Here is a 115,343-nt window from a genome sequence, read left to right as displayed (position 1 = left end):
TGGCACGCAGTGCGGTCTGCCGGTGTCCGGAGGCGTCACGGGCGGTCCGGAGGAGCACCTGCCGGCAGTTGTGGATCTTTCCGGCGACCATGGCGACGGCCAAAGCATGGCGCCGCGTGGTTGTCTCCGCAGCCTGATGTTGGGCTCGCCGTAGGAGTGGATTGCCGTTGGTGGGTCCTGTGACGCGGGCGCGGAACCGGCCGTTGGCGGTCAGCCAGCTGACCGGTCTGCTGTCGTCGGCGCAGCGCAGCAGCAGGTCGTCGGTGATGGTGACACCGCCAAAGAGGACAAGGCTGTCCAGGCGGGACAGGGGTAGTAGCCGCCGGCCGGTCTGTTCGGGGTGGTAGACGCGAACGGTATCGCCGTCGAGGTGCAGGCTTGTGCCTGGTGTCTGCACGTAGAGGGTATTGAGTAGTTCAGTCACGCCACTGTCCCAGCGGTCGAGGAGTGAACAGGTCGGTCGGGCGGATACGACCGTCGGTGATTTCGGGTAGGCAGTCGTCGCGTAGCGAGCACTTGCGGCAGCGTCGATCGTTACGGGCTGCCGGAAGGCGGGGTGCGGCGAGCAGCGCCCGGATTTCGTGTGCTGCCTGAATGACTCGGTCGAGCAGGTCAGGGCTGATGGTTACGGGGTGTCGACGACGTTCGGCGACCGAATAGATGTAGCCGACGGGCACGTCGAAGCCGACCTCGATCAAGCAGAGGGCTTGGCCGCCCAGTTGCAGCTCGGCTGGGCCACCGGGTTGGTAGCGTCCGACCTTGTACTCCACCGGGGTCGCCTGGCCGGGGCCCCGCGTCTTCCGGCCGCGGCCGGATGAACTCGACTACGTCACAGATGCCACGCAGTCCATGCACCTCGCTGGCGACCGGTAGCGCCTGCACGGTGGTCAGGCCTGCACGGCGGTTTAGGCCGGGTAGGTGGGCGTTGCGGTGGCTGAGGTCGCCGCGGACGGTGTCGGCGCTTTCCGACCAGATACCTTCCACGTGGATCAGGGCGGTCTGGCGGTGGCAGTAGTCGTAGTGCTCGAGCGCGGACAGCGGCACTTCCCTTAGGGCAGTGCCGCTGTCCGCGAGGTCGGTGTAATTCACAGCCAGAGGTCGACGAGCTTGGTCAACTCGACTCCAGCCGGCAGTTCCGCGTCGTCGACCGTGCGCGTGTAGTCGGTGTGAGTGCGGGGCGCCTTGTCATCGTTTGTGCGCTTCAGCGTGATGCGCTGGGTGAGGGCGGCGGAGGGGGCGACGCCGAAGGCGTCGGGGTGACTGAAGACGTAGAGCCCGCACAGTTTCATCTCGCCCCGAGTGGCGGCCCGGTCATGGTCGAACATGACCGTGATGGCCTGCCAGAGCGCTGCGAGGTCGTCGCTGGTCACACCAGTCTTCGCGGCGCGAGGAGCGGAGTAGAAAGCGTGGGCCCGATACAGACCGTACGGAACGGTCCATTTCGAGCCGATCTCCGTGCTCTCGCCGTTGTTGATGTCCTCCTGGCGAGTCTGGGTGACGCGGGTGATGGTGTGGTCGGTGGGCAGGATCGGGTCGATGCTGCGGGCGAAGGTGAGTTGGACCGGACCACGAACCTGCCCGGCGCCGCGGGCTTGTCCAGCACCGCCGCTCTTGCCAGTGCTGAGCACCCCGCCGAACATCCGAATGTCGAAGTAGTGCTCGCACATCCACTGCTGCGCCTGGTCGGCCTTACCGGGGTTGGCCGTCAGGGCCTCCTGGATCCGCGTGTTCAGGGCGAAACCGGCTTCGACGAAGATGCCGTAACGCGGGTCGTCACCGCGCATCAGCGACACCGTGTCTCGAATCTTGCGCTTAATCGCCACGTCGGTGACGAGGCCCTGGCCCGTTTCATCGTCGGTGCGCGGCTGGTTGCCGGCGTCCGGGTCCCCGTTGGGGTTGCCGTCGCTGACGTCGAACAGCAGAACGGCGTCGTGGCGTCGGGTCGGGTCCAGGTGCGCGGCGCTCATGCGTCGTCTCCTTCCGGGTTGGTGGTCGATGCCTCGTCGGCGGGCTCAGGGGGCAGGTCGGTGTTCTTCTTGTTCGCGGACGCCGCGATTCGTTCGGTGCGCATGTCGGCCCGCTGCTGGTGGTAGCCGAGGATGAAGTAGGCCTTGTCTGTCAGGACCGCCTGGCTCGGAATGGCGTCGAGCTGGGCGAACAGGTCGTCGAGCCGCCGTTCGTACGCCTGCGACCAGGTGGGCCGACGCAGCGGTCCACGGAGGCGTTTGAGCCAGGCCTGCACGTTGCGGCGGCCGGCGACGATGACGACCTGCGGGTTGTCGATGGCCCGGCCGAAGTAGCGTTCGGCGAAGGTGGTGTTCAGCTTCTGCTCGGCGACCCGGGACACGGTCCGTTGCAGGTCGTCCATGACGGCGAAGATGCGGCCGGACACGTAGGCGCGCGTCGGGTTCTCCACGTTCAAGGTCGGCGTCAGCCTTTCTCGGTCGTGCTGGGGCAGGGTCGGGTGGCGACGAAGCGCGAGTCGGATCAGCGCGGCGCGGGCGGGATCGAGCCGACCGTCGATGCGGATGCGGTTGATGACATGGTTGAGCAGCTTCGGCGGCAGGGGCCGTTTGAGCAGCGCGGCGCCGAGTAGCCGGTGGAAGAGGTCCGGGGGCCGATGTTCGCCGGACTTACCGAACTTGGTCCAGGTGCCAGGTCCTCCGTTGCGTCCGGCTTCGAACCGCCCGGCCGCCCGAGCCAACTGGGAGACCCTTATCTGGACGACCTCCCCGGTCCACGCGTCAACGATGCAGTGGTCGTCGAACCAGGCGCGTACGTTGTCCTTGACTTGGTGGACCGGCTGCTCCACCCAGTCCCGCACGACCACTCGGGCGACGTTGCCGCCGACGGTCACCGAGCAGTACTTGGACGCATCCTCGACGGCCGCTTCCAGGCCGGCGGCCGGGCTCGCGACCAGAGCCTGAATGTGAGTGGGGTCCAACTGCTCGACCATCGCCCAGGGGTCGAAGGTCGAGCCTCCCACGACCCACCAGGCGAGTCGGGCGTTCTGGCCGGGCAGGGCGGTGCTGTGCTTCGGATCGGAGAGCAGACCGGTCAGTGCGGTCATGAACTTCAGCCCGCAGTCGGTGCAGATCGGGGTGTTGGTGAGAAACTTCTGCAGCTCGTAGCCGTGCACGGCTTCATTCATGCTGACCAGGGACGCGTTTTGCGTAGCCCCGGGCACCCACCGCCGGGGGATCTGCTGCGGGACGGTCTTCAGCAAAGGCTGCACCTGCCCACAGACCAGACACAGCCCCATACGGCCGGAACCCTTCCGGTCGCCCGCCACACCAGCCCAGAACCTGCGCGCCTCGGGAGTGTCAGCTGCGTAGGCGCCGTAAACGGAGAACCCGATGAGGTCTCCCCTGCTCCAGTCAGCCGGACGCGCAAACGCTGTCGCATGCCCGTTTCGGTAGAACGCGTCGATCGCCCCTGCCGGGCCGGCTGGCTCGGCCGCCGCCCAATCCTGGATCAGCCTCCGAAAGGCCTCGTGCTGCTTCGCGACCCGGGCCGGCTTAGCCTCCTCCGCCAGCCAGCCGAAGACATACTCGCCGTTGTCGACGGCGAGGGTCGGTGAGATGCCAACCGTACGAGTCACCGCCGGCACCAGGCGGGGCGCACCGAACCGCCGATTCGGGTCGTCCTTGTCGGCCGTGTCCACCAGGTCACCGCGGGGTGCGCCGTCGCTGCCGATGTCCAGCATCCACCGCACCGGCTTGCGGGCATAGAACGCCGGGACGACATCCGTGCTGGTGTCCGCATGCTCGACGAGACGTTGGAGCAGCACTAGACCACCTGGCCCTGCAACGGCAGCGCCAGCTCGATCCCCCGCTCGGGTACGTAGAGAACACCGGCGACAACCCGAGCCGCGAACCACTCCATCCGAGGCTGCCCAGCCGTCCCGTCCCAGTGAACGGAGTGCAGCATGATGCCGATCTCCTCGTTCACGTCCGCCCGCCCCGTGTCATCCGGCCAGCCGAAGTCCGCGCTGAACTCCCGGGTCCCGAGATACGGCTGCTGAAAACACGCCCCCTTGCGGACCCGACGCCGCAGCTGATCCCGATACGCCGCAACCGGCTTGTCAGCATGCGGCGCCAACTCGATGTGAGCATGGATCCGGTACGCCACATCGCGAAGACACACCGCGTTGCGCTGGTCCCGGTGAGCAGCAGCGTCCACCCGGCGCGAACCCTTGATCGCGTCGGCAAGCGGCGCCACGTCGGAAGTCTCGTTCCGCCGCACCGTGAACTGCTTGACCGGCTTGAGCACCTCGATAGCTACGATCCGGTATCGCATCTCCGGCTTCCAGAAGATCGACTCCAGAACCCCGACCGCGGCCGAAGGCGTCATCACCGGATAGCTGACCCGCTCTACCTTCAGCTCAGGCCTCGAGAACAGTGCCGCCTCGCCGCTGACCTGTACCGCGATGGGCAGGTCACCCTCCGGACTTCGCCTGAGAGTTAGACCGTTGACCACATCCGTCGTCACACCACAACTCCTCTACTTCGGTCCGGCGGAGTGGACCGGATCCCCGATCGAGGGACCGCCAGGTCGTGGAGAAGCAGCCTCCTCGAACAACGGGTGTGAGGATTCACGATCGGTACGACAAAAGCAGCCGTCGAGGCCCAACCGACCTGAGTCTCATATTTGACACTTGACCGAACAGGTGTAGAGGTATACGAACGTCTTCACAGCTACGTAGCCGTACAGTTTTCGCTCTTCGGCCCGTCAGATGACGAACTGCTCCGGCCCTGGGTCGAGGTCGATTCCCGTGGCGTCGTCGTACCCGCCAGTCCACTCGACGAGCACGCCTTGCCGCGCCGAACCGCTGCCGATGATCGGCCGTAGCGAGGCCATCACCTCGGGTCGCCGGAGGATGCTGGGGTGAAGGCTCGTCGTATAGGGCTGCAGTCGGCGCAGGCTTGCCAGGTCTGGGATCAGTGCCCTGCGGAGTTCTTCGACCAGGTGCTCTAGGTCCTGGCGCTGATCCAGCGTCTCAGCGCCCTGCGGCGTCACGACGCTGATGCCATCGTCGCTGATCATGCGGAAGGCCTTCTTCCGATCGCGCTGCCCGGTGCCGGCGTCGATCGGCCCGTCCGTCACAGTCTCGAACTCCCACCGCTGACGCGCCTGCTGGATGAGTTGGCCAACGTGCTGGGCATCGGCGAGATTCAGCGTGCCGTACACGTCTTGGTAGTAGCGTCCTAGCACCTCAGGGTCATCCGGCTCGGCATCTTCGTTACCGGGCCCGAAATGGCGCTGCGTGCAGCCCACCAAGGTTGCGTAGGTGGGCGGTTGCCCGCCGTCCACCGGCGCGAACACCACTACCCGGCCACCGTCGGGCATTCGCCCCTCACGGTTCGCACGCCCGGCGGCCTGGAGGATCGAGTCGGCCGGCGCCATCGCGCGAAAGACCACGGGGAAGTCGACGTCTACACCCGCCTCGATCAACTGTGTGGCTACCAGCAGGACCCGCTCGCCCCGAGAGAGTCTCAGCCGTACCTCCCGAAGCACTCGCCGCCGGTGGTCCGGGCACATGCGGGTGGACAGGTGCCAGGCCACGCCGCTCGGTTCCGCGTCACGCCACTGCTCGAACACCGTCTTCGCGTCCGCGGTGGTGTTGACCACGACTAGCGCCGCCGATTGCACGGCCGCTTCAGCGGCGATATCAGCCAACGTTGGCTTCGGGTCAAGCTGCCACTCGTATCGCACCCGCCGCAGGTCACTGACCAGCTTCGGAGTGTCATGCACGAGGTCGACGCACGGAACGTCTCGAAACTCCTTCAAGGCCCAGAAGCTCGGTTGTGTCGCCGAGGACAGCAGCACCGTCGCGCCGAAGTGCTGCACGAGCAGCCGCAGCCCATCGAGAATCGGTGCCAACATTGGGTACGGCAGCGCCTGCACCTCGTCCAGCACGATCACGGAGTTGGCCAGCCGGTGCACCCGGCGCATCGCCGACGGCTTGCGGGCGTACAACGACTCGAAGAGCCTGACAAACGTAGTGACGACGAAGGGGGCATCCCAGTTCTCAGCAGCCAGCCGCGCCCACCGGCCCGCGCTCGGGTCGTCGAAGTTGACCTGGCTGTGGTGCTCAAGGATTACCGGCTCAGCATCGTCCTCAGCGAGCATCTGGCGGTACACGTCGGCGTTCTGCTCGGTGATGGTCAGGAAAGGAACTGCCACGATCACCCGACGCAGGCCGTGCTTAGCCGCGTGCCGTAGCGCGAAGCCGCCACTCGCCAAGGTTTTCCCGGCCCCTGTCGGTGCACCAAGGCGGAACACACCGCGCCCCCGCTCTGCCGCCGCTAGACAGTCCGCGTAGACCTGTTCCCGCAGCCCGCCGATCGCCGTGGCTCGGCCAGAGAGATGGTTACGCCGACGCTGCTCGAACAGCTTGTAGAGATGCCCGAAGTCTGCGTCGGGGCGAATTCGAGGTTGAGCCAAACCTTGGAAATGGGCGCTGGTGTCCAAGCTGTCTGCGTCGACCACAGCGCTGTAGCACAACCGCAGTGCCATCTCTCCCGCCAACGGATCGGATCGCCATCGATCGGGTACAAGATGGCCGAGGTTCTCCGGCAGGTCCGGTAGCAGCCTAGCTAGTTGCCCCTGGGCGGAGGCTACGTTCGCTGGTGCATCAGCCAACCTGCGTTGCACCGTAGGAAGTAGGCGAGGTGTATCGATCAGTCCGCCATGATGACCGAAGATCGCGTTGGCGAAGCCGCCCAGTCCACGTTCGTTCGCCACCCACGTTCCGAACGCCTTATGGTCGATACCGACGGGAGCGCCGGTGGCCGCGGCAGCAGCGAGCTTGTCCTGCCACGCACAGGCTGCCTTGCCCACGTCGTGGAGCGCGCCCAGCCAGTAGGCCAGATCACCTCCGCCGAACGATGCAGTAAACAGCTGTGCGAGCTCGGCAGTGCTCTGAAGATGATCCGAGAGCGCATGCCATGGGCCACCGCCAGAAGCGGGGCTATGAGCCCAAAGAGGCGTCATGTCAGACACGTGCGATCCTAATCTCGTGACGGCCGGCTGCGTCTGCCACGGTTAGAGATGAGGCGGCCTAAAAATGGCTTGGTGCCCACACCATGGATGCTTTAGGTCGCTGATTGTAGCCGCGTAACCCGCCGAGAAGGATGTCGGCTCCTCGACGCTCACCCGGAAGAACCCCCAGATGGCAGGCACCACGCCGCCGCCCTTCATCGGAGACGTTGTTGCGATCCTCGCCCGCCGTCGAGGGCGGGCGCAGCTCTCGGTCACGGCGCCACCACCCGGCGGGCCGGCACAACCGTTGCGATCCTCGCCCGCCGTCGAGGGCGGGCGCCGCTCCAGTGCGGCCGGTGCGGCAGAACCTTCGAAGTGGTGTTGCGATCCTCGCCCGCCATCGAGGGCGGGCGCAGCATGGGCTTCGCGCCGGACACCGTCGACCAGCTGGTGCTGCGATCCTCGCCCGCCGTCGAGGGCGGGCGCAGCGGCTCGGTGGCGGTGAGCGTGCGGCTGAGGGCGTTGTTGCGATCCTCGCCCGCCCTCGAGGGCGGGCGCAGCTCGGTGGCCGGGCCACAGTCCCGGTCCACCTTGATCTGGTTGCGATCCTCGCCCGCCCTCGAGGGGCGCAGCTCGGTGGCCGGGCCACAGTCCCGGTCCACCTTGATCTGGTTGCGATCCTCGCCCGCCCTCGAGGGGCGCAGCTCGGTGGCCGGGCCACAGTCCCGGTCCACCTTGATCTGGTTGCGATCCTCGCCCGCCGTCGAGGGCGGGGCGCAGCCTCCTTCATCACCACGCCGACCAGGCACGGCAGCTCCTCGTTGCGATCCTCGCCCGCCGTCGAGGGCGGGCGCAGCGTCCAGCCGTACCGCGATCCGCAGACCCGGGCCGCGGTTGCGATCCTCGCCCGCCGTCGAGGGCGGGCGCAGCGACCGCGTTGGGCATGACGCCCGCCGGCCGTGGCGTGTTGCGATCCTCGCCCGCCGTCGAGGGCGGACGCAGCTGCCGGCGCACGACGACGAGCCGCCGATCGGGTGGTCGTTGCGATCCTCGCCCGCCGTCGAGGGCGGGCGCAGCCCTGGCGCGCGAGGTGCACGCCGCGCTCGACGGCATGTTGCGATCCTCGCCCGCCGTCGAGGGCGGGCGCAGCACCGGCTCGCCGGCCGGTGGAGCCGCCACATGCCGGAGTTGCGATCCTCGCCCGCCGTCGAGGGCGGGCGCAGCGAACGTGTTCCTCATGGGCGCCGGCGGCTGCACCTGCGTTGCGATCCTCGCCCGCCGTCGAGGGCGGGCGCAGCCGCAGACCGCGCGGTTCACCCTCGACAACCGCGACGGGTTGCGATCCTCGCCCGCCGTCGAGGGCGGGCGCAGCGGGAGGGCACCGATGCCACACGAGCACACCAGCACACGTTGCGATCCTCGCCCGCCGTCGAGGGCGGGCGCAGCTGGGTGCAGCGCGAGACCGGCGAGCTCGACCGCAAGGGCGTTGCGATCCTCGCCCGCCGTCGAGGGCGGGCGCAGCCCGGCGACTCGGCCGGTTCGGCGACGCCGCACGGCGCGTTGCGATCCTCGCCCGCCGTCGAGGGCGGGCGCAGCCGGGCATGCCGATACGGGGCCGGGGAACCGGGTCGGAGTTGCGATCCTCGCCCGCCGTCGAGGGCGGGCGCAGCGCTGTGGCAGGAGGTCACCGCAGACGGGCCACCGCTGTTGCGATCCTCGCCCGCCGTCGAGGGCGGGCGCAGCGTGGTCGTGGATCCAGACCATCCAGTTCCTCGACGTGTTGCGATCCTCGCCCGCCGTCGAGGGCGGGCGCAGCCGGTCGGTACGGCCCCTCATTTCAGGGCGGGAAATGAGTTGCGATCCTCGCCCGCCGTCGAGGGCGGGCGCAGCTGGCGGCCACCGACGACAAGGCGAAGTGGCGGCACCTCGTTGCGATCCTCGCCCGCCGTCGAGGGCGGGCGCAGCAGGTCGCCGCGCAGCTCAACGCCGAAGGCCGCCTGACGTTGCGATCCTCGCCCGCCGTCGAGGGCGGGCGCAGCCTTGTCGCCGTGGTCGTACAGCCCGGCGGCCAGGAGGTTGCGATCCTCGCCCGCCGTCGAGGGCGGGCGCAGCGGCTCCTCGTCCCACTCTTCCTTGATGACCCGGAACATGTTGCGATCCTCGCCCGCCGTCGAGGGCGGGCGCAGCGTCGAGGGCGCCGCGCAGCGACCTGCGCTCCGCGTGCGGGTTGCGATCCTCGCCCGCCGTCGAGGGCGGGCGCAGCCCCTGATGTGACTCAGCGTGACACCCCCACGGGGGTTGCGATCCTCGCCCGCCGTCGAGGGCGGGCGCAGCATGCTCTGACCCATCGACAACACAGGTGGGCCAGAAAGTTGCGATCCTCGCCCGCCGTCGAGGGCGGGCGCAGCACGAGCACGAGCGCCTGCCCGGGGCCGTCGACGTCGGCGTTGCGATCCTCGCCCGCCGTCGAGGGCGGGCGCAGCGCGCGTTCGGCCCCGCAACCGAGGCAGCCGTCAAGGCCGTTGCGATCCTCGCCCGCCGTCGAGGGCGGGCGCAGCGACCAGTAGAAACAGATCGGGCGGCGATCCGGCCCAACGTTGCGATCCTCGCCCGCCGTCGAGGGCGGGCGCAGCTCCATCACCGGCTCCAGAGAACGACCGCGCCGACGACGTTGCGATCCTCGCCCGCCGTCGAGGGCGGGCGCAGCACGCGATCGCGCCGGTGGTCTCGCCGTTGAAGGTGAGCGTGTTGCGATCCTCGCCCGCCGTCGAGGGCGGGCGCAGCTCCCGATCTCCGGCCGCGTAACTATTGGCGACCGTGCGTTGCGATCCTCGCCCGCCGTCGAGGGCGGGCGCAGCGGCCCCTTGCCGGTCTTCTGCGGCGCCACCGCCTGCGTTGCGATCCTCGCCCGCCGTCGAGGGCGGGCGCAGCGATCCGGAGGAGGCGGACAGCCTCACTCCTAACGGGGTTGCGATCCTCGCCCGCCGTCGAGGGCGGGCGCAGCGGCCCGGACTGCGGTGGAGGATCTGGCCGGCCCGGTCGTGTCGCGATCCTCGCCCGCCGTCGAGGGCGGGCGCAGCGACTGGCCGGTAAGGTCGGCGCCGCCGGCGAAGATCCGTTGCGATCCTCGCCCGCCGTCGAGGGCGGGCGCAGCGGTTCTTGAGCAGTGAAAACGTATCGCAGGCGGCTTTCCTCAGGTTGATCTTGGGCACCCTTCATCCCGATTCACATCTATTGCCGCCTAGGAACCTTCCGCGTCGAGCATGACTGCTACAGGTTCCTAGATCACCCAACCGTTTGGCCTGCGGGGCGGAGCCACGAGGCGAGCTCTCGGAAGTAGTACAACGCGCGTTAGCCCAGGGCGGCGCCGTCGGCAGCGAGCTATTCGGCGTACAGGCCAAGCGGACCGGAGCACTTCAGGAACCCCAGTAAACATGCAATGCCGTCCAGCGCCCTGAAAGGCAGTAGGTGCCTGTGGACTTCCTCTTCCGACATCCTCGACTCCCTTCGACGAGTTGTACGCAACGTCATCGGCCCCATCCATGCCGCACACCCCTGAGACACGCGACTCCGGCGAATTACGTTGATGAGCAACGGCCAGCAATCCGAAACAGAGCTACTCAGGCCTTACCGATAGCGATGCCAGATTGCCTTGAAGTCGCCGTCAAATAACGACCGCAGCCGATAGAACAACTCGCCTGCCACTTCGGGGCGGCCAGCAAGGGAATCAATCGTACTGGTAACCAGCTGCAGCTCCCGCACGCCGCGCAGGACCGGCCAACCCGCCCAGCCGGTGAGGTCAATCCCGTACGCCTCGACAAAGCCCTGGTAGTCAATACGCGACCGTCCGAACCGGGTAGCGCCGTGGGCGGTCGGCACAAGATCCCACTCCCGCGGGCCAATGCAAACCCCGTCCAGGTCACAGAGCAAAGGACTTGGACGAGCCATCGTTTTGTCGGCTGGCAGCGGCAGCAGGACGTTCCCGGTGTGAGCATCGCCGTGGATGACGCCCCATGGCAGCTGCCACGCCACCCGATCGAGGCCCTCTTCCGCGTCATCGCAGCGCCGGTGAAGGTCGCGCAACAGGTCCGAGGCGGTAAGCCCGAGTTCAGCCCTCGACCACTGATCTAGCTCTTCCGCTTCCCGTGGCGGGAGCGACGCGGCAGCGGCAAGCCGACGACGGAACTTGTCGATCGGCGACCAACGCGGCAACGCCACGTCAAGATGGTCAAGACTATGCAGGGCACGTAGCGGCGCAGCGAGATCGGCAGGCTTCGGCTCGTCGCGAACCGTGGGGACGTACTCCCAGACCGTCGCGACCCAGTCTCCACTGAAGATCGGTTGAGGGGCCACGCTCAACGCAATCCGCACGGTTGGCATCCCTGCCTCTGCCAGACACCCAGATACCGACACCACGCGCTGGGCTAGAGTTGCGGCGTACTGGCCAGAAGCAAGTCGGATCACGAACGGCGGCGCCTCGAACACCGCATTCATCGTGTACTTCACGAGCCTGGCACTATCCAACTCAATGCCGAGCTGCGAACAGATGTCGCTCAAATGAGCACGGAGCTCTGAGGCGACAGCGTCGCTGAGCGCGGTGGTCATCAGACCGCCCGCAGCTCCGCGAGCCGGCTACCGAGAGCGGCGAGCGCTGGCTCCCGCTCGGCTTTGGGCGCGGCAAGCGCCCAGAGCGCGTCCAGACGATCGTTGACGCGGGCCGACCGCATCCCGTCCGCCACCAGCCCCACCGCCTTCGTGCCGTACTCGCCAGCGGTTGCGAGATCACCGGCAAGGATACTCGCCGTGGCGACGGAGATCGTGTCGAAGATGAACGATCGTCGGTCCTGGGGCCGGCGCAGCTGCACCGCCCGTTGGGAGTGCTCGGCAGCCTGATCCACGTATCGAACGTGTTCCGGATGACGGGCGAGAGCGGAGTAGACGACGGCTGAGATCCCATGTGCATCGGCTTCGGTGAGCGCGAAGTGGGTCCAGGCGGGCGCCGTTTCGGGGTCGGCCTGGTCGAGTTCGCGTCGTGCGCGGGACAGGCTGTCGACGACCTGGTGGTCGGCTCCGAGGAGGGCATACGCCCATGCGGAGTTGGCGTGCAGTATGCCGACACTGGCATGGCACCCGGCCTGCTGCGCGGCGAGCTGGCCGAGCCCGAACAGTTGGAGCGCCTCTCCCGGCTGCCCTTGGTGGAGACTGACCCGTCCCAGGCGGTACAGCGTGTTGGCCAGCAGCGGAAGCGAATTCGTCTGCCGCGCAAGGACGAGGCTCTGGGTGAGATGCCGACGCGCCATGTCGTGGTCGTCGAGGTCGTGCGCCACCCAGCCAACGAGGTTGTGCAGCTCGGCGAGAGCGGCACGGAGATCGGCGGCGACGTCATCGGCGCACTTCACCTGTAGGAGCTGCGTCGCCCATGCCACGTAGCCGCACGCGGATTGCAGGCACCGGCCACCTCCGGAGGCGGCGTCGAGCCGGCGGTGGAAGGCGGTAACGGCACGAACTGTGGCTACTTCGTCCGGACCGACGGCGGCCGGGATGGCGCTTTTCTGGGAGTTGGGCAGCCAACGTTCCACGCCTTCGGGTATCGCTCCTACCGCGATGCTGGCGACGATCCCGAGCAACTCGTGGGGGTCGAGGGATCCGGTAGTGCGGGTCGACTCAGTGGCGTCGCCCCGCCGATGTTGGAGTGCCTGATCGTCGAGAGCGAGCCCCATGAAGTGGCGCGGGATTGACAGCCCTTCGGCGATCCGCTCCAGCACCGCGTAGTCGGTGACGATGCGGCGTCCAGCTGCGATTTCCGAGACCCGGCTGGCGCCCAGCCCGGTCGCCGTCGCGATCGCAGACCAGCTGAAACCGCGTTCCTTGAGGAAGCCGAAGACAGCCGCCATGTCGTGACGCGCGAGATGTACGCGTACGGCTGCGCCGCGAAACGTGCCCTCGTGCCACCACTGCGGTCTGACGACCCGGTGCATGGATGGTCACTCCCTCCGACCGCGATTACTGCGCACAGTAGTCGTTCGGGAGCGAGATGTCCGGCCCGACGCAGCCGTTACCGGCCGTCGTCTCACAGTGGGAGGCCCACCGTGAGGCGCTCACCATTGGCTAGCTGAGCGAGCGCGGCATCGACCAAGGTCGTGCCGTGCAACCCAGACGCCACCCCAATCTGAGGGTCCTCAGCCAGGGCTCTGCCGCTGACGGCAGGCAGTTTCCAGCAGTGAGACTCGGAGCCGACTCGGGCTCTCGGGCCAAGAATGGCCGTCGGCGTGGGGTGAGGGCTGTCCGGAGCCGCACCGGCCGAGCGCGCGGCACGGGAGCCTACGCGCGGTGGTCCGAGACTGCTCACGTACATGAGCCGGGTGCGCGGTCGGCGTCGGGTAGGGCCCGGCCGCGCACCCTCATGAGGAGGTGTCCGGATGACTCACTTCGCATGGCCCGTCCCTCCAAAGCACCGACAGTCGTACGAGCTGATCAGGGGCCGCGGCGGAGGAGCAGCGTCCGTTGGAGTGCTTGGAAACGCGGTGACTCACATCCTCTTCCGGCCGCGCCCGGGATCGCCGCTGCAACGGCCACGCCACGCCTCCGCGCCGTGACCGGCGTCGAGGAGAGCGACCGGCCCGTCGATCGCTTCGACTCGGCCCGCAGGACGCTGCTCCAGCACGTCGCAGGCCGGATGTGTTTCCAGTGCAGCGACGGCCGCTGCCTCCAGCGCGAGTGGGCCGTGGCTGAGCTGTCCCGTCATACCGGTGGCCGTCGCCTCCTCGTACGGCTCCGGCTTCTTGACCCTGCAGACGACACGATTCAGGAAGGCCAGCCGCGGTGAATCCAGCCCTCGGCGCCGCTGACGAGCACGCCGCCTCGTATGTCCGTTCCGAGCCTGTCCCGGTCCCCCGTCCGGTGCCCGCCGGCGCCGCCTCCGAGCGGACCGGCCGGATCGCGGACGAGTTCTTCTTCATGTGCCACGACGACCGGACCGGTCGCCCTCGGTTGTTCGACTCGGCGTTGGCGCACGGCCTGGCCGCTGGGCTGCTCATCGAGCTCTACTACGGCGGGCGGATCACGTTCGAGCGCGGGCACGTGCGCGTCAAGGACATCCGGCCGCCGCAGGATTGGCTCCAGCACCTGGTCCTGGACCGGATCGCGGCCGAGCAGCAGCACACCGCGACCCGGGTGTGGCTGGCCTTCCTCGGCTCGTCCGCCTACGAGCAGGTCGCCCAGCGGATGTGGCAGTCGGGTCTGGTGCGACCGCAGCAGGCGGGCCCGTTCTGGCGGCAACGCACCCTGTACGTGCCGATCGACATCAACACCGCGGCCTGGTCGTGGGCGCGGCTGTCGCAGCATCTGCGCAACGGCCGGACCCTGAACGGCGTGGACCTCGCCCTGGCCGGCCTGGCGCTGCACACCCAGCTGGACACGACGCTGCTCGACGGCGCCTCGCCAGCGGTGCGCTCGCATCTGCGGCGGTTGGTCGAGCAGTCGTGGCCGCCGTTGCGGGATCTACTCGCCGATCTCGGCAGCGTCGTCGGCGGCGCGGTCCTGAGCCACCGCACCTCCTGACGGCAACACCCCATCCACTCTTCGTGAAAGAGACCTGATGTCGCATTCGACTACTGACACTGTTTCCGAGGTTCTGGCGCGCGGCCGGCTCGGGATCCCCTCGGTGGTGTTCTTCGTCATCGCCGCCGCCGCGCCGCTGACGGTGGTCGCCGGCGGTGCGACCACCGGCTACGCGGTCACCGGCGTGGCGGGTATTCCGGTGGCGTACCTTGTCGTCGCCGCCGTGCTGGCGCTGTTCTCGGTCGGGTTCGTGGCCATGTCCCGGCGGATCGTCAACGCCGGCGCGTTCTACACCTACGTCACCCGAGGGCTCGGCCGTCCGGCCGGTGTCGGCGCGGCGATGGTCGCGCTGGTGGCGTACAACGCGATGCAGATCGGCCTGTACGGCGGGTTCGGCGCGGTCCTCGCGACGTTCCTGCGCGATCAGTACGGCCTGCACGTCACCTGGTGGGTGCCGGCGCTGATCGGGTGGGCTGTAGTCGCCGTGCTCGGCGTGCTGCGCATCGACCTCAACGGCAAGGTCCTGGCGGTCATGCTCGTCGCCGAGTGCGCGGTCGCGCTGGTCTTCGACGCGGTGATGGTCGGGCACCCCGCCGGCGGGACGGTCACCTTCGACACCCTCGCCCCGTCGCACATCCTCGCCGCGGGTATCGGCGCCGCACTGGTCACGGCCATCACGGGTTTCGTCGGCTTCGAGGGCACTGTGGTGTTCTCCGAGGAGACCCGCGACCCACGTCGGACGGTCGCCCGGGCCACCTACATCGCGGTGGCCGCCACCGGCCTGCTCTACGGCCTGTCCGCCTGGGCGATGTCCGTCGCCACCGGCTCGGACAGGATCGTCGATGCGGCCCGCACCGACGGCACCGACCTCATCTTCAATCTCGTCTCACCGCACCTCGGGTCCAGCATCGTGACCGTCGGGCGGGTCCTGTTCATCACCAGCCTGTTCGCCGCGCTGCTGAGCTTCCACCACACCGTCGCCCGGTACCTGTTCGCTCTCGGCCGGGAGCGGGTCCTGCCCGGCGTACTGGGCCGGACCAGCCGCCGCACCGGCGCCCCGAAGGCCGGGTCGATCCTGCAGAGCATTCTCGCGGTGGTCGTCCTCATCGCCTACGCCACTGCCGGCGCGGACCCGATCGTGCACCTGTTCTTCTGGGTCACGGTGACCGGTGGCCTCGGCGTCCTGATCCTGATGACCGTCACCTCCGCCGCCGTGATCGGCTTCTTCGCCCGCATCGCCCACGGCGAGGGCTGGTGGCCTGCCTTCGCCGCGCCGCTGCTCGCCACGCTCACGCTGACCGGGTTTCTCGCCGCGACGCTACGGGAGTTCGACATCCTCCTCGGCGTCAGCGCGCACTCACCGCTGCGCTGGCTCTTCCCGGCCACCTACGCCATTGCCGCCCTCGCCGGCACCGCCTGGGCGTTGGTCCTGGGCGCAGTGCGACCGCAGGTCTATGACGCCATCGGACTCGGCGCCGACAGCGCCACCGCGCCCCTGCGCCGCACCGACAGCTTCCGCCTGCCGGTCTGAACAAGGAGCTCACCATGACCGTCCCCAGCACCGGCGTGAGCATCCGTCGCGCCACTCCCGCCGACATCGACCCCTTGGTCTCCGTACTCGTCGACGCGTTCTTCGACGGGCCGGTCGCCGACTGGCTGGTCCCCGACCATGACGACCGTCGCGCCGTCTACCGCCGGTACTTCACCCTCGTCCTGCGTCACGGTCTCGCCCACGGCCACGTCGACACCACCACCGACCGGTCCGCCGTCGCGATCTGGTACGCCCGGCCCGAACCCCCACCCGCGGCGCCGCCGGAGCACCAAGCGGCGGTGGAAGCCGCCACCGGACCGTACGCGCCGAAGTTCACCCTCCTCGAGGCCATGTTCGACGTGTTCCACCCCCGCGAACCGCACCACTACCTCGCGTACGTGGCGGTCAGCCCCGACCAACAGAGCTCCGGCGTCGGAACCGCCCTGCTCGACAGCTACCACCGCCGGCTCGACGCGCTGGGGCTGCCCGCCTACCTGGAGGCCAGCAACATGCGCAACCGCAGGCTGTACCTGCGGCTCGGCTACCGGGCTGGACCGCCGCTGATCCTGCCCATCAGCGGACCCACGATCTGGCGGATGTGGCGCGGGCCGGCCGACGCCGCCGGCACGGCGGCGTTTCCCGACACCGAGCAACGACCACGTCGGCGAACCCAGCCGACTGCCGCTTCAAGCTCCGTCCGCATCGGGCGGTAGGGGTGACGCGTCACCGGGACGCGGCCACCCGGCACCACCTCGGGTCACCGCGGCCCGGGGAGATCTCGAGATCGGAGGAAGACATGTCCACCAGCACCGCGGAGCAGACCACGGCCACCGACGGCGGGGACTTCGACCTGGACGTCAGCCTGCTGGAGGTGGCGGACGTCGCCGGCCTGGTCAACCTGACCGACGACGGCTGCGGCAGCACCTGTACCGCCTGCACCACAAACGTCGCCTGACCGACGAACCCTCCCCCCGAAAAGCCGGCCGGCGCGGCAACACGCCCCCACTCTCCGCGCCGGCCGGCACCCCAACCGACATCCAACCGAGGTGCAGCGTGCGCTCTCCCACAGGCTCTCCGGCATACCGGTCGACCGGTGCCGCGCTCGTCCGCGCGGCCGCCCACCCCGACATCGACCTGCCGCCGTGGCCCGACCTGACCGAACCACGCGACGCCCTCGTCCCCGGCTGGGTGGCATGGCTGCGGCAGGTGTGGACGAACGAAACCATCGTGGACGCGATCAGCCACGCCAGCCCGGTACTCGCCGCGCAGGTCGCCAGGCTGTGCGCCGACGAGGCCCTCACCGTCCGGGAGACCCGGCGGGTTATCCAGGCGGTCGCCCGCTACACGCAGCGCCTACGCGGCCGGCCGACCCCGTTCGGTCTCCTCGCCGGGGTGGCACCCGCCGTGTTCGGATCACGCTCGCCCACCCGATGGGGCACCGCACACCAGGCCGTCGCCCGGGCGGGCGCCGCGTGGCTCGCCGACGTGATCACCCACCTGGAACGATGCCCGGACCTGGTCGCCCGGCTCCCGGTGGTCGCGAACAACACCATGACGGTACGCGACGACCGGCTCGTCCTGCCCTACCAGCCGGACGCCCGACCGCAGGGCACGACGGCTGTGGAGGTGTCGCTGCGGTACACCGCGCCGGTCCGCGCCGCGATCACCGCCGCCCACGCCCCGATCCGGGTGGAAGCACTGTCCGCGCAGCTGTGTGCCGCGTTCCCGCACGCCGCAACGGCGACCGTTGAGGGGATGCTCGCCGAGCTGATCACCCGCGGCGCGCTGATCACCAGCCTGCGCGCGCCCGGCACGGAACCCGACGCCCTGGCGTACCTGCTGCTCCAGCTCGACGACGTCGAGGCCGGCGGCATCGCGGCGGTCGCCGACCTGGTCCGCGCCCTGCGCGACATCCACACCGCGCTGCGACGCCACTGCACCGCCCACGACGCAGACGGCCGCGAGACGCGCGCCCAGGTGACCTCCCGGATGCGCGACCTCGGCATCTCCGTCCACGAGCCTCTCGCGGTGGATCTCCGACTGGACGCGTCGGTCACGCTGCCGGAGCAGGTGGCGCGGGAGGTCGAACGCGCCGTCCTGGCACTGACCCGGCTCAGCGCCCACCCCTACGGCACCGCCGCGTGGCGGGCCTACCATCAGCGCTTCTACGAGCGGTACGGGATCGGCTCGCTCATGCCGGTACGCGACGTCGTCGACCCGGACAGCGGCATCGGCTTCCCGGACGGATACCCCGGCACCCCAGCAGACGAGCCACGATCACCCCTGTCCCGCCGCGACGAGCTGCTCCTCGCCCTCGCCCAGCGCGCCGCCCTGAACGGCGCGGACGAGGTGCTGCTCGACGAGGAGCTGATCGCAGAACTGGAGTTGGGACCGCCACAGCTGCGGCTGCCGGCACACCTGGAGGCGAGCGTCCGCGTGCACGCCGCCGACGAAGCCGCCCTGGCGCGCGGCAGGTTCACCGTCGAGGTCACCTCCGTGTCCCGGGGCGCCGGCGGACTCACCGGCCGGTTCCTCAGCGTGCTGCGGGCGGTCGACGCGGCGAAGCTGGCCGCTGGCCTGACCGACCTGCCCACCGCCGATCACGGCACGGTGCCCGCCCAGATGTCGTTCCCGCCGCTGGATCCCGCGACCGCCCACGTCACCCGCTGCATGCAGATCCTGCCCACCGTCATCAGCCTGGCCGAGCACCGGCGCCCGAACCGAGCGGTACTCACCGTGGACGACCTGGCGGTGGGCTGCGACGGCCGACGCATGTACCTCGCCGCACCCGACCACGGCCACCGAATCGAAACCGTGGGCATGCACGCGCTCAACCTGCGCATCCACACCCCACCACTGGCCCGGTTCCTCATCGAACTCGGCCGCGCCCAGTGCGCCCAGGTCACCGCTTTCGACTGGGGCGCCGCCGCCCGGGCCAAGCTGCCGTTCCTTCCCCGCATCCGCTACGGGCGCGCGATCCTCGCCCCCGCCACCTGGCGGCTGGAGGCTACCGAGCTGCCCGACCGGCGGCAGCCCTGGTACGCCTGGGACGACGCCCTCGACCAGTGGCGGGCCCGCCGGCGCCTGCCCCGCCTGGTGCAGCTGGTTGAAGCCGACCGGCGCCTGCCGCTGGACCTCGACGAGTCCGCGCACCGCGTCCTGCTGCGCACCCACCTGCTCACCGCACCGCGAGCGGTCCTCGTGGAAGCACCCAGCCCGCAGGACCTCGGCTGGTGCGGCGGCCGTCCGCATGAGGTCATCCTGACGCTGCACGCCACCGAGCGACCACCCTGGCCGCCCCTGCCCACACCGATCCCGGCCCGCGTCATCGGACGAGACCAAGGCCTCAGTCCCGGCACCTCCCGGCTCCTGCTCGCGAAGCTCTACGGAGACATCCGCCGGCAAGACCTCCTCCTCGCCGAGCATCTACCTCGACTGTTCGCCGAGTGGGAGGTGCCGCCGGACTGGTGGTTCCTCCGGTTCCGCGACCCTGACCAGCATCTCCGCCTCCGCATCGTCCTGCCCGAACCGTCGGCATTCGGACCGGCCGCCGGACGTGTCAGCGCATGGGCCGACGATCTACGCCGACGTGGCCTGCTGCGGGAGGTCCAGTACGCCACCTCGTACCCCGAGACCGGGCGGTGGGGATCCGGCGCGGCCATGCAGGCCGCGGAGACGGTCTTCATCGCCGACTCCCACGCCGTCCTCATGCAGCTACGCCAGCCCGTCCGCCCGAGCCGACAGGCACTCGTTGCCGCGCAGATCGCCGCTATCGCCGTCGCCTACACCGGCAGCGTTGACGCCGGCATGCGCTGGCTCATCGACCACGTACCCGCGACCGCGCCGCAGCCCGTCGAGCGGCCGCTGTTCCACGAAGCCGTACGACTCGCCCACCCCGGCGACGACTGGGCCGCACTGCGTGCTGTCCCCGGCGGCACCGCCATCGTCGACGCCTGGAAGAACCGCGACATCGCCCTCGCCGTCTACCGGACCCACCTACCCGGACCGCACACCGACGGCATCAACAGCGACGACGTCCTCGGCTCCCTCATGCACGCCCACTACATCCGCGCGGTCGGCATCGACTTCGACGACGAGGACCGGTGCCGCTACCTCGCCCGCGCCGCCGCCCTGGCCTACTTCGCCCGGAGCCGGCCATGACCCTTCCGTACGAGAGCCACGACCTCGCTGTCGCAGTCGCCGATCTGCTCGCCCATCCCGACGACCCACGGCTGCCGATCCGGCAACTCTGGTGGCAGCAGTCACTCGCCCTCGGCGTACCCGGCATCGCCCTGCTGCACGTCGAGCTGGCAGCGGCAGGGCTAAGACCCTGGCAACGCGCCCACCACTGGCTCACCGCCGCTACCAGCCAACCGGTAACGGCGGGCCCCGACAGCCACCCCTTCCACGGCGCACCCGCGCTCGCTCACGTCCTCGCCTGCGCCGCCACCCACCGGCCCGGCGCCTATGCGCACGCACTCGAGGAGCTCGACCAGGTGATAGCCGCGGATGCCCGGCGCCGCGTGGCCGCCGCGCACGCCCGCATCGACGTCGGGGAACTACCGGCGCTCGCCGAGTTCGACGCCATCCGAGGATTGGCCGGGGTCGGGGCGTACCTGCTCCGCCGAGCACCCGACGGCGAGGAACTGCCCGCGGTGCTCGGGTATCTGGTCCGGCTGACGCAGCCCCTACCCGTCGGCAGCGAGGTGTTACCAGGCTGGTGGACCGGCAGCGGGCCCTCCGGCCGCGCCGACTCCCGCTTCCCCGGCGGACACGGCAACAACGGCATGGCCCACGGCATCGCCGGGCCCTTGGCGCTACTGGCGCTCGGGGCCCTGCACGGCATTGTCGTCGACGGTCAGACCGCTGCCATCGCAACGATCTGCGCCTGGCTCGACCGATGGCGTCACGAAGCCATGGCCGGTGCGCTCTGGCCGTACTGGATTACCAGAGTGCAACTCCGGGCGGACCGCGCCGAGGTCCACCGCGTGCAGCGGCCGTCCTGGTGCTACGGCACCGCCGGGCTGGCGCGCGCCCAGCAGCTCGCCGCCCTGGCCCTGAACGATCCCGTCCGCCGCGCCGCCGCCGAAGACGCACTCGTACGCGCTCTCGCTGACCCGTGCCAGCTCGCGGCAACCACCGACCCGTCGCTCTGCCACGGCCACGCCGGCCTGGCCCATATCGCGCACCGGATGGCCGCCGACGCCCTGCCCGACACCGCCGGGACACTCGGCCCGCTGGTTTCTCGGCTTCTCGGCGCGCTCGACCCGGACGGCGCCGGGCCTCGGCGTACCGCAGCTGCCCTGGTCGCCGCAAGCCCTGGCCTTCTCGAAGGCGCCGCCGGCGTCGCGCTGGCGGCCCTCAGCTGCAGCAGCGCGGGCGCGCGCACCAGCTCCTGGGACGCCTGCGTGCTCACCGCCCCCATCGCCCATCCCCTGACGTGAGGACGTCGAATGCCAACGCCCAGCTGGCGGCAGTACACCGTCGAGTTCCCCGACCCCACCGCAGCGGAGGACGTCGCCGCCTCCGTCCTGGCCCCGGCGTTGGCCGCCGCACAGGACGAGGGCGTGCTGCACGGGTGGTGGTACGTCCGGAAGTACCCCACCTGGCGGTGGCGCTACCTTGCCGACGACCCGACCTCCCACCGCGTCGAGGATCTGCTGGAGACACTCGCGGGCCAGGACCGAATCACCAACTGGACCCGAGGCGTCTACGAACCCGAGACCCTGGCCTTCGGCGGGTCGGCCGGCATGCAGGTAGCCCACGAGCTGTTTCACCAGGACAGCCGGCACCTGCTACTCGACCTGCCTCCCGCCACCACGCTGGGAAGGCGCGAGCTCGCCGTGCTGCTGTGCAGCGTCCTGATGCGCGCCGCCGGTCTGGACTGGTACGAGCAGGGCGACACCTGGGCGAAGGTCGCCGACCTCCGGCCCTCGCCCGGCCTCGCAGTGCCAGAGCGGGCCGCCGAGCTGACCCGAGCGATCAATCGGCTCATGACCGTCGACGCCCACAGCCTCGCGAAGCCAGACGGACCGCTCGTGGGGCTCGGCCCATGGCTCGACGCCTTCGCAACCGCCGGCCAGGCGCTCGCCGACCTCGCCCGACACGGCCACCTTCGACGGGGGCTACGCGCCGTCATCGCACACCACGTCATCTTCCACGCCAACCGATCTGGCTTGTCCGTTCAGGACCAGTCCACCCTCGCCGCGCTCGCGGTCCGCAACGTCTTCCACCACACCACGAGGAGCACCGTGTCAATCGCAGAACCCACGCCCACGAGCACTAGCGTCGATCGAGTGACCAGCGACCCCGCCGACCTGCGCGCCGCGCTCACGGAGGCACTGCGCGCCGAGAACATCATCCGCACGCCCGGCATCGAGGCCGCCATCCGCGCCACCCCGCGGCACCTGTTCCTACCCGGCGTACCGCTGGAGCAGGCCTACGCCGATGCTCCCGTCTACACCAAGACCGACGGCCGAGGCGCCTCCATCAGCGCCGCCTCACAGCCACGAATCGTGGCAATGATGCTCGAACAACTCGACGTACGGCCCGGCCACCGGGTCATGGAAGCCGGCGCCGGAACCGGCTACAACGCGGCTCTGCTCGCCGCCGTCGCTGGCGACGACGGACGCGTCGTCACCCTCGACGTCGACGAGGACCTCGTCGACGGGGCCCGCAAGCACCTGGCCACGGCCGGCGTCACGAACGTGGACGTCATCCTCGGCGACGGAGCGCTGGGCTGCCCCGGCGGCGCACCCTACGATCGGATCATCGCCACAGTCGGCGCCTACGAAACCCCGACAGCGTGGCTGGAGCAGCTCGCCCCGGACGGGCGACTCGTCGTACCGCTGCGCCTGCGTGGCGCCGCCTCCCGGTCGATCATCTTCGAGCGACACGACGGCGGATGGCGCGACCAGGGCAGCGAACTGGCGGTCTTCATGCCGCTGCGCGGCATCGGCGACGACGCCCGCCGGCAGGTGCCGATCACGCCCGAGCAGGACGTGATCCTGCAGGTGCACAAGGAACAGGACGTCGACGCGGCGGCACTCGCCGGCGTGCTGGACACCGAACGGCGCAAGATCTGGACCAACGTGTTCTTCCCGCCGATGGTGCCGTACGAGTGGATGGACCTCTGGCTGGCCTGCCGCCTCGACAACGCCATCATGCGCATGAACGTCCAACCCGCAGCCATCGAACGCGGTGCCGTCACCCCGATGTTCCCGTGGGGCGCGATGGCCACCACCCGCGGCGCCGACCTCGCCTACCTCACCATCAGGCCGACCCCGACGGGGCCCGACGGCAGCAGACTGTACGAGGTCGGCGTCATCGGTCACGGCCCGGACGGCGCAGGTCTCGCGCACCAGGTCTCGGAGGAGATCCGCACCTGGAACGCCACCTACCGCTCCCGGGGCGTCCGCTTCGAGATCCCCGACGCTCCCGTCGAGGCGGACCCCTCGGCCGGACGCTTCGTCCTTCCCCGGCCGCAGCACCCCATCACCGTCACCTGGCAGTGACCGTGGAGTCGGACAGCGCGCTGTTTCGGCGCTTCCCACTGGTCGCGCGACCACGGCCCATCGCTGGGCCGTTGGCCGTCCGCGTCGATGATCTGTGCGCGTTGGCGGAACGCGCCGCCCGAGAGGACGATCGAGCCGCGGCCTCGGCCGTCTACAACCAGGCCGCTCTCCTCGCCTCGGACTGCGGCCAGCCGGATCTGGCGCGTCGGTGGTGCCACGAGCATGCCGCCGCGTACTTGCGAGCCATTCCTCTGGACGCGCGGGCGGCGCGTAACGCGCTGGAGCCTTTGGTCAATCTCGCCCGGCTGCACATTCGCGACCGCGACGGCGACGCCGCTCTTCGACTCCTCACGAGTCTCTTCGAGGCGGTGTCGTCACGGACGGATGCGGTGATCGACGGCCAGGCCCTGCCGGCAAGCCGGCTGGCTCGCGGTGAGGACGACCACCGCGAGGTGAGGCAGTGGCTCTGGAGCGTGCTCGTCGCGGAAGGCGCCCGCGCGCTGGCCGGCGCGGGTAGATGGGGCGAGGCGTATGAACATCTCGAGCGACATCGTGGCATCGGCCAGCGGATGCTCGACGGACGCCAGGTGGCGATCATCGCCCGCCTGACGACCGGCGACATCGCGTCGGCCTGCGCCATGGTCACCGAAACCGCCCCTGGCGAGCCCTGGGAGGACGCAGTCACCGCATGCCTGGCCTACCTGTGCGACAGGTCTTCCGAGGGACAGCTGAGGCTTGCGGTGGACGGTTACCTCAGAATGCAGCCAGCGAAGCCTCTCGCCATCTTCCAGGCCCGCCTCGGCATGACGCTCATCGACGCAGCCGGCGGAACAGCGGATGCACCGCTGCTGCGTCTCGCTGCGACTCTGGTCGCAAACTGCGCCGCCTGGGGCGATGCGCGAGTCGCTCAGGAGATCCTCCGCCACCAGGGTGTGGCGGCAGGCATCAGCCACCGCCAGGCAGTGCAGCTTGCGGGGATCGTGCTGAACAGCGGCTTCGGCCTCGGAGAGCTCCCGATCTTGGTGGAGGAGCGTCTCTCGAAGTCTCTCGCCCTGTGCCACGCGGCCTTGCGGATCAAGGGTTGGCGCCGACTCGCCAGGCCAACCCGACTATGCAATAGCCCTGGGGGTTGAGGTGTCCGCGGTGACGTCGGGTGGTCGCGGTGCGGGCGCGTAGGCGCTGGTTGGCGGGGTTGCGGAAGCCGTAGGCGTCGCGGGCGACGGTCTTGATCACGCGGTTGGTTCCTTCGGAGCCGGCGTTGGTGATCCCGGTGGTCAGGAACGCAAGGATCTGCGGCCACCAGGTCTCGATCGTGGTGGCGAGGCGGTGCAGTTCGGGCAGGTCAGTGGCGGCGCAGCGGGTGTAGAAGCGGCGTAGCAACCGGTGAACGTGTTCCCGGCCGGGCTGGGTGCGGGCGGTCGCGAGCAGGTCAAGTAAGTCCTCTTTCGCGTTCCACGCGGCGAGGATCGGGGCGCCGATCGCCGCTGGTAGGGCGTCGAGGGCGTCGACGAGGCGGTCGACGTGCTTGCCGGGCATGCGAGCGGCGCAGCGGGTCAGCCGGTTGCGCATCCGCCATTCGGGGTCGGTGCCGCGGCCGCGGCGTCCGCGCTGGGTGAGGGTGCTCCGGCGGCGGACTTCGGTGACGGCCCGGTTGGCCAGCTGCACGATGTGGAAGTGGTCGACGACCAGCAGCGCGTGCGGCAGCGCCATCCGCCACCCAGGATAGAGGGCTCAGTCATCCATCGTCCGCTAAATCCCGCCAGTACCGCATCCGCAGCACCAGCAGAATCGGATCGTCGCTATCTGGATGCACAAGGCCCATAGACAGCACCCAGGGCCCTAGCCGACGATAATAGGGGTCAATGTAGTCTAACGCAGGCTCGTCATATTCTTCACCAGGATCCTCCAATTCGCGCTCGAGAAGCCGAGAAGCGGTCTGAATCACTTCATTGGCCACTCGATCCAGGACGGCAAGGCTTCTCGAATAGTCCGCATCGACGTCGACCTCGACAACCGCATTGAACGTGACGAAAGCAACGCCATCTTGGTCGTTTACGGCAGCAGTGAAGTCTCCGCGATGAAAGAAGTCGCTCTGCGGAAAGAAATCGCCCCGTCGCCTCACCCAACCCATTCCATCAAAGATACCCACAACTTCCGCCTTCGACGGTGGGTACACCAAACGCTGCAGCGAATCTACTGCGTGTACGACGACTGCCACATCGATCGACATTAGCGACGATTCTTCCTCGCGGGCCGGGTCATGCCATCACCAATGGGCACATTATAGACACCCAGGGTACCGTCCCGCATCTGGTCGGGAAACCACTCCTGCAAGAACGACCTAAAGAAGAGGGTACCTAGCTGATTCGATGCAACAAACCTGACCCCGCGGGCGCCGAGGGCGGAGTTGAGATCGAGCAGTCGTTGAACCTGCTGGACTCGCTTATCCACATTGAACATACCGTTCGCCGGGTTGTGCAAACTTCCTTCCCACTGTTCTTCAGTGCCGCCCGTAAACTTCGCCTCCACAAGGTACCCGTTAGTGAGGGTTGGCCCGCCGTCAACTCCAATAATCTTCCCACCAAGCTTGAAGCGTTCCTCGTAATCCTGGCCGGTCACATACAGTTGGTAGTGATAACTCATCCTCTCGAACAGCTTGTCTGAGATGGGCTGAGGAGCTAGAGGCATAGCTTCGCTGCAATCAGCCTGCCATATACCACTACTACGAGATCCATCTGCCTGCAGCCGCCCCCCGGTGAAACAGGCGTCCTGAAGCTCCCCTTGTTCAGGGACTAGGCCTGACTCGCGAATGGCCGTCGGAGCCGACTCCCCACTTCCGTCTGATTGGACACGGGGCGCCTGCACATTGTTGGGGTTGTTGCCGATCTGACCGCTACCCGTGACCAACGACTCGGTCGCGCGCCGTACGCTATCGGTCTTGTCTGGCCTAGCGCCCACGTCGAGCAACCAGGGCGTGCGGCAGAGTTGTCCGCCAGCCAGACCGGCTGCCAGAGACTTCAGAACGCAGGGCGGGATGGGAGGAGGCGTATAGCAGTTCCGGCTGCAGGGGCCACTGACACCGGGAGCACCGCCACCGTCAGGCTGGGCGCCTGGCGGCCGGCCCGGCGCGTACACAATGGCGCACGAGGAAGAGTGCCGGTTTCTCTCGCAATAGTCTTGTGCAGGTAGGTTGATTGTGGAGGTTGGCCAATTGCTGGGCGCAGGGGCTTTAGCTGGCGCAGGTGCCGGGTTCGCCTTTGGCTGTGGCTTGTTGTAGTGGCTATAGATCATGAACCCGGTGACGATCACGCCTGCGGCAAGAAGCGTAAGCCCAGCGGTTGGTCCCGCTGCGGCGCCTCCAGCGGCTAGCACTCCAGCTGCGGCAGGTGCGACTACGAAGTGGCCACTCGGGTCGGTGTAGGAAATCGGGTTCGAGTTTCCATAGCTGTACCTGTTCGCTTGAGCTGTGGGATCCGGCCAGAGGGTCCAGGTATCGCGGCTGGCAAAGGCGCCGCTTGCCGGGTTGTACCAGCGGGCGTGGGCGTTGGTTTGGGTGGTGTCGGGGTCGGTCCAGCCGCCTTGGTAGCCGAGGGGCAGGGTGCCGGTGGATGCTGCGGTCTGCCCGTAGGGCTGGTAGGTGCGGGAGGCGGTGAGGTCTCCGGTGGTGGGGTTGGTGGCGGCGGTGATGTCCTCGTGGATGCCGTCGGTGATGAGGTTGCGGCCGGGGTTGGTGCCTGTCTTGTCGGACAGGGGTTGGCCGGCGGGGGCGCGAAGGATTTGGGTGTCCCCACCAGAGGCCGGAGTACGGATGGGGTGGTTGGCGAGATCGTTGTAGAGGAAGGCGAGGCCGTTGCGTTGGGCTAGTCGGTCGAGTGCGTCGTAGGTGTAGGTGGCGGTGTAGCCGGGGTTGCTGGCCTGGGTGAGGCGTTCGAAGGCGTCGAAGGCGTAGGTGTCGGTGGTGGTGCCGCTGGTGTGGATGGACATGGTGCCGCGCGGCGTCCAGGTCCAGGTTTCGCCGGGCTGGCTGGCGCCGCTGGCGGCGGTGGTGCGGTTTCGGGCGTCGTAGGTGGTGGTGCGGGTGCCGGTGGGGTCGGTGACGATGGTGCGGTTGGAGGCGTTGTCGTAGCCGTAGGCGGTTTGCTGGTTGGTTGGTGATTTCCAGTTGGTGAGTCGGGCGAGGCCGTCGTAGCCGTAGGTGTTGGTGCCGGCTCCGGTGACGCCGGTGGTGGTTTTGGTGAGGAGCAGGTCGTCTTTGTCGTAGGTGTAGGTGGTGGATGCGGTGGTGGTGCCGTTGGGTTTCTTGTAGGTGTCGGTGGCGAGGCGGCCGAGGCTGTCATAGGTGTAGGCGCGGGTTGGTCCGCCGGTGCCGTAGGTGGTTTGGCCGAGTTGGCCGTTGTTTTTGTAGATGTTGGTGGCGGTGAGTCCGGTGAGGGGGTCAGCGGTGGTGGCGAGGGCGCCGGCGGTGTTGTAGGTGAAGGTTGCGGTGCCGGCGGCGTCGGTGCGGTTGGTGAGGTTGCCTTCGCCGTCGTAGGTGTAGGTGGCGTCGCCTGCCGGGCCAGTGGCGCTGGTGAGTTGGTCGCGGTCGTTCCAGGCGTAGTTGGTTGCGCCGTTGGGTCCGCCGACGCTGGTGATGCGGCCGTTGAGGTCGTAGCCGAGTTGGCGGGTGGCGGTGGTGGCTTCGGCTCCGGTGCCGGTTTCCTGGGTCAGGTTGCCGAGCTTGTCGTAGGTGAGGATTCGGCTGACGTTGCCGGGGAGTCGGTAGGTGACGGGTTGCCCGGCGGCGTCGTAAGTGGTGGTCCAGGTGCGGTCAGCGGGGTTCGGGTGGGTGGTGGTGGCAGGTTCGATGACTGAGGCGGTCTGACCCCATGGGGTGTAGGTGTAGGTGGTGGCGTTGGCGTTGCCGTCGACCATGCGGGTGCGTTGGCCGGTCAGGTCGTAGCCGAGTTCGACGGTGACGGCCGTCGCCGCGTCCGCCGGGTTGACGCGCTGCGTGATGGCGGTGAGTTGACCAGCATTGTCGTACCCGTACTGGCTGGTTCGTCCTTCGCCGCTGGTGACGGTGAGCGGCTGGCTTGCGCCGTTGTAGGTGGCGGTTGCGGTCCGCAGGGTGGCGGCGCAGGCGCCGGTCGTGGTGGTGGTGCAGTCGGCGGTGGCGGTGAGGCGCCCGGCGAGGTCGTAGGTCTGGGTGGTGACGGGGTCGACGTAGGTGGTGTCCTTGCCCTTCACCGAGGTGAGGGGCCGGCCGGCCATGTCGTAGGTGTACTGGGTGAACCGGCCGGTCGGGTCGGTGACTTTGAGTGGCTCGCCGGCGGTGTTGTACGTGGTCATGGTGGTGTGGTTGAGCGGTGTGGTGACGGTGGTGAGGTTGCCGGCGGGGTCGTAGGCGAGGTTGGTGGTCAGGTAGAGCGTGTTGCCGGTGGTGCGGTCGCTGACGGTGGCCGTGATTTGTTGGCCGAGGTCGTTGTAGGTGGCCGATGTCGATCCGCCGGTGGGGTCGACCGCGGACAAGAGTTCCCCGACTCGGTCGTAGCTGTAGGTCCAGACGGGTGTGGTTTTGGGTCCGTCGTCGTCGGGGTCGGGCAGGGTGCGGGTGAGCGGTCGCCCGTAGGGGTCGTAGGTGTGGGTGGTGATCCGGCCGAGGGGGTCGGTGGTCTGGTCGACCATGCCTTGGGAGTTGTAGGCGGTGTGGTAGGTGCCGGTAAGGGCGACACCGCCTGGAGTGGTGTAGGTCGGCAGGCTGACGCTGGTAGGCCGGCCGGCGGGGTCGACGCTGGCGGTGGTGGTGTTGCCGTTGGCGTCGCGAATGTGGGTGGTGTCGCCGAATGTGTTGTAGCCGATGGTGGTGACGGGCGCGGCGGTGGTGCTGGCGCCGTTATTCCAGACGGTGCGGGTGGCACCGGTGGTGGTGACGGGGTTGCCGAGTGGGTCGTAGGTGGCGCTGGTGGTGACGCCGGCCGGGTCGGTGGTGTGGGTGACGAGGCCGCGGGCGTCGCGTTGGTAGACGGTGGTGAGGGCGGCGGGGGTGCCGCCGGTGTTGGCGACGGTCTCGGTCAGGATCCGGCCGATGTCGTCGTAGGTGTAGCTGGTGGATTCGGCGCGGCCGGGTGAGGCAGCACCGGTGCGCGTGAGGGTGGCGATGGTGCCATCCAGGTTGCGGGTGTAGATGACCGCGCGGTCCAAGCCGGCAGGGTCGAGGTGTTCCTCCTTGATGTAGCCGGCCTTGTCGTAGATCGTCGTGGTGCGGATGTCACCCATGGCGATCTGCAGGTTGGGTTGTCCGGCGGCGTTGTAGTCGCTCTTGCTGAGCTGGGTTTCGCTGGTGATGTCGCCACTGGTGTTGCGGCGGACCCTGCTGCTGGTGGCGGGCAGGTTGTCGCCATAGTAGGTGTAGGCGGTTTCGCGGCCCATGGCGTCGACGACAGAGGCGAGGCGGCCGGCGGGGTCGTAGGCGCGGGAGTCCAGGACGAGGCGTGTGGCGGTGGGATTCATCGGGTCGACGCCGTCGCCGACAGCGGCGGTCTCGGTGCGACGGTGTGCCTCGTCGTAGGTGTACTCATAGATGAGGCCGCTGGGTTGAGTGACCTTGGTGAGGTCTCCCCTGCTGTCGTAATCCTGGTCAACCGTCTTGGCGTCGGGGGTTGTGGTCAGGTCGGGGCGGCCGGCGGCGTCGTAGGTCCAGATCCAGGTGCGGTCGGGGTCCTCGCCGGTGATGTCGTCGATGACCTGGCGGGTGCGTAGGCCGAGGTCGTTGTAGATGTAGGTACTCTTTGCCTGGTGCGTGACGCCGGTGACCGCGTTGGTGACGGGTGGGCCGGTGGTGGTGGCGACCTGCGACAGGGCGTTGTAGGTGTAGCTGGTGGTGCTGAAGGCGTTCCCGTCGGCGGGGGCAATCGTGATGGTGGTGACGCGGCCGAGTGCGTCGCGGGTGTAGGTGGTGGTCAGCCCAACAGGGTCGACGGTGCGGACCAGGTCACCGGAGGAGTTGTAGTAGTTGCGGGTGGTTTTGCCGTTGCGGGCAGTTGCGGTCAGTTGCAGCCCGGCCGGGATGGTGCCGGTGCCGGCGGGTTCGGCGGCCTCGGAGCCGGTGGAGTAGGTGTAGGACTCCGTGGGCGAGGTGGAGTAGCCGGCGGGTGCGGGGTAGCTGACGGTGGTGATGTGCCCGATGGTGTCGAGGGTGTGGGTGACGCGGTAGGTGGTGTCGGTGGCGGAGGCAGAACGGGCGTCTGCCGTCCAGGTCCGCACGTCGTTGCGCGGGTCGAGCGGGTTCGTGGCGTTGAGGTAGTAGCCGGCGTAGCTGGTGTTGCATTCGGTGCTGGTTCTGCAGGTGGTGCGGCCGAGGACGTTGCCGCGGGCGTCGGTGTCGTAGGTGGTGGTGTTGTTGTTGGCGTCGGTGTACTTGGAGACGAATCCGCGGGCGTTGTAGGTCCACTTCTGTTCGCCGAAGGTGTCCTCCCGGCTGACGAGGCGGCCGCCGTGGTCGATGTCGTGGCGGTAGGTGATGGGTTCGGCGTTGTCCGGTGCCAGGACGACGACGCGTTTGCCGCTGTCCGGTGTGGGGTTGCCGAGGTCCCAGGTGGCGCCGTTGCGGTCGGTCAGGGTGGTCACGCGGCCGCTTGGCCCGTCGTAGGCGACGGTGAGGGCGGTATGCCCGCCGGGATCGGTGACGGTGGTGAGCCGCTGCGTCGCGGTGCGGGCGGCCCAGTGCGCGGAGACCTGGCTGGCGCCGAGGGGGTGCTTGTAGTAGGCGGCTTCGTCGATGAGGCCGGTAAAGCGGAAGTTCCCGGTCGGGGTGCCGGTCCAGCCGCTGCCGCCGCGGCCGTTTCCGATGGAGGCGTGGGCCATGTCGCGGTAGTCGATCAGCTGGCCGGTCAGCTGGCCGATCTTGACGCCGTCGAGGTACAGCTGCTGGGCGTCGACGGCGCCGGAGAGCACGACGTGGTGCCATTGCCCGTCGTCCACGCGGGCCGAGGACGTCATCTGGGTTTGGCTTTGGGTGGTCGTCCAAATCTTGGCCCGCAGCACGCCGTTGGTGTCGACGTAGAGCATGGGCAGTGTCTGGGAGGGGGTGTGGCTGAGGTCGGTGTTCTGCATGCCGAACAGAACGCCGTTCTCGCCGGTGCCGGCCTTGAACCACAGTTCCACGGCGACGCCCATGGAGGTGTTCGTCAGGTTCTTCGGCAGTTCGACGGCGGTGGTGCTTGTAGCGCCGAAGTCAGCAGCGGTGTCCGGAGATCCGGCCAGTGCCCCTGCTACGCCGAGGGTGACGTCTTGATAGGAGCCGTCACGGTCACCGGCTTTGGTGGCGACGACGTTGGTGGCGTCCTGCGTGTCTGCAGCCTCACCGAGGGGCCAGTAGGCAGCCGGGTTGTCGTCGGTGACCACCGAGCGGTAGTGCGATGACGCGGTGTAGGCGTAGGTGGTGCATGACTGTGCAGACAGCGGCGTGCAGACTTGGGTAAGGGTGTCGCCGGTGTAGGTGTAGGTCCACCTGGGCGCGGTCTCGCCACTGGCGGGGGCGTCGGTCGCGACAGAGGTGACGTGGCCGCCGGTCCAGGTCAGGTGCAGTGAACGGTTGCTGCCGTTGTCAGTGATCGTGGTCAGCTCGTTGTTGCTGTTATAGGTGTAGCTCTGGATGCGGCCATCGGCGTCTGCGACGGAGGTCAGCCGGCCGTTGGCGTTGAAGATCCGCCGGGTGCCGGTGGAGTCGCGCAGGGTCCAGACGGTCGGGCTGCCAGCGGCGACCAAGGTCAGGGTTGATCCCTGCGGGGAGGCGTAGGTGCCGTCCGGGTTGCGGCCGAAGCGCAGCTGTCCGCCGGAGGCGAGCGTCACCAGAACATTGTCGGAGCCGTCGGAGTCGGTGGTCAGCCGCTGATCGATCGGGCTGCTCCAACCCGCGCCGAACGCCCCGGATGCTCGCAGGTCCTGCGAGTTATACGTCCTGGTCATCGTCAACGCAGGTCCAGCGACCGCCACGGCAGCGTCGGTCACCGTGGTGGAGTAGTTGCCGACGTACGGGTTCAGGCCCGCCACCGCCGGGTCGTTGCCGGCCCCGGCAAGATGGCTCGACACCTCAGGCTGCGCCACTGTTGGCGTGAACACGTACGGCCCGAGTTCCGGGGTGGATGCCTGGGTGTCGGACAGGGTGACATACCAGTGTGCGGGCTGCTGCCAGGTCAGCAGCCCGCTAGGCACTGCCCAGGCCGTCGACGATCGCCATGCCGTGCTCTGACAGCCGGACGGTGCCGCCGGGGTGCCCTTGCAGATGCGGAACTTCACCTGCCGTCCGCCGGCCGGGGTGTTGTCCGGGTCGAGGTAGTCCACCCACAGGCTCGGGGTGAGGGAGTCGGTGAAGCCGTTATGCGGCGGGAACACGCCACCGTCGCCGATGGTCGGCGCGCCATTGCTCACGGTGAAGGTGCTCTGGCCGAACGGGATGCCGTAGGTGCTGTTGAACGAGGCGCCGGACGGGTTCACCATGTCCAAGCGGAGGATGTAGGTGCCCAACCCGAGCGACTCGACCTGGATAGGCACGTCCGCGTACTGGTGCGGGCCGACGTTCTTCGGCATCGCGTAGAGCGGCCCGCTCCGCAGAAGCGTCCCGCCGGCGCTGAGAATCTTGTACGTCAGCCGATAGCCGTTCGTCGGGGTCCAGGTCGTCGAACCCCAGTTCGTCACCCGTGCCGTAATCCTCCCGGCCGACGCGGCAGTGACCGGCGGGTTGAAGCTCGGCGAGGGAAGCGAGTACTTGGCGCCCTGGTCGGAGTAGTTCAGGTCGATGTATGGGCGGGCCGTGGAGTTCGAGAAGTTCGCCGATGCGAACCGCTTCCAGGCGTAGCTGTCGGTCTCCGACGCCCGCACCGTCAGCCCGTAGAACGCCTCGGTGCCGTGCAGCCACTTCATCACCCGGTCCGGCGGCAGCGAGAAGCCGGCCCAGTTGCCGCTCGGGCAGTCGTAGTAGCCGTGAGCGAACGACCCGGTAGCGAGCCGGTTCGCCGAGTCGTACGACGGCCCTGCCCACGTCTTGGTCGTCGATCCCGACCATGACTTGGTCACCGCGTACACGTTGACGCTGCGGGCTCTGCAGGAGTAGGACCAGAAGTTCCACAGCTGCAACGTCGCGCCAAGGACATAGCGGTTCGGCCTCGACGCCTTCAGATCGTTGAAGTGCAGGTACGACGCGGCCCGCTCGGTGCCACCGTTGTAGGTGCCCACCAGCAGGTCACCCTCGGCGGAGTTGTTGCGGTTGGCGTGGTCACGCTTCGACACGTACGTGTCGTCGGTCTCCGCGTTGTCGGTGAACGAGGGGTCGACAATGACCGGGAACACCCGCGAAGGGTCGCGCAGCCAGTGGGCGTCCAGGTCGACCTGCAACAGCCACCCGGTAGCCTGACGCTGCAGCGAGTATCGGACGTTGTCCGTCCGCTCCCCCGTACCACGACGGGGGTGGATGTTCGAATCAACCATGAACCCCGGAGGGATGACGCCCCGCACCGCACCACTTGCGTCGGTGAACTCGACTTCACCGGTGGCGTCGTTGAGCGCTGGAGTGACGCCCTTGACGGTCAGCGGGAAGGTCCACGTCGTCGGGGCGTCAGCGGAGTGCAGGACGATCTCTTCCTTCAGACCCCACTCCATCGGCGTCAGCTTCACGTCAGACGCCGCACGCACACCGACGAACGTGGCCGTCGACTCCTCAACCGACGACGAAACCGCAGCAGCACCGTCAACCGCGAAGGACACCGCAGCGTCCTCGCCCAACGACAGTGTCGCCACCCGCGGATCGTTGCTGCGAGAAGCGATACTCACATCCGCCGCGGATGCCGGCGCGTACCGGCCATCGGCCCGTCGAGACAACCGGTTATCGATCGGCTTCCACGCTCCGGCGCCGTCACGGATGAAGGCCGGACCGTCGTAGACCCGCAGCGTCTTCGTGCCATCAGGATTGACGAACTCGGTCGTGCGCTCCGTACGGGCATTCGACCGCTCGACGGAACGGCCGGCGACGACTCCACCGCTGGCGCCTCCCACCTCCGAGAGTGAAGACGCCTCCTGCCCGGCCTCACCCTGCCCAGGCACCTTCACCGCGGGGAACGTCTGCTCGGCACCGACCGCGCCCGGCACAGGCGGACGCGCTGCGCTGCCTCCGGCTGACCCGGCAAACGACGTCCGCGCGGACGTCGCCTCATGCGACGGTAACCCCGCTACCCCTGCACGTTGAGAAGGCTTGACCGCACTGGCGCCCGCTGGCGCCGCAGGCGATGCCGTCACCGGCTGCGGAGGCACCGCCGACAGCAACGATGCCACCATGCTGAACGTCAACACACCTGCGAGGGAGGACCTGCGCCGAGCCCAGCGGCCCACAGCCGCAACACTCATGGCGGATCCACGAAACGCACCGGCCACCGCAGTCTCCTCAAGGTCAGCAGGGGTGCGCTGACAGTAAAGATCACTAACGGACCAGAGCAAGAGGCAGCACAAACTGCAAGGACGACTCAGCCAAGATCAGCCAAACCCGACACGACGGTCCACACAGCGTCACGCGCGAGTAGATGTTCAACCAGCTCAAGCCGATACATTGCGTGGCGAAAAGCATCAATCAGGCGGTTCCTGACAGGACACCCCAATGACGAGACATCGATGATCGGTAGGCGTCGCGGGCGGCAAGGCATATCCGACTCGGACAGCGGGCACCGCGCGGACGGGTAGCCTTGAGACCGATCGGACGGCGCGACCAGCCGCGGGCGAACGTGATCACGAGTGGTGCGTGATTGGCCCTCAACCGAGCGGTGCACGCTACCAAGCGCGGCCACTCGCCGGGCCCCGCTCTGGGCAGCACGAGCCCGGGCCGCCCGGCCCAGCAACGCCCTGATAGCACTTGTCGGCGAAAGTCATCACGACGACAGTCCAGGAGCGGATTCGTTGGCGCCGTCAGCAGGCGGTTCGCTGGGATGAGCGGCGGATAGCCGCGTACACGGACTACGCCCATGCCGTCAAGCGGGTCATCTCCGTCGCGGTGCGCCTAGCGGCCAAACGGGGTGTCTATGAGGACGACTTCTGGTTTGGTGGAGAGATCACCGAAGCGGATCTCCTCATGGCGGAGGAGGAACGGACGACCCGGTGGGAGGCGGTGTTGATGCTGGGCGACGATGCGGTGGTCGCAGCTGCTCGCCAGTGGCACGATGTGGCGTTCCGCCTCATGCGACTGGCGCTGGGCCAGACCAGCGACCTGACGTGGAACGAGGCGGTTCGGGCTACCGGCCAAGCACGGGGCCGCTTCTACACCGCCGCTCGCCGGGATCTGGGTGTGAAGTTCGACGAGTCCTCGGCGCCGTACGAGTGGCAGATGTCCAAGTGGCTGACCGAGAGGCCTGAGGATCGAAAGACGGCGGTGGCTGGTGATCCGGTCGTCTGAGCCACCGGCAAGTCGTGCCTGCCCAAGTCACTCTCCGACTCCTCCCAGGTCGGATCGTGGGGGCCAGAACAACCGGTGATCGGTACTGACTGCGTCCGCCAGACCGAGGTTGCTGGTGCACCCATCGCAGCTCCCCGACCTCCTGGGTTGCGGAGTCGACGTCAGGTTGCCGGTCGGTCGGGCTTAGGGGTCCATCCGCCACCGTTCAGCCAGGCGGTGCCACCCACCTCGGCCTGCGGGAACGGTGTCGTGTTGTGACCACGGGTGCCGAGGTCTGGGCGTTCCTTGCGTTCCTGCTCGTCGATCTTGATCAGGTCTGCCATCGCTTCGACGTACTGACGCTCCGCGACCAGGAGGAAGGTGACGAACTCCTGCACCGCCTTCTGCACCGCCGCCTCCGGGTTCGAGCACGACGAGAAAAGCCCGTTGACGGCCTCGATGTAACCCTTCAGGACGTCGATGAGCGTCCCGATGTGCTGGTAACCGAGGCTGGCGTACGCGTTGCGCAGTCCTTCCAGCATGCTGGCGGCCTTCTTGCCCTCCTCGGCAAGCCACCGCGCCTGGGTCTCGAGTTGGAGCAGGTAGGCGGACGCGCGATCGGCGTACTGGCCGAACGCCTGCGCGGCGCTGCCGTCCCAGTAGAGCTTGAGGTTCTTCAGCTCAGCGTCCATCTCGGCCCGCAGCTCGGCGTAGGTGCCGGCGGCCGAGTGCACGAGGTCGGCCCGGTTCCAGATCACCTTCGGCGCTGAACGCCACGCGTGAACCATCAGATCGGTCAGGGGAAGGCGGTCGCCGGTGCCGAGCTCGATCAGGATCGCCTCCAGCTGGAGCAGCGTGTCCCGGTGCTCGTGGATGAAGGTGTCGAGGCGGTCACCCTCACCGTTCTCGTAGTAGGTGGTCCGGCCTCCGGTGAAGCCGAGGTTGTTGCCGTCGGTGCTGCCGATGGTGATCGGCTCCTCCACCTCCCGGGTCCGCGGCAGCCGCTCGTTGCGGGTGGCCCCGAGACGGTCGTTGCCCTCGGGGATCACCACCACCGGCCGGTCGTCGGGAAGCCTGCGGTCGTGGGGCTGGGAGAGGATGCCGGCGCCGCCCGGGCGCACGCGGACGCTGTTGCCGTACCCGTCGCCGAGCGGCAGGTACGGGCCCAGGTCACGGTTGAATACGTCGAAGTCAGTGGAGATGTCCAGATCGGTGCCCTCGTAGTCGGCGGCGATCTGCATCAGTCCGTCGGCGATGCGCTCCATCTCGTTACGGGCGATGTTCGCTTCGGACAACCGGCTGCCCAAGGCGGTCGCCCAATCCCGGTTGAGCTTGTCGGAGATGCCCTCGAGCGTGCCCCAGGCCGCGCTCGGGATGGCTCCGATGTCGCCGAGGTAGCGGCGCACGGCGCTGTAGGTGACGGCATCCTCGTACCGCTCTTTACCGAAGGCCACCAGCGCCCGGGACTCGACCCGCAGAGCCGACGTGTCCGTGGTCATGGTCTGCTTCTCTCCCCGTGCGGTGACTCGGCCGGCGTGAACAGCTCCACCCCCATGGGCGAGCCGAAGTAGTCGACGCGCAACTGCCGGTACTGCCGTCGGTGATCAGCCACTGCGGCCAGCAGGGCCGTGCGGATCTCCGATGCCACCTCGTCCGGGCTGCACCGGCGCAGCATTCCAGGCCGAATGTCGACCTTGAGGTCCCCGTCGTGGCCGCGGACGACCGTCACCCAACCGTTGGTGGAGACACCTTCGGCCCTGATCCGCGCCACGTCATCGAAGTAGCGCTCCAGCTTGCCCACAGCCTGCTCCTAGTCGGTGGCGTTGAGGGTCATAGCCCGGTCGGCGATGCGCTGCGCGCTGGTGTTCGTGTACGTGATGACCTGCTCCAGCGGACGATCAGGGCTGCTGAAGTCCGCGAGGATGTGGGCGTAGCGCCGGTCGGAGGCCAGGAGCACACTCGTAAAGATTTTGTCGTTGATCCGCTGCGCGCAGGAGCGGGCTACCTCGTACCGGGGCGCGCTCGGGTTCGGGACCGCCTCACCGTCACATGGGCCCGACGTGGCCGTTCTGCGGAGAAACGCCTCGTCGTCGCTCTCGATCAGGCTCAGCAGGATCCTGCCCCGGTAGGCCTGGTCGGCCGATGTGAAGTCGTACTCGCATCGCACCCGGGACCGGTCGACATCGCGCTTCGGTTCGGTACGTGTCAGCGTCCACGACCCGGACACCATTTCCGGTAGGGCGTCGGCCACATCACCGCACGACGGAACGGCTGCGTCGTCGCCGAGCGGACCCCAGCGCCACAGACCGACCAGGCCGAGCGCCACGACGGCAACGGCAGCCACGGCGATCAGCGCCTTCTTGCTCATGGGGCCGCTCACCAACCGGACCGCTGGTCGCGTCTCGGCGCGTCCACCTCACGTACCGGCGGCTGCAGTGAGGCCAATGCGACCCTAGCGGCGGCTCTCACCTGGCGGGCCAACGACTCGTCCGTGTGCCGGTGCAGACCGTCGACCTCGACCGCGATGTCGCCCCGCCTTGAAGCAGCGATGCGAATGGATCGGTCAGGCGAATGGACATCCACGTCATGCCAATGGTTCGCGGCCTCGGGAGCAGCTGGCTCTCGCGACCCGTGAATCATCGGGTTTGTCCTCTCTGCCCGGTCGTGTCAGTCGTTGCGCTCAGGTTGTGCGCACGCCCGACGAGTGCGTCCTTCCGCCGCAACGCCATCATGGCGACGACCCTATCAACGCGTGTCACCGCCTCGCCGCCCTGAGTGATCGCCGCAGATCGGACTTCCAGCGCCCGCGTCGGCCCGCCCGACGATGACGGATCAATGCGACTGGCGAGAGAATCCCGCGGAGGGCACCTCACCAGCGAGGTCGTGGCGTACAGCTTCCTCGGCCCTGTGGCGTCGGCGGTTCCGGATGAGGAAGATCGTCAACATCAGCAGGATGAGAACCACCAGGCCGGCGCCAACAGCGATCACGGCAACCTGCTGGTCGCTCGGGCCACCCTGGTCGCCATACCTGGTGACGTCGAAGTTGTCGTCCCCGGCTGCCTGGTCTGCACCGGTAGCCGGGGGCGTCGGGCCGAGCAGAGGATTCTCGGAGACCGCCGGCACGTCGGCGGTCAACGCGGCCACCGGGTCGATACGACCGAAGCCGTACTGGGGATCACGACCCGCCGGGCCGGCGTCACGGGCCGTGCGGATGATCCTGTTGATCACATTCGCCGCGTCGAGATCCGGGTACTTCGACCGGATCAACGCCACAACACCGGAGACAATGGCGGCGGAGTCCGAGGTGCCGTCGCCCCAGCCGTAGCCGTGGTTCGGGCCGATGTTGAAGATGCCGTCGCCAGGGGCCGACACCGCGGCCTCCGGGCCCTGTACAGAGCCGGACCAGAAGGCTCCTCCACGGGTCGTGCCGGTCACCGCGATGACGCCGGGAATGTTGGCCGGCGAGGTGACGGCCTTCTCACCCTTGGCGATGTTGCCGGCGGAGACGACCACGACGACGTCCTTTGCGAGGGCGTACGTGATGGCCTCCTTCTCCCCCGGCGATGCCGCAGCCGCCCCGCCGACGGACACGTTGACCACCGTGGCTCCGCCATCGACGGCCATCCGGATGCCCTGGGCCACCGCTTGACTGCTGGCCCGCCCCTTGCCCTTTTTAATCTTGATGGGGAGAATCCTGGCGCCTGGGGCGATCCCGTCCACACCGTCGGCGGCCGCGTTCGTCGCCGCGATGATGCCGGCCATATGGGTGCCATGACCGTCCTCGTCGGCGCGACCGTCCCCGGTCGCGCCATAGCTGCGACCGCCGGGAAGCACCCGGCCCCGGAGGTCCGGGTGGGTGGCGTCGACGCCGCTGTCCACCACCCCGACGATTACGCTGCGACCGGTCGACAGCTTGCGCACTTGCTCGATGCGAAGCTCGTCCAGGTACCACTGCTCAGCCCGCTGCGGCGCGGCGACAGCAGGCTGGGCGGCGGCACCGACCAGCAGCACGCTCAGCAGGCCGGCCGCGACCGGCCGGAGCATGCTGGCATTCACGCTCATCTGTCCGCCCTCATCGCAGAATGCCGGGGGAACCGGTGTCATCACGGCCCCACGGATCGCCGTCCTCAGTCAACCACAACGACTCCGGACCGGCGCCGTCGTCCTCGGCGCCGCTCTCCCGCCCGACGCCACCGATCATTCCGCCGGCGCTGCCACGCGAACCGCCCGTGCCGGCGCCGGCACGACTACCGGCGGCGTTACGCAGTGCGCTGGCGGCGCTGGTCATCGGCGGCACTCGGCCGTTGCCACCGCCGACCATGCCGGGGATGCCGACCGGGCTGATCTGACCGCCGACGACGGGGCCGCCCCCACCGACGCCGAGCCCACCCCCGGCACCGAAGCCGGCGCCGCCGATCCCGCTCGGCGAACCGAGCCCGGGTCCGGCTCCGATACCGAGCGGGCTGTGGCCGCCGAGACCCGGGATTGTAGAACCGCCGGGGCCACCGCCGAGGGCGATCGGTCCGCCGGCACCGGCCAGGCTGGTGCCGAGACCCAGATCCGCGATCGGATCGCCGCTCCGAGGCAAGGGAGCGGGGTACGAGCCCGTGCTACCGCCGGTGAGGTCACTACCGGAGCTGCCACCGGCCGACGGCACTGAGACCGAGGAATGGCTTCCACCGGAGGAGGCGCCACCGCTGATGCCCGCAACGCCGGGGGAAGCCCCACCGCCGTCGTACCCGGAGCCACCACCGACTGTGGGGGCGCCGCCTGCCCCGACCCCGCCGTCCAATCCGGCAGGGGTGTAGCCAGCCGGAGGAGTGCGAGGACGGAACCCGTCAGAGTTGCCACGCTCGTCGAACTCCGGTACCTCGAGCCGCGGCCGCTCGGTCTCCAGTGCCTGCGGCAGCGGGACCATTGCGCTGTTGGCCACCTGCTGGTTGTCCCGATACCAGTTGTTCAAGTGCGAACTGGTATCCCACAGGCCGCCCCGCTTCTGGTCACCGGCCCGGCCGTCGACCTTCATGGTCGCCTCCAGGTCGTCGGCCTTCTCCCGGAAGGCGCCGTCGGCGTACGAGGAAGGATCGGTCCGGTAGTCCGCTCGCAGCGCAGCCAGGAAGCCGGAGGCGTTCCCGCCGTCGTTGGCGTCGTCGAGCTCGCCGCCGTTGGGCAGGCTCCACTCGTTGACACCGAAGTCGTCCATCAGGGGAATCGGGATGCTCGCAACCGCCTTACGGATGTCACCCTCGATCCGCGACAGCGCGCCACCGACGTTGCTCGCGGTGGTGATCAGGTCCTCGATGCTGCGGCCGATGTCGCTCAGGTGCTCGCGGTACGCGTCGCCTCCGCTGCCGGTCCAGCCGGCGAGCAGGCCGGGCAGACCATCGGTGTGTGGACGCACGGCGCCCGGCGCGATCGGGCCGACGAAGGAACGTCCGACCAATGCATCCCGTAGGTATCCCAGGGTGGTGGAGAGGTTGTTCCAGCCGACGCCCACCTCACCGACCAGGTCCGGGTCCGCCGACAGCGTCACCTCGCGTACGCACTGCTCCCAGGTGCCCATTGCCGGCCCTCTCAGCCTGGGAGGGGGCCGGATGCACGACCCCGCACCGTCGACTGCAGAGAGACGATCTGAATCGGGTCGTCTCGAAGACCGACCGCGATGCACGGCCGCGGCACGAGATCGAATTGCACCACTGAACGCCCTCCCCCGAGATGACGAGAGCCTACAGTAGCCGACCCAATCCAGAGAGCAGCGACAGGAGCGGTTCCCTACCGATTGGGCTCAGCGTGAGTGCCCACGACCTCGACTCGGCGTCGCCTCGACCGTCGGGGGGTTCGAGGGCTGGTCATTTGGAGACCGAGGACGGGGTGGGCGAGGGAAAGCACGCGCCGCAGCCCTCGCGAGATCGCCGGCGTTCTCCAGGTCACGACGCTCCAGCAGCCCTCGGCCGAGATCCTGGACCAGGTCATCGTGGCTCCTGGCGGGTCGCCACCGCTCGACGGCACGGAAGACGAGTGAGCCAGCCGGACGCGTCAGGGTGCCCTCGGCTTTGATGAACAAGTCACCACGGCGCACCGCTGCGGACAACCCTCTGTGCAGGGTCGCAGCGAGGAACGGCAGCTCGGCGTTCAGACGCATGAGCTCCCGGTTATTCCCGTCGGACCCATCTGTCAGGTGCGACCGTGTCCACCGCAACGCCTCCGCCAGCTCCCCGGCAGCGTCTCGGGCCGGACCGACCGGTGGGGTGGCCCGCAACTCGGCAGCGGCAATGGCGGCACGCCGCCAACCGTCCACCTTCGTCGGGGCACCGTCGCTGGTGGCAACGTGCACGGCCAAGCCGAGCTGAGTGCCGAGCTGCAGGTGAACTCCGGCGACTTGCTGCGGGTACTGCCACAGCCAGCTACGCGCGGCCGCGACAGCCGCGACCGCGTCGTCAACGGTACGGATGTCGGGTGCCGGATCGAGCGGCGAACGCGCGACATCAAGCCCGTGCAGGGACGGCTGCCCTTTACCTGCAACGACCAGAGCTCGTGCTGTCCTGGCGAGACCGCTGTTCGCCGTCCATCGGGCGGCCTCCGCCACCGGGCGGTAGATCTCGGTCAGATGCCCTTGTCCGTGGTCGAGCCATCCGGGCAACGCCATGTCGAGCACCACGAGGCCCGACGTGAGCCGGGCGACGTCAGCGAGGCCGGACGAAACGCCGCCTCCTCGCCGGATCGCAAACCCCTCCGGGGTCGGAGGCCGCTGACCTGGGGGCACGTGGCAGGCGAGGATGTCACCGATCACGCCGACGGCGTCCGCGGCACGGCGCAGCGACCGCGCCGGTTCAGCGCTCACCCTCCTGCCGGACGGTGGAAACTGCCGGTCGACGAGTGCGGCTGCGCGGAGGCCCGCGTAGAACTGGGTCAGTCGCTGTCCACGCCTGGTCATCAATGCCCTGGCACCGGCTCGATCCAGTCCCTCCACCGCCGGACGGCCACCGGCCAGCAGCTCGGTTGCCCGGATCAGCTGCGCGTAGACAGCGGACCGGGCGTTGACCACCGCGTTGATGTCTGCTGCGGATTCCGGCGGTTGCTGACGCATCGCCGTGCTCGCCGCGCGCAGTGCCCGGTCGGCCCTGCCGTGCCAGTGGCCGATCGTCATGCCAGAGCCGCCACCGCGCGTCGTAGCTGCTGGGCGGCGGCGTCGTGGTCGAGCCGCCGGGCAAGGTCATCACCGCCGCTGGCAGCGAGGTGTTCGTGATAGCGGGCAAGGTGCTCCACCAGCGTCGCGACCGCGTGGCGGGTTTCGATGTCGTCGCGCGCCGGCGCCGCGGCGTCGACCACCACGTCATCGTGGTCGGCGTACAGCCGCGCACGGATGTCGAGCATCTCCAGGCCGAAGTGGTCCCAGGCGATGTCGGTCCCGGAGAGGCGCTTCCATGCCTCGATCGCAAGCTGGACGGCACCGGCTGCGGTGGTGTCGTCCCAAGCATGCGCACTGTCGGCGCACAGCTCCTTCGTCGCCTCGATGTAGTCCATGCCGTGGGCTTGATTCGATGTCAGCAAGGTCGTCCACTCCAATCGGTCGGTCAGATGGGGTCGTTTGCAGGTTTCGCGTCATCCGCTGCTGGTGCTGGCCGTGAGCAGATCGGGCAGGAGTTCGCGCAGCAGGGCGTACGTGGCAGGGGTCAGGTCCTCCGGCACCTCGGCCTCGCGGACCCGCATCAGCTCGCCCAGCAGATTCCGCAGCTCAGCGGTGTGTCCCTCGGCGTGGGCGGCCCGCATGATGTCGTGCCACGGTCCGTCGTCACCGCGCTCCGGGTCGGCCAGCCAGGCCTGCTGTACGGCCCACCGTGCGCCGGTGGGGTCACCGGCATCGAGGTACAGCTCGGCCAGTTCGTGGGCGGTGTCCACGATCGCGGAGGTGAGGTGACCCGGGTAGATGTCGGACTCGGGCAGCCAGGTGAACGGGTTGCGGGTGCCCACGGCGTAGGCGCGCTCGGCGCCGTCGAGCGGTGCGCCCCGGACGAGCTCCAACGCGGCGCGTAGGTCCTTGACGCCGGCCACTCCGCGGCTCTCGCCGCGACTGCGCAGTCGGCGGAACAGATGCCAGTCCAGCAGGTAGCCGTCGCGCAGTCGATAGAGCCGATCGGAGCCCATCTCGGGCAGCCAGGAAGTGCCGTCAGGCGCTTCGCCCAGCCAGCGGCGGGCTCGCGTGATGGCCACCCGGCGGCTGGCGTCCTTGACCTGCTGGTCGGGCCACAACGCGTCGGTGAGCTGCTCGGCGGAGGCTCCACGGGCTCCTCGCTGGGCGAGGTAGACGATCAGTTCGCCGTGGAAGCGCTGGCGCTGGTCCGGAACCGGGCCGGGCGCGTCAACGACGACAGGCCCGAGCACGCTGACGCGCGGGCGCGTCGGGTCCTGCTCGCGCCAGGACCGCAGATCAGTGTCGAGATCCGGGTCAGCCTGGCGGCGTCGTTGGCGGATCGCAGCGGTGACCTCTCGGCGCGGGGTGAAGCCGGCCGTGCGAGGTCGGTCCAGGGTAGGTATGGCGGCGATGGGATCCGCCGGTGCCGACAGGCGGGTTTCGGCCGGGGCCGTTCTCGGGGTCGCTGGCTCGCCACCAGTGAGGAGGTCGAGCACTGACCCGGCGGCGTCGCTGTCCTCCGCCCACTCCTCCGGCTCCGGGGCCTGCGGAGTCGATTCGTCAGTCGCCGCCCGGGCCTGCGCCATGATCTCGACGAGCGGCTCCAGTTCGCGTACAGGTAGACCGGCTGGGGCCCCCTCGACCTGGAGGTATGGCAACGCGAGTCGGAGCCGACCGTACTCGTCGAGAACGACGGTGTTCGAGGCGGTGGCGGTGCGGGCGCCGGTGGTGCTGACGACGGCGACGGCGCATCTACCTTCGCCGCGCAGCTCCTTTCCGAATTCGTGGAGCACGTCGAGGTCGTCCTCGTCGGGCTCGGCGACGAGCAGCACCTGGGGCGCCCAGGCCTCGCCGACGTCGGTGAGGCGACCGGCGAGGGTGTCGGGCGCCCCGGACGCGTGCAGGCCGGCCGTCACCGCGGCGGCCCGCCGTCGCAGCCGTGGGACGGCCTCGTGAACCGACGACGCCGCACGGACGCGGTCCGGGTTGAGGGCGACGAGCAGTTCGGTCTCCGCCGCCGGGAAGCCGGCGATGATGACCTCGACATCGTCCGACCAGGTGTTGCAGGCGAGTTCGCAAGCCAGGTAGCGCAGCAGGGCAGCGGTCTGTTCACCGTCGCCCGCGATGATCAGCTCGCCGAGCCGTTCGAGGTCGAGCAGCAGATGCCGGCCGGGCTGCGACCCGACCGCAACGAGGGTGGGCAGCGGTGCGAGCTGCTCAACAACGGCAGGCACGGCCGCGTCCCCGGGCAGGATCCACTGAGCGCCCTCCTCGACCCACTGTGGGGGTGGCTGAGGACAAGGCTCGGTGAGCACGATCGTGACGGCCTGGTCGACGATCCACGCAGCGGCGATGTCCGGCACTGGCTGTTCCCGCTCCGCCAGCGCCGCGGCGAGGCTGCGCAGGGCGAGGTCGAGCCGGTCGACGTCGGCGGGTTGCTCGGCCACGCGCAGGATGCGTTCCGTGGCGCCACCGCGAGGGTGCGGTAGTCGGCGGCCGGGCCGGCGGTGCTGCCTCTGACTGCGTCGACGGCGGAACACTGCGGCCAGCAACAGCGCTGAGAGCAGGCCCGCTCCGGCGAGTGAACCCAACACGATGGCGTCGCTGGCGCTGTCGTCGCCCGCCGGCCCGGGCTCGCGTGCCGGATCCACCGCCCCGGACTCGCCGCTTGGACGTGCAGTCGTCGAAGACGAGCTTGCTGAAGTGGGTGGCGTCGGAGCATCGCTCGGTCGAGCCGGAGCGGATGAAGCTGGGGGGATCGGCTCGCTCCCGCCGCGGTCCGGCGAACGGGAGGAGGGCGGCTCACCCCCGGCCTCGGCCTCCGGAACGCTCGGCGCCGGCTCGCTGCCGGCTTCGGGAGCACTCGGAGTGGGCCGGGTGCGGCTATCGACAACGACCCGGCCCCGGGCGTGGTCGCCCGCGCCGCGATCGCGAGCCTCCGCCGGCAGCGTGATCCGCCACCCGCGTTCAATATGGTCAGGGAACCGGTAGTCACGCCGCTCAAGGTCGGAGTTGATGGCCACGAGTTCCGGGTAGCGGTCGGCGTCACCGAGGAAACGCTCGGCGACACCGGCCAGCCAGTCGCCGCGCGCCACCTCGTAGACGAGCCGTCCCGGTGCCTGCATGGTCTTGGCCACCGGGGACGCGACGATGGGGATCCGGAGCGTCCAGCCGGCGTACACCCGGGTGTTGCCGGGCTGGAGGCTGCGGCCGTCCGGCTGCGCGAGGCCGTGGTTGGCCTCGGCCAGGCGTTGCCAGGGCACGTTGTGCGCCTCAGCGATGTCGAGCAGGCTCTCCCCGCGCTCGACCGGATGTTCCACGTACCCGGTGGTGGTCGTGGCGTCCACCGGCGCGATGGGTTTGGCCACCACGTGGTCGGAGCGGGGTGCGGCCACCGCCGGCGTGGTGAGGGCGGCCGGCGCGGCGGCGGAGGCCAGGGTCGGCGCGGCGATGGCGCCGAGAATGGCCGCGATCAACGCGGCGGCCACGCGTTGTTGGAACCGTGCCCCCGGGATCCGGGCGGCGTTGCGCGGCACCTGTCCCCGACGGCGTGCGCGCAATTGCGCGACAGTCTCCACCACCACGGCGACGAGGAAGGTGACCCAGGTCCACGCGGCCAGGAGCGCTGCGATCCAGCCGATCAGCGTCAAGGTCTGCAGGAACAGGTCCCCGTCGTCCCGGCTGCTGAGCGCCTGCCAGATCTGGCCGGCGGCAGCACCCGGATCGTTCGTGAGCGTCGAGAGCCATGTGCCCAGGCGGGGCAGCGGGTTGCCGGCGGCCCACAAGAGCAGCGCGGGCAGGGCAGCGGTCACCGCGACCACGGCGAGCGCGCCGACGCCGGCGAGTACCTGCCGGCCGCGGCCGGTGGCGGGTTTGGTGCGTGCCACTGTTGCTCCTTCGCGGGCTGCTATTGCGCAATCAAGGTGGCGGTCGCGCGGCCGGTCACGGTCGTGCCTGCTCCCCCGGCGAACAGGTCGAGCAGGATCGGGTTGTAGGTGACCGTGACGGTCACGGTGAGCTGCTGCGCTCCGTCGACGGTGACCGAGCCGGTGACCCCGTCGAGGTCGTCGAGGTACGCCTGTACGGCGTCGGCGGCGACTGAGGGCTCGATCTCCTTGTTGCCGCCGTCGATGGCCTGGCCGGCCTTGATCGCCTGCCCGCCGGCGCGGGCCGCCTCGGCGGCGATGTTGTCGGCGCGCTGGTAGGCCCGCACCTTGGCGCCGCCGTCGACGACGAGGCCGATCAGAGCGAGGAAGGCGGGCACGAGGACGGCGAACCAGACCGTGACCCGGCCGTCGTCGCCGCGCAGGCGTCGGCGGAGGGCGGTCACGTTCTGCTCCGGTACGTGTCGAGCGGACTGGTGAAGGAGGCCTCGAGTGGCACAGTGCCGGGCATGCCGGGCAGCGCCACATCCGAGAACGTCGCGGTGCAGCTGACCGTCGCGGTGACTGTGGCGGCCTGCCCGACCGGCACGTCGAACCCGGAGGTGGAGATGGTGACCTCCAGGCTGGTGCAGCTCAGCCCCTGCACATCAAGCGTCGAGTCGGCGGCGGCCAACGCCTGCTCGTTCGCATCGCCGGCGGTACGGGCCAGCGACGCGGTGCGTGCGGCGTCGTACGCGGCGGCCTCGAGCGCCTGGCGGGCGATGTTGACCCGACCGCCGATGACGGCGCCGGCGAACAGCGCCAGGATGGCCGGTGCGACCACGGCCATCTCGATGCTCACCGAGCCGCGCTGCGCGCGGTTCCGCCGGGTGCTCATGGCGAGGTCGGCCGCTCGACGGAACCGTGCGCGGTCTTGCTGATCGTCCAGTTAAGCCCGGGAAACACGGTGATTGCCTTACCGGTGACGGTGACCCGCACCTCCGACCCGGTGCGGGTGACGACGACCTGCTGGTTGTCCAGCCCAGCACCGGCGGTCGAGAGGAAGGCGGCGGCACGTGCCTCACCAGCCGCGGCAGTCGACTGGTAACCCCGTGCGGCGTTCACGCCCTGGGTGGCTGCGCCCAGCGCGATCGACTGGGCGAAGTAGACCAGCCCGGTCTGCACGACGGCGAAGGTCAGCAGGAGCATCGGCAGCGCGATGACGGCGAACTCGACCGGCGAGCTGCCCCGATCGTGGTGCCACCGGGCGGCCCGCCCGCGCCGGGTGGGACGCGGACGGGCGGTGGCCAGGGGCTGCGTCACGGCTGCGTCGGGATGAGCGCGACCCAGCCGTTGGCGACGGCAACGATCGCCCCGGCGACGACAACGGCACCGGCGACGAGGATCGCGGTGATGACGGCGGTGCCGACGGGGCTGTCGCCGCGCTCGGCCTCGGCCGGGTCGGTCATGCGCTGCCAGTTTGTGGCCAGCTGCGCGAGGAAGTCGTGGATGGTGTGCATGGCGGTTCCCTCCGTGTGGGTGGTGCCGGTGTCAGCGGACGAACAGGCGGGCCATGAACGGGTAGCCGATGAGGACGAGGAGCACGAGGATCAGCGCGGCAGCGGGGATGTCGAGCTTGTTGGTGCGCAGCTCCGCCTGGGCGAGGGCCTCGGTGCGGATCCGGTCCCGCATCGAGTCGGCCCGGGCGCGCAGCGTCTGGTGGACGCTGGCCCCTTCGCTGCCGGCGGTGCGCATGATGTCGGCCAGGTCGCCGAGCTCGATGACCTCGATGTCCCGGCCGAGGGCCTTCAGCTCGTCCCACGGCGGTCGGAGCTGCAGCTGGGCGCCGAGCAGGGCCTCCCGGATGCGGGCGAAGACCCAGCCGTGGCAGACGCTGGCGGCGCGGTCGAGCGACTCGACCGGGCCGTGGCCGCCGAGGACCTGGTGGGCGGCGAGGTCCAGGTAGGTGCACATGGCGCGGCTGAACTCGGCCCGGGCGACGGCGGCCTTGGCGACGACCTCCCGGTGGGCCAGCGCCGCGCCGGCCAGCGCGGCGGCGACGGTCCCGCCGGCGGGGATGACGACCGGAATCGGTACGCGGAGCGCCGCGACCGCGATGGTGATGAGCGCCGGCAGGATGAGGCAGAACAGCGCCGACAGCCCGAGCGTGAGGAAGTACTGGTCGGTGCTGCGGCCCAGCAGCCGCAGGTCGGCGTGCGGCACGGTGAACCGGCGCCGGAGCCAGCTGACGCCGGCCGGTGGGGGGTTCGCGGCGGTCAGTGGCTGAAGACGTCGGAGCGCCGGGCCGAGCGCCGGTGGGGCGGGGATCAGTTGCACGACCAGTAGGAACACCCCGAGGCCGGTCATCCCGCCGGCGATGACCATGGCGGTGACGTAGCCGTTGGTCATACCGTCGCTCCAAGTGTCTGGACCTCGGCCGGCGGGAGCAGCCGCTCCCGCCGGGGCGGCAGGCTGAGCTTGCGTACCGAGGTCATGAGCACGACGTAGAGACCGGCGAGGAACAGCAGCACGAGCTGGCCGAGCACGCTGCCGTAGGGCTGGAGGTAGTGCGGGTTCATCACCCCGTACGCCAGCACCAGGACGGTCATGCCGGTCAGGAACCGCACGGCGAAGCGTGGGCCCTCGCGCTTGGCGTCGACGGTCGAGCGCATCTCGATCTCGGCGGCGATGGACCGGCTGATCGCGTTCAACACCTCATGCAGGCCTTCGCCGCGGTCCGTGACGTGGAGCATCAACGGCGCGATGACCTGATCGGCGGTGTAGTCGTTGAGGTCGTCGGCCATCTGTTGCAGCGCGGCGATCGGATCGCCGCTGCCCTGCAGACGCGCGGCCAGGTCACGGACCTCCTGCTCGATGAGCTGCGGCGCGGTCGCGGCGGTCGCAACGACGGCCTGCTGCAGGCCGATGCCACGAGCCACGATGTCGGCCAGGCGGCGGGTCCAGGCCTCGACGGCTTCCAGGCGGGCGACGGCCTGTTTCTCGGCACGACCGGCGGCGAACAGCCACGGTACGCCGGGAACGGCGGCGCCGATGATCACGGCGGCGGCGGGCCAACCGGTCAGCAGCCAGGTCAGCGCGCCGGCAACGACCGACGTCACCACCTTGATCTGGTGGGCGCGTTGTTCCCGGCGGGTGCGTCCCGACCCGGTCCACCAGCGGCGTGCCTGCTGGTGCAGCGCCGATGGCGGCCGGGGTGGCCGGGTGGTCCCGACGACGCCGAGGACGCCGACGACCGCGCCGGAGACGGCGAGCATGCCCGCCAGCACGGCGGCGAGGTCGAGTGGGCTCATGGCCGCCTCGCCAGGGTGTCGAGCCGGCTGGTCCAGGCGCCGTGGTTGTGCTCGCCCTGCTGGATGTAGCCGGTGAGATGGCGGGGGTCGTAGCCGACCCGCAGCAAAGGCTCCCGCAGCCGTTCCGGCAGGTGCCGTGGCACGCCGCGGCCGTCCGGGCCCGGGCCGAAGATCTGGGTGGTGACGAGCTGGTCGCCGCTCATCCCGCCCACCTCGAGCACCTCCGAGACGTACCGGTGCTTGCGGCCGCCGAGCTTGGTCTCGTCCTCGACGCTGACGTACACGATCAGGTCGATCGCGCCGGCGGCCATCCGCCGCGCCAGCTCGGCGGTCATCTCGGGCCCGTGCTGCAGCGCCAGTTCGATGACGCGGTCCATCACGGCGCGGGGATGCCGGGCGTGGATGGTGCAGAGAGAGCCCTTGCTGGTCGCCATGGCCTGCAGCATCGGCACGATCTCCCGGGAGCGGACCTCGCCGACGATGATCCGCTGCACGGACATCCGCAACGTCAGCGGGATCATGTCCATGATCGTGACCTCGCCGGCGGGCCGACCGTCGGCGCCTCGGGAGCCGTGGCCCTCCCGGGACTCGAGGCTCATCGCCCAGCGGTGCCGCCCGGTGGTGTGCAGACCGAGCTCGCGGGACTCCTCCAGGGTGACGAACTGCTCGCGGTCGGGGATCTCCCGGGCCAGGCCGCGTAGCAGGGTGGTCTTCCCTGCGTCGGCCAGCCCGGCGACCATGATGTTGAGACCGGCGGCCATGGCGGCCTTGAGGAACCGGCAGATCAGGTCGTCGACGGCGCCGTACCGGTCGCGGAGGTCCTCCAGGCTGACGTCCATCAGCGTGTGGCGACGGATGGCCGCGTAGGGACGCACCGACACCTGCATGAGGACGGTGAGCCGGCTGCCGTCGGGCAGTTGCATGTCCAGCCACGGCTTGGTCGAGGACAGCGAGCGCTCGGTCGCGCCGGCACGCATGGCCAGGACCTGGAACATGTCGACGAGTTCCTTGTCGGTCTCCGCGACCGGCTCGCCGACCGTGATCCGCCCGTCGGTGTGCTCGATCCGGACGTTGTCGCAGCCGAGGATGTGAATGTTCACGATGTCCGGCCGGTCCAGCAGCTGCTGTAGTCGGCCGAGGCCGAACATGTCCGCGGCGACCGCGTCGAGCAGCGCATGTTCCTCCGCCTGCGAGATCGGCTGGCCGGCCTGGTGCAGCGTGTCCACGTGCTCCCGGACGAGGCGGGCCGCGATGCGCTCCGCCTCGGCATGGCGGTGCTCGGTGGAGACGTTGGGCGTCTCCCGAAGCGCCGCGGTCAGCTCCGCGCTGACCCGGGCGCGCAGCATTCGCACCGCCGCGTAGTCGATGGTCTGCGGCTGATCGACGGCCGGCAGCCGAGGTGCTTCCGGGGACGTGCCGTTGGTCGGCCAGCGGTGGCCGTTGGCGGCGACGCGGTCGACCGCTGCCGGCCGGGCCGGGCGGCTGTGTCGGCGCTCGTCAGGCACGGCCACTCCCCCTCGATGCCGTCGGAGCCAGGTGTACGCGCCGCCGCGCGATCGCCTCGCGTACGGCGGACTCGGCGCTCGCTGCGGCGCGCAGCAGCTGCTGGCTGCCGCGCAGCCGACCGCCGCCGTCGCTCAGCACCTCGGCGGTACGCCGGTCGTCGGGCAGCTCGACCACCGTCGGCAGTTGCAGCCGCTGCTCGATCTCCCGCCGACCGTAGGGGCCGTCACCGATCAGCGCCAAGGCGAGCGCTCCCGTCCCCTGGCCGTGCTGCGTCAGCTCCCGCCGCAGCAACTCCGCCGCGCCGACGGCCGGCGCGATGGTGCGCAGGGTCGCCGCGCGTACGACGAGCAGCACGAGGTCGGCGCGGAACAGCAGCGGCCACGGCGGCGCGTTGGTGGCCAGCCGCCCGCAGTCGGCGATGACGTCGTAGCCCGGCTCGCCGCGCTCCAGGTCGGCGAAGTGCGCGCTCAGCATCTCCCAGGTGGGTCGCAGCGTTCCGGACTGGACCGCGTCGTTGATGCCGGGCAGGAGGAGTCGTCGGCCCGGATCCCGCGCGTCGAGGTCGACGAGCTGGTCGGCGAACGTCTCGGCGAGCTGGTCGCGGAGGGCAGCCGCGGCAAGCGGCAGTAGGCCGACGGGTGGGATCTCGAGGCGGGACAGGTAGCCGCTGAGGACGCTGCCGCCGGCGGGATCGCACTCGGCCAGCACCGTGCGTTCTCTCCAGGCAAGCGTGCAGGCGAGTGCCATGGTGGTGACGCCGGGCGAGCCCTTGGCCGAGACCATCGCGATGATCGCCACGTCAGCCTCCCGTGATCAGGGCGACGACGATCCGACCGGCCGCCGCGCGTGAGGCGATAAGCGGCCCGTCGCGTTCGGCCACGGCGACGTTGAGCAGCGTCGTGCCTTCCCTGATGCCTGCGTGCACGTCCACGACAGTGGCGCTGATGCTGATCGGCGCGGTGGCGTTCGGCTGCTGGTTCGGGACTGGGCCGCTGTCGGCGGTCACGACGAGCAGCACCGCGGCGCCGGGCTTGACGCGATCGGCGGGCAGGCGCTCCGGCGGCAGACTGAGGCCCACCAGCTGCTTGCCCTCCCCGGGTACAGCTCGGTCGGTGAGCTGGGCCCGCGTCAACAGGGTGCCGGGCACCAGCGCGACGGCCGCGAACTTGCCGACGATCTGGTCGGCGGCGCTCGCCTCGATCGGCTTGAGGGCCGGGTCGACGGTGATCCGCACCGTGCTCAGGTCCGACCGCTCGATGGCCGAGCCGACCTCCACCGTGGTGTTCACCGCCAGGTACTCCGCTGTGGTGCCGACCTTGCGCAGCACGGCGACCGCGATCAGCCCGCCGGCGGCGACCAGCGCCACGGCCAGCCAGACCAGCGCCGGCCGCCACCGACGTTGTGGCGCGACGCGGGGCACGGCGTACGGGGCGGTGACCGGCGAGGCGGTGCGGCCAGCCTTGGACGGCGCACTGGTCATGAGGTGATCACCTGCAGTTCGTCGATGTCGATCGTGGTGGTGGAGGACAGGTCGATGGACTGTGAGCCGGCGTTGCCGCCCCCACTGCTCCAGGTGACAAGCCACGTCGTTGTGGCCGTGACCGTGTAGCGGCCGCCTGCCTGGGTGCTGCTCGGCTGGCGGTAGCCGTCGTATCCACAGTCCGGCGACCGCCTGTTGCCGAACGAAGGCTGGTATGGGGTGCCGGGCTTCGTGCAGGTGACGGACTGGCCGTCTCCCATGTCCCACACGACCTTCTGCGCCCGGGCGGTGGCGGTGACCGACCGTCCCGGCACCGCGGCTGTCCGGGTGACGGGTCCCCAGGTGTTGGGGCTGGCCCTATTCCAGAGCCAGATCGGCAGGCCGACGAGGCCGGCGCCGTCGGTGCGCGGGGCGATGCCGATGTCGGGACCGTCGAGGTTCATCTGGGCGATAGCTCGCTGCGCCAACTCCTGGTAGCTGGGCAGGATGCCGGCGGGCGGCTCCGGCGACCAGGCCGTCGTCTGCGAGGCGATGCCGCCGTAGACACCACAGGTGCGGATGCTCCAATAGCCATCGGTCCGACCGCCGGGTGGTGGCGGAATCCGCCTGACGTAGCAGGACCCGTCCCACACCCCGAAGCTGTCGACCACGCACGGCACGGTCTGTCCCTCGTAGCGGCAGCCCTGCCCGGCGCCGCCGCCGCTGTCACCACCGCCGTCGTTACCGCCGCCTCCGGTGCCCGGCTTCTCCACCACCCAGTAGCAGTTGCCCAGCGCATCGCAGTGCTCGTAGTCGGCGTGTGCGACGTCGGGCGCCAGCAGCGCGCCGGCGCCGACCGCCAGGAGCAGGGCCACGATCCTCCGGGTCAGCATGGCCGTTCCCGTTGGGCGTTGACCTCCCGGATGCGCCACTGGCCGTCGTCGAACAACTCCGCCTTGGCGGTCACCACGTACCTCGTGGCCTGACCTTCGGTCCGTACCGATTCGCCGGTCTTTTTGGAGACCACGTCCCACGTGCCGGTGTCGAAGCAGTCCTCGATCTCGGCGCTGAAGGGACGGCGGCTCGTGTCGACGCTGCGTACGGCGGGCGTCGAGGACGGTTCGCCTTCCGTGACGAGTCCCTGCTGGAACTTGATCAGCAGGTCCTGGCGCACGGTCGGCAACGCCGGGTCGGCCACGAACCTGTCGAGCTTGGCGTTGTAGTCACCCTTATTCGACGCGGTGACGTAGGCCCGAACGTAGTTCCGGTAGGCCGCCAACGCGGCCGCGCTGGCTGCGGTGTTCTCGGCGCCGGCCGTCGACGAGGGCGCTGCAGACGACGATGACGTCGTGGGGCTCGGTGTCGCGTCTGGCTTGTCGTTACCGCAGCCAGCAACGCCGGCGACGATGACGGCGAGCCAGGCGGTAACGCGGACGTCAGCCCGCCGGATCCTGCTTACCGTTGCGGTCAACGTGATGCCTCCCGTTGGTGACGGACGCGCGGCTCGGGCTCCTGTCGCGGCTACGCTGCCGGCAGATGCGGAGAAGCGGCTCGTTGCCGCGAGCGCGGCGACTGACTCTGGGGTGCCCGGTCCGGATCGTTGACCGGCCCGAGCAGCCCAGCGTCCCCCTCCGAGCGTCGGGCCGAAAAGCCTCACTCCCGACATCGATAGACTCCCCCCTTGTGGCTGGCCAACTATCGCCTTGACCAGCCAACGCAACGGGTGTTGAGCGGATTGCATCGTGACTCAACGCCCGTTGCTCCAAACAGGAGCGAGCATACGCTCACGTTCCGTGCATGTGTCAACATCTGTTTTGTAGGCGCTTGCATCTGCGACACTGTCGTTTAGTCGCTGGAGGGTGATGAGTCATGGTCGACGATCGGCATGTGGAGCAGGAGCTGCCATCCCTCGACACCCTGGCCGCCCGGCTGGAGTACCTGTTCGACCGGATTCGGCCGACCCCTGAGGAACTCGGCGAGTCCGATGAGCCCGACCGCCGGTACACCAACAAGGAGATCGCCGACAAGATCAACGCGACTGCGGCCGAGACCGGTGTCTCGATCAGCGCGGCCTACATCGGAGAGTTGCGCCGCGGCGTGGCCAGCGACCCCCGCACCTCCCACGTCCGCGCCCTGGCCGCCGCCTTTGGCGTGAGCTCCGGCTACTTCGTCGACGACGCGGCGGCACGACGGATACAGGAACAGATCACGCTGCTCAGCGAGCTGCGTCGGATGGACGTCAAGCAGGTGGCGCTGCGCCAGGTACTCGCCGACAACGGATTGTCAGCGCGGGACACGCAGCTCATCGAGCAGATGGTCGCCCGACTGCGCGCCGTCGCCGAAGCGGCCGGCCCGGACGAGACCAACACCGCGCCAGACGGTCGCAGATAGCCGTGTTGATCCTTCGGTGGCAGTACGCCGACGAGCGGGGGAAACCAGACGTGAAGTTGCACCGACTACGCAAGCGCTGCGAGCAGATAGCCGCGGAGGTGGAGATACCGAAGCCGTTCGACATCCAGCGGCTGTGCGACCTGCTCGGAGAGCGGCGTGGCCGACCCATCCATCTGGTGCCGATCCGGCTCCCCGCCCTCACGGTCTGCGGCATGTGCGTACCGACCGGCGACTTCGACGCCATCTTCTTCGAGCAGGACACCTCTCCCCTGCATCAACTGCTGATCATCGGTCACGAATTGGGGCATCTGCTCGCCGGCCACCAGACGACCGAGATCCTGGACCCGGAAGCCTCCCGGCTGCTCCTGCCCGATCTGGACCCGCAACTGGTCCAGCGCAGCCTCGGCCGGAGCAACTACGCGGCCGCCGAGGAGCGCGAGGCCGAGATGATCGGCTCGCTGCTGCTGCGACGGGCACGCGCCGGCCGGATGGTCGAGCAGGACTCGCCGCTGGACAGCCGGCACACCGAGCTGTACGGCCGGTTGCGGCACTCGCTGGAACACCCTGACTGGTAGCCGAGATGGACACCATCCTGTACACGCTGTGCGCGGCCGCCGGCTGGCTCGCCTTCGGCTACATGCTGCGGCTCCAGCGACGCCAGCCGAGCCAGGTCCGAGGCGCGATCTGCGTGGCGCTCGGTGCCTTCGCCGCCGGAATCACGCTCGCCATCCCGCCCATCGCGGCGGGCATCGACTCGGCGTCCGGATTGTCGAACCTGGCCAAGGTCATGTCTCACGGCTGCGCCATGACGATCGCCGCGAGCGCCGAGAACATGCTCCTTCACCTGTCCCTACCGCCAGCGAAGGCAGCAGCCCGCAGCCGGATCTGGGTGTGGGTCACCGGCAGCGCCTTCCTCGTCATGGTCGCCCTGTTCACCTACACGCTCACCTACGACGAGCCGGTGCTCCTGACCGTCGAGTACGCGCGGGATCCCGCCGTCACCGCGTACCTGCTGATCTTCATGCTGGTCGGCTTCTTCGCCTACTGCACCGACATCGCCCGGCTGTGCTGGCGATTCGCCCGCATCTGCGGGCGGCCATGGTTGCGCCGCGGTCTCCGCCTCACCGCGGTCGGCGCCGCGTTCGCGCTGCTCTACAGCACCAACAAGATCGTCTACCTCGTCGCCTACTGGCTCGGTTACCAGCCGGCCGGCGAGCGGGAGATCGCCTCCGTCCTAGTCACCATCGGCGCGCTACTCATGATGATCGGCTTGACCATGCCGGCGTGGGGCCCGATCTTCACCATCACCCGACGCTGGGACGACTACCGCTCGTACCGCCAGCTCGAACCGCTGTGGCGGGACCTCGTCGCCGCCCTGCCGGAGCTCGAACTCGACCCCAGCCTGCGGCGTCCGCTCGGCGCCGCCCGCGACATCGACTACGCCCTGACCCGGCGTGTGGCCGAGATCCGCGACGGCCGACTGGCGCTTCGCCCGTACATGGACGTCAAGGTGACGGAGCTGGCCGAGCAGTTCGCCGAGCAGGCCGGCATGAGTGCTGACGAGCAGCGAGCCAACGTCGAGGCGGCCCACCTTGCCTGCGCCCTGCGCCGCCACCGGGCCGGACTCATGGCCGCGGTCCCCCAGCCGACCGACGAGCTGCACCGCCCGGAAGGCGGCTACGCCGGCGAGATCGGATGGCTGGCCCAGGTCACCACCGCCTACACCCGATCCCCCGTAGTGGCCCGGACGCTCGTCGCGGCCCGGCTCGCGGCCGCCCAGGATGCCCCGACCTCCCGGGTTGGAGAAGCCCCACGATGAGAAAGCGCTACGCCAACCTGGCCCACATCCGCACGCTGGATCCCGAGCGTGACTGGCTGGAGATTTACCAGACGACGCTGCGGCTGGAGTTCCCGTGGGACATGAAGCTGGGGCTAAACCTGGCGTTCAACCGGTCGTTCTCCATCCCGGCCATCGCCGCGGTGCACGTCGGCACCGGGGAGTTGACCGAGCGCACGCAGAAGCGCATCGACGACACCGGCCTGCTGATGTACGAGATGGTGCTCAACGGCTTCGACCAGCCGCGCGGTCGAGACGCGCTGCGCCGGGTCAACCAGATCCACCGCCCGTACAACATCCCCAACGAGGACTACCTCTACGTCCTCGGCTGCCTGGTGGTCATTCCGACGCGGTGGCTCGAACGGTACGGCTGGCGTCGGCCCTGCTGCCACGAGCGGCGGGCGACCTACCTCTTCTACCGGGAGCTGGGCCGGCGGATGGGCATCACCGAGATCCCGAGCTCCTATGAGGAGTGTGAGGTCTGGTTCGACGCGTACGACGCCGCTCACCTGACGCCTAACGACGATGCTGCTGTGATCGAGCGCGCGACCCGGTCGCTGCTGCTCGGCCGGGTCCCCCGGCTTCTCGCGCCGCTGGGCAACGAACTGGTCAGCGCCATGTACGACGAGCGGCTGCGGCACGCGACCCGGGTTGACGCGCCGGTGTGGCCGGTCCGGGCCGGCCTACACCTGGCGCTCAAGGTGCGAGCCCGACTGCAGCAGCGGTTTGGGGCCCCGCCGAAGGCGCCGTTGTTCGCCGATGGCATCAGGACCAAGACCTACCCCGACGGCTACGAGATCAGAGAACTCGGGCCGCAGGGAAGCCAAGCGATCGATTGATCTAGTACGCGAGCAGCAGCAGCGTCCGGAGAGTAGCCCTGATGAGGCCATCGAGCTCGGGATATCGTCGCAGTGACAAGCTTACAACCAGCGATTACGCCTACCCCTCAGCCCGCATTGCGCTGCAAAAGTGCAAATAATAGCCTCTGCAAATTGAGACCCTTAGTATTCACAGCTCGATAAAGAAGCTTTCTTGCGACTGGGTTGGCGCCTCCAGCAGTCGCTTGACTCGAACACCCTGTCCTCGGGTTGGCAGAACGATCTTGTTGCTCAACTGCTTAGCACGCACGGCTAGGCCACTCGAGACGAGGCTATCAAGGACGCTCGGCACTAGACCTCGATGCTTGTCATCGAGCCCTCTATATAGCGCGTGCTCGCGCCGCCCTGTCCCCCGCTGGGCGTAAAGCTTCTTCAGGATTGTTAGTGCCACTCGCTGCGAGGGGTTCAGCGAGACCATTCCAAGTATGCCCTGCGTAGTTCTGGTTGCAAGGTCGAACTGTTCGAAGTCACAATCGCTGAAGCGGTCACTCGGGAGTGCGGACGCCGATGCGAGCCCCTCGACGAGGCCGAACGAACACCGGACAAACGACGGCATCGGAATTTCGCCATCATAGTCGGTGAGGTCGAGCAACTGCACGATACAGTCAGAGAAAGTGACCTCACTAAGATCAGTCTCAGGGCCGACAGTCAGGTGCGGAATCAGCAAGTCACTTACGGCGAGTTGCGCTTGTGTTTTGAACTCGCCTAAAGCCATTCCCACCTGGATGATGTCAAGAAGCACCGCGTCGGATGCGCCATCTCGCTGACACAAGGCTGCGGCAGCGCCGGCTTGGCTCGCCCTGACCCCCGACTCCTGCAATTTTCGCGTAGCAACATCGACTCCGAGCTGCTCCATGACAGTCGCGGTACCTCTAAGCCGAAGCGCCTCGCGATTTCCTTGATAGTCCGAAACCCACCGGACGATGTCGCCAGCGCGAGCAGCGTCAGCCAGGGCGGCATCAATAAAATGCCGCGATCCATCGCTTTCGTCTTGAACGCCAAGACCGGGAAGCCTTTGCAAGATCTGCTGAGATCCCTCGTCGGGAGAACCTCCGGTAACAGACTCGAACGCGGAGGTCATATCTGAGGGCGATAGGGGCCCCATCCCGTCCAGCCGAGCCCTTGCCATAGTAGCGAGACGTTCGATTAAGAGACGAATGGTTGGGCCATCTATCAGTGGCTGATCGGAGTTCCGCGCTTCCCGCTCGCAGATTTTGTCGAGGAGCACATCCCAACCCAGGGCCGCCGATGAGGAACCGCTTACGTCGAGCGCCTCCTTGAGCAATCCGCTCACGACCAGGTAGCCGAGAAGTAGTGGGCGTGATGGCAGCCATGAAGGCAACTGCTCACCCCAGTGATTCCGCGTCAAGTACAACTTTATTTGTTCATCATTGAAGTCGCTTGTGCTCAGCATGGAAGCATCGGTTGGCAACCCCAGCGACGATCGAGCTTCGGTAAAGCTGTCGAAGAAGTGAGTTCGACCTGTTATGAATATTCCGCTGCCGGGCGGCGTGTATTCAATGAACTTCCGAACGAGTGTGGTCGACAGTCTGCGGACGTCTTTCCAGCCGTTAGCTTTTCCTAGCCACCCCGGCGTTGCTATCTCATCAAACCCATCAAGCAGGAGGTGAGCGTCACCTGCCAGCCACGCGCGAACAAGCTGAGATCCACTTCCGAAGCCGATTTTTTTAGCGTGTCGATCCAACGCCTCTTCAGGATCTCGCTGACCCTGGTGGTCGCGCAAGTTCAGCGCGATTGGGAACTTAAAATCACCCCGATGATGCTTCCCTGAAAGGTCTCGGAATACTTCGCGAACAGTCATGCTCTTGCCGGCCCCATAATCGCCAGTCAAGACTATACAACGACCGTCAGTAATTCCTTCTACTATGTCCCGCGCCGACCAAAGTCGGCTGCTTTCTATTTCCGCGAACTCGAGCGACACGTACTGCTCGTGGGGATTTAGCTTTCCTGTAACCGGGTGGCGTGCACTGCCAAACGCGTAGTTCGGCCGCAACGAAATGTACTCCTGCGAATCGATCAGCTGGGCCCGCAGTTGCTTAAGACTACAAGCTACCACTGGAGCTTTAAGTCGCTGGATGGCTCCTCGCTGCTCACTGCTCGGCTCGTCCTTCGTGACGAAGTATCCCTTGATGAGTTTCAGAGGGTGTGTTCTGCCATACTGTTCACACAGTTTAGCTAGCTTTAAGCCGTCCGACACCGCCTTGTCTTTTCGGCCGGAGACCGTGCACTCAATTAGGACAACCGCGTCCGGGCTCTCGAAGATCCCGTCGCGCTCTCGCCCATGGACGTTCTGAGATCCTTGGAAGGGATTGGACTTTCCGAAGAGTGCCCTCGCAACCCGCAGGACCTCGGCCTCGAAGACTTGCTCTTCGCTTGGCATGGCTGTGCCATCCTCCCAAGGTAGCATCAGGCAGCGGGAGGAATTTTATCTAGGTCCGAGCAGGGTGGCACCCCCGTGGCACTGCCAAGTTGCCGACACATCTACAGGCGAATCGCCCCAAGTGTCTGATTCACTGGAGAAGGGATCCCCTATAGCCTCGCCAAGACGGCACCGACGATCTTGGTTGTTGGCGCCTATATCCCTTCATCGCGGCCGTCGAATTGAAGCGACCTGCTGATTCCAGTTACTGACAGCAATGACTCTCACGACATCGCCGGTCTTGGGCGCCTGAACGAGGTACTGCTGACCTTGTCGATCGACACCGATATACATGCCGACGTGACTGGGCCGGGACATCGTGCCATCGGAGCCCGGGATGAAGATCAAATCGCCGGGCCTCATCGCTGCCAATGACGGGATAGCAGCGCCGTTGTGCACCTGGTCTGCGGTCACCCGAGGGATCCGGACACCGCCCTTGGCCCAAGCGGCCATCACCAGCCCTGAGCAGTCGTAGCTGTCGGGTCCTTCGGCACCCCAGACATAAGGCTTGCCGCGCTGGGCAAGCGCGAACGAGACCACGGCCCGGAGCTGCGGGTCCGCTGGCAACACGAAGCCCTCCGGGAGACCTTTGTCGTCCAAGGGCGGCATCCCGTCACCGCCGTCGCTGATGCAGACGATGCCCAGTCCATCGCTGATCACGGCGACCAGTTGCTCGGCCTCCGACTGCCACCTCGCGTACGCGTCAGGAAACGACGAGCGCTGCACGGCCTGAGCGGCCTTGGTAAGGGGCATCGTCTGCCATCCGTCGACATCACTCAGGCGCTCGTAGAACTTCCGGGAGGCGTACCGCGGGTCGAGGATCTGCTCGGGTGTCCCCCAGCCCTGGCTTGGGCGCTGCTGGAACAGACCGATTGAGTCGTGGTCGTTGTCGGCGCCGAGGTGGCCGAGGTTGCGCAGGCTGGACTCCTGCATCGCGGTGGCGACGGCAACTTCCCAGCCGTAGCGGGGCACGTGCATCTCGGCGCCGACGGTCACGATGGTGGCGGCATTGCCCACCTGCTCCGGGGCCCACTGGCCATCACCAGCCCACCCCGCTGTCGCGCCGGGTGAGGCGCCGAGCGGGCCGATGGTGCACGCCATGGCGGGAGTGGCGATCAGTACCGAGACCGGGACCATCACGACCAGCGCCACCGACGCCAGCACGACGGCAATGAGCCCGCCCGCGAGGATCAACCAGCTTCGGGTCATCACATACCGACCTGGCGGACTTCATAGCCGGCGACCCGCCAGCCGAGATCGTCCGGCTCCCCGCGGCGCAGGACACAGGCAACGACGCTGTGCTCGGTCCAGCCGCGCCAGCCACCTTCGCCCAACGGGGTCGCGCTCACCCGGTACGCCCGCTGCCTTGGAACGACCGAGACTCCGCTGTGGCTCAGCTCGGTCGGTGTCGGCTCTCTCTCGGCGGCGGAGCCGGTATCGGCCAAGGCCGTGATCACTGCCGCTCCGACTCGTGTTAGCGCGTTCATGGCACGACCGTGCCGAGCCTCCAGGACCGTTACCGCTGCCAGCCGCCACTGACCGATGCGGTAGCGGAGGCGGCCACTCCGGCGTCAACTCTGCCGTCAGCAGCTCCTGGTCAGGGTCCCTGGCAGATGCCCGCCCAGGGCGTCCCGACTGTCAGGAGACTGCTGTGTTTGCTCACCTCGCTATGGCTGCAGTTGATGCTTTCGCCGCCCCGCCGAACCCCGGCCCTGCCGCTCCGCCCGGCCTGGAGACGACCGGGAACCTGTTCATCGGCTGGATGAAGTGGATCCTCGTCGTGGCCGGGGTCGGCGGCCTGCTCGTCTGCGGGATCATGATGGCCGTCGGTCGTCGTAACCGCTCGGCGTTCGCCGCCGATGGTGCCGCCGGCATCCCGTGGGTGTTGGCGGGGCTCACGTGCGGGGCGGTCGCGGCGGTCGTGGTCGGCGCGGTTCTGCCGGGCTAAGCCATGACCTACGACGTAATCAGCCATGCCCGCCGCACCACTCACCGCCGGCTCACCGCCATCGGTCTGGCTGCTGCGGCAACGGCCGCCGCCGTCACCATCGCCTTGGTGGCCGGCGCGACCGCGGACCGACCTGTCGGTTCACCGTCGGAGCGGGCGGAACCGGCCGTCCTCTCGTCCGTCGACGCCGAGGAAAGGCTACCGAGCGACATGCAATGGGTCGACGTGGCGGGTGTCTCGGTGCCCGTGTCGAGCCGCTCCGGTCCTCGCATCACCAGCGGAGGGCAGGCGCGCGGGTTCGCGCACGACCAGGTAGGCGCGGTGCTCGCTGCCGTGCACATCGTCGTACGCATCAATCCGCAGGTCGGCCCGGCCGTCTTCGGGCCGACGCTGCGCGACCAGGTGGTCGGGCCGCATGCGGCCGCGATGCGGGTCCAGGTCGCGCAGGCGTACGACGAGCTCCGCGCACAACTGAGCGGACAGCCTCTCGGACGCTTGACCGCCATCCTGCGGGGCTACCGCATCGGTAGCTACCGCGATGACGAGGCGGCCGTAGGGCTGCTGACTGAGGCGCCGGGCGCCAACGGCGTACCCCTGCTGGTGGTCGCCGAGGTGCGCGTGCGCTGGACCGGCTCCGACTGGGCGCTGCTGGCGCCCGCCGGCGGGACGTTCGAGCAGACCGTGATGGCGGCGTCGGACGCCGATACCGCGACGTTCCTTCCCTTTACCGTAGGTGGGTGACTTGATGCCGCTCTGCAATCCGTTCCTGCCCGCCACCTGCTCCGGCGTCATTGTCGGCGGTGTCAACCCGGGTGCCTCGGTCCGCGACTCGATGGTCAATGCGATCCTCGACGGGCTGGCCAACGCGGTCCGGGAAGGGATCGAGTGGGTCGCCGGCCTACTGACCAGCTGGACGCTGATCCCGTCGAACAACCTGTGCCCGACCACCGGCTCGGACCCGGGGCAGTGGGCCTCCGACTGGATGGCCCAGTGCAACTCCGCAGGCGGTCCGGCGCAGCAGCTGCGCGGATTCATGCTGCCGCTGACGATCCTGGTCCTGGTCGGCGGTCTGGTCTGGCAGGGCATCACGATCGTCGTCAGCCGCCGGGGTGAGCCGCTTCTGCAGGCCGTACGGGGAGTCTGGAACACCGCGCTGTGGGGCAGCATCGGCGTCGCCGGCACCCACCTGGTCCTCAAGGCCGGGGACAGCTACTCGATGTGGCTGCTCAACGAGGCGCTCTTCAAAGAGTCCAACAAGCCGCCCAACGAGGCGATGACCACGGCGCTCGGCGGGGTGTTGCTTCCCGGCGCGGCGGTCGCGCCGTTCGTGATGATCCTCGTCGGCGTCGTGGTCATCCTCGCCGCCGTCGTGCAGACCATCCTGATGGTCTTCCGCGAAGGCTCGGTGGTCATCCTGGCCGGGCTGCTGCAACTGGCCGCAGCCGGATCCGTCACCCGAGGCACGAGCCAGTGGCTGCACAAGACCCTCGGCTGGTCGCTGGCGCTCGCGCTGTACAAGCCGGCGGCCGTGTCGGTATACGCCACCTCGTTCGTGATGATGCGCGGCAACGGGCGCGACTGGCTGATGGGCCTCGGCATGCTCGCCCTGTCGGTGATCGCCCTGCCCGCGCTGATGAAGTTCTTCACGACCTTCACCGGCGGCGTCGCCTCCGCAGGCGGCGGCCTCGGCATAGCCGGCGCCGGCGCGGCGGCCGGCCTGCACGCCGCGTCGTCGGTGCGCGGGGCGGTCGGTGGCCACAACGCCGGCGACCACGCCCGCTACCTCGACTCGCGGGGACCTGGTAGCGGCGGGGGCGGCGGCCCGAGCGGGGCGGTAACGGTCCCCTCGGCGCCCGCACCCACGAGTGGCTCCGGAGGTACGAGCGGTAGCGCGCCGAAGATCATGACCGGGCCAGCAACGTCCGCAGCCACAGGGCCGGCCAGTAGCGGCACTGCCGCTACCGCCAGTGGTAGCGCCGCTACCGGGGGGATGGCCGGGGCCGGTGCGGCGGGGGCGGCGACCGGGCCGGCGGCACCGGTGGTCATCGGCACCGTGTTGGCCGCTCAGGCCGGGACCGCGGTGGCAAAGGGCGTTGCGAACGCCGCCGGCTCCGCGATGCGGGACGGGAGCTCGCCGTCGTGAGCAGCGATCAAGCGCAGGTACGCACGTACGGCGGCTGGCGGCGCGCTCGCGGCATGGGTCTGTTCGGGCTCGGGCCGATGCAGACGTTCACGGTCCTCGTAGCGATCACCGCGTTGATCGTCTCTGGCTCGCTCGGGCTGCGGGCGGTGGCCGTTACCGCCGGGCCGTGTGCGCTGCTGGTAGCGCTGCTGGTGCTGCGGTGGGACGGGGTGCCGCTGTCGGCCGGGCTCGCCCAGCGCGTGCGATGGCTGGTCGGTACCAGCCGCGGCTACACCTCGTACCGCTCCGGGGTGATGGTGGCCGGTGAGCATGCCTGGCAGCTGCCGGGCGTGCTCGCGCCCACCACCTTGCTGACCGTTGGCGACGAGAGCGGCGGCGGGTACGCGGTGGTCTACAACCGGCGGCTGGGAACCATGACGGTGACGCTGCGCTGCGCGGCCACCTCCACCTGGCTCGCCGACCCGGACGCCAGCGCGGCATGGGTGGCCAACTGGGGCGGATGGCTGGCGAACCTGGGCTACCTGCCGATCGTCGACCACGTCGCGGTCACCGTGGACACCGCGCCGGACCCCGGCTCCCGGCTGGCCGACCACGTCAGCCGGCGGATCGTGCCGCACGGGCCGGCCTCGGCCCGGCGGGTGCTGCAACGGCTGGTGGAGGTGTCCCCGGCGGCCGCCGCCGACGTGGAGACCCGGGTGTCTGTGACGTTCAAGCCCGGCGCCTCCCCCAGCAAGCCCAAGAACCTCGACGAGGCCCTGGACGAGATCAGCCGCACCCTGCCGGGCCTGCAGGACTCCCTGGGCAGCTGCGGCCTGACCGTGCTCGACCGCGCCAGCGCCGACACCATCTCGGCCACCGTGCGTACGGCGTTCGACCCGGCCGCCCGCGGCGACATCGCGCGGCTTGCGGCGACGCCCGGGCTCGATCTGGGCCGGTGGGTGGACTGGGACAGCGCCGGACCCGTGATGGCCGAGGAGCACCTCGACCGGTACGTCCACGACTCCGGAACGTCCGTGTCGTGGGCGTGGCACGAGGCGCCACGTCAGCACGTGCACGCCGACGTCCTCGCCCGGCTACTCGCCCCCGGCCCGTACCCGAAGCGGGTGTCGCTGCTCTACCGGCCCTTCCCCGCCGGGGAGGCCGCGCGGATCGTCGAGAGCGAGGTCAACGCCGCAGCGTTCCGGGCGGCGTACCACCGGGCGCAGAAGCGCGACGAGTCCGCCCGCGACCACGCCGACCGGGAACGGGCCCTGCAGACCGCACGTGAGGAGGCGACCGGCTCGGGGGTGGGACTGATGTCGCTGTTCGTCACCACCACCGTGGTCTCCACCGAGAACCTGGGGCGGGCTGTCGCCGACGTCGAGTCCCGCGCCGACGTGGCCAAGATCCGGCTACGGCGGCTGCACGCCAGCCAGGCCGCCGGCTTCGCCACCACGCTGCCGTGCGGCGTGTGCCCGCCGCAGCTGGCCCGCCAGTGGCCCCACTGACATCACCAGGAGAAACTCGATGAAGAGCACCGCTACCGCTCCTGCCTGGGGTGTGCGCGCGCCCGGCGCCGGCCGGGCGAGCCACATCGCTCCCGGCATGGAGTACCAGGGCACCACCGTCCAGCTGTGCGGCCTGTTCCCCTTCGTCGCCGGATCCGGAGCACCCACCATCGGCGTGCCCATCGGACGACACATGTTGTGGGGCGAGGTCGTCTGCCTCGACCCCCTCGAATGGCTCCGCGAAGGCCTCATCACCAACCCGGGGGTGTTCGTCCTCGGCCAGCCCGGCGTCGGGAAGTCCACCGTGGTCAAACGGCTCATCACCGGCATGACCGGGTTCGGCACCAGCGCGCTGATCCTCGGCGACACCAAGCCTGACTACACCCGGCTCGTCGAGCACCTCGGCGGGCAGGTCATCCGGATCGGGCGCGGCCTGGACCGGCTCAACCCGCTGGACTCCGGCCCGCTGGGCAGCGCACTCGCCCGCATGGGCACCGCCGACGCCCGCCAACTGCGGCTGGAGATCCGCGGGCGGCGCATGTCGCTGCTGCTGGCGCTGTGTGCCCTCGTACGCGGACAGGCGCTGAACAACACCGAGGAGATCATCCTCGGGCGCGCCATCGACGTACTCGCTGATCGTCTCGACCGCGACCCGACGGTGGCCGACGTGCTCGGCCTGGTCGAAGCCGGCGCCGACGAGCTGCACGCCGCGGCCCGGGCGCGCACCGACGGCGAGTACCGCCGCCGCGTCGACCAGCTCGTGCCCACGCTGGCGCTGCTGTGTGAGGGCAGCCTGCGCGGGGTGTTCGACGGCCCGACCACCAGGCCGCTGGATCTGGACGCCCCAGCCGTCAGCGTCGACATCTCCCAGGTCGCCGCCGCCGGCGACCAACTTGTGGCTGCCGCGATGCTGTGCACCTGGGCGTACGGCTTCGGCATGGTTGACGCCGCCTCCGCGCTGGCCGACCAAGGGCTGGCGCCGCGCCGGCAGTACCTCGGCGTCATGGACGAGCTGTGGCGGGCGCTCCGAGGCGCGTCCGGGCTGGTCGAGCACGCCGACGCGCTCACCCGACTCAACCGGCAGCGGGGCATGGCCAGCGTGATGGTCACCCACTCCCTGGCCGACCTCGACGCGCTGCCCACGCCCGAGGACCGGGCCAAGGCGCAGGGCTTCATCGAACGGTCCGCCATCAAGATCCTCGCCGGGCTGCCGCCGCGCGAGCTGAACCGCGTCAACGACGTCATCAAACTGTCCGGCCCAGAGCGGGAGCTGGTGGCGTCCTGGGCCGCGCCGGAGGCCTGGTTAGCCGGCTCCGTGCACCCGGGCCGGGGCAAGTACCTGATCAAAACCGGTGAGCGCAACGGACTGCCGGTGTCGCTGACCCTGGTCGGCGAGGAGTGGGAGCTCTACGACACCGACGCGGCAATCCGGCAGGTGCAGCCATGAACACCCGACCGGTCGAGCCCCGCGGAACCGCCGGCGGCCCGCTCACCCCGCTCCTGCTGCTCGGCCTGGCGTGGGCGGTGATCGCGCTGATGTGGCTGTCCTGGTTGGCGGGGCGGATCGCCGCTGCCGTGACCGGGCATCCCGCCGGTGGTCCCGGCTTCGGGTCCGCGTATCTGGAACACCTGCTGCGCGCCGAATGGGCCGCGTTGTGGCCCGGGGTTTCCCCCACCACGGTCGGTGTCGTCTACGCGCTGCTGCTGCTGATGCTGATAGGTGTGGTCGCCGTAGCGGCGGTGTGGTGGCAGGGTCGCAGGCCGCACGCGGAGGACCCGCTGCCGTCGCTGGCAGGCCCGCCCGAGGTGCGGGCGATGACGTTGCCGGCGGTCGCCACCAAGGCCCAACGCCTGCGACCCGGCCTGGCCGGCGTGCCGGTGAAGGAGATCTCGGCTGTGGCGGCCGGGGTCGTGCTCGGCGCACACCGGCGCCGGCGCGGCTCGGGGCCTCGGCTCTACTCCTCCTGGGAGGACGTCATCCTCGCGGTGATGGCGCCCCGCGCCGGCAAGACAACCGCCCTGGCCGTGCAGTCGATTCTGAACGCGCCCGGGGCCGCGCTCGCTACCAGCAACAAGCCCGACCTGTGGGCCACCACGGCCACCGCCCGGGCTGAGCGCGGCACCGTGTGGGTGTTCGACCCGCAGTCCATCGCCCACGTGCCGCAGGGTTGGTGGTGGAACCCCCTCGCCGCCGTCGAGGACGTCGAGGACGCCCACCGGCTGGCCAACCACTTCGTCCAGCAGGTCCGCAACTCCCACAGCAGCGACGACTTCTGGATCCAGGGAGCGCTGGACCTGCTCACCTCCCTGATCCTCGCCGCCGCGATCGAAGGCCGCACACTGACCTCGGTCCAGGCATGGCTGTCGGACTCCACCTCCCGCGAGCCGGCCACCGTCCTCAAGAGCCACGGCTTCGGCGCCTCCGCCCGCGCCATGTCCGGCCGCCAAGCCGGTGCACCCGAGACCCGCGAAGGGCTCTACGAGACCGCCCGCACCGCCGCAGCGTGCCTTGCTAACCCGACCATCATGGCCTGGGTCACCCCACCGGACCGGCCGCTGCCGGCACTGGACGTCGAGGCGCTCGTCGAGAGCACCGACACCCTCTATCTGCTGTCCAAGGACGGCGCAGGCGCCGCCGCGCCGCTCGTCGCCGGCCTCACCGACCAGGTGCTACGCGCCGCGGTTACCCTCGCCGAAGCACACGGAGGCCGGCTCGATCCACCGCTGGTCGCCTGCCTCGACGAAGCCGCGAACATCTGCAAAATCCGCGACCTGCCGGAGCTGTACAGCCACTTCGGCAGCCGAGGCATCATCCCGCTGACCATCCTGCAGTCCTACCGCCAAGGCACCCGCGTCTGGGGCGAACACGGCATGGACGCACTCTGGTCCGCCGCCACGGTCAAGCTGGTCGGCGCGGGCATCGACGACGCACGCTTCGCCGAAGACCTGTCCCGGCTCGTCGGCGAGCACGACGTCACCGTCGCCTCCCGTAGCCGCGACGGGCAGGGGCGCACGTCGTATCAGACCTCGGTGCGGCGCCAGCGGATTCTCGATGCCGCGCGGATCCGGGCGTTGCCGAAGGGCACGGCTCTGCTGTTCGCCACTGGGGTCAAGGTGGCCATGCTCGACCTGCTGCCCTGGTACGACGAGCCGAGCGCCGAACGGCTGAGCAGCGCCTTCGCCGCTTCCACGGCCGAGATGACCCGTCATGCGAAGCGCTCGCGTGCCGCGCGGCGGGTTCGGATGGCGCAACGCTCCTGGCGGGCTTGGGGCGGCTGAAGCTAGCTTGGACATCGGAGGTAGTCCATGGGCGTTCCTCGACTCACTCCCCCGTCCTCCTCGACACGCGGTCACGGGCTCGATCCCGAGCGGCTGATCGCGGCCGTCGAAGCCGCCGTGACGTACTACCGCGACCAGCTCGCCCACGCCGACGGTCCTCGCGCTTACCTCGTCGGTCGCGGTCTCGGTGCTCTCGTGGAACGGGAGTGGCCTTGGCGGATCGGGTACGCGCCACCCGGCTGGAGTTCGCTGACGCGTCACTTGCACGCGGTGGGCTTCACTGACGGCGAGCTGCTCGGTGCGGGCCTGGCGACCGGCACCCGAGCGGGACGGCTCGTCGACGTGTTTCGGGACCGGATCGTGTTTCCGGTGCGCGATCCGGCTGGGCACGCAGTGGCGTTCCTGGGCCGCGCCAGGCCTGGCGCCGGTGATGGCGTGCCGAAGTACATCAACAGCCCTGAGACAGCGCTCTATGACAAGGGGCGGCTGCTGTTTGGGGTGGCGGAGCAGCAGGAGCGTCTTGATGCGCGATGGACGCCTGTCCTGGTTGAAGGGCCAGCGGATGTTCTCGCGGTGTGGCTGTCCTACTCGCGGTCGGGCCGACCAGGCGCGGTGGCTCTCGCGCCTTGCGGCACCATGTTGACCGACCACCAAGCCGGGATGTTGCAGGAGCTGCCTGGCGCCTCACAGGGGATCGTCGCTGCGTTCGATGCGGATCCGGCCGGGCGTGAGGCAGTAGATCGGGCTTGGCAGCTGCTTCGGCAGCCTCGGGCGCCTGGGCCGCTGCTAGTGGCTGAGTTCGGTGCGGGCGCTGATCCGGCGGACTTGCTGCAGGCGCCGAACGGGAGGGCCCAGCTGCGGACCGCGTTGCAGCGGCGAGCGCGGCCGATGCTCGACGCGGTGGTCGAGCACCGGTTCGCTCGGCTCATCGAGCGGCATCCCCGCCTGCTGGCGGACATCGACGGTAGGTGCGCTGCGGTACGCGCACTGGTACCGCTGCTGTACGAGGCGACGAGCCCGGACGAGGCGGTCCGCGTCGGCCGACGCATCGTCACCCTCACCCGGGCCGGGATCGACACCGTCGCGATCGTCGCGCTCATGCACCTTGAAGACGCGCTGGACGATCCCCATCCGCCTCTCGCGGCTACTGCAAAGCCAGGCAAGGCTTGAAAGCACAGATGAACGACATCAGCTTGATGGCCTCCGATCGGGGCAGGGTGGGAGAACTAGATCTGGCATTGCGGGCCGAGGCGGCGATGCCTGCCAACGATGGTGATGCATCTTCGCGGGTGGCGGAGACTTGAGTGATCGTCGCTGGCAATCCGGTGATGAAAGCGCTGGTGGCGCGGGCGACGACGCTGCTAGAGGAAATCGGAGCGGGTGCTGGCCAGTCTTAGCCTCTGAGGCCGCAGCGTGCGAATACCACGCGGACCGTCCCGGAAACCTGCAGCATCACCTGAACAGCGGATCCGGCTGCATCCACAGTCCTCTTAGGCTTGTCCGCTGTGGCGGATGGGAAATTCCGGGTGTCAGTGACCGGAGCGCACGGGGTAGTAATCGGCGACAGCAACGTCCAGCACAACGTGTTCGGCGAACGGTCGACTTTCGGCGTAACCTCCACCGCGGGGCGGCGGGTGCAGTTGGTCCATGCACCGGAGCTCGCGGAGTACCCAGTCAACAGCCCCTTCGCTGAGGCCGCCCGAGCGGCGATCCGGCAGGCCGGGCACGAGCTCGTCGCCCCGACGGGGGCGGACACGGTGGTCTGCATCGTGGGCTTCCATTGGGATCCCCGCGTTGCCGAGGCGTTCGAGGCCGCGAGAGCCGCCAGCCGTCCCTTGGTCGTCGTGCTGCTTGGGGAGGATCTGACCATTCCGGTCCCACGCCGGTTCTACGTCGACGACGAGGCCGGCGACCGGCAGCTCGGGTTCCGGGACCATCTGCGCCGGGTGTCGCACGTGGTCGAGGTGAGCAATCCCGTCGAACTGCGTGACCGGCTCTATCGGGCACTGGTGGAGCTGTCCTCGGCGACACCGGCGGTCGACGACCCGGCCCTCCGAGTACCCGACCTCGAGCAGCGACTGGCCGACCAGGAGCGGCGGCTCGGCCCGGACCATCCAGAGACGCAAGTGGTCCGGAACGAACTGGCCGGCGCCTATCGTGCGGCGGGGCAGCTCCGGCGGGCGATCTCCCTGTACGAACGGACACTCGCCGACAGCTGGCGCGTCCTCGGCCCGGACCACCTGGACACTCTGCGCACACGCAGTAACCTCGCTGGCGCCTACAGGGCCGTCGGCGACGTGTCTCGTGCCAGGCAAGAGTATGTCGAGGTCCTGCGGAATCGAGAGCGCATCCTCGGACCCCATCACCCCGACACACTGCGTACCCGCAACGACCTGGCCGGCGTGCTGGAGTCCCTTGGCGACTACGAGGAGGCAACGGCCATCTACCGCGAGGTGCTCGAAGACCGTGCGCGGATCCTAGGCCGAGACCATCCCGACACCCTGCGCACCCGCAACGACCTCGCCCACGTGTACGTCTACCTCGGCCGGTCGGAGGAGGCGATCACCTTCTATCGCGACGTCCTCGACGACCGGGTTCGCGTCCTCGGGCCGGACCACCCGGACACACTGCGCACCCAGAACAACCTGGCCAGCGTCCTGGAATCCACCGGCCGGCTCGACGAAGCCACCGCGATCTTCGAGCGCACCCTCGCCGACAGCATTCGCGTCCTCGGCCCCGACCACCCAGACACCCTGCGCACGCGCAACGACCTCGCCGGTGTCTATCGGCGGCGTGGCGAGCTCAACCGAGCCATCCCGATGTACGAAGAGACCCTCGCCGCCTCGATGCGAATCCTCGGCCGTGAGCACCCAAATACGCTAATCTCGCAAAGCGACCTGGCTGGCTCTTATCAGGACGCCGGGGACCTGGCCCGAGCCGTCGAGCTGTACACCGAAACGTACGAGGAGAGCGCCCGGGTCCTGGGCCGTGACCATCCCAGTACGCTGGTGATCGAGCAGAATCTGGCGGTAGCCCTAGTGTTGGCGGGCCGCCGGGCCGAGGCGCTGGAACGGCTCAACGACGTCTTGGAGCGAGCCGAGCGGGTGCTGGGCGCGCAGCATCCGGACACCCTCGCCGTGCTCGCCACGCTCGGGACGACGTTGGTGCGGATGGACGAGCTGCCGCGCGCCCTGAAGGTGTTTGAATCTGGATTCCGGCGTAGTACACAGGCGCTCGGGCCACAGCACCCACACACAAAGACGATGCGCCACAACGTCAACCTGGTTCGTGAGGCAATGGTCGGCAAGGAGTCCTGACCATGGCCGACTCGGATAACCTGTTCAGCGAGTTCGAGCCCGAGGACTACGTCGACAACAAGCCGATGATTCGGGTGCTGGCCCTCTCCGAGGGGAAAGCCCAGGAGACCATCATCCAGCTGCGCGCCCAGCACGAGACAATTCGGCGGAGCCTGGAGCGCAGTCAACGCGAACTCAACGAAACCAAACTGAACCACGAGCAGCGCAACGGCCTTCAACAGACCGAGATCGCGCGGTTGGCCGGTGAGCTTGAGGCGACGAAGCAGAGCCTCGCCGAACTGAGTCGTCAGTCGACCGTCGCGGTGGCGGTGGCCTGGGTAGGCACGGTGCTGATCGGCTTCGGGGTGAACCTGGTGACCGGAGGTGATCAAGAGGCGCTAGGTGTGGCGCTGATCGGGCTGGGCGCGATAGTAGGAACGGCGGCCTTCGTCATCCCCCGGCGGAAGCGGTGATTTCGGTCTCGACTTCATAGTGATTGAAGAGGTGGCGGCCGCTGGCTGCGCGTTAAGGGAAGAGACCGTCTACCGATAACCCCGCGCCTGCATCCAGCAACTGTCCGCGCCGATCCGGTATGCCCGTGTCGATCAAGTTCGGCTCGCCCGGATCGCAGTGCGGATCTACCGTGTTGTGGAACAGGTTCCGCCCGAGAAAGGTCGCCCGAGCCCCCGACCAACCCCGACCCCGACCCCGACCCCGAGGAGATGTGGCAGGAAGGCGCACGCTGATGACGGCGGGTCTGGACGCCATCCGCCCATGGACGTAGCTCCGACTCGAGCAACAGCGCCATGGGTGTACATGCGAGCGGTGTACAACGGCTCGCGGCCGAGCGCTCACTGTGGTCAGCTCTGCTGGTAGTTCACTGCGGCTAACCCGCACCGCTGGTGTAGGTGCAGGTAGTAGGCACCCTCGCCGTACTCGTCAAGGTCTGCGCCGCCGATCAGACCGACGTAGTCCATTGGTTGGCCGCATCCGGGGCAGTCGGCGTGCTCGGCGTCCTGTATCCAGTCGGGCCGGCCGCCCAGCGTCGAGCCGCCCTGATTCCACGCGCTGGCCTGATAAGGGCTCTGCCGGGCCTCACCGGGGGCCGGGGTCAGCGCCGGCGGATCCTCCGCCTCGGCGGAGCCGAGGTAGCTCGGGCGGGTGTTGCCGGTCCACCAGACAGTGCCACCGGTCGGCGTGACCTGGCTGTACAGCGTCGTGTAGCAGGCGCAGAAATGACATGTCTCGATCACCAGTCGGCCAGACCAGCCCGTGTGTCCCAGCGCCGCGCCGACGGACGGGTCCGCGGTGTCCAGCACGGCAGCCGTCCACAGCGGCGACGCGCACCATGGACAGGTGGGACGGTCCGCGCGGCGCGGAGCCTCGCGCATGACCCACCGATACGCGCTGTTGCCGCACAGGTTCCGTCGGCGGCCGTCCGGGTCGACCGTCCAGCCACCCTCCCGCGCGTAGTTCAGCGCACCGACGTACAGCTTATCCGCGCCAGCCGGCGACTGCGTCGACCAGCGGCGCAAGGCGCTCTCGGCCAGCGGGTGACCAGAGTGCGCCAGGATGAGCAGTAGGTGGTTGAGCCGGTCCGGCGTCCGGCCGCCGTCGATGCGCTCGACGATGCGGTGGACCACCTCAACGTCCGCCGCCCGGTACAACTTCGCCGGCCACAACACGTCCCGGTCGAGCAGGGAACCGAGGTACGGCGTCAGCCTTTCCGGATCAGTGTCCGCAATGACGGACAGCTCCTCGACCGCGTCATCGTCCCCGACGGAAGCCTTGCTGACCAACTCCTCGATCACGGGTAGATGCTAGCCACGTCGACCAGGAGGCTCACCTGACGGACCAGGCAGGGACGTCACCCCATACACGGGCTTGCACATCGCCACCTGCGACGGGTGTCAGTCCCACCAACTCCACCACTCCGCTGGCGCAGGTTCGGCCGGCATCTCCGGAGACGAGTGGTGCCGTGCCGCCCCGAGGTCGCCGCTCACGGCGCAGTTGCGGAACGGCCCGTCGCCGCCGTACAGGATGGGCAGCTGGTGGTCGAGTTCTCTGAGCCAGTGCAGCATGCCGGTCATCTGCAGGCGGGCTTGTTCCCAGCCATACCAGAGGGCGGTCAACCGGGTGACCGCCTCGTCGTGGCGCCACCATTGCTCGCACCAGTGCCAGCGAGTCATGCCGACCTCGCCGCTCGGACGCGGGAAGGTCGGCAGCAGGTAGTTGGTCATCCACTCCTCGACCGTGGAGTACAGCGGCGGCTGATCGCCCTCGTCATCAGCGTGGCCACGCTCGGCATGGGTCTGCTGGAGGTCGGTAACCTGCTTCGTCAGTCTCGCCACCTCAGCGGCAAGCTCATCGAGTTGGGTTGGCGCCTCGTTGGGGGTCTGCTGGGACGAGCTGGCGGTCATCGAGCTCTGCCGCGCATCTGGACTGCGGTGGTCGCTGCCGCGGACTGCTTGGCGACGACTACCGCGTTGACTTGGGCGATGCGCAGCTTGGGGAAGGCTTGCGTCCATGCGGGCGTTGCGAGGACCTCGGCGTGGTGGACTGAGGCGGTGGCGGCGGTGTGGTCGGCGTTGTCGTCGTGGACCACGCTCGCCGTCTCCCCGGTCGCGTGTTCGTTAACCAGGGTACGGGGATCGTCCGGCATCCCGCCGTCTCGGACTCCCTCACCGCGCTCAGCGGCAGCTCTGCCGTGCAGGTCGCGGGCCAGGGCCTCCTCCACCTGGCTGTGCGCGAGGCGGATGCCTTCGACGGGCTGTCCGTAGGCGTCACCGGTTCTGATGGCTTGGCTCATCTCTGCGGCGAGGTCGCGGAGGAGCTGCACGGGTTCGCCGGCGGGGAGTTTGCCGTTGGCTCGCCATTGGCGCTGTAGCTCGTCGAGGGCTTCGGGCCGTACGTGTTCCGCCAGCGTCATGGCCTCCTTCCGGACGGCGGCGTCGAAGTCGTCGACCTGCTCACGGCCACCCTGCTGCACAGCGGCGGGCCCGTCAGGGGTGATCCTCTGACGGTCGCGCGTTCCGCCGTGGGCGCGAGCACCGTGCTGGCGGTAGCCCGCACGCGCGTCGTTCTCCCACACTTCCTGGGCAGCGGCGCGCATAGCCTCGGGGATGGCGCTGCCAGCCTGCCGGCGGCGTTCGTAGGCGGCCATCAGGTCCGGGCGGAACTGGCGTAGTCGTTGCTCGGCGAAGTCTGCTGCCCGCCGGGCGACCGGGTCGGTGCCGGCGTGGATTGTCGCGGTGCGCCAGACGGCGGCGGCCTCGGCGAAGGTGGCCTTGTTGAGCAGCCAGTCGCCGTCGAGTGATGCTGCCATTCGTTCGCGGTCCGCGCGTACCTTGGCGGCCAGTCGGTCGGCTTCGCGGCGGGCTGCCGCGGTGGCCTGGTCGCGGCGGGCTTGGCGTTCGCGGTCGGCGGCCTTGTTCTGGATGCCGACGGCGGCCCAGCGGGCGCCGGCCTCGCCGACGGTTGCCATCGTGGCCAGCCCTTGCAGGAACTGGTGGCGGGTCTCGGCCATCGGGTCCTCGTGTTGCTGCGGGTACGGCACGTGCACCTCCCTTGCCTGCTCAGCGGCCACGTCCAACACGTCGGCCGCCTCCCACTGTCGGTTCGGGAATGGGCGTGGCAGTGAGCGGCAGCGCTACCGCCAGTTGCCAGCCACCCGCTACCAGCCGCAACGCATCGGCCGCGGCCCGGGCCGCCTCGGCCTGGTGGAGGCGCTGCTGTGCCGTGCGCAGCTGCTCGAGGGTGTCGGCGAGGCGGGCCAGGTCCATCACCAGCGCGAGCGCGGCGATGGCGTCGTCGTCGCCGGAGATGCGGCCCATCAGCGCTACCAGCCGCGACATGGCGCGCATCTCCTGGCAGCGGCCGGTGGGCCGACGGACCCGCCCGTACAGGTCCCGGGCCGCCCGGTCGAAGACCTCGGCGGCCCGGTGCAGCGGCCCGCGCCGGTCACCCTCCATCGCGTACGCCAAGCTGACGAGCACATCCGCCGCAGCGACCGCGGTGGCCTGTGCCCGGCCCGGTTCGGTACGGGCAGCGTCGCGGATGTCGTCGGCGGCCGCGGTGGCGACATCGGCGGCCTGGCGCATTGCCTCGACACGTTCGCTGCGGCCGACCGATGGTGCCGTCGGCTGTGGCGCCGGGGTGCCCCAGCGCAGCCGCAGCTTGGGCAGGGTCATGTCGGGCGCCAGCCGGCCGCCGCCGAAGTACACCGGTTGTCCGCCGGCGGTCCGGGCGCCGGGAAGCGCCACCGCGTACCCGGTGATCTGCTGGGCGTTGGTGCTGCTGCGTCGGAGTCGGACCAGCACCCCTGTCTCCCGGAGCCGGGTGAAGAACTCCTCCTCCGAGCCGGCTGCGGCCACCGCCCTGCGTACGCGCCGGCGCAGCTCGTCGCGGGGTGCCTGGGCGCGGCCGGTGCGGCGGGCCTTGCTGACCTCCACCGGGTGGGGACGGCAGTGGGCGGTCCGGTCCGCCGGCGGCACCCGGCGGTGCAGGTTGTAGCGGCGGGCGACGTGGTAGGTGGCCTTGACGCAGCGCGGGTAGTCGTTGCGCATCCAGTTCGTACGCCCGTCCTCGCGCACCAGCGTGGCGACGATATGTACGTGGTCATCGGCGTGCCGCATGGCGATCCACCGCAGGCCCGGATCAGTCGCGGTAGTGGCGATCCCGACCTCGGTGAGCATCTGCACCGCCATGCCCGCCCACGTCGAGTCACTGATGGCCCGGTGCCGGTCCTCGGGCGCCAGCCGCATGCTGGCGTGCCACACGAACTTGTTCGGCGGCCGGTAGCCCGCCCGGACCGGCTGCTCGAGCAACGCCGTCAGCGCCCGGAAATCCCGCCTGCCGCCGGCAGTGGCCTTGGGCTCCAGGTCCGTCAACGGACCCGCGCCGTCCCAGGCGGCCACCAGGTGGGGATTGGTGTGCTCCTCCGCCTTGCCCGGGCCCCACAGGTAGCGCAGCAGTCCGCCGACCCGCGAGCCGCGTCGGTGCACGCGGGTGATCACCGCAGTCTCCGGTGGATCATGGAGATCATCTCGTCGAGCCGAGCCACCGCTGCGGCACAAAGGCGGACGGCGTCGGTTGTCCAGTCCGGTAGCTGGCCGGTGGCGTGGAAGGCCGCGGCGGCCTGGTTGACGTTGTTGCCAAACATCGCCACGGCGCGGCGGGCAGCGAACAGCTCATGCTGCAGGCCTCGCAGGTCACCGATCGCGTCGCTGGGAGCTTGGCCGGCGGTCGTGGCGGCGACGGCCGCCTTGGCCGCGTATCCCGTGGGGGTCAGGCCTGCGGCTGCGGCTGCCGCGTCGATCGCAGCCTTTTCCTCGTCCGATAGTCGGAGCAGCATCGCGTGCGGGCGGGCCGGCCGCTGGTGGGCACGGTGCCGGGCCTTCCGGGGTGGGGCGGGCTGATCGTTTTCCATCACCCGCCACTGTGCGCCCCGGGCGCTGCCGGCAAGTGAGCGTCCGGGGCTACCAGCGCCGCTGGGCTGTCGGCGTACGAGGTCTCGGCCACGTATGCCTGAGTGGGGTCCGTCCGCGTACCCACCGACTGCCCTCGGTATAGACCAGCTCGGGCGCGGTCTGCCGCGCTGGTCTGGGACGGCCAAGCTTGCGCCTGCCGACCTGCTGGCGTCGTTGCGGTCGCCGGCGGGCGCTGCGGTAGTCATTCGAGAGCAAGCCGACCCGCACCGCAGCCGCGCAGCGGCGAGGAGCGGAAGCGGCGCGGTAGCAGGTGTAGTCCTGCGATTCCACCCCACCGCCGTTCGTCAAGCTACGCCTGGGCGTGGGCCGGAGACTGGTCCCGATCGTCCGCACCTACCTGGCCGCACTCAACCGAACGTCTGCACGGGGCCGGCGCGGGGTGTGCGGGCCTGCCTCCATTGCCGATCTGCGACCGCGCACGGTCGCAGATCGATAAGCAATGGCCATATCTTGCTCCGACAGCAGAGCAAGGGCGACGCCGCCGCACTAGTCATCTCAACGGCCGAGCGGTGCCGGCCGGAGCCGTTATGCGGCTCGCGGCTCACTCGCGGGCGTTCGCTTGTCGGTATCGGCCTGAGGTCTCACCTTCATCGAGCTGGACTCACAGGCGTACCAGGGCCTACTGGGCTTCGCTGGGTCGGCACTCGATGGCGTCGGCTAGCGCGCGGAGGCGCCTCGCTCCCGCTAGAGCATCGCCGAGAACGTACGTCGCGAATCTTGGGTCGTCGGCTGGATCGACCAGCCGCAGGGCACCAGCGTGCAAGCCTGACATGACGTCAATCGCATTGACGATCTCTTCTACACTCGGACGGAGTTCCGTTCTTCGCCCGTCCCGAGAAATATCTCGGGCAGAAATCGCCTCGCCCGCCTCTCTCTCCTCCTCAGCGAGCTTGGCAAGCAGGAACGACACGATTTGCAACTCCCGCCGGCGGTCCGCGATCAAATCGTCGAGATCCGAAAGTCCGTTCGGAACGAGGAACAACTGGCCTATTTCGTACGGCCGAAGCCCCAAGGCGATCGAGGCCTCCGCAAGCGTTCCCAACCGGTCGGCGTCTAGCAGCACCCACTTCTTCTGCGACGCCATGTTCTTAATGGTGTCACCGCTGAAGCCGGGACCAACGATTGCGATGAAACTGGCATGATGGCGCCCTTTGTGCGTTTCGATCGCTACATCGCTCACGTCGGTGTGGGTAACATGGCCGGACGATCGCGCCTTCGCTTCGATGATCGCCGTCGCTTGTGAACCGTCGCCGTTACGCCATCGGACAAGGATGTCCGTGTCGCCAGATCTGCCGATCGCGCGAGCCTCGAACCCCATAGCGAGAAAAGAGTCACAGATGGCTTTCTCAAAAGCCCGGCCGGCACCTTCGCCTCCGGCCAGAGGGTCCCTGGAGAGGCGGGCTAGGTCCTGCTTCACCTGAAGCGGCTGAGTTCCATCCGGCACCCGTCGAGCGTCCTGCGTCTGAGCTGAACGCCCATGCGGAGTGCTCGGCACGTCGGCTAAAGGCAACTCAGCCGCCAGCGCGGCCCCTCGCGGCGTGGCCCGGAGACTCCCGTAGCGCGGCTCCTCGATTAGTCCGGTGTTGAGCAGGAAGCTAGCAATCCAGCGGCACTTATCAATGTTCAACCCGAATTGGGCAGCTTCAGAGTACATCTCATTTCGAGTGACGTCATTTTCCACCGCACGGATCATCTCGCCGACGAATCGCATGTGGGCGTGCAAGATTCGTAAGAAGTTTACGTCCTCACCCGACTCGACCCATGCTCTCGCCGCTGGCGTGGCCTCAAAAACCCCGCGACCCACCTCGATGAGAAGACCTGACGCCCGCAAGAACGGCAGCATCGACTCCACGCTGCTGCGCCTCAGGTCGAACGTCTCGCTAATGAACGAAAAGAGCTCTCTTCGTTCAATCCGCCCCAGGGTCGCGTTCATGATGGTTCTGAGATTTTCGACCTTATTGGGATTCGACGGCGGACTCGGCACCCAAATGTTGTAGGTGTTGCGCGACTCATGCGTGCGCGCCGACGTCGAGAATTCCTCCAGAAGAGCAGCAATCTCGGCCGGAGCCTCAGGAAGCTCGGCCACGCTAACAGCTGCTGCACGGAAAGCCTCCGGCCCTACCAGCACACGACCTACGAGCACAGTCCGCCCAGCTGGCGTGATGCCCCACCGCCGGTTGCCGACTGCCTCGATCAGGCCGAGAACCTCCTGCCAGTCCATCCGGATACGAGTGTTCCCCTTGCTTTTCCAAGACTGCTTATATCGCGCTCGAATACGCTCATCAACCTCGTCGACGGTTAGCGGCTCCACGGCGATCAGCGATAGTACCTCCGCGAACAGCCTGATGCGGTCGGCCAGGATCGTCGCCAGACGTGCAGGCGTCGGATCGGACTGAAGCTGCAAGCCGGTCGCGGTTAGGTGAAGCTCGTCCGCGGCGTTTCCGACGAGCTGGAGGCCGCGAAGGAAGCCGTAGTAGGCCCGCCATGTCGCGGGCTCCATCCTGGGAGCTGCGCCGCCTTGACGTCGTTCGACGCTCTCGATGTCAAACGACAACTCCGGCTTCATGTCAAGGCCGACCGCGCGACCTTCGCCAACCTGCTTAACGAGCTCAAGGACCAGCCGAAGCCACACGGCCTTACCGCCGAGCAGCCCCGGGATCGCGCTGGCCTGCTTGCGCCAGAGCGCCCTCTGTTCGGCAAGATCTTGGGGACGGCCGAAGGTGTCACTCTGCGCCATGGTCGCCATAGTAAAAGTTTTTAAAAAAGTAATCAATACCATTGCGGAGTTCTCTGGCTCATTCACGATTGCACGAGCACGCACCCACGACGGTCGCGTTGCACCCGGGCTATCAGGGCGCCCGGGAGGCATCAGACCCCCTGTTCCTCGGCCAACCGTTCTCCTGCTGGTCGCGTCTCTAGCCGCGCGATCACCTCATCGCTGCCGGGCCACGTCGCGGGGATCAGCGTCGACCACCCCGACTTCATGTCGAAGATGCGCCGAATCTCCGACCTCTACGGCCATCCATCCGCCGATGGGCGGGTCCTGTGTGTGGACAAGTTCGAGCCGCTGAACCTGCGACCCCGCCGGGACTGGCGACATCAGGGACGCCAGGTCCGGCTGCGGGCCAACGACACAACGCGACCGGGGCCTGCGACACATGATCGCCGCACTGGACCTGGCCAGGAAAACGGCGCTACCACATCCGGGACAGCAAACGCTGGCGCGAGTCTCACAGCTTCCTCAAGACCCCGCACTGCCGCTGCCCGACCAACGACTCTGCCTGATCCTGAACAACTTCTCCCCGCGCAAACACCCGAGGGCGCCTGGCACACCGAACTTCCGCCCCGCAGATCTGCGATCCCGCTGGTTGCGGTGCCGTCAGCGCCTTCAGCGGTAGCCGGTGCCGGATGAACGAGGCGCTACCGACGCTCCGACTTGGGCAGCCGAAGGAGAGGTAGCGCCACAAGCAACGCCCGAACCGGATGGTCGTGTCGAGGCATGTCAGACCATGCCTCTCCAGCCGGACGCCCAGGCGTCCGCTCCCCTCGACCTAAGGAGCAGGGTGATGACCGTCAGCACTCTCAACCGGGACGAGCTACTCCAACTACCGGCGATGGTCGATCTCGCGACCGCCGCTCGCGCTCTCGGCGTGGGCCGCACGAAGGCTTATGAACTGGCGAAGAGCGGCGCCTTCCCCTGCCCGGTGCTTCGGATCGGAACCACCTACCGCGTACGTACGGCGGACCTGCTTAGGCTCGTTGGCATCGAACGGCAGCAGTCCGGCCGCGAGGATCCTCTAGTGCGAACGGACACCTGAGTCTACGTCTCTCGCTGATGGCCGGCCTCGTCGGGCGCAGCGGCCGCCCACGCCGGCCGGTACCGCCCGGCGAGCACGTCGTCGACGAGCAGCGCGAGAATGCCGGACGGCGTGAGATCAGGCCGCACCGCCGTCAGCCTCTCCATCTCCGAGGGTGTGAGGCGGATCTTGACCTGCTGATCCCGCCTTTCCCGCGTCGGCAGCGGCGGCAGGTTCTCGGCGACAGGACGCTGTCGCGGCATGCCTCAACTCCTCGAACTGTCAGAACGGCTAGGTGACGAGTCGAGGTTGCCACATCCCACACCGCCTATCACCAATCACCAACCCACGAGTCCGACGGGACCGCGAATAGGTACCTATTCTAGGTACCATCGGTCAAGTGCGCAGTAGCTTCACGCACGAGACCAGGGCGGCAGCCCATCCCTCATGGAAGGAACAGGACGCACGTGAGCGCCTCGGACCCGATCAAGAAGGTCACCCTTCGCAGCGGCAAGACCCGCTACCGGTTCGTCCTCGACGTCGGGCGCAAGCCGGACGGACGTCGCGACCAACGCACCTACACGTTCGACACCAGGAAGGAGGCCAAGGCGGAGTACGCCCGGATCAAGCACGAGACCGACCGCGGCACGTACGTCAAGCCCGGCAGGATCACCGTCGATGAGTTCCTCGACGAGTGGCTGGCGTCCGCCACTCGCGATGTCGAGAAGGCCACCACCGCGAACTACCGCGACGCGCTCCTGCCGGTCCGCGCCCGCCTCGGCATCAAGGCGCTCCAGGACCTCACCGAGGCCGACATCGAGGCGCTGATCGACTGGATGCTCACGGAGGGACGGCGCCGGGGCGGCAAGCCGGGAACGGGGTTGGGCGTCCGGTCGGTCCGCCTGACCCTCGGCCGACTCCGGACCGCGTTGAACGTCGCGGTTCGCCGTCAGCTCGTGGTGCGGAACGTCGCGGCATTCGTGACCATCCCCCGGGCAGCGGCGAAGGCCGCCGCTGAGGAGAAGGCGAGGCGCAAGCCCTGGACCCAGGACGAGGTGAAGGCGTTCCTGGCCGGCATCACCGGCGAGCGTCTGCATGCTCCCTGCCTGCTGTCGCTCATGGGTCTGCGGCCCGCTGAGGTGTGCGGGCTGCGGTGGTCCGATGTCGACTTCGAGGCCGGGACGATCGCCGCCGGCGACAACACCCGGACGCTCGTCGACGGCGAGGTCGAGGAAAAGGAGGCCAAGTCCGCGGCCGGCAAGCGCGGGCTACCGATGCCGGCCACGGTCGCGAAGGCGCTGAAGGACTTCCAGACCCTGCAGAAGAAGGAACGACTGCAGACGGGCGAGGCATACGTCGACAGCGGCTACGTCCTGGTCGACGAGCTCGGCCGCCCCCAACGCACCGACTGGCTGCGCCGCCGGGTCTACAAGCTGATGGAGCAGGTCGGCGTGCGGAAGGTCCGGCCCTACGACGCCCGCCACGCCTGCCTGACCTACCTCGCCGGCGCCGGGGTGCCCGACGTCGTGCTGGCGGCCTGGGCCGGCCACGCGGACGGCGGCACGCTGGCCAAGCGGGTCTACGTCCACCCGGACAACAGCCACCTCAAGGTCGCCGCCGAGCACCTGGAATCGGGCCTGTTCGGGTGACTCCGTGACACGAAATTCACCAGTACGCGCGTACGTGATGAATTGTGAGACGAAACAGCAAGAAGGCCTCGACCCACCAAAGTGAATCAAGGCCCTGACCTGCTCTTTTACTGTCGGGACGGCCGGATTCGAACCGACGACCCCTTGACCCCCAGTCAAGTGCGCTACCAAGCTGCGCCACGTCCCGATGCCCCCGCCGGGTCTCCCCTGCGGCAGCCGGTACAGCTTAGCGCAGGATCTTCGCACCGTGCGCAGAGGCCCCTCCCGCGCCGCGCGCCACACCCCCTAGAGCATCCTAGGAGGGTGTGGCGCGACAACACCAAGAGCGGCAAGCAGAGAGCGCGTCAGCCGTGGGCCTTGCCCCGGCCGCCGGGGCCGAGCTTCTTGCGCGGGCGTACGGAGATCTCGATCGGGCTGCCCTCGAAGCCGAACTCCTCGCGGAGCTTGCGCTCGACGAAGCGCTGATACCCTGCGTCGAGCGGGCCGGTGGTGAACAGCACGAAGCGCGGCGGCGCCGCCCCGGCCTGGGTCGCGAACAGGATGCGCGGGGCGCGTCCGCCGCGTACCGGGTGCGGGGTGGCCTGGACCAGCGCGGTGAGCCACTGGTTGAGCTGCGCGGTCGGGATGCGCGTCTCCCAGCTCGCGAGGGCCTTGCGCAGCGCGGGTGCGAGCTTGTCGACGGCGCGGCCGGTCTTGGCGGACAGGTTCAGCCGGATCGCCCAGGGGATGCGCCGCAGCTCGCGGTCGATCTCCTTGTCCAGGTAGTAGCGGCGGTCGCCGTCGACCAGGTCCCACTTGTTGAACGCGATGACCAGCGCCCGGCCGGACTCGACGACCATGGTGAGGATCCGCTGGTCCTGCTCGCTGATCACCTCGCTGGAGTCGATCAGCACCACGGCGACCTCGGCCGCCTCGATCGCCGAGGCGGTACGCAGGCTGGCGTAGTACTCGGTGCCGCTGGCCTTGCCGACGCGCTTGCGCAGACCGGCGGTGTCGACCAGCTGCCAGGTCTCGCCGCCGATCTCGACCAGGCTGTCGACCGGGTCCACTGTGGTGCCGGCGACCGAGTCGACCACCGCCCGCTCCTCGCCGGAGAAGCGGTTGAGCAGGCTGGACTTACCGACGTTGGGGCGGCCCACCAGCGCCACCCGACGTGGGCCGCGCGGCCGGTTCTCCACGATCGCGGGCGCCTCGGGCAGCGCGTCGAGGATGGCGTCGAGCAGGTCGCCGGAGCCGCGGCCGTGCAGCGCCGAGATCGGGAACGGCTCACCGAGGCCGAGCGACCACAGCGAGGTCGCCTCCATCTCGATGGTGGTGTTGTCGGCCTTGTTGGCGATGAGGATCACCGGCTTGGCGCTGCGGCGCAGCATCTTCACCGCGGCCTCGTCCACGTCGGTGGCGCCGACCATGGCGTCCACCACGAACAGCACCACGTCGGCGGTCGCCACCGCGGTCTCGGCCTGGGCGGCGATGGCCGCGGCCCGGTCCTTGGCGTCGGGCTCCCAGCCGCCGGTGTCCACCACTGTGAACGCCCGGCCGTTCCATTGCGCGTCGTAGGGCACGCGGTCCCGGGTCACGCCGGGGATGTCCTCCACGACCGCCTGCCGGCGGCCGATGATGCGGTTGACGAGCGTGGACTTGCCCACGTTGGGGCGGCCTACCACGGCCACGACGGGCTGCGGGCCGGCCGGCTCACCGGAGTCGACCTCCGGCTCGCGCAGCTCCACCCAGCCGCCGAAATCGTCGCTCATGCGGCACCCCGCTCCGTGAGCATCTCGCGCAGGCGGGCCACTACCTCGTCGATGCCCAGCTCGGTGGTGTCCAGCACCACCGCGTCGGGGGCCTGCTGCAGCGGGTTGACCTTGCGGGTCGAGTCGAGGCGGTCCCGGCGGGCCAGGTCCGCGGCGGTCGCCGCGACGTCGGCGGCGTCCTCGGCGCTGCGCCGCTTCGCGCGCGCCGCCTCGGAGGCGGTCAGGTACACCTTCAGCTCCGCGTCCGGTGCGACCACCGAGCCGATGTCCCGGCCTTCGACCACGATCCGGCCCGCGTCGGCGATCACCCGCCGCTGCCGGTCCACCAGCAGCTCGCGTACGGCGGCGACGGCGGCCACCGCTGACACGGCGGCGGTCACCTCGGCGCCGCGGATGGCGGTGGACACGTCGGTGCCGTCGACCGTCACGGCGTACCCCTGGGGGTCGGTGCCGATGCGCAGGTCGGCCTCGGCGGCGACCTTTGCCACCGACTCGGCGTCGGTGAGTTCCACGCCGGAGCGCAGGACCGCCCAGGTCAGCGCCCGGTACATGGCGCCGGTGTCGAGGTAGCGGGCGCCGAGGCCCGCGGCCAGCCGCCGCGACACGGTGGACTTCCCCGAACCGGACGGCCCGTCCACAGCGACCACACATCGCCCGGCCGGTACGTTCTCCTCCACCGTTGTCCTCCTCAGCCCGTACCTCGCGGGTCGCCCGGATTCCCGGGCGCCGTTGAGCGGATGGTTTCTGTCGTCAATCATGCCCGCGCCGCGCGGGCGTCCCGCCGGGCGGCACGCGCCGGCCCGCGGACCGCGTCGAAGCCTACCGGCAGCCGTACCCCGATCGGCGGGTCAGTCACCCACGGCCTTGAACAGGGCGGCGACCTCCGCGTTCGTCAGCCGCCGCAGCCGCCCGGTGCGCAGGTCGCCGAGCTTGATCGGACCGATCGAGGTACGGATCAGGCGGGACACCGGGTGTCCCACCTCGGCCATCAGGCGCCGGACGATGTGTTTGCGCCCCTCGTGCAGGGTCAGCTCCACCTGGGCGGTTTTGCCGAGCGTGTCGACCAGCTTGAACCCGTCGACCTTCACCGGCCCGTCCTCCAGCTCGACGCCGGCGGCGAGGCGCTTGCCCAGGTTGCGCGGGATCGGCCCGGCCACCTCGGCGAGGTAGGTCTTGAGCACCTCGTACGACGGGTGCATGAGCTTGTGGGCGAGGGTGCCGTCGTTGGTGAGCAGGAGCAGGCCCTCGCTGTCGGCGTCCAGTCGCCCGACGTGGTAGACCCGCTGCTCCAGCCGCGCGCCGATGAAGTCGGCGAGCTCGGTGCGGCCCTTCTCGTCAGCCATGGTGGTGACCACGCCGCGCGGCTTGTTCATCGCCACGTAGACCAGGCGGACGTCGGCCTGGAGCCGCTCCCCGTCGACGACGATCACGTCGCGGGCCGGGTCGGCCTTGTCGCCGAGCTGCGCCACCCGCCCGTTCACGGTGACCCGGCGCCGGAAGATCAGGTCTTCACAGGCGCGCCGGGAACCCACCCCCGCGGCGGCGAGCACCTTCTGCAGGCGCTCGGCGCCCTCGTACACGGGGGCGTCGGGCTTCGGGGCACGGTCATCGCGTCGCATCGGCAAGCTCTTCTACGTCGTCGGGAAGGAACGGGGCCAGGGGCGGCAGGTCGTCCACCGAGTTCAGCCCCAGCTTCTCCAGGAACATGGTGGTGGTCCGGTAGAGGTAGGCGCCGCTGTCCGCTTCGGTGCCGCACTCCTCGACCAGGCCGCGACCCACCAGGGTACGGAGCACCCCGTCGCAGTTGACACCCCGGATGGCCGAGATACGCGAACGGGTCACCGGCTGCCGGTAGGCGACCACGGCGAGGGTCTCCAGCGCGGCCTGGGTCAGCCGCACGGACTGCCCGTCCAGTACGAACCGCTCGACGTAGGTGGCGTATTCCGGCCGGGTGTAGAGACGCCAGCCACCCGCCGCCCGGCGCAGGTCGAACCCGTGCCCGGCGGCGGTGTACCCGGCGGCGATATCGTCGAGCATCGCGCCGACCCGTTCCGGGGACTGCTCCAGGACCTCGGCCAGGACCAGCTCGCTGACCGGCTGGTCCACCACCAGCAGGATCGCCTCCAGGGCGCCGCGCAGCTCCGCGTCGTCCAGGACCGGCGCGGGCACCGGTTCCGGCGCGGCCCGCCGCCGTCCCCGCTTAGCGGGTACGCCCTCAGCACCCGCTCCCCCACCCGCCCCCGGCGCCGCGTCCCGCGCGGGCAGGCCGACGTCTCCCCCGGCGTCGTCCGTCCCGGCCTCTCCCGAGATCTTGGTACGGTCCCGCCCTCCGAGGGGCGTCCCCGTACCAAGATCCCCCTGAACCGTGGCGATCTTGGAAGGAATGGGCCCCTCTGAGGGCCCTTCGCTTCCAAGATCCGCCGAGGAATCCGGTGTCGCGTCGAGATCTGCTTCCCGGGAATCGGTGGTGTCCGGGATGTCGGGGTCCGGGTGCTCGGCCGGTGCGTCGGAATCGTCCGGGGCTGGCCGGGGCGGGGCGGGACGCTCCCACGGGGGCACCCATGCGGCGGCCTGGTCGGCCAGGGAGTCGCGGCGTTCCTGGTCGCTCATCCGTTCACTCCTGCGTCGGTGCGTGTTCGTCCGCCGTCTCGCTGGGCACGGCGGCGTCGGATGCGGCATCTGCGGCGACGTCGCCCGGCACGGCGGCGTCGCTCACCCCGGCGCCGACGTCGGCCGGAGCAGCCGCGGCGTCGGCCGGTGCGGCGGGGACGGACGTGGTCGTGGGTTCGGGGCTGCCGGCGTACTCGTCGACTGTCAGCTCCGCCTCGCCGTCGACCGGGCCGGTCCAGCGAACGGTCAGCTCCTCCAGCGCCTGCTCCTGCACGAACGCCACGAGACCCTGCCGGTACAGCTCCAGCAGCGCCAGGAACCGGGCCACCACCTCGAGCGTCATCTCACAGTCGGCGCAGAGCAGCGAGAACGTGGCGATCCCGGCGCGGCGCAGCCGGTCGGCGATGATGCCGGCGTGTTCGCGGACGCTGACCCGGACCATGTGCACGTGTGCGATGGACACCTCGGGCACCGGTTTCGGGCTCATCGCCTTGACCGCGAGCTTGCGCAGCCGCTCGGGACCGATGCCGAGCACCAGGTCGGGCAGCGCCTCGGCGTACCGGGGTTCGAGCGTGACCGCCCTCGGGTAGCGCCGTCCGCCGACCGCCTCCAGCTCGGCGATGTGCGCGGCGGCCTCCTTGTACGCCTTGTACTGCAGCAGCCGCGCGAACAGCAGGTCCCGCGCCTCCAGCAGCGCCAGGTCCTCCTCGTCCTCCACCTCGGCGGAGGGCAGCAGCCGGGCCGCCTTCAGGTCGAGCAGGGTGGCGGCGACGAGCAGGAACTCGCTGGTCTCGTCCAGGTCCCACTGGTCGCCCATCGCCCGCAGGTACGCGATGAACTCGTCGGTGACCTTGTGCAGCGCCACCTCGGTGACGTCCAGCTTGTGCTTGCTGATCAGCTGGAGCAGCAGGTCGAACGGGCCGGTGAAGTTGTCCAGCCGGACCGTGAAGCCACTGGTCTGCTCGCCGGTGCCCGCGTCGGCGGGCACCACACCGTCGACCTCGGCGGCCAGCTCCGCGGCTACGGCGGGGTCGCCGGCGTCGTGTGGCGGGTCGAGGGGCGGTGCGGTCACCGGGAAACCGTAGACGACGCGGCGGGCGGCCGGCGTGCGCCCTACCGGTCCGCCTGGGCGGCGATGACCTCCCGGGCCAGCTGCCGGTAGTTGCGGGCGCCGGAGGAGGCCGGGTCGAGGGTGGTGATCGGGGCGCCGGCCACGGTGGACTCGGGGAACTTCACCGTCTTGGTGATGACGGTCTGGTAGACCTTGTCGCCGAACGCCTCGACCACCCGCTGCAGCACCTGGCGGCAGTGGGTGGTGCGGCTGTCGTACATGGTGGCGAGGATGCCTTCGAGCTCCAGGTCGAAGTTGAGCCGCTCGCGCACCTTGTCGATGGTGTCCAGCAGCAGCGCGACACCGCGCAGGCTGAAGAACTCGCACTCCAGCGGGATGAGCACGCCGTGCGCGACGGTGAGCGCGTTGATCGCCAGCAGGCCCAGTGAGGGCTGGCAGTCGATCAGGATGAAGTCGTACTCCTTGCGGATGGTGCGCAGCACCCGCGCCAGGGCCATCTCCCGGGCGACCTCGTTGACGAGCTGGATCTCGGCGGCGGAGAGGTCGATGTTGGCGGGTAGCAGGTGCAGCCCGGCCACGTCGGTCTTGATCAGGACGTCCTCGGCGGTGACGTCGTCCTGCATCAGCAGGTTGTAGACCGACAGGTCCAGGTTGTGCGGGTTGACGCCCAGCCCGACGGAGAGGGCACCCTGCGGGTCGAAGTCGACGAGCAGCACCTTGCGGCCGTACTCGGCCAGGGCCGCGCCCAGGTTGATGGTCGTCGTGGTCTTGCCGACGCCGCCCTTCTGGTTGGCCATCGCGATGATCCGCGCCGGGCCGTGCCGGTCGGTCGGCATGGGTTCGGGGATCGGCTTGCGCATGGTGTACGCGGCCGGGTCGGCGGGGCCGAGATCGGCGCCGAGCGTCGCCTGCTGCTCACGGAGCTCCGACGTCCAGGTCTCGGCACGGTCACCGTTTCCTGCCATGTCCTCGTTGCCCCCTCCCGACGACCACCCGGCGTCGGAGCCGTCCGACGTCCCTCGCGGCGCCGCTGCGCACCCCCGGTCCGTCGCACCTGGAGGCCCGCGCCGATGCCGACTGTACGCCACCGGCCAGCAGCGCGTTCGGTAGCGGGTCGGCGTGTCGGCGGCCCGTCGGCCAGGGCCGGCCACGTCGGCGCTCAGCGGGCGCGCGGATGCGCTGTCGCGTACACCTCGCGCAGTCGTTCCACGGTGACCAGTGTGTAGACCTGGGTGGTGGTCACCGACGCGTGGCCGAGCAGTTCCTGCACCACGCGCACGTCCGCGCCGCCGTCGAGCAGGTGCGTGGCGTACGAGTGGCGCAGCGTGTGCGGGGAGACCGCGTCGGGGCCGTCGACCGGCAGGCCGGCCCGGGCGGCGGCGGCGCGCAGCACGGCCCAGGCGCCCTGCCGGGTGAGCGGGCCGCCGCGGGCGTTGACGAACACCGCGTGGGTGCCGCGTCCGGCCGCGAGCAGCGCCGGGCGGCCCCGGACCAGCCAGGCGCGCAGCGCGTCGGCCGCGTACCCGCCGACCGGGACCAGCCGGGTCCGGCCGCCCTTGCCGCGCAGCAGCACGGTTCCGGCGTCCAGGTCGAGGTCGTCGACGGCGGCGCCGACCGCCTCGGAGATGCGCGCGCCGGTGCCGTACAGGAATTCCAGCAGCGCCCGGTCGCGCAGCGCGCGGGCGGCGGCGTCGCCGGTGCCGTCGGCCGGGCCGGCGGCCTCCAGCAGCCGCAGGACCGCGTCGACGGGCAGCGCCCGGGGCAGGCGGCGCGGCGGCGCGGGCGGGCGGACGTCGCGGCTGGGGTCGGCGCCGGTGAGCCCTTCGCGCAGCGCGAAGCGGTGCAGGCCGCGTACCGCGCTGGCGGCGCGGGCGGCGGAGGAGACGGCGAGCGGCGGGTGGTCGTCGTCGCCGGCGCGCAGCCGGGCCAGGTGGGCCTCGACCTGCGCGGGCCCGGCGGCGGCCAGGTCGTCCACCCCGGCGGCGGCCAGGGTGGCGAGGTAGCGGTCCAGGTCCCGGCGGTACGAGGCGAGCGTGTTCGCGGACAGCCCGCGCTCGACGGTGAGGTGGTCCAGGTACGTCCGGACCGCGCGGCGCAGGGCCGGCGCGGGTTCCGCGCCGGCCGCGCGCACGGCGGCGTCGGTCAGCTCAGCACCTCGTCCAGCGGCAGCACGTCCATGCCGTGCGCCTCGGCGACCGGGCCGTAGACGACCTTGCCGGCGTGGGTGTTCAGGCCCAGCGCCAGCGCCGGGTCGTTGCGCAGCGCCGCCTGCCAGCCCTGGTTGGCCAGTTCCAGGGCGTACGGCAGGGTGACGTTGGTCAGCGCGTAGGTGCTGGTGTTCGGCACCGCGCCGGGCATGTTCGCCACGCAGTAGAAGATCGAGTCGTGGACCTTGTAGACCGGGTCGGCGTGCGTGGTCGGGCGCGAGTCCTCGAAGCAGCCACCCTGGTCGATGGCGATGTCGACGAGCACGCTGCCCGGCTTCATCCGGGAGACCAGCTCGTTGGAGATGAGCTTCGGGGCCTTCGCGCCGGGCACCAGCACCGCGCCGATGACCAGGTCCGCGTCGAGCACTGCCCGCTCGATCTCGTACGCGTTTGAGGCGACGGTCTGCAGGTGGCCCCGGTAGATGGCGTCGGCGGAGCGCAGCCGGGCCACGTTCTTGTCCAGCAGCAGCACCTCGGACTGCAGGCCCAGCGCGATGGCGGCGGCGTTGAGGCCGGACACGCCCGCGCCGATGACCACGGTCTTGGCCGCGTACACGCCGGAGACGCCGCCGGGCAGCACGCCGCGCCCGCCGCCGGTGCGCATCATGTAGAAGGCGCCCACCTGGGGGGCGAGCCGGCCGGCCACCTCGGACATCGGGGCGAGCAGCGGCAGCGACCGGTCGGGCAGCTCGACCGTCTCGTACGCGATGCCGGTGACCTTGCGGTCGACCAGCGCGTCGGTGCACTCGCGGGAGGCGGCCAGGTGCAGGTACGTGAAGAGCACCTGGCCCTCGCGCATCCGGTGGTACTCCTCGGCGATCGGCTCCTTCACCTTGAGGACCAGCTCGGCGGTGTCCCACACCTCGTCGGCGGTGGCCAGGATCTTCGCGCCGGCGGCGGCGAACTCGTCGTCGGTGATGCTGGAGCCGACGCCGGCGCCGGCCTCGACGAAGACCTCGTGGCCGTGGCGGGTGAACTCGTTGACGCCCGCGGGCGTGATCGCCACCCGGTACTCGTGGTTCTTGACCTCGCGGGGGATTCCGACCTTCACGATGCAGACACCTTCCTCCGGGGCTGCTCACCCCCGACTGCGCGGCGCCGCGCCGGCTCCGTTGCCGGCGCGGTACACCGGTCCCGCCGGCGGCAGTCTAGAGCCGTGGGAAGCCCACGGACGGCGACACTGTGACATCCGGTGCCCGCTGGTGCTGACGGTGTGTCAGGCATGGGCCAGGCTGGCCGGTGGAGACGTCATCAGCCGACAGGACAGAGTTCGGTAAATATCCTTCCACGACCGGGGTGCCGGGGCCGACAGGACGCGAGTCGATCACTATTGTGTCCGCTCATGACCACTCCTTACCAGCAGTACCCGCAGGGCGTCTCGGACAAGAGCAAGGTCGTCGCGGGTGTGCTCCAGATCCTCCTCGGCGGCTTCGGCATCGGCCGGTTCTACATGGGCGACACCAAGACCGGTGTCATCCAGCTCATCGTCACGCTCGTGACGTGCGGCATCGGCGCGATCTGGGGCCTCGTCGACGGCATCCTGATCCTCGTCAACGGCGGTGTCGACGGGCAGGGCCGCCCGCTGCGCGACTGACCACCGCAACGGAAAGGGGCCGCCCGGCGCACAGCGCCGCGCGGCCCCTTCGTCGTCGGTTCCCGATCAGCGCGGCAGCGGCGCCTCCGGCCGGCGCAGCTCGGTGAAGCCGGTCTCCCGGGCGCGGGCCGCGGCGAGCAGCCCGGCCACGCAGGACGCGTTGGTGATCTCACCGGCCAGCACCATCCGCACCGCCTCGTCCAGGTCCACGCGGACCACCTGGAGGTCGGCCTCCTCGTCGTGCCGGTCGTGCCGCTGCTCCGCCGGCACCTCGGCCAGCTCGCGGGCCAGGAACACCCGGACCACCTCGTCGGAGAAGCCGGGCGAGCTGTGCAGGTCCACGAGCACGTCCACGCGCGCCGCGGTCAGGTCGGCCTCCTCGGCCAGCTCCCGCAGCGCCGCGGCGGCCAGGTCCTCGCCGCCGACGTCCATCAGCCCGGCGGGCAGCTCCCACAGGTGCCGGCCGACCGGGTGCCGGTACTGGCGGATCAGCACCACCTGACCGGCGTCGTCGAGCGCCACCACGGCGACCGCGCCGACGTGCCGCACGTAGTCCCGGGTCGCCTCGCCGCCACCGGGCATGGTGACGTCGTCGCTGACCACGGAGAAGATCCGGCCGGACCAGATCTGGCGGCGCGCGGTCACCTCGTACCGGTGCTCGACGCCGCTCACTTGGCCTGGGCCTTGGCGCCGCCGCCGCGGCCGGCCTTCTTCGCCGCGCCGTCCAGGTCCACCGGCAGCTGGTCGGCCTGCGAGTACGCCACGGCGGCGCCGACGAACGCGGCGAACAGCGGGTGCGGGCGGGTGGGGCGGCTCTTCAGCTCCGGGTGCGCCTGGGTGGCCACGAAGAACGGGTGCAGGTTGCGGTCCAGCTCGACGAACTCCACGAGCCGCCCGTCCGGCGAGGTGCCGGAGATCGTCAGCCCCGCCTTGGTGAGCTGGTCCCGGTAGGCGTTGTTCACCTCGTACCGGTGGCGGTGCCGCTCGCTGACCTCGGTGCTGCCGTACGCCTCGGCGACGATCGACCCCTCGGCGAGCTTCGCCGGGTACGCCCCGAGCCGCATGGTGCCGCCCAGGTCGCCGCGGCCGGCCACGATGTCCTCCTGGTCGGCCATGGTGGCGATGACCGGGTGCACGGCCTCCTCGTCGAACTCCAGGGAGTTCGCCCCGTCCAGGTTGGCCAGGTGGCGGGCCACCTCGATGGTCATGCACTGCAGGCCGAGGCAGAGGCCGAGCAGCGGGATGCCGTTCTCCCGCGCGTACCGGGCGGTGCCGACCTTGCCCTCGATGCCGCGTACGCCGAAGCCGCCGGGGATGACGATGCCGTCGACGCCGGACAGCGCGGCGGCCGCGCCGGCCGCTGTCACGCAGTCGTCGCTGGGCACCCACTTGAGCTTCACCCGGGCGCGGTGGCCGAACCCGGCCGCCCGGATCGCCTCGCTCACCGACAGGTACGCGTCGGGCAGGTCGACGTACTTGCCGACGAGCGCGACGGTGATCGTGTGCCGCGGCTGGTGCACCCGCTCCAGCAGGTCGTCCCAGCGGGTCCAGTCGACGTCGCGGAACGACAGGCCGAGCCGGCGCACCACGTACGCGTCGAGGCCCTCCCGGTGCAGCACCTTCGGGATGTCGTAGATGCTCGGCGCGTCCGGGGCGGCGGTGACCGCCTCCCGGTCGACGTCGCAGTACAGCGACAGCTTCTCCTTGACCTTGTCCGGGATTTCCCGGTCGCAGCGCAGCACCAGCGCGTCGGGCTGGATGCCGATGCTGCGCAGCTGCGCCACCGAGTGCTGGGTCGGCTTGGTCTTCAGCTCGCCCGACGGCGCCAGGTACGGCACCAGCGACACGTGCAGGTAGAAGCAGTTGTCCCGGCCCAGGTCGTGGCGGATCTGCCGGATCGACTCCAGGAACGGCAGCGACTCGATGTCGCCGACCGTGCCGCCGACCTCGGTGATCACCACGTCGGGCACCTGGCCGTCGGCGTCCGGGTCGGCCATGCCGCGGATGCGGGCCTTGATCTCGTTGGTGATGTGCGGGATGACCTGCACCGTGTCGCCGAGGTACTCCCCGCGCCGCTCCTTGGCGATCACCGCCGAGTAGATCTGGCCGGTGGTGACGTTCGCCTTGCCGGAGAGGTCCCGGTCGAGGAACCGCTCGTAGTGCCCGACGTCGAGGTCGGTCTCGGCGCCGTCCTCGGTGACGAAGACCTCGCCGTGCTGGAACGGGTTCATCGTCCCGGGGTCGACGTTCAGGTACGGGTCGAGCTTCTGCATCACCACGCGCAGTCCGCGCGCGGTCAGCAGACTGCCGAGGCTGGAGGCGGTGAGGCCCTTACCCAGCGAGGAGGCGACGCCCCCGGTGACGAAAATGTGCCTGGTCGTCCGTGCTGTAGGGGCCAAGGCCTGCTCCCGTGTCGTCCGTAGCGGTCGTGCGAACCGCCGTGCCGATCAGACAAGTGATCACGCGATCCACGGGATTCCACGGTAACACCATCCGGACCGTGAGCCGGCGTCGCACCCGCTGTCGGCGCACGTGAGGCCCGTGCCGGCCCTCGTGCGGCGCTCTTCCGTGCCCGTCCGGGCCCTTGATCGACACCACCCCGCCGATGTGGTGCCTTCCGCAGGGCCTTGACCCCGCCACCTCCCCGATCTGGCGAGGGCGCGGCGGGGGGCGGCACGCCCGCGGGGCAGCGCGGGCCGGGTCAGCCGGCGGGGACCTCCGAGGAGGCCGGGGTCGGCTGTGCGGGGACCCGCGCCCCGGCGCCGGGCGATGCGTTCGGCGTTTCCGTGCCGGCCGGGCCCTGCGGACCCGGTCCGGCCGGCTCCCCGGCCTCCCCCGGATCGCCCACACCGTCACCGGCCGGACCGTCGCCCGCCGACCCACCATCACCAGCACCGTCGCCAGCACCGTCACCGGCCGACGGAGCACCGTCAGGCGGGCCGTCGCCAGCGGGGCCGCCTCGGGAAGGGCTGTCCGGGCCGCCCGGTGGTACCGCGTCCGTCTCGCCGCCAGGGCGGCCGCTGTCGGGCAGCGTACGGTCGGTGGAGTGGTCGAGCACCCGCAGCGCCGACAGCGCCGCCATGGGCACCACGAGCGCCGCCGCCGCGCCGGCCACGTCCAGCGCCGAGCCGCCCAGCACGCCGCCCAGCCCGACGGCCACGCCGGTGCCGGCCATCGCCGCCCGGATCGCCGGGTAGATGCCGAACAGCCGCATCAGGCCGCCCCACGGCTGCAGCAACGCCAGCCAGACCAGCGCCGCCCCGGCCAGGGCCAGCACGGTGAGCGGGCTGTTCACCAGCGTCTGGATGTTGGAGTCGCCGGAGCGGTGCACGGTGAGCCCCCCGGTGCCGTCGCCGAGCGCGGCCAGGAACCGGCCCAGGCTTCCCCGCTCGTCGGCGGGACGGCCCAGGTCGACCAGGGCGAAGCCGATGGTGACCGCGAGCGCGGCCATGGTGGCCCAGGCCAGCCGGCTCACGGTGAGCCAGCCGCCGGTGCAGATGGCGGCGGCGACGCTGACGCCGGCGGTGAGCGCGATCGCGCCGATCGAGTCGGCGCCCAGGTACGGGCTGCCCACGATCACCACTGCCAGTCCGCCGACGGCCACCATCACCATCGGCCGCCAGCCCTTGCGGAACCGCTGGGCGAGCCAGCCGCCGCACAGCAGTGATCCGGCGACGAACACGCCCAGCCCGACGGTGCCGAGCCCGGCGTACCGGCCGCCCTCCAGCGCGGAGTAACCGACCACGCCGTTGAGCTGCAGCCGGGAGCCGGTGAGCACGTCCACGCCGACCACGAGCGTGGCCAGCCCGGCGACCGCGCCGAGCGGGCCGAGCGTGCGCTCGTGCCCGGGGCTGAACCGGACCAGGGCGGTGCCGCCGACGACGAGCAGCGCGGTCACCGAGGCGTACCACACGCCGGCGTGGCTGCCGCGCCACCAGGGCACGGCGTCGGCCAGCAGCGCCGCGGGCACGGCCAGCGCGGCGGCGATGAGCAGCAGCTCCACCACGGCGACGACGCGCCGGGACACCGGTTCCGGTCCGTGCGGGCCGGCGAGGCGGCGGGCCCGGCGTAGCAGCGGCAGCACCGCCACCGCGAGGGCCAGCTGGGCGGCGGCGAGCAGCGTGAAGAACCAGCCGGCGACGCGCCGCTGGGCGGCGGCCTCCCGGTCCGCGTCGGCCGACGCCTCGATCGCGGCCCGCAGGTCGTCGGGCCGGTCGTCGGCGGTGACCGCGGGACGGCCGACGAAGGCCCGTTCCGGGGCCGGCCGGTCGAGTACGGCGAGCACGGTCGGGGCCAGGTCGACCAGTTGCAGGTAGCCGGACCGGGCGGTGCTCGGCGAGGTCAGCCAGCCGCCCGTCCAGCCGGGGCCGTCGGCGATCGCGACGTGCAGCCGCGCCGGGTTGTCGGTGTCGGAGACGCCCGCGACCAGCACCAGTGAGCGCGGCGGCCGGGCGGCGAGGACCCGGGCCAGCCGGGCGTCGGCCTGCCGCGCCTGGGCGGCCCGTACGGCCGGGTCGTCGTCGTCGACGGTGCCGGCGTCGACGATGCTCAGCACGCAGGAGCCGAGCAGTTCCGCCGGGTTCTCGGGCAGCGTTGGCGCGTACCTGTCGACCCGGCCGAACGGACGGGCGGCGGCCACGGCGGCGCCCGGCCCGACCGCCACCGAGCAGCGCACCGACTCGGCCAGCGCGCCGGGCTTGGCGCCCCAGGCGAGCTGTTCCTGGTTGTGCGCCACGACGCTGGGCTGGTCGGGCAGGTTCGCGCCGATGCCGTCGGGCCGTTCCACAGTCACGCCGGCCGCCGGGCAGCCACCGCCCGGACGGGCGCCCGGCCAGGCGGCGAAGTTCCCGGCGCCGAGGGTGAGCCAGCCGTCGACGGGGCAGGTGGGCCGGTGCGCGGACCGCACCGACAGGGAGCCGATCGCGCCCTGCTCGGCCATCCGCCACAGCGTCGGCGTGTTCTCCGGGTCGACGTCGTCCCAGCGCAGGCCGGCCGCGCCGACGAGGACCACGAAGTCGGCGCCGGGCCGGTCCGCGCCGCGGTCCGGCCGGGCGGCCAGCGCGGTGATGCCCAGCGCCACCACGACCAGGGTGAGCAGGACCGGGGTCAGTCGGCGCAGCATCAGCGGTTCCCGGCGGAGTGCTGCGGTGTCAGCTCGGCGTAGAGGTCGGCGAGCGCGGCCACGGTGTCCGCCTCGGTGGGCCAGGTCGCGGCCCGGGCCAGGCCGCGCCGGCCCACCTCGGCCCGGCGTACGGGGTCGTCGAGCAGTTCGCGCACCGCCGCGTCGACGGCGTCCACGTCCCCGGGCGGCACCAGCACGGCCCCGTCGCCGACGAGCTCCGGCAGCCCGCCGACGGCGGTCGCGACGAGCGGTACGCCGGCCCGCAGCGCCTCCTGGGCGAACAGCTGCCGGGCCTCCCAGTCGCTGGTCACCACGGCGAGGTCGGCGCCGGCCAGCAGGTCCGCCACGTCGGTGCGGTGCCCGAGCAGCGTCACCGGCGCGCGGGCGGCCGAGATCCGGGCGGCCAGCGGCAGGTACGCGGGTCCGCTGCCGGCGATCACCACGACCGGGGCGGGGGTACGGGTGCGCCAGCGGGCGGCGGCGTCGATGAGCACGTCGTACCGCTTCTGCGGGTGCAGCCGGCCCACCGAGAGGATCAGCGGGCGGTCGGCGGTGACGCCGAACTCGGCGCGGACGGCGGCGCGGCGGCGGCCCGGCGGCGGCAGCGTGGGCGCGGCGACCGGGGCCAGGCGCGCGTCGGCGGCGCCCAGCGCGGCGGCGCGGTCGACCAGGTCGGCGGAGGCGCCCAGCGCGACCCGCACGGACCGGGCGACGATCCGCTCGACCAGCCGGGACGCCGCGCCGCGCAGCCCTTTCGCGAGGACCGCGTTGTGCCAGGTGACGACGAGCGGCGCGGTGGGGCGGGCGAGCGCCGCGACCAGGCCGGCGCGCAGCCCGTGCGCGTGCACCACGTCGACGGGTGTGTCCGCGAGCGCCCGGCGCAGCGCGGTGACCGCGCGCGCGTCGCCCGGCGTGGGGCTGGCCGGGATCTCCACCGGGGTGAACCGGGCGCCGACGCCGGTGAAGCCGAACTGCTCCTCGGTGGCGGCCGGTCCGCACACCAGCACCGACGCTCCGGCCTCGGTGAGTCCCCCGGCGATCGAGCGCACGTGCTGCCCGACCCCGCCGGTACTGGAGGCGAGCACGAGGGCCACCGACCCGGGCCAGCGCGGTGCGGGCGAGGCGTCCGTCATGAGGAAACGGTCTCCTTTCCGTCGCCCCGCTCGCCGGGGTGCTGCTGCGCCGGCGGGCCGTCGTCCCCGCCGGCCGGGCGTCGCCGGCGCAGCCGGCGGGTCACGGTCGCGAGCAGCGGCCGCAGGTCGCGGGCGTCGGTCAGCCAGGCGACGGCGAGGAACAGGACACCGACCACGACCCCGGACAGCATGCCCTGCGCGAGGGCCTGCGGTGTCGTCGGGGTGCCGTCACCGAGCCCGGCGAGTCCCGCCGCGACGGCCGCCCCGCCCGCTCCGGCGACCACGGCGGCGAGCAGTCCGGCGGCGCCGGCCCGGCCGATCCCGGCGAGCGCCCCGCCGCCGGCGGCACGCCGGACCGCGACGATCAGCAGCGCGCCGAGCAGCACCATGCCGGCCGACGTCGCCAGCGTCACCGCGAGGACCCGGTCGGCCAGCGGCAGCGCCTGGGCGAACAGGAGGGCGAACGCGGGCACGCTGAGCCATCCGAGCGCGGTCGCGACGGTGGCCGCGCGGGTCTCGCCGCGGGCGTACAGGGCGCGGGTGAGGACCGCGAACAGGCCGTAGCCGAGCAGGCCGGGCGCGAACCCGGCGATGCCGGCCGCGGCGGTACGCGCGTCCAGCGGGTCGGCGAAGAAGAAGTGCCCGACCGGGATCGCGGTGCCGACGAGCGCGGCGGCGCCGAGCAGGCTGAACAGCACCACTCCGCGTACCGCCGGGGCGAGCGTGTCCCGGTAGGCGCGCTCGTCGCCGGTGGCCCGGGCCGCGACGAGCGTCGGGTACGCGGCCACCGCCAGCGGAACCGCCAGCACCGCCCAGGGCAGGAAGTAGACGGTCTGGGCGAGGTTGTAGACGCCGACGTCGGCGGTCCGGCCGTAGGTGACCTGGTTGAGCGCTACCACCAGGGCGATCTGCTGGGCGGCGACGGTGACCACCCCGGCGACGGCCAGGCCGCCGACCCGGGCCCGGGCGTCGGCCGGGAACCGGTAGCCCGGCCGGATCCGGAGCTTCAGCCGGCGCAGCGGGATCAGCAGCGACAGCGAGAGCACCACCACGCCGAGCGTGGTGCCGGCGGACAGCAGCAGCTCGCCGCCGCGTCCGGCCTCCCCGATCGTGGCCTGCCGCCCCTCGGCGGCGGTGAACCCGAGGTAGACGGCGATGACCGTGACGCTGGACAGCAGCGGCGCGATCACCGGCCAGGCGAACCGGCGGTGCGCCTGGAGCACGCCGGTCAGCACGATGCCCACGCCGTACAGCGGCAACTGCGGTGCGAAGACCCGCAGCATCCGCGCCCCGGAGGCCTGCTGCGCCTCGCTGAGACCGTTTCCGATCAGGCCGGGCAGCGGGTCGGCGAACACCGCCAGCAGCACCGCCAGCGGGACCAGCAGGCTGAGCGTCCAGGTCAGCAGCGCGCCGGTGGTGGCGGCCACCGCACGCCGGTCACCGGCCTCGACCGCGCCGGCCAGCAACGGTACGACGAGACTGGCCAGCGCCCCGCCCGCGACGATCTCGAAGATGAAGTTCGGGACGTAGTTGGCCACCAGGTAGGCGCCACCGAGGTCGCTGGTGGACAGCGTCCAGGTGAACACGGCGGTGCGGCCGAAGCCGGCGAGCCGGCTGACCACGGTGAGCACGGCGATGAGGGCGGCCGCCCCGGCGACGCGGCCGGCGGCGGCGAGAGGTGCCGGTTTCGTCACGTCAGTCGGGCAGCCGGCCCAGTTCGTCGAGGTGCCGCAGCCCCGGCGTGGACGCGATGACCTGGGTGAAGCTGACCTTCTCGCTGGCGGCGGTGAGCGCGGCGAGCACGGCCAGCACGCCGGCGCGGCCCAGCGGCCCGGTACGCGCGGCCAGGCTCACGCCCAGCAGCGCACCGAGCGCGTTCGCGCCGCTGTCCCCGACCATCACCCGTTCGCCCAGGTCGTCCCCGACCAGCGCGGCCGACGCGCCCACCGCGCCCGCCGCGATGCCGCCGTGCGGGCCGGTGGTCAGCGGCACGCCGAGCAGCATGCCGGACTTCAGCGCCCGGCCGGGCCGCAGGTCGAGCAGGTTGACCAGGTTGGCGGTGCCGGCCACCACGCCGGCGCCGAGCAGCACGTCGAGCCCGCGGCCGACCGCCCCGGCGCGCCGGCGGCGCGGGTGCGCGGCGACCCGCCGGTCGGCGGCGAGCAGCGCCGCGGCGGCGAGCCCGGCCACACCGACCCCGGCGACCTTCACCATGCCGGCGGTGACCTGGCCCTCGCGCAGCGCGGCGAGGTGCCCGGCGAAGCCCTTGGCGGCCTTCTGCTCGGGGCGTGCGCCGACCACGTCGTCGTAGAGGCCGACAGCGCCCGCACCGAGTCCGGCGACGAGCGCGGCGGCGCCGGCCGGTGCGCTGCCGGCGCCCAGCGCGCCGCCGGTCGCCGCGCCCACGGCGAGGGCCGGACCGGCGGCCAGGGTCACCGTGCGGCCCCGGTAGTTGGTGCGTTCCAGCGCCGGCCCGCCCGGCGACGTGCGCGTCTGGCGCAGCGTGTAGCGGGCGGCCAGCACCCCCGCGCCCACGGCGAGCAGCCGACCCAGTCTCACGGGACCTCCTCGATCCGGACTTCGAACGCGACGCGGCACGGACCGGGCGGCCCGAGCGGTCACCGGGGCAGTGTAGGCACCCGGGAGGCGGCGTTGTCGCCCACGCCGTACTGGCCGGTCTTCTTCTCGGTGAGCTGCTGCGCCAGGGCGAGGCTGGTGGCCAGCTGCCCCTGCACGGTGTTGGCGTTGTCGACGGTGGAGATGGTCTGCGACAGCACCGGGTCGCCGCGGACCACGGAGACCAGGTTCCCGCCGGTCGAGCCCATGCCGGCGACCACCAGCGCGCCGGCCCGGTCGAACTCCACGGCGATCTTCACCACCGACTCGTCCTTCTTGGCCGAGTCCTTGTCCACGTACGGCTGGCCGGTGACCATCACGACCGCCTCGGCGGCGGTGGAGATCTTGTCCGCCGGGGTGAGGTAGCCGGCGGTGGCGTACTGCTCCAGCACCGTGCGCCGGTCGGTCTCGCTGGCCGCCGGGGTGCCCGCGGGACGGTCGACCAGGACGTTCGCCAGCAGCGCGCTCGAGGTCTCCACGCCGTGCCCGTTGCCGGGCAGGTTGATGGCGGGGGACGTGTTCGGCCGGGCGGTGACCGCCAGTTCCAGCAGGTTGTTGTTGCTGTCCGGGTTGACGAACTTGTCCTGCACGTCGATGCGGCCGGTGACGTCCGCGCCGGCGGTCTGCAGCATCTTCACCACGCCCTCGGCCTGGTCGCGGCCGCTGGGCAGGGTGAGCACCAGCACCCGGCGACCGGTCAGCTTGCCGGGCAGGACGAGCTGGGCCACCTCGGCGGCGAAGTCCTCCTCGGTCTCCAGCTGCTTCTGCATGCTGTTGACCGACTGGCGCATCAGCGAGTTGTCCTTGCGCAGGCCGTTGACGTTCTCCCGGAGCGAGTCGGCGACCGGCCCGTTGAGGGCGGCCGTGCCGACCACCAGGCCGATCGCCAGCGCCAGGAACACCGCGGTCAGGGACACCACGTGGTAGCGAAAGTTGATCACGCTTGCAGCCTCTTGATCGTCGGGGGAGCTAGAAGAGCTGGCCGAGCTGGAACACGAAATTGTCCCACCATTCGGAGACCACGCCCAAATACGCCTTCCCGACGGTGGAGACCGCCACCGCGGAGGCCATCGCGGCCACCGCCGACAGGACCAGCAACAGCAGCGACGAACCGGAGATGCTCTGCCGGTAGAGCCGGCTGACGCCCTTGGCGTCGACCAGCTTGCCGCCCACCTTCAGCCGGGTCAGGAACGTCGACGCCATGCCGCCGCGCCCCTTGTCCAGGAACTCCACCAGGGTGGCGTGGGTGCCGACGGCCACCAGCAGCGACGCGCCCTTCTCGTCGGCCAGCAGCATGGCGAGATCCTCGCTGGTGGCCGCCGCCGGGAACGTGATCGCCGGTACGCCGAGCCCGTTGACCCGGGCCAGGCCGGGCGCCCGCCCGTCCGGGTAGGCGTGCACGATCACCTCGGCGCCGCAGCGCAGCACGTCGTCGGTGACCGAGTCCATGTCCCCGATGATCATGTCCGGGGTGTAGCCCGCCTCGACCAGCGCGTCGGCCCCGCCGTCGACGCCGATCAGCACCGGCTTGAACTCCCGGATGTACGGGCGCAGCACGTCCAGGTCGGCCTTGTAGTCGTAGCCGCGCACCACGATCAGGCAGTGCCGGCCCTGGATCTGGGTCTGGATCTCCGGCACGCCGACGCCGTCGAGCAGCAGGTCACGTTCCTGCCGCAGGTAGTCCATCGTGTTGGCGGCGAACGCCTCCAACTGCACCGACAGGCCCTCCCGGGCGTCGGCCATCGACTTGGCCACGGTCTCGGCGTCCTGCAACGTGCCGTGCGCGACCGGCTCCTCGCCGACGAACACGGTGTTGCCCTCGATGCGGACCCGGTCACCCTCGCGGACCTGCTCGAAGACGCTCTCGCCGAGATCGTCCAGCAGCGGGATGCCGGCCGAGATCAGCACCTCCGGGCCGAGGTTGGGATAGCGGCCGGAGACCGACGGCTTGGCGTTGAGCACCGCCGCCACACCCACCGCGACGAGCGAGTCGGCCGCCACCCGGTCCAGGTCGACGTGGTCGATGACCGCGATGTCGCCGGGGCGCAGCCGCCCGACCAGCCGTTTCGTCCGGCGGTCGAGGCGCGCGGTGCCGACGATGGAGCCCGGCTCCGGGTTCCGGCTCCGGCGCAGTATGGGTAGACGCATCGTGACCATCCTGGCATGTGAGGCAGGTTTTGCTGTCGCGACATGCCTGAGCAGGGCCGCCTACCCAGGGAAGCACACCGGAACCCGCGCCGGTGTGCTTGCGCTCACAATCGGGGTATCACGGACGCCTTTCCTTGGCCGCCACGGCCAGGAGCTCCTCGGCATGGGCGATACCCAGATCCGAGTCCGGCAAACCGGCGAGCATCCGGGCCAGTTCCCGGGCGCGCTCGGTGTCCTCCACCACGCGCACCCCGCTCGTGGTGACCGCTCCCCCGGTGTCCTTGGCCACCACCAGGTGCCGGTCGGCGAACGCGGCGACCTGCGGCAGGTGGGTGACCACGAGCACCTGATGACTGCGGGCCAGCCGGGCCAGCCGGCGGCCGATCTCCACCGCGGCCTGACCGCCGACACCCGCGTCGACCTCGTCGAACACCAGCGTGGGCGGGCCGCCGGAACCGGCGAAGACCACCTCGATGGCGAGCATCACCCGGGACAGCTCGCCGCCGGAGGCGCCCTTCTGCAACGGCAGCGCCGGCGCGCCCGGGTGGGCCAGCAGCCGCAGCTCCACCTCGTCGGCGCCGTCCGCGCCGACGCCGGTCTCGACGCCGTTGACCGGCAGGCTCGGCTCGGACCGGCCCGCCGGACGGGGCAGCACCGCCACCTCGATCCGGGCGTGCGGCATGGCCAGCCCGGCCAGCTCGACGGTGACCTCCTCGGCGAAGCGGACCGCGGCCTCCCGCCGGGACGCCGACACCCGGCCGGCGAGGTCGGCCACCTCACCGGCGAGCCGGGTGGCCTCGCGGTCCAGCTCGTCCAGCAGCTCGTCGGAGGTGTCCAGATCGGACAGCCGCGTGCGGGCCCGCTCGGCCCACGCCACCACGCCGTCGACGTCGTCGGCGTACTTGCGGGTGAGCCCGCGCAACGCGGCCCGCCGCTCGTAGACGGTCTGCAGGCGGGCCGGGTCGGCGTCCAGCGCGGCCAGGTAGGTGGACAGCTCCGCGGCCACGTCGGTGACCAGCGTGGCGGCCTCCTCCAGCCGGGCCGCCAGCTCGCCCAGCGCCGGGTCGGTGCCGGCCTGCGCCTCCAGCGTGCGCCGCGCGGTGCCCAGCAGCGCCGTCGCGTCCGGCGCGTCGTCGGCCGCCTCGACGCCGCCGGCCACGCACTGCTGCGCCACCTGCGCGGCGGTACGCAGCCCCTCGGCGTGCTCCAGCCGCTGCGCCTCCGCCTTCAGCTCGTCGTCCTCCCCCGGCTGCGGATCGACCCGGGTGATCTCGTCCAGGCCCAGCCGCAGCAGGTCGGCCTCCTGGTTGCGTTCGCGCGCGTTGCGCCGCCGGTCGGCCAGGTCGTCGACGACGGTGCGCCACCTGGCGTACGTCTCGCGCAGCGCGTCGAGCAGCTTCTCGTGCTCGGGCCCGGCGAACCGGTCGAGCGAGGCCCGCTGCTCGGCCGGGCGCAGCAGCCGCAGCTGGTCGGACTGGCCGTGCACGGCCAGCACCTGCTCGCCGACCTCACCGAGCGTGGACACCGGCATGGCCCGCCCGCCCAGGTGCGCGCGGGAACGCCCCTCGATGGTCACGGTGCGGCTGAGCAGCAGCGAGCCGTCCTCGTCGGGCTCACCGCCGGCGTCGACGATGCGGGCGTGCACCGACTCGGCCACCCGCCCACCGAGGCGCAGCCGGCCCTCCACCACGGCGCGGCCCGGCTGGGCGCGCACCCGGCCGGCGTCGGCGCGGCCGCCGAAGAGCAGGCCGAGGCCGGTCACCACCATGGTCTTGCCGGCGCCGGTCTCGCCGGTGATGACGTTCATCCCCGCGGCCAGCGGCAGCGTGGTGTCCTCGATGACGCCCAGTCCGGTGATGCGCAGCTCTTCCAGCACAGCACCCGACAGTAGCCCCGCCGTGTGACAGTTGACCAGCCGGCAGGTCGAGCCGCGGGCACCCGACCCCGGACGAGGAGGAGCTCCACCGCAGCCCGGTGCGGGCGAAGACGACCCCGGCCGGTGAGTTCGCGCAGCGGCTGGGCCGCCGACCGGCCGTGGTGGACGGTCGCACCGCGACCTGCCCACTGGTGCACGGCGGCCGGCCGACCTGATGGCCGCCGCACCGGCGACATGTCGCCAGGTGGACACGAGCGCAGCGCGGTAGAGGGCCGGGACGCCGGAGATCGCGTCGCCCAGCTCGCGCGCCGCCGCTTCCTCCGGCGGCGGCTGCACGACCTGTCCGCCCGACCGGGGTCGACACCCGATCGGGCGCGGCGCGCCGGTCCGCCCGCCGCGGCCGGCTACGACACTCCGGCGTCCCGACCGTCGCGGCCCCGACCACCCCCTGGCCGAGCCCGCGACATCCGGGCCACGCATCCGGAAGCGGCGGGCCTCACCGCCGCACCCGGACTCACCTCATCGCGGCCCGTACGCCCACCGTAACGTGCGCGGCGGCCCGGACCGGTGGTCCGAACGGAGGTTTCCGCTGATCCGTCGGTCAGCGACGGTTGCCCCGCCAGCCCTGGACGGGCAGGTCGAACTTGGCCACCAGCCGGTCGGTGAACGGACGCGCCCGCAACCGCACGATGCGCACCGGCAACGTGCCCCGGCGCACCGTGACCCGGGCGCCCGGCGGCAGGTCGTAGACACGCCGGCCGTCGCAGCAGAGCACCGCGAGGGTGGTGAACGGGTCGACGGTGATGACGAACGTCGACGTCGGCGCGGTCACCAGCGGGCGGCTGAACAGCGCGTGCGCGCTGATCGGCACCAGCAGCAGCGCCTCCACCTCGGGCCAGACCACCGGCCCGCCGCCGGAGAACGCGTACGCGGTGGAGCCGGTCGGGGTCGCGCAGATCACGCCGTCGCAGCCGTACCGGGACAGCGGCCGGCCGTCCACGTCGACGAGCAGCTCCAGCATCTGGGCGCGCTCGCCCTTCTCCACGCTGATCTCGTTCAGCGCCCACGACTCGATGGTCGGCCCGCCCTCGAACTCGGCGGTGACGTCCAGCGTGAGCCGTTCGTCCACGCTGTAGTTACGCTCGACCACGTCACGTACCGCGGTGTCCAGGTCGTCGATCTCCGCCTCGGCGAGGAAGCCGACCTTGCCCAGGTTGATGCCCAGCAACGGGACCTTCGTCGGACGGGCCAGCTCGGCCGCGCGCAGGAACGTGCCGTCCCCGCCCAGCGCGAAGACGATCTCGGCGCCCTCGGCCGCCTCCGGGCCGGTCACCGGCACCACACCGGGCAGGTCCAGGTCGTCGGCCTCCTCGGCCACCACCCGCACCTCGAAACCGGCGGCGATCAGGTCGGCGGCCACCGCCCGGGCGTGCTCGGTGCTGCGTCGACGGCCGGTGTGCGTCACCAGCAGCGCGGTGCGGCTCACCCGGACACCTCCTCGGTCGTGGCCGCCGTGGTGGCGGCGCCCTGCGGGCCGGCGGCCACCACCGCGCGGACCCGCTCCGGGTCCGCGGCGGGCGCGTCCCCGCGCAACCATACGAAGAACTCGACGTTGCCGCTCGGCCCGGGCAGCGGGCTGGCCGCCACTCCGGCGAGGCCGAGGCCGAGCCCGGCGGCCGCGGCGGCCACGTCGAGCACCGCCTCGGCGCGCAGCGCCGGATCGCGGACCACGCCGCCGGCGCCGACGCGCTCCTTGCCGACCTCGAACTGCGGCTTGACCATCAGCGCCAGGTCGCCGCCGGGGCCGGTGCACGCGGCCAGCGCCGGCAGCACCAGACGCAGCGAGATGAACGACAGGTCGGCCACCGTCAGGTCGACCGGACCGCCGATCGCCTCCGGCGTGAGCGTACGCACGTTCGTACGCTCGAACACCCGCACCCGCTCGTCGGTGCGCAGCGACCAGGCGAGCTGCCCGTAGCCGACGTCCACGGCGACCACCTCGGCCGCGCCGCCGCGCAGCAGCACGTCGGTGAACCCGCCCGTCGACGCGCCCGCGTCCAGGCAGCGCCGGCCGGTGACGGTCAGCCCGCCGGGGGCGAACGCGGCGAGCGCGCCGGCCAGTTTGTGGCCGCCCCGGGAGACGTACTCGTCGGCCGGGTCCTCTCCGGTCACCAGCAGCGGATCGGCCGGGTCGACCATCGCCGCGGGCTTGCGTGCCCGCACTCCGCGCAGCTGGACGCGACCGGCCTCCACGAGCGCGGCGGCCTGTTCCCGGGAGCGGGCCAGCCCGCGCCGGACCAGTTCGGCGTCCAGCCGGGTACGACGAGCCATCAGGTGTGTCTCCGCCTCTGCTCAGGCCTGGTCGATGGTGGCGAGGGTCTCGCGCAGCGTCTCGTACGCCGCCTCGTACTGGGCGATCTGGTCGGCCGGGGCGAGCGCCTCGGCGTTGGCCATGCCGAGCACCGCGGCGTCCACCGCCGGATGCCGCGCCTCGCCGACCTCCTCGGCCGGCGCGGGGCGTACCCCCGGGGGTGGTCCGGGCCGCGGGCCCGGCGGCGGACCGGGCCGCGGCGCGGTCACGAGCCGGCCGCCCGGCGGCCGGTGGCCTTCCTCGCCGGCCGGGCGGGCGCGGCGGGCGAGCCGTCGGCGGGGGTACGGGCCATGGTGGCGGGCGGCTTCTTCGCGATCGCCTTCTTGGCCACCGTCTTCTTCGCCACCGCCTTCGTCGGCGCCGTTGCCGCGGACTCGGCGGTCGGCGGCGGGGTCGCGCCGGACGGCGCGGTGGCGGTCCCGGCCGGTGCGGCGGCGGGCTCGGACGATCCGGCGGGCGGCGTCTCGCCGGGCCCGAGGTTGCCGCGCGCCTCGCGTAGCTGCCGCTCCAGGTCGTGCACCCGGCGGGTCAGCTCGGCGACCTCGTCGGCGGTGGCCAGCCCGACCGCGCCCAGCGCCCGGTCCACCTCGAAGCGGACCAGCTTGGTCAGCGACTCCCGGTTCGCCAGGCCGGTGGCCACCAGCTCCTCGGCGAGCGTCTGGATCTGGGCGGCGGTCGCGCCACCCTGGCCGACGACGCGCATGACCGCGTCCTGTGCCTTCTTCCGGGGCGCCTCCGTCAGGCCCATGGCCAGCTCGAGGTAGGCGCGCCACGCGTCCTGCATGCCTGAGTCCTTCCGCGGGGCGAGGTGTGCAGGTGCCACGCTACCGGGCACCCCGGACGCCCCATTGCGGTACGGTGCCGGGAAACGGCGTGGTTCGTGGTGAGGAGACGATGTGGCCAGCGTGGACGAGTGCCGGCAGGCGTTGCAGGACCTGGCCGCGCGGCTGGACCGCAACGCCGAGGCGCAGGGACGCATCGACCTGGACCGCACGCTGGCCTGCCGGATCACCGATCTCGGCACCGCGTTCCACGGGCGGCTGGAGGGCGGGCGGCTGGTCGACCTGGCCGACGGCGACGACCCGAAGGCGAAGATCGCGCTGAGCACCGGCAGTGACGACCTGGTCGCGCTGGTGAACGGCCGGCTCGACGTGATGTCGGCGGTCGCGTCCCGGCGCGTCTCGATCAAGGCGAACCCGTTCGACCTGATGAAGCTCCGCAAGCTGCTCTAGCCGGTCCACCGCGACCGCGCCGCCGTCGGGGCGCTTCGCCGCTCAGCCGTCGAGGCCGAACGCGGCGAGCGCCTCCGCCGCCGCCGGGGACTGCGCCCGCACGCGCGGCCCGGCCGACGTCGACCAGGCCACCGCGCAGAGCGCGGCGAGCGCCTCCAGCGGCGGTCCCGCGCCGTCGAGCACGAGGTCCGCGCCGGCTTCCGCCACCGACCAGCCGCCGGCGGTCGCCCGGCCCGGCACCGCCACCACCGCGTCCGGGTCGAAGAGCCCCGCCAGATCGAACGAGACGTACGCGGGGCGGCGCTCCTCGGGCGCCGCCAGCAGCTCGGCGGCGTCGCTGACCCCGGTGAGCACCAGCAGGCTGTCCAGCCCGGCCCGGCGGGCGCCCTCGATGTCGGTGTCCAGCCGGTCCCCCACCACGAGCGTGCGCCCGGCCCCGGCCCGGCGCGCGGCGGTGGTGAACAGCGCCGGCTCCGGCTTGCCCACCACCACGTCGGGGTCGCGGCCCAGCGCGGTACGCAGCACCGCGACCAGCGAGCCGTTGCCCGGCAGCGGGCCGCGCGGGCTGGGCAGGGTGCGGTCGGTGTTCGTGGCGTACCAGGGCGCGCCCGCGCGTACCGCCAGGGACGCCTCGGCCAGGTCGGACCAGCCGACCTGCGGGCCGTAGCCCTGGGCCACGGCGGCGGGCTCCTCGTCGACGGTGGACACCGGCCGCAGGCCGACCGCGCGCAGCTCGGCCCGCAGCGCCTCCGCGCCGACCACGAGCACCGGCGCCCCCTCGGGCAGCCGGTCCCGGAGCAGCTCGGCGGTGGCCGCCGCGGAGGTGAGCACCTCCGCCGGCTGCGCCGGGACGCCCATGCCGGTGAGCAGGTCGGCGACCTCGCTGGAGCGCCGGGAGGCGTTGTTCGTCGCGTACGCGACGGCGCGCCCCTCGGCGTGCAGCCGGCCGACCGCCTCGACCGCGCCCGGGATGGGCCGGTCGATCAGGTAGATGACGCCGTCCAGGTCGAAGACGACAAGCGAGTACGCGTCGACCAGCCGGCCGGCCGCTCCGGCGCGGACGGGTCGCCCCTGGTCCGCGCCGGTAGCGGTGTCCCCGCCGTACCCGGTCACCGGCGCTCCGCCGCCTCGCCCTCGCCGGACGCGGCGTCGCCCGGTGCGGGCCGGTCGGCGTCGGCCTTGTCGGCCGGGGTGACGTCGGTGGCGTCCGCAGCCGCGACGGTGCTGCCCGGCGTGGCGGTGTCCGCGGTCGACGTGGCGGTGTCCTCGGACGTCGTGGCGGCGGTCGGGGCGCCGGTGGCGAGCGAGCCGGCCTCGGCGTCGGTCAGCTCGTCGTCGGTCAGGTCGCCCGCGTCACGGTCCTGGTAGCCGGCCCGTGCCGCGTCGCCGCCGGTGCCCGACACGACGTCGTCGCTCAGCCGCGCGTCGTCCTCGCGGTCGTCGTCATCGTCCTCACGGTCGTCGTCATCGTCATCATCGTCGTCGTCGTCATCGTCATCGTCATCGTCATCGTCGTCGGCCGACGCCTCGGACGTGTCCGCGTCGTCCTCGGGCTCGTCGTCGCCCTCGATGACCACGCCGTCCAGCTCCAGCAGCCGCTCGGCGGCGTCGGTCTCCCCCTCGGAGTCGACGTCGGCGGCCCGGGAGAACCACTCCCGCGCCTCCTCGCGCCGGTCCACCGCCAGCAGCGCGTCCGCGTACGCGTAACGCAGTCGCGCCGCCCACGGCTCGGTCGAGTCGCCGGTCAGTTCGCGGACCTGCAGCATCGCCACGGCCGCGTCCTTCTGCCCGAGGTCGCCGCGCGCGCCGGCGGCCACGATGAGCAGTTCGATCGCGACGGCCTGGTCGAGCTTGTCCCGGTCGGCGCCGCGGAACAGGTCGATCGCCCGCTCCGGCCGGCCCAGCGCCCGCTCGCAGTCGGCCAGCACGGCCAGGTGGCTCTGCAGACCGCTCATCCGGTGGTACGTCCGCAGCTCGGCGATGGCCGTCTGCCACTCACCGGCGTGGTACGCGGCCAGTCCGACGGCCTCCCGCACGGCGGCGATCCGCGACGCGAGCCGGCGGGCCGCCATGGCGTGCGCCAGCGCCAGCGTCGGGTCCTCGTCGATCAGCAGCCCGGTCGCGACCAGGTGCCGGGCAACCGTCTCCGCAACCGGCTTGGCGAGGGAGAGCAGTTCCGCCCGGACGGCCGAGTCGAGGTCGCTCGCGACGACCTCGTCCGGCAACTCCGGCGCCTCACCGGTACGCCCTTCGCCGCGCTCGTCCCGGCGCTCCCGCTGCGGACCGAAGTTGCCACGGCGGTCGTCGCCGCCCGGCCGGTCACCGTAGCCACGGCGCTCACCGTCCCGCTCGCCCCGGAAGCCGCCCGGCCGACGGTCGTCACGCCGGTCGTCGCGGCGGAAGCCACCCTCACGGCGCTCACCACCGCGGAAACCGCCCTCGCGGCGCTCGCCGCCGGCGTAGCTCTCCCGACGGTCGCCACCCTGGTGGCCGCCTTCGCGGCGGTCGCCACCGCGGAAACCGCCCTCACGACGCTCGCCGCCCTCACGACGGTCACCACCACGGAAGCCACCCTCACGGTCTCCACCACGGAAACCGCCCTCACGACGCTCGCCGCCCTCACGACGGTCACCACCACGGAAGCCACCCTCACGGTCTCCACCACGGAAACCGCCCTCACGGCGCTCACCACCGCGGAAGCCGCCTTCACGACGCTCGCCGCCCCGGAAACCGCCCTCACGGTCGCCACCGCGGAAACCACCCTCACGACGCTCTCCGCCGCGGAAGCCGCCGTCACGGTCACCGCCCCGGAAGCCACCCTCACGGCGCTCTCCGCCGCGGAAGCCGCCGTCACGGTCACCGCTCCGGAAGCCACCCTCACGACGGTCACCACCGCGGAAGCCGCCCTCGCGGTCGCCACCGCGGAAGCCACCCTCACGACGCTCACCACCGCGGAAACCGCCTTCCCGACGGTCACCGCCGGCGAAGCCACCCTCACGACGCTCTCCGCCACGGAAGCCGCCGTCACGGTCGCCGCCCCGGAAGCCGCCTTCACGACGGTCACCACCGCGGAAACCGCCTTCCCGACGGCCACCGCCGGCGAAGCCACCCTCACGACGGTCACCGCCGCGGTAGCCGCCGTCGCGGGTGCCGGCCTCACGGCGGTCACCGCCCCGGAAGCCGCCCTCGCGACGCTCACCGCCCCGGTAGCCGCCGTCACGGGCACCACCTTCACGGCGGTCGCCACCGCGGAAGCCGCCCTCGCGATCGCCACTGCGGAAGCCACCCTCACGGCGGTCACCACCACGGAAGCCACCCTCACGGCGGTCGCCGCCACGGGCGCCACTGTCACGGTCGCCGCCCCGGAACCCGCCTTCGCGACGGTCGCCGCCCGGACGGCTTCCGCTCCGGAAGCCACCCTCACGGTCGCCACCACGGAAACCGCCCTCGCGACGCTCACCACCGCCGAACCCGCCTTCACGACGGTCGCCACCGCGGAAGCCGCCCTCGCGATCGCCACTGCGGAAGCCGCCCTCGCGGCGGTCACCACCACGGAAGCCACCTTCACGGCGGTCACCACCACGGAAGCCGCCCTCACGGCGGTCACCACCGCGGAAGCCACCCTCGCGACGATCGCCGCCACGGGCGCCACTGTCACGGTCACCACCGCGGAAGCCGCCCGGGCGGTCGTCGCGGCCACCCCGGTACGAGGGACGGTCATCGCGACGGCCGTCGCGGCCGGCGTCACCACGCCCCTGGCCACGGTCGGCGCGATCCTCGTAACGACGGGGGCGGTCCCCGCCCTGGGGTCCTGAGCTCACAGGTACATCCTTCCTGATGGCGTTTCCGCCGAGAACGCTAACGCAGTCGAGGGCCGCCCCTGCTGGGGCGGCCCTCGACTGGAAGATTGTCCGGCGGTGTCCTACTCTCCCACACCCTCCCGAGTGCAGTACCATCGGCGCTGGAGGGCTTAGCTTCCGGGTTCGGAATGTGACCGGGCGTTTCCCCTCCGCCATGACCGCCGTAACTCTATGAACATGTCAACCAACCCAACCTGTGGGTGGTGGTTTGTTCAGAGTTGCACAGTGGACGCGTAGCAGCTTGGTAGTCAAGTCCTCGGCCTATTAGTACCGGTCAACTGAACCCGTTACCGGGCTTACATTTCCGGCCTATCAACCCAGTCGTCTAGCTGGGGGCCTTACCCCACAAAGTGGGTGGGATACCTCATCTTGAAGCGAGCTTCCCGCTTAGATGCTTTCAGCGGTTATCCCTTCCGAACGTAGCTAACCAGCCGTGCCCCTGGCGGGACAACTGGCACACCAGAGGTTCGTCCGTCCCGGTCCTCTCGTACTAGGGACAGCCCTTCTCAAGTATCCTACGCGCACGGCGGATAGGGACCGAACTGTCTCACGACGTTCTAAACCCAGCTCGCGTACCGCTTTAATGGGCGAACAGCCCAACCCTTGGGACCTGCTACAGCCCCAGGATGCGACGAGCCGACATCGAGGTGCCAAACCATCCCGTCGATATGGACTCTTGGGGAAGATCAGCCTGTTATCCCCGGGGTACCTTTTATCCGTTGAGCGACACCGCTTCCACATGCCAGTGCCGGATCACTAGTCCCGACTTTCGTCCCTGCTCGACCTGTCAGTCTCACAGTCAAGCTCCCTTGTGCACTTGCACTCAACACCTGATTGCCAACCAGGCTGAGGGAACCTTTGGGCGCCTCCGTTACCCTTTAGGAGGCAACCGCCCCAGTTAAACTACCCACCAGACACTGTCCCTGAACCGGATAACGGTCCGAAGTTAGATACCCAAATCAACCAGAGTGGTATTTCAAGATTGCCTCCACCCATACTGGCGTATAGGCTTCACCGGCTCCCACCTATCCTACACAAGCTAATTCAGATACCAATGTCAAGCTATAGTAAAGGTCCCGGGGTCTTTCCGTCCTGCCGCGCGTAACGAGCATCTTTACTCGTACTGCAATTTCGCCGGGCCTGTGGTTGAGACAGTGGGGAAGTCGTTACGCCATTCGTGCAGGTCGGAACTTACCCGACAAGGAATTTCGCTACCTTAGGATGGTTATAGTTACCACCGCCGTTTACTGGCGCTTAAGTTCTCCGCTTCGCCCCGAAGAGCTAACAGGTCCCCTTAACGTTCCAGCACCGGGCAGGCGTCAGTCCATATACATCGAATTACTTCTTCGCATGGACCTGTGTTTTTAGTAAACAGTCGCTTCCCCCTGCTCTCTGCGGCCATACAACGCTCCACCCGCGCGGGGCTTCACGTCTCCGGCCCCCCTTCTCCCTAAGTTACGGGGGCAATTTGCCGAGTTCCTTAACCACAGTTCGCCCGATCGCCTCGGTATTCTCTACCTGACCACCTGTGTCGGTTTGGGGTACGGGCCGCTAAGAACTCGCTAGAGGCTTTTCTCGGCAGCATAGGATCACTGACTTCACCTGAATCGGCTCGGCATCACGTCTCAGCCCCATGTGTCGCGGATTTGCCTACGACACGGCCTACACGCTTACCCCGGCACAACCACCGGCCGGGCTCAGCTACCTTCCTGCGTCACCCCATCGCTTGACTACTACCCGCCAGGTTCCCACGCTCCCCAACCTCAACCCGAAGGTCTTGGCCGGTTTGGGTGGTTAGCACAACGAGGTTCGTCAGGGTCGCTCTTTCGCGGGTACGGGAATATCAACCCGTTGTCCATCGACTAC

At 70.1% G+C, this 115,343-nt stretch carries 89 protein-coding genes, 1 tRNA gene, 2 rRNA genes and 1 CRISPR repeat array (2 of these 93 only partly in view); of the genes, 27 read left to right on the top strand and 65 right to left on the bottom strand.

The window, feature by feature from the left end; genetic code table 11:
- The 8 genes from cas1c to J3R08_RS13065 all read right to left on the bottom strand — a co-directional run.
- Window positions 1-424, bottom strand: the 5' portion of a protein-coding gene (gene cas1c, locus J3R08_RS13100; protein WP_209961332.1) for a type I-C CRISPR-associated endonuclease Cas1c. The gene continues 602 nt to the left of window position 1, outside the view; 424 of the gene's 1,026 nt are visible here — the first part of the coding sequence; the start codon lies at window positions 422-424; its stop codon lies off the left edge, out of view.
- The gene (locus tag J3R08_RS32715; protein ID WP_280841890.1) at window positions 417-770 is read right to left on the bottom strand and encodes a Dna2/Cas4 domain-containing protein; all 354 of its coding nucleotides are present in this window, start codon (window positions 768-770) and stop codon (window positions 417-419) included. Before J3R08_RS32715 ends, cas1c begins: the two co-directional genes overlap by 8 nt.
- Before the next feature lie 315 nt (window positions 771-1,085).
- Window positions 1,086-1,967 carry a type I-C CRISPR-associated protein Cas7/Csd2 gene (gene cas7c, locus J3R08_RS13090; RefSeq protein ID WP_209961330.1) on the bottom strand — a complete coding sequence of 294 codons (882 nt, stop codon included), beginning with the start codon at window positions 1,965-1,967 and terminating at the stop codon, window positions 1,086-1,088.
- On the bottom strand, window positions 1,964-3,790 hold the full coding sequence (gene cas8c / locus J3R08_RS13085) for a type I-C CRISPR-associated protein Cas8c/Csd1 (protein WP_209961327.1): 1,827 nt from the start codon (window positions 3,788-3,790) through the stop codon (window positions 1,964-1,966). The genes cas7c and cas8c overlap by 4 nt, the downstream gene beginning before the upstream one ends.
- On the bottom strand, window positions 3,790-4,479 hold the full coding sequence (gene cas5c, locus J3R08_RS13080; RefSeq protein WP_209964194.1) for a type I-C CRISPR-associated protein Cas5c: 690 nt from the start codon (window positions 4,477-4,479) through the stop codon (window positions 3,790-3,792). The genes cas8c and cas5c overlap by 1 nt, the downstream gene beginning before the upstream one ends.
- Before the next feature lie 252 nt (window positions 4,480-4,731).
- Window positions 4,732-6,996 (bottom strand): CRISPR-associated helicase Cas3', encoded by a 2,265-nt coding sequence (cas3, locus tag J3R08_RS13075; protein WP_209964191.1) that lies wholly within the window; start codon window positions 6,994-6,996, stop codon window positions 4,732-4,734.
- A 217-nt stretch (window positions 6,997-7,213) separates the two neighbouring features.
- A CRISPR array of direct repeats spans window positions 7,214-10,138; the repeat unit is 37 nt; unit sequence GTTGCGATCCTCGCCCGCCGTCGAGGGCGGGCGCAGC.
- Window positions 10,139-10,611: 473 nt separating this feature from the next.
- Entirely contained in the window at window positions 10,612-11,589 is a 978-nt protein-coding gene (locus J3R08_RS13070) for an aminoglycoside phosphotransferase family protein (protein ID WP_209961325.1), read from the bottom strand.
- On the bottom strand, window positions 11,589-12,962 hold the full coding sequence (locus tag J3R08_RS13065) for a tetratricopeptide repeat protein (RefSeq protein ID WP_209961323.1): 1,374 nt from the start codon (window positions 12,960-12,962) through the stop codon (window positions 11,589-11,591). Before J3R08_RS13065 ends, J3R08_RS13070 begins: the two co-directional genes overlap by 1 nt.
- A gap of 844 nt (window positions 12,963-13,806) precedes the next feature.
- Here J3R08_RS13065 and J3R08_RS13060 point away from each other — a divergent pair.
- The 8 genes from J3R08_RS13060 to J3R08_RS13025 all read left to right on the top strand — a co-directional run bounded on the left by J3R08_RS13060 (window position 13,807) and on the right by J3R08_RS13025 (window position 24,722).
- On the top strand, window positions 13,807-14,544 hold the full coding sequence (locus tag J3R08_RS13060; RefSeq protein ID WP_209961321.1) for a GPP34 family phosphoprotein: 738 nt from the start codon (window positions 13,807-13,809) through the stop codon (window positions 14,542-14,544).
- A 37-nt stretch (window positions 14,545-14,581) separates the two neighbouring features.
- Complete coding sequence (locus tag J3R08_RS13055) at window positions 14,582-16,075, top strand: APC family permease (protein ID WP_209961319.1); 1,494 nt, start codon at window positions 14,582-14,584, stop codon at window positions 16,073-16,075.
- Between the two features lie 14 nt (window positions 16,076-16,089).
- The gene (locus J3R08_RS13050; RefSeq protein WP_209961316.1) at window positions 16,090-16,788 is read left to right on the top strand and encodes a GNAT family N-acetyltransferase; all 699 of its coding nucleotides are present in this window, start codon (window positions 16,090-16,092) and stop codon (window positions 16,786-16,788) included.
- An 83-nt stretch (window positions 16,789-16,871) separates the two neighbouring features.
- Entirely contained in the window at window positions 16,872-17,030 is a 159-nt protein-coding gene (fxlA, locus tag J3R08_RS13045; protein ID WP_187692502.1) for an FxLD family lanthipeptide, read from the top strand.
- A gap of 98 nt (window positions 17,031-17,128) precedes the next feature.
- Window positions 17,129-20,236, top strand: a complete 3,108-nt coding sequence (locus J3R08_RS13040) for a lantibiotic dehydratase (protein ID WP_209961315.1) — start codon at window positions 17,129-17,131, stop codon at window positions 20,234-20,236.
- Window positions 20,233-21,519 (top strand): lanthionine synthetase C family protein, encoded by a 1,287-nt coding sequence (locus J3R08_RS13035; protein WP_209961313.1) that lies wholly within the window; start codon window positions 20,233-20,235, stop codon window positions 21,517-21,519. The genes J3R08_RS13040 and J3R08_RS13035 overlap by 4 nt, the downstream gene beginning before the upstream one ends.
- 9 nt (window positions 21,520-21,528) lie before the next feature.
- Entirely contained in the window at window positions 21,529-23,589 is a 2,061-nt protein-coding gene (gene fxlM, locus J3R08_RS13030) for a methyltransferase, FxLD system (protein ID WP_209961311.1), read from the top strand.
- Window positions 23,586-24,722, top strand: a complete 1,137-nt coding sequence (locus J3R08_RS13025; protein ID WP_209961309.1) for a hypothetical protein — start codon at window positions 23,586-23,588, stop codon at window positions 24,720-24,722. Before fxlM ends, J3R08_RS13025 begins: the two co-directional genes overlap by 4 nt.
- Here J3R08_RS13025 and J3R08_RS13020 read toward each other — a convergent pair.
- The 3 genes from J3R08_RS13020 to J3R08_RS32035 are packed head-to-tail and all read right to left on the bottom strand — an operon-like array spanning window position 24,664 to window position 34,710.
- Complete coding sequence (locus J3R08_RS13020; protein ID WP_245254727.1) at window positions 24,664-25,299, bottom strand: transposase; 636 nt, start codon at window positions 25,297-25,299, stop codon at window positions 24,664-24,666. The two genes, J3R08_RS13025 and J3R08_RS13020, sit on opposite strands and share 59 nt — an antisense overlap.
- Window positions 25,300-25,324: 25 nt before the next feature.
- Entirely contained in the window at window positions 25,325-25,819 is a 495-nt protein-coding gene (locus J3R08_RS13015; RefSeq protein WP_209961307.1) for a hypothetical protein, read from the bottom strand.
- Entirely contained in the window at window positions 25,819-34,710 is an 8,892-nt protein-coding gene (locus J3R08_RS32035) for an RHS repeat-associated core domain-containing protein (RefSeq protein ID WP_209961305.1), read from the bottom strand. The genes J3R08_RS13015 and J3R08_RS32035 overlap by 1 nt, the downstream gene beginning before the upstream one ends.
- A 754-nt stretch (window positions 34,711-35,464) precedes the next feature.
- Between J3R08_RS32035 and J3R08_RS13005 the strand changes: the two genes are divergently transcribed.
- Window positions 35,465-36,001, top strand: coding sequence for a hypothetical protein (locus J3R08_RS13005; RefSeq protein WP_209961304.1), 537 nt, complete (start codon window positions 35,465-35,467; stop codon window positions 35,999-36,001).
- 161 nt (window positions 36,002-36,162) lie between these two features.
- On the opposite strand, the gene J3R08_RS13000 is transcribed toward J3R08_RS13005, so the two are convergent.
- From J3R08_RS13000 to J3R08_RS12910, 19 genes are all read right to left on the bottom strand, one after another.
- Window positions 36,163-37,479: a hypothetical protein gene (locus tag J3R08_RS13000; RefSeq protein WP_209961302.1), complete on the bottom strand. Its 1,317-nt coding sequence runs from the start codon at window positions 37,477-37,479 to the stop codon at window positions 36,163-36,165.
- Window positions 37,476-37,781, bottom strand: a complete 306-nt coding sequence (locus J3R08_RS12995; protein ID WP_209961300.1) for a hypothetical protein — start codon at window positions 37,779-37,781, stop codon at window positions 37,476-37,478. Before J3R08_RS12995 ends, J3R08_RS13000 begins: the two co-directional genes overlap by 4 nt.
- Before the next feature lie 9 nt (window positions 37,782-37,790).
- Complete coding sequence (locus J3R08_RS12990; RefSeq protein ID WP_209961298.1) at window positions 37,791-38,306, bottom strand: hypothetical protein; 516 nt, start codon at window positions 38,304-38,306, stop codon at window positions 37,791-37,793.
- A gap of 506 nt (window positions 38,307-38,812) precedes the next feature.
- Window positions 38,813-40,042, bottom strand: coding sequence for a type VII secretion-associated serine protease mycosin (gene mycP / locus J3R08_RS12985; protein WP_209961296.1), 1,230 nt, complete (start codon window positions 40,040-40,042; stop codon window positions 38,813-38,815).
- 10 nt (window positions 40,043-40,052) lie between these two features.
- Window positions 40,053-41,477, bottom strand: coding sequence for a hypothetical protein (locus tag J3R08_RS12980; protein WP_245255794.1), 1,425 nt, complete (start codon window positions 41,475-41,477; stop codon window positions 40,053-40,055).
- Between the two features lie 288 nt (window positions 41,478-41,765).
- Complete coding sequence (locus J3R08_RS12975) at window positions 41,766-43,127, bottom strand: hypothetical protein (RefSeq protein ID WP_209961294.1); 1,362 nt, start codon at window positions 43,125-43,127, stop codon at window positions 41,766-41,768.
- Window positions 43,124-43,504: a hypothetical protein gene (locus J3R08_RS12970; RefSeq protein WP_209961292.1), complete on the bottom strand. Its 381-nt coding sequence runs from the start codon at window positions 43,502-43,504 to the stop codon at window positions 43,124-43,126. Before J3R08_RS12970 ends, J3R08_RS12975 begins: the two co-directional genes overlap by 4 nt.
- 78 nt (window positions 43,505-43,582) lie before the next feature.
- The gene (locus J3R08_RS12965) at window positions 43,583-46,999 is read right to left on the bottom strand and encodes a LysM peptidoglycan-binding domain-containing protein (RefSeq protein WP_209961289.1); all 3,417 of its coding nucleotides are present in this window, start codon (window positions 46,997-46,999) and stop codon (window positions 43,583-43,585) included.
- Between the two features lie 20 nt (window positions 47,000-47,019).
- Window positions 47,020-47,442: a TadE/TadG family type IV pilus assembly protein gene (locus tag J3R08_RS12960; protein ID WP_209961287.1), complete on the bottom strand. Its 423-nt coding sequence runs from the start codon at window positions 47,440-47,442 to the stop codon at window positions 47,020-47,022.
- Window positions 47,439-47,873, bottom strand: coding sequence for a TadE family protein (locus J3R08_RS12955; protein WP_209961285.1), 435 nt, complete (start codon window positions 47,871-47,873; stop codon window positions 47,439-47,441). The genes J3R08_RS12960 and J3R08_RS12955 overlap by 4 nt, the downstream gene beginning before the upstream one ends.
- Window positions 47,870-48,298: a TadE/TadG family type IV pilus assembly protein gene (locus tag J3R08_RS12950; protein WP_209961284.1), complete on the bottom strand. Its 429-nt coding sequence runs from the start codon at window positions 48,296-48,298 to the stop codon at window positions 47,870-47,872. The genes J3R08_RS12955 and J3R08_RS12950 overlap by 4 nt, the downstream gene beginning before the upstream one ends.
- Window positions 48,295-48,495: a hypothetical protein gene (locus J3R08_RS12945; RefSeq protein ID WP_209964527.1), complete on the bottom strand. Its 201-nt coding sequence runs from the start codon at window positions 48,493-48,495 to the stop codon at window positions 48,295-48,297. Before J3R08_RS12945 ends, J3R08_RS12950 begins: the two co-directional genes overlap by 4 nt.
- Window positions 48,496-48,526: 31 nt before the next feature.
- The gene (locus J3R08_RS12940; protein WP_209961282.1) at window positions 48,527-49,384 is read right to left on the bottom strand and encodes a type II secretion system F family protein; all 858 of its coding nucleotides are present in this window, start codon (window positions 49,382-49,384) and stop codon (window positions 48,527-48,529) included.
- Window positions 49,381-50,286 (bottom strand): type II secretion system F family protein, encoded by a 906-nt coding sequence (locus J3R08_RS12935; RefSeq protein ID WP_209961279.1) that lies wholly within the window; start codon window positions 50,284-50,286, stop codon window positions 49,381-49,383. The genes J3R08_RS12940 and J3R08_RS12935 overlap by 4 nt, the downstream gene beginning before the upstream one ends.
- Window positions 50,283-51,791 carry a CpaF family protein gene (locus J3R08_RS12930; RefSeq protein ID WP_209961277.1) on the bottom strand — a complete coding sequence of 503 codons (1,509 nt, stop codon included), beginning with the start codon at window positions 51,789-51,791 and terminating at the stop codon, window positions 50,283-50,285. The genes J3R08_RS12935 and J3R08_RS12930 overlap by 4 nt, the downstream gene beginning before the upstream one ends.
- The gene (locus tag J3R08_RS12925) at window positions 51,784-52,590 is read right to left on the bottom strand and encodes a ParA family protein (RefSeq protein WP_209961275.1); all 807 of its coding nucleotides are present in this window, start codon (window positions 52,588-52,590) and stop codon (window positions 51,784-51,786) included. The genes J3R08_RS12930 and J3R08_RS12925 overlap by 8 nt, the downstream gene beginning before the upstream one ends.
- Before the next feature lies 1 nt (window position 52,591).
- Window positions 52,592-53,272 carry an SAF domain-containing protein gene (locus J3R08_RS12920; protein ID WP_209961273.1) on the bottom strand — a complete coding sequence of 227 codons (681 nt, stop codon included), beginning with the start codon at window positions 53,270-53,272 and terminating at the stop codon, window positions 52,592-52,594.
- Window positions 53,269-54,144, bottom strand: coding sequence for a hypothetical protein (locus J3R08_RS12915; RefSeq protein ID WP_209961271.1), 876 nt, complete (start codon window positions 54,142-54,144; stop codon window positions 53,269-53,271). Before J3R08_RS12915 ends, J3R08_RS12920 begins: the two co-directional genes overlap by 4 nt.
- On the bottom strand, window positions 54,138-54,722 hold the full coding sequence (locus J3R08_RS12910) for a hypothetical protein (RefSeq protein WP_209961269.1): 585 nt from the start codon (window positions 54,720-54,722) through the stop codon (window positions 54,138-54,140). The genes J3R08_RS12915 and J3R08_RS12910 overlap by 7 nt, the downstream gene beginning before the upstream one ends.
- A gap of 398 nt (window positions 54,723-55,120) precedes the next feature.
- On the opposite strand from J3R08_RS12910, the gene J3R08_RS12905 reads away from it, so the two are divergent.
- From J3R08_RS12905 to J3R08_RS12890, 4 genes are read left to right on the top strand one after another with little or no spacing between them, the layout of a single operon-like run.
- Window positions 55,121-55,642: a hypothetical protein gene (locus J3R08_RS12905; RefSeq protein WP_209961267.1), complete on the top strand. Its 522-nt coding sequence runs from the start codon at window positions 55,121-55,123 to the stop codon at window positions 55,640-55,642.
- A gap of 50 nt (window positions 55,643-55,692) precedes the next feature.
- A complete protein-coding gene (locus J3R08_RS12900; RefSeq protein ID WP_280841892.1) occupies window positions 55,693-56,217 on the top strand; it encodes an ImmA/IrrE family metallo-endopeptidase in 525 nt (174 codons plus the stop codon).
- Between the two features lie 5 nt (window positions 56,218-56,222).
- Window positions 56,223-57,461 (top strand): MAB_1171c family putative transporter, encoded by a 1,239-nt coding sequence (locus J3R08_RS12895; protein ID WP_209961265.1) that lies wholly within the window; start codon window positions 56,223-56,225, stop codon window positions 57,459-57,461.
- Window positions 57,458-58,318 (top strand): oxygenase MpaB family protein, encoded by an 861-nt coding sequence (locus J3R08_RS12890; protein WP_209961263.1) that lies wholly within the window; start codon window positions 57,458-57,460, stop codon window positions 58,316-58,318. Before J3R08_RS12895 ends, J3R08_RS12890 begins: the two co-directional genes overlap by 4 nt.
- A gap of 169 nt (window positions 58,319-58,487) precedes the next feature.
- Here J3R08_RS12890 and J3R08_RS12885 read toward each other — a convergent pair whose 3' ends face one another.
- On the bottom strand, window positions 58,488-60,758 hold the full coding sequence (locus J3R08_RS12885; protein WP_209961261.1) for an NACHT domain-containing NTPase: 2,271 nt from the start codon (window positions 60,756-60,758) through the stop codon (window positions 58,488-58,490).
- 204 nt (window positions 60,759-60,962) lie between these two features.
- Window positions 60,963-62,006 carry a C40 family peptidase gene (locus tag J3R08_RS12880; RefSeq protein ID WP_209961259.1) on the bottom strand — a complete coding sequence of 348 codons (1,044 nt, stop codon included), beginning with the start codon at window positions 62,004-62,006 and terminating at the stop codon, window positions 60,963-60,965.
- 460 nt (window positions 62,007-62,466) lie between these two features.
- Between J3R08_RS12880 and J3R08_RS12875 the strand changes: the two genes are divergently transcribed.
- The 9 genes from J3R08_RS12875 to J3R08_RS12835 all read left to right on the top strand — a co-directional run bounded on the left by J3R08_RS12875 (window position 62,467) and on the right by J3R08_RS12835 (window position 73,423).
- Entirely contained in the window at window positions 62,467-62,745 is a 279-nt protein-coding gene (locus J3R08_RS12875; RefSeq protein ID WP_209961256.1) for a hypothetical protein, read from the top strand.
- A 3-nt stretch (window positions 62,746-62,748) separates the two neighbouring features.
- Window positions 62,749-63,486, top strand: coding sequence for a hypothetical protein (locus J3R08_RS12870; RefSeq protein WP_209961255.1), 738 nt, complete (start codon window positions 62,749-62,751; stop codon window positions 63,484-63,486).
- Window positions 63,487-63,490: 4 nt separating this feature from the next.
- Window positions 63,491-64,888, top strand: coding sequence for a hypothetical protein (locus J3R08_RS12865; protein ID WP_209961253.1), 1,398 nt, complete (start codon window positions 63,491-63,493; stop codon window positions 64,886-64,888).
- Window positions 64,885-66,375 carry an SCO6880 family protein gene (locus J3R08_RS12860; RefSeq protein ID WP_280841893.1) on the top strand — a complete coding sequence of 497 codons (1,491 nt, stop codon included), beginning with the start codon at window positions 64,885-64,887 and terminating at the stop codon, window positions 66,373-66,375. Before J3R08_RS12865 ends, J3R08_RS12860 begins: the two co-directional genes overlap by 4 nt.
- A gap of 19 nt (window positions 66,376-66,394) precedes the next feature.
- A complete protein-coding gene (locus tag J3R08_RS12855; RefSeq protein ID WP_209961250.1) occupies window positions 66,395-67,822 on the top strand; it encodes a hypothetical protein in 1,428 nt (475 codons plus the stop codon).
- Window positions 67,819-69,654, top strand: coding sequence for a type IV secretory system conjugative DNA transfer family protein (locus J3R08_RS12850; RefSeq protein WP_209961249.1), 1,836 nt, complete (start codon window positions 67,819-67,821; stop codon window positions 69,652-69,654). The genes J3R08_RS12855 and J3R08_RS12850 overlap by 4 nt, the downstream gene beginning before the upstream one ends.
- A gap of 27 nt (window positions 69,655-69,681) precedes the next feature.
- Window positions 69,682-70,824, top strand: a complete 1,143-nt coding sequence (locus tag J3R08_RS12845) for a toprim domain-containing protein (RefSeq protein WP_209961247.1) — start codon at window positions 69,682-69,684, stop codon at window positions 70,822-70,824.
- A 356-nt stretch (window positions 70,825-71,180) separates the two neighbouring features.
- A complete protein-coding gene (locus tag J3R08_RS12840) occupies window positions 71,181-72,971 on the top strand; it encodes a tetratricopeptide repeat protein (protein ID WP_209961245.1) in 1,791 nt (596 codons plus the stop codon).
- A gap of 2 nt (window positions 72,972-72,973) precedes the next feature.
- Complete coding sequence (locus J3R08_RS12835) at window positions 72,974-73,423, top strand: LPXTG cell wall anchor domain-containing protein (RefSeq protein ID WP_209961243.1); 450 nt, start codon at window positions 72,974-72,976, stop codon at window positions 73,421-73,423.
- A 387-nt stretch (window positions 73,424-73,810) separates the two neighbouring features.
- Here the strand turns inward: J3R08_RS12835 and J3R08_RS12830 are convergent, their stop codons facing one another.
- From J3R08_RS12830 to J3R08_RS12805, 6 genes are all read right to left on the bottom strand, one after another.
- Window positions 73,811-74,761: a hypothetical protein gene (locus J3R08_RS12830; RefSeq protein ID WP_209961240.1), complete on the bottom strand. Its 951-nt coding sequence runs from the start codon at window positions 74,759-74,761 to the stop codon at window positions 73,811-73,813.
- A 99-nt stretch (window positions 74,762-74,860) separates the two neighbouring features.
- Window positions 74,861-75,370, bottom strand: a complete 510-nt coding sequence (locus J3R08_RS12825) for a DUF4913 domain-containing protein (RefSeq protein WP_209961238.1) — start codon at window positions 75,368-75,370, stop codon at window positions 74,861-74,863.
- Window positions 75,367-76,536 (bottom strand): hypothetical protein, encoded by a 1,170-nt coding sequence (locus J3R08_RS12820; protein WP_209961236.1) that lies wholly within the window; start codon window positions 76,534-76,536, stop codon window positions 75,367-75,369. Before J3R08_RS12820 ends, J3R08_RS12825 begins: the two co-directional genes overlap by 4 nt.
- Window positions 76,526-77,965 (bottom strand): relaxase, encoded by a 1,440-nt coding sequence (locus J3R08_RS12815; RefSeq protein ID WP_209961234.1) that lies wholly within the window; start codon window positions 77,963-77,965, stop codon window positions 76,526-76,528. The genes J3R08_RS12820 and J3R08_RS12815 overlap by 11 nt, the downstream gene beginning before the upstream one ends.
- Complete coding sequence (locus J3R08_RS12810) at window positions 77,962-78,378, bottom strand: hypothetical protein (protein ID WP_209961231.1); 417 nt, start codon at window positions 78,376-78,378, stop codon at window positions 77,962-77,964. Before J3R08_RS12810 ends, J3R08_RS12815 begins: the two co-directional genes overlap by 4 nt.
- Before the next feature lie 680 nt (window positions 78,379-79,058).
- On the bottom strand, window positions 79,059-81,176 hold the full coding sequence (locus J3R08_RS12805) for a restriction endonuclease (protein ID WP_209961229.1): 2,118 nt from the start codon (window positions 81,174-81,176) through the stop codon (window positions 79,059-79,061).
- An 829-nt stretch (window positions 81,177-82,005) separates the two neighbouring features.
- On the opposite strand from J3R08_RS12805, the gene J3R08_RS12800 reads away from it, so the two are divergent.
- Window positions 82,006-82,257: a helix-turn-helix domain-containing protein gene (locus J3R08_RS12800; protein WP_209961227.1), complete on the top strand. Its 252-nt coding sequence runs from the start codon at window positions 82,006-82,008 to the stop codon at window positions 82,255-82,257.
- 2 nt (window positions 82,258-82,259) lie between these two features.
- Here the strand turns inward: J3R08_RS12800 and J3R08_RS12795 are convergent, their stop codons facing one another.
- Window positions 82,260-82,499 carry a hypothetical protein gene (locus tag J3R08_RS12795; protein WP_209961225.1) on the bottom strand — a complete coding sequence of 80 codons (240 nt, stop codon included), beginning with the start codon at window positions 82,497-82,499 and terminating at the stop codon, window positions 82,260-82,262.
- Between the two features lie 204 nt (window positions 82,500-82,703).
- Between J3R08_RS12795 and J3R08_RS12790 the strand changes: the two genes are divergently transcribed.
- Window positions 82,704-83,885: a tyrosine-type recombinase/integrase gene (locus J3R08_RS12790; RefSeq protein WP_209961223.1), complete on the top strand. Its 1,182-nt coding sequence runs from the start codon at window positions 82,704-82,706 to the stop codon at window positions 83,883-83,885.
- 113 nt (window positions 83,886-83,998) lie between these two features.
- On the opposite strand, the gene J3R08_RS12785 is transcribed toward J3R08_RS12790, so the two are convergent.
- The 9 genes from J3R08_RS12785 to ald all read right to left on the bottom strand — a co-directional run bounded on the left by J3R08_RS12785 (window position 83,999) and on the right by ald (window position 92,576).
- Window positions 83,999-84,072: transfer RNA gene (locus J3R08_RS12785), tRNA-Pro, on the bottom strand.
- A gap of 157 nt (window positions 84,073-84,229) precedes the next feature.
- Window positions 84,230-85,636 carry a ribosome biogenesis GTPase Der gene (gene der / locus J3R08_RS12780; protein ID WP_043324888.1) on the bottom strand — a complete coding sequence of 469 codons (1,407 nt, stop codon included), beginning with the start codon at window positions 85,634-85,636 and terminating at the stop codon, window positions 84,230-84,232.
- The gene (gene cmk / locus J3R08_RS12775) at window positions 85,633-86,313 is read right to left on the bottom strand and encodes a (d)CMP kinase (RefSeq protein ID WP_073831621.1); all 681 of its coding nucleotides are present in this window, start codon (window positions 86,311-86,313) and stop codon (window positions 85,633-85,635) included. The genes der and cmk overlap by 4 nt, the downstream gene beginning before the upstream one ends.
- Before the next feature lie 171 nt (window positions 86,314-86,484).
- Complete coding sequence (locus J3R08_RS12770) at window positions 86,485-87,255, bottom strand: pseudouridine synthase (protein ID WP_043324891.1); 771 nt, start codon at window positions 87,253-87,255, stop codon at window positions 86,485-86,487.
- Window positions 87,242-88,246 (bottom strand): SMC-Scp complex subunit ScpB, encoded by a 1,005-nt coding sequence (gene scpB / locus J3R08_RS12765; RefSeq protein WP_209961220.1) that lies wholly within the window; start codon window positions 88,244-88,246, stop codon window positions 87,242-87,244. Before scpB ends, J3R08_RS12770 begins: the two co-directional genes overlap by 14 nt.
- Before the next feature lie 4 nt (window positions 88,247-88,250).
- Window positions 88,251-89,318 (bottom strand): ScpA family protein, encoded by a 1,068-nt coding sequence (locus tag J3R08_RS12760; protein WP_209961218.1) that lies wholly within the window; start codon window positions 89,316-89,318, stop codon window positions 88,251-88,253.
- Window positions 89,319-89,359: 41 nt separating this feature from the next.
- Window positions 89,360-90,283 carry a ParA family protein gene (locus tag J3R08_RS12755; protein ID WP_013285595.1) on the bottom strand — a complete coding sequence of 308 codons (924 nt, stop codon included), beginning with the start codon at window positions 90,281-90,283 and terminating at the stop codon, window positions 89,360-89,362.
- Window positions 90,284-90,477: 194 nt separating this feature from the next.
- Window positions 90,478-91,449: a tyrosine recombinase gene (locus tag J3R08_RS12750; protein ID WP_064446394.1), complete on the bottom strand. Its 972-nt coding sequence runs from the start codon at window positions 91,447-91,449 to the stop codon at window positions 90,478-90,480.
- A gap of 11 nt (window positions 91,450-91,460) precedes the next feature.
- A complete protein-coding gene (gene ald, locus J3R08_RS12745; protein WP_064446395.1) occupies window positions 91,461-92,576 on the bottom strand; it encodes an alanine dehydrogenase in 1,116 nt (371 codons plus the stop codon).
- Between the two features lie 171 nt (window positions 92,577-92,747).
- On the opposite strand from ald, the gene J3R08_RS12740 reads away from it, so the two are divergent.
- A complete protein-coding gene (locus tag J3R08_RS12740; protein WP_082930962.1) occupies window positions 92,748-93,119 on the top strand; it encodes a TM2 domain-containing protein in 372 nt (123 codons plus the stop codon).
- Between the two features lie 66 nt (window positions 93,120-93,185).
- Here the strand turns inward: J3R08_RS12740 and J3R08_RS12735 are convergent, their stop codons facing one another.
- The 13 genes from J3R08_RS12735 to J3R08_RS12675 all read right to left on the bottom strand — a co-directional run bounded on the left by J3R08_RS12735 (window position 93,186) and on the right by J3R08_RS12675 (window position 109,169).
- Window positions 93,186-93,791 carry an NUDIX hydrolase gene (locus tag J3R08_RS12735; protein ID WP_043324895.1) on the bottom strand — a complete coding sequence of 202 codons (606 nt, stop codon included), beginning with the start codon at window positions 93,789-93,791 and terminating at the stop codon, window positions 93,186-93,188.
- Window positions 93,788-95,518: a CTP synthase gene (locus tag J3R08_RS12730; RefSeq protein WP_043324896.1), complete on the bottom strand. Its 1,731-nt coding sequence runs from the start codon at window positions 95,516-95,518 to the stop codon at window positions 93,788-93,790. The genes J3R08_RS12735 and J3R08_RS12730 overlap by 4 nt, the downstream gene beginning before the upstream one ends.
- A gap of 302 nt (window positions 95,519-95,820) precedes the next feature.
- Window positions 95,821-98,241 carry a hypothetical protein gene (locus J3R08_RS12725; protein WP_209961216.1) on the bottom strand — a complete coding sequence of 807 codons (2,421 nt, stop codon included), beginning with the start codon at window positions 98,239-98,241 and terminating at the stop codon, window positions 95,821-95,823.
- Window positions 98,241-99,374: a glycosyltransferase family 4 protein gene (locus tag J3R08_RS12720; RefSeq protein WP_113974875.1), complete on the bottom strand. Its 1,134-nt coding sequence runs from the start codon at window positions 99,372-99,374 to the stop codon at window positions 98,241-98,243. Before J3R08_RS12720 ends, J3R08_RS12725 begins: the two co-directional genes overlap by 1 nt.
- The gene (gene murJ, locus J3R08_RS12715; protein ID WP_209961214.1) at window positions 99,371-101,068 is read right to left on the bottom strand and encodes a murein biosynthesis integral membrane protein MurJ; all 1,698 of its coding nucleotides are present in this window, start codon (window positions 101,066-101,068) and stop codon (window positions 99,371-99,373) included. The genes J3R08_RS12720 and murJ overlap by 4 nt, the downstream gene beginning before the upstream one ends.
- A 1-nt stretch (window position 101,069) precedes the next feature.
- A complete protein-coding gene (locus J3R08_RS12710) occupies window positions 101,070-101,933 on the bottom strand; it encodes a hypothetical protein (protein WP_209961212.1) in 864 nt (287 codons plus the stop codon).
- A gap of 59 nt (window positions 101,934-101,992) precedes the next feature.
- On the bottom strand, window positions 101,993-102,931 hold the full coding sequence (locus J3R08_RS12705; protein ID WP_069089175.1) for a copper transporter: 939 nt from the start codon (window positions 102,929-102,931) through the stop codon (window positions 101,993-101,995).
- Window positions 102,932-102,959: 28 nt separating this feature from the next.
- On the bottom strand, window positions 102,960-104,138 hold the full coding sequence (gene steA, locus J3R08_RS12700) for a putative cytokinetic ring protein SteA (protein WP_030502674.1): 1,179 nt from the start codon (window positions 104,136-104,138) through the stop codon (window positions 102,960-102,962).
- A gap of 118 nt (window positions 104,139-104,256) precedes the next feature.
- Complete coding sequence (recN, locus tag J3R08_RS12695; protein ID WP_069089174.1) at window positions 104,257-106,014, bottom strand: DNA repair protein RecN; 1,758 nt, start codon at window positions 106,012-106,014, stop codon at window positions 104,257-104,259.
- 601 nt (window positions 106,015-106,615) lie between these two features.
- Window positions 106,616-107,500: an NAD kinase gene (locus J3R08_RS12690; RefSeq protein ID WP_073831635.1), complete on the bottom strand. Its 885-nt coding sequence runs from the start codon at window positions 107,498-107,500 to the stop codon at window positions 106,616-106,618.
- Window positions 107,497-108,345: a TlyA family RNA methyltransferase gene (locus tag J3R08_RS12685; RefSeq protein ID WP_104115246.1), complete on the bottom strand. Its 849-nt coding sequence runs from the start codon at window positions 108,343-108,345 to the stop codon at window positions 107,497-107,499. The genes J3R08_RS12690 and J3R08_RS12685 overlap by 4 nt, the downstream gene beginning before the upstream one ends.
- A 21-nt stretch (window positions 108,346-108,366) precedes the next feature.
- Window positions 108,367-108,594 carry a hypothetical protein gene (locus tag J3R08_RS12680; RefSeq protein ID WP_030502668.1) on the bottom strand — a complete coding sequence of 76 codons (228 nt, stop codon included), beginning with the start codon at window positions 108,592-108,594 and terminating at the stop codon, window positions 108,367-108,369.
- Window positions 108,591-109,169, bottom strand: a complete 579-nt coding sequence (locus tag J3R08_RS12675; RefSeq protein WP_187693769.1) for a phasin family protein — start codon at window positions 109,167-109,169, stop codon at window positions 108,591-108,593. The genes J3R08_RS12680 and J3R08_RS12675 overlap by 4 nt, the downstream gene beginning before the upstream one ends.
- Before the next feature lie 112 nt (window positions 109,170-109,281).
- On the opposite strand from J3R08_RS12675, the gene J3R08_RS12670 reads away from it, so the two are divergent.
- Complete coding sequence (locus J3R08_RS12670) at window positions 109,282-109,617, top strand: SCP2 sterol-binding domain-containing protein (protein WP_043324901.1); 336 nt, start codon at window positions 109,282-109,284, stop codon at window positions 109,615-109,617.
- Window positions 109,618-109,659: 42 nt separating this feature from the next.
- Here the strand turns inward: J3R08_RS12670 and J3R08_RS12665 are convergent, their stop codons facing one another.
- Both J3R08_RS12665 and J3R08_RS32025 read right to left on the bottom strand, forming a co-directional pair.
- Window positions 109,660-110,655: an HAD-IIA family hydrolase gene (locus J3R08_RS12665; protein WP_187693771.1), complete on the bottom strand. Its 996-nt coding sequence runs from the start codon at window positions 110,653-110,655 to the stop codon at window positions 109,660-109,662.
- 71 nt (window positions 110,656-110,726) lie between these two features.
- Window positions 110,727-111,746 (bottom strand): Replicase polyprotein 1ab, encoded by a 1,020-nt coding sequence (locus tag J3R08_RS32025; protein WP_245255242.1) that lies wholly within the window; start codon window positions 111,744-111,746, stop codon window positions 110,727-110,729.
- Between J3R08_RS32025 and J3R08_RS12655 the strand changes: the two genes are divergently transcribed.
- On the top strand, window positions 111,747-113,432 hold the full coding sequence (locus tag J3R08_RS12655; protein WP_209961210.1) for a hypothetical protein: 1,686 nt from the start codon (window positions 111,747-111,749) through the stop codon (window positions 113,430-113,432). It begins immediately after the preceding gene.
- Between the two features lie 94 nt (window positions 113,433-113,526).
- On the opposite strand, the gene rrf is transcribed toward J3R08_RS12655, so the two are convergent.
- Together rrf and J3R08_RS12645 are read right to left on the bottom strand one after the other, a co-directional pair.
- Window positions 113,527-113,643: ribosomal RNA gene (gene rrf, locus J3R08_RS12650) — 5S ribosomal RNA — on the bottom strand.
- A gap of 78 nt (window positions 113,644-113,721) precedes the next feature.
- Window positions 113,722-115,343: ribosomal RNA gene (locus tag J3R08_RS12645) — 23S ribosomal RNA — on the bottom strand (it continues 1,487 nt past the right edge of the window).

Source organism: Micromonospora sp. HB375 (genome assembly GCF_017872985.1).
In the GTDB taxonomy this organism is placed as follows: domain Bacteria; phylum Actinomycetota; class Actinomycetes; order Mycobacteriales; family Micromonosporaceae; genus Micromonospora; species Micromonospora chalcea.
Note: the sequence above shows the minus strand (reverse complement) of the source record. Positions and strands in the feature narration are given on the sequence as shown.

What these genes read in the sequence shown, in the direction of transcription:
- J3R08_RS12720 (WP_113974875.1), bottom strand. Translation starts at nt 99,374, where the DNA reads ATGACGGACGCCTCGCCCGCACCGCGCTGGCCCGGGTCGGTGGCCCTC.
- steA (WP_030502674.1), bottom strand. Translation starts at nt 104,138, where the DNA reads ATGCGTCTACCCATACTGCGCCGGAGCCGGAACCCGGAGCCGGGCTCC.
- J3R08_RS12885 (WP_209961261.1), bottom strand. Translation starts at nt 60,758, where the DNA reads ATGCCAAGCGAAGAGCAAGTCTTCGAGGCCGAGGTCCTGCGGGTTGCG.
- cas7c (WP_209961330.1), bottom strand. Translation starts at nt 1,967, where the DNA reads ATGAGCGCCGCGCACCTGGACCCGACCCGACGCCACGACGCCGTTCTG.
- fxlA (WP_187692502.1), top strand. Translation starts at nt 16,872, where the DNA reads ATGTCCACCAGCACCGCGGAGCAGACCACGGCCACCGACGGCGGGGAC.
- J3R08_RS13070 (WP_209961325.1), bottom strand. Translation starts at nt 11,589, where the DNA reads ATGACCACCGCGCTCAGCGACGCTGTCGCCTCAGAGCTCCGTGCTCAT.
- J3R08_RS12800 (WP_209961227.1), top strand. Translation starts at nt 82,006, where the DNA reads ATGACCGTCAGCACTCTCAACCGGGACGAGCTACTCCAACTACCGGCG.
- der (WP_043324888.1), bottom strand. Translation starts at nt 85,636, where the DNA reads ATGAGCGACGATTTCGGCGGCTGGGTGGAGCTGCGCGAGCCGGAGGTC.
- J3R08_RS12895 (WP_209961265.1), top strand. Translation starts at nt 56,223, where the DNA reads ATGGACACCATCCTGTACACGCTGTGCGCGGCCGCCGGCTGGCTCGCC.
- J3R08_RS13050 (WP_209961316.1), top strand. Translation starts at nt 16,090, where the DNA reads ATGACCGTCCCCAGCACCGGCGTGAGCATCCGTCGCGCCACTCCCGCC.
- J3R08_RS12935 (WP_209961279.1), bottom strand. Translation starts at nt 50,286, where the DNA reads ATGAGCCCACTCGACCTCGCCGCCGTGCTGGCGGGCATGCTCGCCGTC.
- J3R08_RS12905 (WP_209961267.1), top strand. Translation starts at nt 55,121, where the DNA reads ATGGTCGACGATCGGCATGTGGAGCAGGAGCTGCCATCCCTCGACACC.
- J3R08_RS12685 (WP_104115246.1), bottom strand. Translation starts at nt 108,345, where the DNA reads ATGGCTCGTCGTACCCGGCTGGACGCCGAACTGGTCCGGCGCGGGCTG.
- J3R08_RS12755 (WP_013285595.1), bottom strand. Translation starts at nt 90,283, where the DNA reads ATGGCAGGAAACGGTGACCGTGCCGAGACCTGGACGTCGGAGCTCCGT.
- scpB (WP_209961220.1), bottom strand. Translation starts at nt 88,246, where the DNA reads ATGAGCGACCAGGAACGCCGCGACTCCCTGGCCGACCAGGCCGCCGCA.
- J3R08_RS12835 (WP_209961243.1), top strand. Translation starts at nt 72,974, where the DNA reads ATGGCCGACTCGGATAACCTGTTCAGCGAGTTCGAGCCCGAGGACTAC.
- J3R08_RS13055 (WP_209961319.1), top strand. Translation starts at nt 14,582, where the DNA reads ATGTCGCATTCGACTACTGACACTGTTTCCGAGGTTCTGGCGCGCGGC.
- J3R08_RS12725 (WP_209961216.1), bottom strand. Translation starts at nt 98,241, where the DNA reads ATGCTGCGCCGACTGACCCCGGTCCTGCTCACCCTGGTCGTGGTGGCG.
- cas3 (WP_209964191.1), bottom strand. Translation starts at nt 6,996, where the DNA reads ATGACGCCTCTTTGGGCTCATAGCCCCGCTTCTGGCGGTGGCCCATGG.
- J3R08_RS12740 (WP_082930962.1), top strand. Translation starts at nt 92,748, where the DNA reads ATGGGCCAGGCTGGCCGGTGGAGACGTCATCAGCCGACAGGACAGAGT.
- J3R08_RS13000 (WP_209961302.1), bottom strand. Translation starts at nt 37,479, where the DNA reads ATGACCACGGACACGTCGGCTCTGCGGGTCGAGTCCCGGGCGCTGGTG.
- J3R08_RS12810 (WP_209961231.1), bottom strand. Translation starts at nt 78,378, where the DNA reads ATGGAAAACGATCAGCCCGCCCCACCCCGGAAGGCCCGGCACCGTGCC.
- J3R08_RS12675 (WP_187693769.1), bottom strand. Translation starts at nt 109,169, where the DNA reads ATGCAGGACGCGTGGCGCGCCTACCTCGAGCTGGCCATGGGCCTGACG.
- J3R08_RS13020 (WP_245254727.1), bottom strand. Translation starts at nt 25,299, where the DNA reads ATGGCGCTGCCGCACGCGCTGCTGGTCGTCGACCACTTCCACATCGTG.
- J3R08_RS12875 (WP_209961256.1), top strand. Translation starts at nt 62,467, where the DNA reads ATGGCTGCAGTTGATGCTTTCGCCGCCCCGCCGAACCCCGGCCCTGCC.
- J3R08_RS12795 (WP_209961225.1), bottom strand. Translation starts at nt 82,499, where the DNA reads ATGCCGCGACAGCGTCCTGTCGCCGAGAACCTGCCGCCGCTGCCGACG.
- J3R08_RS13035 (WP_209961313.1), top strand. Translation starts at nt 20,233, where the DNA reads ATGACCCTTCCGTACGAGAGCCACGACCTCGCTGTCGCAGTCGCCGAT.
- J3R08_RS12865 (WP_209961253.1), top strand. Translation starts at nt 63,491, where the DNA reads ATGCCGCTCTGCAATCCGTTCCTGCCCGCCACCTGCTCCGGCGTCATT.
- J3R08_RS12870 (WP_209961255.1), top strand. Translation starts at nt 62,749, where the DNA reads ATGACCTACGACGTAATCAGCCATGCCCGCCGCACCACTCACCGCCGG.
- J3R08_RS12975 (WP_209961294.1), bottom strand. Translation starts at nt 43,127, where the DNA reads ATGACGATCGGCCACTGGCACGGCAGGGCCGACCGGGCACTGCGCGCG.
- J3R08_RS12770 (WP_043324891.1), bottom strand. Translation starts at nt 87,255, where the DNA reads ATGCGACGCGATGACCGTGCCCCGAAGCCCGACGCCCCCGTGTACGAG.
- J3R08_RS12915 (WP_209961271.1), bottom strand. Translation starts at nt 54,144, where the DNA reads ATGCTGACCCGGAGGATCGTGGCCCTGCTCCTGGCGGTCGGCGCCGGC.
- J3R08_RS12940 (WP_209961282.1), bottom strand. Translation starts at nt 49,384, where the DNA reads ATGACCAACGGCTACGTCACCGCCATGGTCATCGCCGGCGGGATGACC.
- fxlM (WP_209961311.1), top strand. Translation starts at nt 21,529, where the DNA reads ATGCCAACGCCCAGCTGGCGGCAGTACACCGTCGAGTTCCCCGACCCC.
- J3R08_RS12970 (WP_209961292.1), bottom strand. Translation starts at nt 43,504, where the DNA reads ATGGACTACATCGAGGCGACGAAGGAGCTGTGCGCCGACAGTGCGCAT.
- J3R08_RS12955 (WP_209961285.1), bottom strand. Translation starts at nt 47,873, where the DNA reads ATGAGCACCCGGCGGAACCGCGCGCAGCGCGGCTCGGTGAGCATCGAG.
- J3R08_RS12825 (WP_209961238.1), bottom strand. Translation starts at nt 75,370, where the DNA reads ATGACCGCCAGCTCGTCCCAGCAGACCCCCAACGAGGCGCCAACCCAA.
- J3R08_RS13015 (WP_209961307.1), bottom strand. Translation starts at nt 25,819, where the DNA reads ATGTCGATCGATGTGGCAGTCGTCGTACACGCAGTAGATTCGCTGCAG.
- J3R08_RS12850 (WP_209961249.1), top strand. Translation starts at nt 67,819, where the DNA reads ATGAACACCCGACCGGTCGAGCCCCGCGGAACCGCCGGCGGCCCGCTC.
- J3R08_RS12920 (WP_209961273.1), bottom strand. Translation starts at nt 53,272, where the DNA reads ATGACCAGTGCGCCGTCCAAGGCTGGCCGCACCGCCTCGCCGGTCACC.
- J3R08_RS12945 (WP_209964527.1), bottom strand. Translation starts at nt 48,495, where the DNA reads ATGCACACCATCCACGACTTCCTCGCGCAGCTGGCCACAAACTGGCAG.
- J3R08_RS12890 (WP_209961263.1), top strand. Translation starts at nt 57,458, where the DNA reads ATGAGAAAGCGCTACGCCAACCTGGCCCACATCCGCACGCTGGATCCC.
- J3R08_RS12880 (WP_209961259.1), bottom strand. Translation starts at nt 62,006, where the DNA reads ATGACCCGAAGCTGGTTGATCCTCGCGGGCGGGCTCATTGCCGTCGTG.
- J3R08_RS12805 (WP_209961229.1), bottom strand. Translation starts at nt 81,176, where the DNA reads ATGGCGCAGAGTGACACCTTCGGCCGTCCCCAAGATCTTGCCGAACAG.
- J3R08_RS13065 (WP_209961323.1), bottom strand. Translation starts at nt 12,962, where the DNA reads ATGCACCGGGTCGTCAGACCGCAGTGGTGGCACGAGGGCACGTTTCGC.
- J3R08_RS12845 (WP_209961247.1), top strand. Translation starts at nt 69,682, where the DNA reads ATGGGCGTTCCTCGACTCACTCCCCCGTCCTCCTCGACACGCGGTCAC.
- J3R08_RS12855 (WP_209961250.1), top strand. Translation starts at nt 66,395, where the DNA reads ATGAAGAGCACCGCTACCGCTCCTGCCTGGGGTGTGCGCGCGCCCGGC.
- mycP (WP_209961296.1), bottom strand. Translation starts at nt 40,042, where the DNA reads ATGAGCGTGAATGCCAGCATGCTCCGGCCGGTCGCGGCCGGCCTGCTG.